Below are 115,343 nucleotides of genomic sequence, written 5' to 3' on the forward strand. Positions count from 1 at the left end.
GGTGCGATAGGTGCCCAGACCGTCAAAATTTTCCAGCGTCAGACCCAGCGGGTCCATGATTTTGTGGCATCCGGCACAGGAGGGTTCGGTGCGGTGAGCTTGCAGCCGCTCCCTGGCGGTGAGTACGCTGGCATTGGATGGGTCCTGCACGATGCTGATATTCACATTCGCCGGCGGATCGGGGACGTCCTGACACAAAAAGATATCTCGCGCCGCCAGCCCCCGCAAGGTGGGCGATGAACGCCCCGGATGCGCGTGCAGGGCCAGAAAAGAAATGTGGCTCTGAATGCCAGCGCGGTTAGCGTCCACCGAAAACTCTGTTTTTTTCCCAGCCATGGCGCGTCGGCACCGGCAGCCGGTAAACAACCCCCAAAGCGCGGGTCAGATAGGCTTCACGGGTGGTGAATAGATCCCGGTAGTCTGCATTTTGAGTGATGAGCAGGTCGGTGATGATGCGCAGCGTTTGCTCCTGCGAATCGGCCACCACCTCCGAATTGAACGCCGGGTAGATCAGCGGGTCTTTGGCCAGATCAGCAAACAAATCGAACTGCAGCATGTCCTCAAAAAATGCCCGCACGGCCTGCTCAAAATGAGGCGACTGCAGCAGGCGATCGACTTGCTGTTCGAGCCCGGCCTCGGTATTCAAATCACCGGCAGCCGCGGCCCGCAGGAGTTCAGCATCAGGAGTCGAGTTGGTTAAAAAATAATTGTGCCGGGTAGCTTTGGAAAACGCATCCAGCTGCACAACACCGGCCGTCTCGGCTGCCGTACTGTTGATTCCGGTCTGCGTTGGGGTTTCAGTGTGTTCAATACGCAGCAAAAAATCTGGCGCCACCATCATGCCCGACAAGGCGTATTTGAGGCCCTCGTAAAAGCTGCCCAAGTACTCCTGCCCCGTACGGGCTGCGCCCACAAACCGGGCAACTTCCTGATCGGTTAACGGACGGCGAAACAATGGTGGGCCGTACTGTTGCACAAACAAGGTCGCGCATGCGGCATCAAATTGAGATTCGGAGTGTGGGGTGCACGGTACCAGTTGGGAACGTTTTTCTTCGCTGACAACCACGGTCGCCACACTGCGTGCGGCTGCATCATATTGCTCGATACTGATGGCCGAGATACCCGCTTCACTGCTGCCCACCGCCAGCAAACCTTCTGCACGTAAACCTTTGCCGAAGCGCGCAACCACGGGAATGTCGGCACCGAAGATATCGGCAACCGTTGCCCGATATTACGATTCACTCAATTGCCGCATGACCGTCGGGCCGCCTACCGGCTCTGGTTCCTGGTTGGCAACATCGCTGTTGTCGCAGCCGGTCAGCCCCAACAATAAACCCGAAGCCAGTGCCAGGCCGCTTTTTTTAACCATCAGCCCTGAAAACAACCAATTCCATCTCTGCGCATGGCTTTGTTTAGTAACCATCGTCAGTCTCCGTTTGTTTCAAGGCATCATTAATGCTTTGGGTTTTCACATCCACCACAAAGGCCGGAATAGCGGTAACGCGATACTGAGTCGATATCGACGTGCATCGTCCGGTGTTCGGATCCGGGTTGCCGTCCGCCAATTGATAGAGGGCGTGATAGGCTCCCGGACAACTGTGACCCAAGACTCGCGCGGCACCATTGGCTGTCCCCAGCCTCAATTTTAATGACGCCAGCTCTCCCTGACTGTCTTTGCCACTGCGATAGCCGTACTGCAGGTCATACATGGTTTCTACCGGGGTATAGCCCGCCAGGTAACTGTCCAGGACACCGTCTTCGGAGAGCGTCATCTGCAATTGCGCATCCTGCAGCTCTCGCTCCAGACGCAGGCTGTTTACAATGCTGTGAAACCTCACGGTTACTGGCTCAGTGATGAGCACACCATTTTGAATTTTACCGCGCGTGGTGGCCCGAAAACGCGGATCCTGATCCATGGCGTAGGTGGCGTATTGCAGCGGGTTGCGACCGGGGCTCAGGCGAATGGGGTCGGCGTTGGCGTACAGCCCTACCTCAACCTCGTCATCGTTGTTGAGATCATCCACACCGCTTACGGAAATGAGAATGCCCCAGGCGCCGGTGAGCATTTCGATGCCATAGGTGTTGGAAGCCCCACTGGTTTGAAAGGAACGGCTGCACCCCACCAACCGGTAGAACTGATTATCGACACCGGCTTCACCGTTGATGCCGATAAAGTCTGAATGATGACAGGAATTGGCGTCGTTGCTTGTGCCAACCGGGGTATTCACCCCATCCATATTGATGCCGGGTACAGCCACGTCGCTGCGCTTGACGGTGCGAAAGTGAGGGTCTGGCCCGCCGGCCTCCGGATTCATGCACAGGTTTTGCCCATTGGCCGCCGTGGCGATTTTCCAGCCACCCTGGTCCAGCCGGCTGCCGTAGTCTTTATCCGACTCACCCTGATGACGTTTGGCTTCCGGCGTAAGCTGAAAAATTTCCACAGGGTTTAAGCTCATGCCGTCTGGGCAGGTGTCGGCATCTTTGGCGTCAGGCCCTAAGGCATAACTGATTTTGGACACCACAAACCCGGCCTTGCCTCCCTGTACAAAAGGAGCGTCCACCGCAGCGGTCGCCGGGTGCAAAAACAGTGCGGAGGGAGGGCTGATCAAATCTATCGCTTAAGCTCTGACAGATTCCATTGAATAACAGCTCATCATTTTACAGCGCGGCTATGAGTGGCCGCTGATGAGCTGCCGCCATTATTCTTTATCAAGATGGATCTTCACGTTCTTCACCGTATTGGATAAGACATCCAGACCAAAAATCGGAGTCCCGGTTCCTTTCTTGATCAACACATCTTCGCCGTCGTCGCGCTCAACGTTATAGGCGCCCCTTGGCAACTTACTTTGCAAGGACTCAACGACCGCCTTGGCCACCATATTTTCGCGGGTGCCTTTGCTGACGAGTGTCGTAATTTCCAGCGGGATGCCCCCTTCAGGTGAAATGCGCACCGTAATGGCACCGTCTGAGTTGGCTGAGCCATTGAACTCCATCCGCCATTTATTGGACATATCCGCCATCGCAGCCTGACTGAAAACAAACAGCGAAATCAGCATCAGCGGCAAAGCGGCAACGCGGTGTCTGACGTTCATAGTATTCTCCTTGAAAAGGTGCTTTTATCAGTGGATTTTTTACGTCAAAATTTTGTGCCTTTGGGATACAACCTTTCCAATATAGGAGTAGAAACCCATATGTTCCAATTTTTATAGGATGTGATTCAGTTTTTAAACTTATCTCCGGACTGGATTTTCTCAAGACCATAATTCTGTCGTCTAAGTTATTTCTCTAACCTTGACGAACAATTTAGGATCAAATTCAGTTTTCCAGAGTGCACAAAAAAGGTTACCCGTTTATAAAACACAGTGTAACGCCAACATCTGAGTCACCCGCACTTGTATTAACTGAACATGCAATGATGCTATAGGGTCAGAAGCCAGTAAGATATAGACTTCAGAAGCAGAAAAATATTTTTGGCTTTTGAAGTAAACGTTTTCCTCGTTATAACCAACTTTTTCGGCTCATGAGTTTTACGAAGCCAGCGGCATGAGCACGGAGTGTAACAATAATGGCAACCGCCCCAAAATTTTGGAACAAACCGGTGAACACTCTCGTCAAGCTTCACGAGGAACGGATACACGTTCCAGAGCGTGACCGATATCATGGTCACTAACAACTCATCGCACCAAGTCATCATTCTCGGAGCCGGCACCTCGGGGTTATCCTTGGCGTATCAATTGTTGCAGCAGGGGGTTCAACCACTGCTCTTAGACGAAGCCTCAGTGGTCGCCTCCTCATGGCGTAAACGGCATCCACAACTGTCGCTCAATACTCATCGGCTGCTGTCCGGTTTACCCGGAATGCCTCTCGAAAAAAGTCTGGGCGCGTTCGTAACGCGAGATGATTACATCGCCTATCTCGAAGCCTATGCGACACATTTACGTCACCGATATCAATTGAAGATCCGCTTTCAGACTCATGCCATCAAGGTGGAACCCTGGAAAACCGGATGGCAGGTTATCTCTCATCAAGGTTATTTCCGCAGCAAACAGCTCGTCGTCGCCACGGGGACGGACAGAATTCCCTATTGGCCCCGGTGGCCAGGACTGGATCATTTTCTGAGATCCGGTCCGCCATCCAACAGAATGGTTCACGCTGCCGGTTTTGGACACGTTGAAGAATACGACGATAAAGCCATTTTGATTGTCGGCGGCGCTAATTCCGGAATTGATATTGCTAACCATTTGATTCAGCGCGGGCGTTTTAAATCCCTCACCATTTCCATGCGTCATGGGGCGCATTTATTGCCCACCCGGATAGCCGGGTTTCCCGTGCAATTGATCAGTCCGATGTTGAATAAATTACCCCTTTGGCTACAGGACCAGTTAACCCACGGCCTTTCCCGTCTCTGTTTTGGTGACTTGCGTCCCTATGGTATCCGCACCCCCACAACAGGTCTCGCCACGCGACTGGCAATGGATGGCGTGGCTCCCGGTTTTGATCAGGGCCTGGTGAAAGCCCTCAAAAGCAGACGGATTGAAGTCGTACCGGATATTGATCGATTGAGCAGTGACAGCGTGATATTCAACAACGGCCAGCAGAAGTGCGTTGACAGCATTATTTGCGCAACCGGTTATCGCAACGGGTTGCGCCACCTGTTACCGCAAGCCTGTATTGGTCCTGACAATACCTGTCATGAACTGCCCGGGCTTTGGATATTTGGAATGAATCCGAAACTGGAAGGCAATGTGTACGCCAGGTGCCGGGAAGCAGAACAGCTCGCCAAAGAAATTTACCGTGAATTGTCCCAATAAGCCCCGCCAGCACCGCACGTATTCATCAAGACCATCGTGTCCATCAAAATACCATCAAAGACCCAATCCTTGTTTGAAAACAGAGCAGACACAGAGGCCTTAGAGACACCCGCCCCTGAGTACGCCTCAATCAGGGCGCTTTGAGAATCACTGAGAATAACCGCGACACCGTGTGAAGGTGTCGCGGTTATCAGGTTGATCACCACCCCTGCTGCGGGTGGATGTGGGAGTAAGTCGGATCAGCAGCTTGTGTTGCGGCGAGACAATTTGCAGCGAGACAACAAGCTGGATGCAAACCGAAACGCAAGCAGAGCGGCACCAAACAACGCCAGAGTTCCTGGAACAGGAACCCGGCCAGGTGGACCATCGCCAATGAGCTTGGATGAGGCTGCGGTATAGGTCCGCAAAACGCCTTCAAGACTCTGCACTCTCATGCCAATGGCCTGGGTCGCAAATTCACTGGCCGTCAAACCCGCCCCGAACATTTCAAACATGAGGGTTTGCACAAGCCCCGCTGGACTGCCCGATAGCCCGAGAGCGATGGTGATGTCAAAGCCCGTCCCAAGAGAACCGACGCCACCGTGGAACAAATCACAGCCATTTGCAATTTGACACTCACCGGTAATGATCCCTGAAGGATCTTCATTGCCATTATTGGCTATGGTCAACGGCAACAGAGATTCATCGGCAATTTGAAAACCCAGGCCAAGAATATCCCCCTGGGTTAAACCCGGATTTATCGGGCTGGCAATGTCAGCCGTCACCTTGACACCCCCGACAATATCCGAGACTGTGACTTGCGCATAAAAGCCACCGCCATTAGTCACATCTTCCAAATTCGCGACGATCATGGCAGCGTTCGCGGCAACTGCGGTGAACAGCCCCAAAAACAACCCCACACATATTGACCGACAACCCCTTATCCTATTTTTAACTTTTATTTCCATATCTCTATCCCTAAATTCCAACATTCTCCAATAGGTCATCTCGAAAAAATGACAGTTATTGTTACTTTCTCCCTTACGGATACTACTAACGCCGTCTAGCAAATACTGATCCAATGTAAAAATTCTCATTTATTTCAATGAGTTACCAAACTAAAGCGTGCGATACCGAGCGCTTTTGTAAAAAAAGCTGACGTTCAATCCACCCATCATCCTCCCCTTTCTGAGTCGGGTCGGGGAGGGATGGCGACGGTGTAATAGCCCTATAATCTCTGGGCTTATTGCCGCCAAACCGGCATAATCGCCCCCTTTTATTATTTCAGAGCGAGGTTCCCTCATGAGCGATCTGCCCAACTGTCCACAATGCAGCTCCGCGTACACCTACGAAGACCGCAACCTTTTTGTCTGTCCCGAGTGCGGCCACGAGTGGTCAGCCGCCGATAGCGCTGAAGAGTCGGCGGATGAGCTGATCGTCAAAGACTCCAACGGCAACCTGTTGAGTGATGGTGATACCGTCACAGTGATCAAGGATTTGAAGGTCAAAGGCTCATCTTCTGTGGTGAAGGTGGGAACCAAGGTGAAAAACATCCGTTTGGTGGAAGGCGACCACGACATTGATTGTAAAGTCGATGGCATCGGCCCCATGAAATTAAAATCGGAGTTTGTGAAGAAAGCCTAGGCCCAAAGCCCGCATCCAGGGATACCTTGTGGTGATCAGCAAAGCATCCGGCGTCCAGCTTTTAAAGCATGAAGCGCCGGGTATCTAAAAGCCCGAGGTCTATCTACAGCACCCATGTCTACAGCACCCATGAATGGCGTGCACTGTTCATTTCCGAGCTCGCAACCCGGTCCTTGTGGGCAACCGCGGCATCGCAGGCAAACCGGTTGCAAGCCCGGTTTGGCCTAATTTCTCTTTTGACCAAGTTTCTCTTTGGCCAAGCTTCTCTTTCATCCAAGCTTCCTTGTCATCCATCCTAACGGTCTTAAGGATTGTGCATAAAGATCGCACAGTTAATTCAATCACCACCACACATAGCCTTTTCACAGCATCCCTGCCCCTGATTCCTCCTGCGCCCGACTATACTGGAACCGATACAGATCTCTGAGGGCAACTCGACATGACATGGCGGAAACTTCTAAAGATCCTCTTGCTTTCGCTGGTCACGTTGCTGATGGTCGGCGTGCTCTACCTCTGGTTTGCCGATTTCAGTCGTTTTAAACCAAAGATCGAAACCGTTATCAGCGACGCCACCGGGCGTGAGTTTCGTATCAACGGTGACTTCAAACTCAATGTCTTACCGACCCCCACCGTGCTGATTGAAAACGCCAGCCTTGCCAGCCCACCCTGGGGATCCGAACCCAGCATGCTCAAGGCCGGAAAAGCGTATGTTGAAATCGACCTATTATCCCTGCTGCGACAACCCATCATCGTTCGCAAGCTCATTCTTGATGACGTGCATGCTCTCTATGAAACCAACCCTGAGGGCGAAACCAACTGGGACATAGCCAAACCGTCCGAGGACAAACCCGAACCGGAAAACGACACGACACAACCAACCCTGAAAATGCCGGTGGAAATCCAGGCCGCCGCCCTCCACAACATCCAGCTGCTGTATCGACAACCCGACAGTGAAGACTTCAAAGTGTTGCTCAAAAGCCTGGACATTACGGAATCTGAACCGGGACTTTGGTTACTACAAGCACTGGGGCAACTGCAAGGGCCAGGACAATGGTCGGATCTGCCCATCACCCTGACCGCCAAGGTGACCAATAGCCATACTGATCTTGAGGTTACAGCCAAAGATGTCGTTCTCGCCTCCAGCTACGATTACCCGGAGGATTCCTTGGATTTCAGTGCAACCGTCACGACCCTGGACAAACTCGGCCAGCTGTTTGAGGTGGAAGAGCTGCCCGAAGAAGACCTCAAGCTCCAGGGCAACATTAAACTGATTCAGGATCAGGTCGAACTGAAAAACGTGCAGGTAGGGCTGGGTGGCACACGACTCACCCTGAACGGTCAACTCGACAGCGCCGACAGCAGTGTGCGGATTTCCACGGAGGTAGCCGGTAATCTCCTCAGCGACCTGAAGCCAGGACTTCCGGCCATGCCGTTTGAGCTGCAAGCGGATATTTCCGCCAGCGCCAAGTCCGTCGACCTCAACCCGTTTAACCTTGTGGTTGGTGACAGTAACTTAAAAGGCACTGCTCGTTTAGAAAGCGGGGATGTGCCGCTGGTCAAGCTGGAAGCCCAGTCAACCCTGATCGACCTGTCGCCGTTGACTGACACGCCTGACGACTCACCGTCTGCGCAAGCTCCTAACTCCTCTGCCCCTAAACAGTCCGCCAGCGCTAAAAAATCCCGCTATGTGTTTGACGAAACACCCATCGACTTTGAAGCTTTGAACTCCATGCAGGTGGATATAAAGACCAGCATTGATCGCCTCATTGTGTCTGAGAAGTCAGGCGTCGAGACCAAGCACGTCCTGCTGCAGGCCAAAACACAGAACCAAAGCTTAGTGATCGACAACAGCTTTGAAGGCAAGGTTTCCGGGATATTCGAAAGTCATGTGAAGATCACACCCGCTGGCGAGCAGTCAACCTTGGCCCTTAAGGCTCATGCCAAAGATTTTAAACTATCTACGCTATCAGGACCCGATGTCCCGTCAGACCAGATCCCCAAAACCGCCATCGACGTAGACCTCCATACCAGCGGTGCGACCCCGCGAGCTCTGGCCTCCAGCCTGGACGGAACGATGATGATAGATCAGGGTGCCGGGCGCGTCAGCAACGATCTGATCGAAAAGTTTTCCGGTGATATTCTTGCCCAGCTTTTGAATGCCCTGAATCCATTTGCCAAAGAAGAAGAATTCACCAACTGGGAGTGCAGTGTTTTGGCCATAGACTTCGACTCCGGCCGGGGTGAGATAAACGGTTTTCTCCTGCAGAGTGAGAAATTGATGGTGGTCGGTGGTGGCGAGGTTGACCTGAATGATGAAAAACTCAACTTCGAATTCAATACCAAACCCCGCAAGGGTGTCGGCGTCAGTGCGGACATGTTCGTCACACCTTTCGTCAAGCTGTCGGGCACTTTGGCGCAACCCAGTGTCGGGCTGAATACCAAAGGGCTTTTACTCAGTGGTGGTGCCGCCTTCTTAACCGGGGGCATGTCTTTTCTGTACACCGGCCTGATGGACAGGGCCACTGCCGAAGCCGATCAGTGCGCCAAGGCCCGCAAAACCATCAATTCCGCTACCGAAGCTTCAGCGCCCCAATAAAACAGCGCATTGGTCCAGCGGTGTACCTCGCCGGGCAGTGAACACTGTCATGGCGTGGGCAACCGCTTGCGCTCTTGGGCACCATGCATCAGGTGATACAGCAGTACCGACATAACGGACAGAATGCCAAGCAGCAGATAAAGGTCGCCGTAGCCAAGATAGGGAACAAGCAGTCCCAGCAGATACGGGCCAAAACCCAGACCGGCGTCGACAAAAATAAAGAACGTGGACGTCGCCAAACCGATCCTGTCAGGCTCGACCATTTTAATGACAATGGCCTGGATACAGATTTGTACGCTGCCAAACCCCAGCCCCAGAAACACAGCCCCGGCCAGCAGTACCAGCGCCGACTGAGCCAACCCCAAGCAAGCCAGTCCCACCCCCATCAGCACCAGGCTGGGATACATAATCATGTTTGCACCGCGGCTATCCATCATACGGCCCGCAAACGGTCGTGAAACCAGCACGGTGACGGCATAGACCATGAAAAAGAAACTGGCGGCATCCGCCAGGCCTTTTTCGATGGCATAGATGTTCAGGTAAGACAGCACACTGGAGTAAAAAACACCGGTGAGTAACATAACAGTGCACACCGGAATCACCTGCCGCTCCAGTAAATTGCCGAAGCGAAATCCTGCGTCAGACACAGCTCGCTGTTCATGGCTCAGCTCAGGCACCCTGAGCATCAGCCCAACAAAAAAACAGACCACGCTGATGCTGGTACAGAAAATCAGGATCACGTCAAAGTCGGTGCGCTGAATCATCAGGATACCGATGAAGGGACCTATCGCTGTGGCCAACGACGTACTGACCCCGAAATACCCCAGTCCTTCCCCGCGCCGGGTAACCGGTATCAGGTGTGCGACGACCGTCGCCGTCGCTGTTGCCACCACGCCAACCACAATACCGTGCAAAAAACGGTTCAGGATCAGAAAACCGATACCGGCTTAAAGGAAATACAACAGACAGGTAAGGATGGCGAGGAACAAGCCCACCGTCATACAGCGTTTGCGCCCAATCCGATCGAGGCCTTGCCCCGCCAGCAAGCGGCCCACCATGGCACCCACAATAAACACACCCACCACCAGGCCCGATTGGCTGGCCGTAGCGTGCAACTCACGACTGGCGTAGAGGCCAATGACCACCACCAACAAATAAAACACCAGCACCAATAAAAAGTTCAACACCGAGACAATGATGAAGTCCCGTGTCCACAGTTGCGGTTGGGTCATGCAATTACCTTGTGAAATGGCTGCCACAGCCAGAGTGTCATCGGATGTGGGTGGTCTCCACCGAGCGAAAATTCTGGCAGGGAGGGGAACATAATGATTGAAGTCAGTTTAAAGAAAGCCGGCACTTAAGTCTGCTCGCCGCAGATCTTAACAACTTTTTGTAGATCTACAGACAAGTGAAGCTGGCTTGCAAGGAGCACCCGATGTCAAGTGGGAGCCGATTGCTGCCATAGAACCAACGACGAACGAGGCGTTAGCAAGCTGCCGAATCCCGGTAATGACAGCACCAACTATCATCACGTGTTGGCAGACTTAGGTACAAGCACGCCCTGATCACTAGCCACGTGTTTTTACTCTATGTTGACTTGCCTGGCTGAAAGCATCCACCGGGTTGGCTGTCAGGTTCCGGCGGCATAGGTCAGTGTTTTTCCCTGACCGTTAAGCACAGCCTGCGTGATGCCCCACAGCTGAACCACTTGATCATTGACGTCAACCGTCCCCGTTATTTTGGCGTCAAGCAGACAGGTGTAGATTGAGTGTCTGAGCGGCACGGCCTTAGCGACAAGGTAGTCCTCCAACCCCGCATCCGCGATTTGAATTTTGTCCCGCCCCTCGTTGGCCTGATCAATCCCTGCCAGGGGGTCTGCGCCGTCGTAGTTCATAAGAAAGGCTTTATGTGCATCGGCGCCTTCAATCAAGTACAGGTTCAGCCGGCCCTCGCGGTCTTCATAAGCCACCAGCAGACCACTGACGTCAATCACGCAATATTTATGATGTTGAAACACGCCCAGTCCTTAGCTTCACAGTTTGTCTTTACATTAAAGGCCTGAAATCATCAGCCTTGGCGACGCCAATGGGAAATCTGCCAGCGGGAGGCCGCCTCAGGATTGTATCAGCTCAACCGGGCGCTGATTGAAACGCACCTTGGGTTCATTGTGGCTCAACAACCATTTGCGGAAATTGGAAATGGCGTACTCGTTGCGCCGGTCCTCGTTATAGACCAGATAATAGGCCCCATCAATCTGATGCTCCAACTCGCACACCAACACCAGATTACCCGCCGCGATATCCTTTTGTACCAGATATTTTGGCAGCACCGACACCCCCAAACCGTGTTTAACCGCTTCCAGCAGTAAAGAGAAATGCTCAAACTGCCCCCCTTGAATTTGGGTGATTTCTTTTTCAGACATGCCAGCCGCTTTGAGCCAGGAGTCGGTAGAGGAAATCGGGTGATTGTGATGCAGAAACGGCAACCCCAAAATACCATCCAGTTTTTGAGCGATGGGCTTTCTCCCCATGAGATCCGGGGATGCCACCGCGACCAGATTGTCGTAACGAAGAAACTCGGCGACACAGCCACGCCAATTGCCATGACCAAACAGAATGGCAACATCACACTTGCGGACATTGCGCTCCACGGACAGAAAGTCGGTGTGCAAATGCACCTTCACATCAGGATAGAGACTGCTGAACTCGGACAGCCTGGGCACCAGCCAATGCATCGCCATGGTCGGCTCCGTCACCACCTTCAAATCAAAACTGCCATTCACGTAGTCGGCGATCGACACCCTATCGGTAATGTCCGCCAAACGAGCCAACAGCGCTTTGACTTCCAGCGCATACTGTTCGCCCACCGGAGTCAGTGTCAGCTGACCCTCATGCCGGTAAAACAGATTGCGGCCCAACTGCTGCTCCAGGCTCTTGATCTGTTTACTGACGGCACTTTGCGTCATGTGCATCGCATTGGCAGCGTAAGTCATGCTCAAATGCTGAGCCACGGAATCAAAGCACTGCAAGGTGGTGATTTTGGGAAGGTTTCTACGCATTTTTCAAGCCTTAACAGCAGGACCCTTTAGAGTTGATGCCCGGTATGGCAAATCACAAACGGCCACTGGCCAGCAATACACAAAAATCGAATTCAGCTTAACAGACAAATGTTTCGATCAACCAAATGTGCACTTCGCGACACCCACCGCGCTCGTGATAAACCCGAATTTCCCGGTGTAAACGCCAGAAACGGCCGCTTTTTGCCCCAATAGCGCGCACCGGACAGTTTTTCATGCACCATACTGGCCACCATTCCATTATGGAATACCACAGTGCTTTTTGTGAAGTATTTAAACCCCGCTGTTGTGGATAGTATTTGAAACATACCGAGGCAGGATTTCAGGCAACTATCCATAAGGCAGGGCTACCATGTTTAAACCCAAGCAACTCCACACAGCAATATGTTCAGCCATACTCGCGATTCCCCCGATGGCCATAGCACAATCGCAGCTCGAAGAAATTACCGTCACCGCAACGCGCAGGGCGACCAACGTTCAGGACGTACCTTACAACATCTCTGCCTTTGACGGTTCCAAACTTTCTGCGCAAGGCATTAACGACTTTTCAAAAATCGCCCGCAGCATTCCGGGGTTAACCCTGTCCGACAGCGGTCGCAGCAAGAACGGCATCAATAACGGTATCGTGATGCGCGGGCTCAATGTCTCCGGGACCGGTAATGAAGACTTCCCCAGTCTGACCGACCCGGTTGTGTCGGTGTACATGAACGAAACACCGGTGTTTGCCAACCTGGAGCTGCGCGACATGGACCGGGTGGAGGTCTTGCGCGGCCCACAGGCCACACTCTACGGTTCAGGCTCACTGGCCGGCACCATGAAATACATTCCGGCCGCACCTGACATGGACGAAGTGTCCGGCTCGATCAAGGGCAAAGCCTCTGTCACTGACGAATCTGACGATTACAACACCGATATTGAGGCCACCATAAATGTGCCTCTGACCGATAAACTGGCCTTTCGCGGTACCGTGGCCAACCTGGACAACGCGGGCTACATCGATTCTGCGTACATTGAAGAGCTCGATAGCAACGGTCAGCCGACCGGCAATGCCATCATCAAAAAAGACATCAATGACGAATCCGTACAGATGGCCCGCGGTACTTTATTGTTTGCCCCCACCGATGCCACCGACATTTCCTTCATGTACAACTACCAGAAGGATGAGATTGGCGGCTCCTCCGCCACCGCCGCCGGTCTGGATGGCTATGAATCCGCCACCAAGGTGCTGGAAGAGTTCGAACGCGAAGTGTCCCTCGGCTCACTGATTGTCAAACACGATTTTGGCTTTGCGGAACTGACCTCGGCCACGTCCCTGACCACCAACGAAGCCGACAGCGTTCACGACCAGAGCTACAACTACGGCTATTCCGGTTTCTGGGCTTACTACGCCGGCGTTCCCCGCGAAGTTGTGACCGGTAAAAAACACTACGAAAGCAAATCCACCACCCAGGAATTTCGCCTGACCTCCAACGGCGAAGGCAAGCTGGACTGGCTGGTCGGTGCCTATTACAACGATGTCGAGTTTGACGCCGAGAGCTACGACTACATCGCCGGCGTTGACGAGTTGTACGCTATGGTCAACCCACAGGCACCCGACCTGGGCTACAGCAACTTTCTCGAAAGTGAATTTGAAGACCGCGCGGTCTTCGGTGAGCTGACCTATCACGTCAGCGATGCCTGGCAAGTGACCGCCGGTGCGCGCTATTTCGATCAAAAGTTCTTTGCGGCGCAAAGCATCACCCTGCCACCCTGCGGCATCTTCTGTGGTGAAGGCGCCCTGGGATTGAGCCAAGCCTCCGGCAAAGAAAGCTTTTCAGATACGTTGTTTAAATTCAATACATCCTATGATTTCAGCGACAGCGGCAAAGTGTATTTCACCATTGCGGAAGGTTTCCGCCACGGTGGCGCCAATGGTGTACCGGTAGACAACTTATCCACCCCCGTTGTTGAAGGTGGTGTGTTTGCCGAACACCCGGACTACCTGTTCTTTGACCCCGATAAATCCGTTAACTATGAAATTGGCTTTAAGGGCTATCTGACCGACGCCGCTCGCTATTCTGTCGCCTTCTTCTATGTTGACTGGAATGACCCCATTCTGATCGTGCAAACCCCCAACGGCGGTTTTCCCGTCATGTACAACGGCGACGAAGCCGAAAGTAAAGGCGTTGAGCTGGAGCTCAACACGCAGTTAACCGAATCACTGGCCTTTAATATCGGCTACACCTACACCGCCGCCAAGCTCACCAAAGACTTTTATATCCCCAATGTCAGTGGCGGGGTCGAATCCTCTACGCTGGGTGGTCAAAAGGGCGATGATTTGCCCGGTATCCCGACTCATACGGCCACCGCGTCGCTGTCTTACACCCGCGCGCTCGATATGGGGGCTGACCTGACGGCGCATCTGGGCGTGTCTTACAAAGGGGATTTTGTCACCGGCTTTGCAGAGCCCTCTTCGCTTGCCGCCAACAGCTACGATGAGATTGACAGCTCGACACTGGCCGATGCTTACCTCGCCTTAACCTTTCCAAAGTGGAGCGTTTCCCTCTACGCAGACAACCTGACCAATGCCGATGACATCACCACCAGTGACGGTAACGGCAAGTACACAGGGTCTAAACCCGGTCTGCAATACGCGGCCAACCTGGGCGATCAGGAATACCGTGTTCGACCACGCACCATTGGTATCAGCGCCAGTTACAATTTTTGATGAGTTCCAGCGACTGACCCCGCACCGCGCGTGAAATCCGGAAAGGTGAGTTATGAACCACCTTTCCGGCTTCTCCCGCACAATGTCCAACAATTTGCCCGTCAATCAGGCAAGAAGGCTCACCCTCGTGAGGGCTGCAGGAGGAGACTACACTTTATGTTAAGCTTTTCGTCTCTCCCAAATTCATCCCCCCCTTTTCCACATTCACCCGAGCTGACCATGACTGATAAATCGACTTCCGAACAGGATCAGGTATTTTCCCAACAGGTACAAAAAGCCCAACACCTTTTGGATGCGGGCAAATTTGACGATGCTGCGATTGTCTGTGTCAGCCTGGCGAAAACCTACCCCGGGCAAGGTATCTGCTGGCTGCTTTTATCAACCGTCAGTCTGGCGCTGAAGAAACTGCCACTGGCGGTTGACGCTGCACTGCGGGCAGTTCAAAACGAACCCAACAACCCGCAGTATTTCATGCAGGTGGCGCGCTGTTATCTGACCAATCAGGACTGGCAGCAAGCCCGTAAAGCGTTGAATTACGCGCAAAACATTCAGTCCGAAAAAGCCCCTGATTTGTTAACCCAGCTGGGAACACTGTTGTTTGAGGCCAATCAACTGGATGACGCTCTGGCGTGTTACAACCAGGCTCTGCAGAAGGATGCCCGTCACATTGCCAGCCTCTACAACCGGGCTGCGGTGCGTCGCTTTAGCGGTGATAACCAGGGCGCAGAGCAGGACTACCGTGAGCTGTTGCAACAGCAGCCCGGTGATTTCGAAGCCTGCCATAACCTGCTGCAATTGCGCCGCTACACCCGCCAGGATGCCATGCTTGCGCTGATTGATCGCTGCAGTGAACTCAATCCGGGCAACTGGCGGGCGCAGGTTCAGCTGGGCTATGCCAGGGGCAAATATCTGGAGGACACCAAAGACTACAGTGGTGCCTTTGATGCTTACGCAAACGCAGCGACCGTGAAACGTCAAAACAGCCCTTACCAGCTCGAGAAATCACTTGAACTGATGTCACGCTTGCCCAGTGCTTTCGATAACCACGTTCAGTTAACCGGTGTTGGCCATGGCGCCGGGGAAGGTTCAGCGCTCTCACAATCCCCAGAACCTATCTTTGTCGTGGGGTTACCCCGCACCGGAACCACACTGGTCGAGCGTATCATCAGCAGTCATTCAGAGGTTGTCAGTGGTGGCGAGCTGAACAGCCTGCCACTGGCCCTGATGGAAAGCATGGGATTAAACTGCTTTACTGACCCGTTCAGCATCACCATCGACCAATGTTTGTCCATCAAGCCCGAGCAATACCGTTACATTCATGATCGCTATTTGCAGCTGAGCCTGGATCGTCTGGGTGCCAATACCGACACCCATTACTTTCTGGATAAGCTACCGTTCAATGCGCTTTACATCGGCTACATTCTGGCAGCTTTCCCCAAGGCAAAAATCCTTCACCTTGATCGTCACCCCATGGATACCGCATGGAGTAACTTCAAAATGTTATTCAATCACGGCTACGGCTACTCCTACGATCTGCAAGCACTGGGGGCTTACATTATTGCCCATCAGCAAATGATGGACGCCTGGAAAAGCCGTTTCCCCGAGAATATTTACTCGGTGAAGTACGAAGCCTTAGTGCAGGCGCCGGATCAAAACATCCAGCGCATGCTGCAACACTGCCAACTGGCGCCAGAGCGCAGCTGCTTTGAATTCCATAACAATCAAGCCGCCAGCCAAACTGCCAGCGCCAGCCAGATAAGGCAACCGATTTATCAAAGCGCTGCCGGTCACTGGAAGCATTTCGAACCGCAGCTTTCTTCACTTAAGCAGATGTTCACCGAGGCTGGACTGAACATCTAGTGCCAACAATTGATTCAGACAACTTGTGTAGACCACTGATTTAGACCACTGACGTATTAGGAACACTATGAAACAGCTGAGTATTTTCCAATCCATGTGGGGCATGGAATTTGATCGCCCGGACGGTTTTCAATGGACACTGGAACAGAAAATTCAAAAGATCGCTGAAGCCGGCTTTGCCGGGGTCAGCTTCGACGTCCCTCATCACAATCAGGCCTTTGTCCAACAAGCTCAACCGTTATTAAAGGAGTGTGGACTCAAGTCGGCGTTCAATGTATTTGTGAACAGTTCCGACAGCTACCGCACGGTTACTCAGTGGGCCAGTGAGCTTGACTGCCCGCCGGAGTTTATCGGCATCATTGGCCAGATATCGCCCTGGAACACTCACGACGTTGCTCAGCAAACCCGTGAGTGGATGGCGATTGGCCAGGCGGCTGGTATACCCACCCACGTTGAAGTGCATCGCAATTGCATGACCAATGACTTTTTGTTCACCCTGCAATTGATGGATGAAGTCCCCGATCTGCTGATGGTGGCCGACTTGTCACACGCACTGGTCAATCAGGAGTGGTATCTGCCGCTCTCCCAGGACGCCCAACAACTCGTGTCACGCTTTTTGCAACGCACTCAGGCCTTTCATGGTCGCGTCGGTACTCGTGAGCAAGCGCAGGTGGCCTTAAGCTTTCCGCAGCACCAGCCCTGGTTTGAATTATTTCAAAGCTGGTGGCTGGAGGGTTTCCGCAGCTGGCAAGCGCGTAACGCCTCAACCCCTGATGCCCGCTGTGTGTTTGTGTGTGAACTCGGACCGCCGCCTTACGCCATTACCGGTGCCGATGGCCATGAACTCAGTGACCGCTGGCAAGATGCCCTGATACTCAAAGGCACCGCCGAGCGCCTGTGGGAGCAAGCGCTCAGTACTAACACCATGACCGCATTGCAGGAGTCCTGAGTGATGAAGACCTGTGGAACCTTGATACCCGAGTTGTTAAAAAGCTACGGCGTCGACACTATTTTTGGCATTCCCGGCGTGCACAGCGTCGAGATGTACCGCGGCATCGAAGCAAGCGGACTGCGACACATTACCCCACGCCACGAACAGGGCGCCGGTTTTATGGCCGATGGCTATGCCCGGGCAACGGGTAAGCCGGGCGTGTGTTTTATCATTACCGGTCCGGGCATGACCAACATCGTGACCGCTATGGGCCAGGCCCTGCAGGACTCCATTCCCATGCTGGTGATCTCGGCGGTCAACGGCCGCGCCGATCTCGCCATGGGCGAAGGCCGCCTGCATGAACTGCCCAACCAATTGGCGTTAACCTCTGAAGTGTCGCGCTACAGCCACACCTTAATGGACGTCAAAAACCTGCCCAAAGTGCTGGCCCACGCGTTCAGCATTTTCAACAGCCAGCGTCCGGGACCGGTACACATTGAGATCCCCCTGGATGTGATGATTCAGGATGCCAGCGCCATCGACACCAGCGCCTGGCCGCTGCCTCAAGCCTCCGTCGCCGCGCCACAGGCCATCGCCGAGGCCGCGCAACGGCTCAACCAAGCCAAGCGTCCGCTGATGGTGCTTGGTGGCGGTGCCGGCAAGGCCTCCGCGCCGGTAACAGCGCTGGCGGAAACACTGGGTATGCCCGTCATCAACACCAACAATGCCAAGGGGGTACTGCCCGCATCGCACCCTCTGGCAGTCGGCGGGTCCCCCTCCCTGAAGCACTTGCGTGATGAGCTGGAACAACACGCGGATGTCATTCTGGCGGTGGGCACCGAGTTTGCGGAAACCGACTACGACTTTTTCTTTCTGGGCGACCTTAACATCCAGGGCCAGGTCATTCGCATCGACATCGACGCCGGCCAGCTGTGCCGCAATGTCAAAGCCGACATCCCGCTGCTGGGCGATGCCGCACAAACCTGCGCCAGTCTGGCCAATCAGATTGACCGCGCCGCCGCCGCCCAGTTACAACAAGGCGAGGCGCGAGCTGCTCAACTGCGAGAAGCACAAATCGAGCTCAGGGACCCGGATTACCAGGCCTTCTTCTCAACCATCCACGATGTCTTACCCGACGCCATTATCGTGGGGGATTCTACCCAGCCGGCCTACTTCGCCCAGGTACATCACAACTGTGAAAAGCCCGGTCGTTACTTTCACTCGGCCACCGGCTTCGGTACTTTGGGCTATGCCTTTCCCGCGGCCCAGGGCGCCAAACTGGGGCAACCGGAGCTGCCGGTGCTCTGCCTGACCGGCGATGGCGGTGGCCAGTTCAGTCTCAACGAACTCAGCAGCGCGGTTGAAGCCAACCTCAAGGTGATTTTTCTGGTCTGGAACAATCAGGGGCACGGAGAAATCCGTCGCTTTATGGATGACAAAGATGTGCCCCAAATCGGCGTGAATATTCACACGCCCGACTATGCGGCGCTGGCTGAAGCCTGTGGCATGCGCGGTGCCAACGCCACCAGTCTGGCAGAGTTTGAACAGTGCCTGCGCGACGCCGCAGACCATGATGGCCCTTGCCTCATTAACATTGCTGAAGCAGGCCTGGTGTCCGGCTACCCCTGGTAGCCAAGAGAAGAACCGCTAGCGCCGGAAGTTTGAGAGCCGCAGCCCAGTCCCCTCCTGCCCGGCGGGAGGGGCATGAGAGAACAGCCATTGAGTCATACCATGAAAGCATTTCTAACCCGAGAGACCTACAACACCCCCATGCTGACCGAGATGCTGCTGGCGGCAGGCATTGAGCTGGAGGTTCGAGCCGAACCTTCGGTCTGCCCCCCAGAGGTTCTAGAGCAGAAGATTGGTCAGGTGGATGCGCTGCTGACCCACACCGAAGACCACATTGACCGCGCACTGCTCAGCAAGGCGTCACCCCGCCTCAAAGTGGTGGCCAATATGGGCATTGGTTTTTCCAACATTGATGTCAGCGCCGCCCGGGAATGGGACATCGCCGTCACCAACACCCCCACCGAGGAAGCCTTTGCCGCCACCGCCGAAGCGACCGTCGCCATGCTGCTGTCGATTGCCCGACGCATCCCGGCCCTGCACGTCGAGCGCCGCGCCATGGACTGCGATCCTGACCCGTCCTTCCTGCGACCAACCGCCACCTCGGTGCGCGATAAGGTCGTCGGCATCGTCGGTATGGGGCGCATTGGTTCACGAGTGGCAAAGATCATGCACGGCGGTTTTGATAACCGCATCCAGTATTTTGACCTGCTTGCCAAACCGGATCTGGAAACCGCCATCGGAGCTCGTCAGGTTGACCTTGCGACGCTGATGCAAAGCAGTGATTTTATTGTGGTCAACATGCCACTGAGCGAGCAGACCCATGGACTGGTCAGCGCGGAGATGATTGCGCTCATGCCCAATCACGCCACCTTCATCAACACCGCGCGCAGTGAATTGGTCGACGAAGATGCGCTCGTGGCTCGTCTCAATGCCGGCAGCCTGCACGGCGCCGGGTTGGATGTTTACGGCCCGGCGGTCAATCACATCACCGCCGACAACATCGCCCTGACCTCTCACTTTGCCAACTTTGAGGATCGGGCTTACACCGACATGACCCAATTGGTCGCCGATAATGTGATTGCCATGCTCACTACCGGCCGTGCATTGACCCCCGTTACGGAGTAAGACTCATTATGACTGCAACCACGTTGAATGCCGACACGCCGAACAGCCAGCGCTCCGCACTGACCAAGCTGGTTCTGTGTTCGTTGCTGGGACTCATGTTTTTCTTAATGCCCATTCATTACGATGGTAAATGGACCATTCTCATGGGCATCGCCGCTGACTTCATCAACAGCGCGATCGGTGAGAATATGCCTCTGTTCACACTGCCCATGTTTATCGTCAGTGCCGCCATCTCACTGTGTTACTACCTGCTGCCGTCCCACATTGCCAAACGCCTGCCTTACGCAAAGTATCTGATTGCCTCCCACTGGGCCTGGGTAGCGCTGTCCTCTGTAGGGGGACTGGTGTCCTTGATGCTGCTGGCCGGGGTCGGACCCGACTGGATCGTGGGCAAAGATACCGGGGTCACGGCCTACATTGATGTGGCCGGCGCCATCTATCTGATCATTGGCCTCGGGTGTCTGTTTCTGCCGTTTTTGACCGACTACGGCTTGCTGGATTTTGTCGGTACGATGATGCGCCCATACTTCAGACGCCTGTTCAATCTGCCCGGTCGTTCTACGGTCGATACCCTGGCCTCCTGGGTGGGCTCGTCCAGTATTGCGGTACTCATGACCAGCTATCAATACGAACGCGGTTATTACACGGCCAAGGAATCGGCCGTCCTCGCCACCAGCTTTTCGGTGGTGTCGCTGCCGTTTGTGTTGCTGACCTCACAGGTTGCTGGTCTGCCCGAGTACTTTTTCCAGCTCTATGGCTCCATGGCGTTGATCTGTATTATTTGCGCCATCATTATTCCCAAGCTGCCGCCGTTGAATCGCATTCCCGATGAATATTACCCGCCCGTCGGCAAGCAACTGTTTGAAGAAGCAGAAGGCAGTCACTCCTCTTTTTCCTGGGCGTGTAAAAAATCCTATGACGTCGCCAGACACTCTGCCAGCCCGACTGTCGCGCTGAAGAAGGGCTTTGGCTCCATGCTGGATATTTTCATCATGATGATGCCGGCCGCCATGACCATCGAGTTTTTGGCGCTGGTTCTCTATTACCACACACCGATTTTTCAAACCCTGACCTACCCGCTGGTGCACATCTTGAACTGGATGCAAGTCCCCGAAGCTACAGCCGCGGCGCCGGGATTGGTGATCGGTCTGTTGGATCAGTTTGTACCGGCGATCATTGCGGGCGAGCGCGAGTCCCTGTTGACACGCTTTGTTCTGGCGGGTTTGTCGGTGACCCAATTGATCTTTTTCGCAGAAACCGCCCTGCTGATTATGCGTTCCAAAATTCCGCTCTCGGTCATAAACCTGATTGCCATTTTTTGTATCCGTACAGTGATTGCACTGCCGATATTGGTCGTCATTGCACATTGGTTGTTCTAGCAAAGAGGATATAGCTTTCGGCTGCCTCGGCAGCCTGTTACCTGCTGTAGGACTTAAGTAACGACAACTTAAATCTACGGCTTGTTGTATTGATTAAGCATTGAAGGTAAACCATGAAAATTGATGTTAAAAATATTGACGTAGAACAAACCCAACAACACGGATTGCCGCCCGAAGTGTTCAAGGCAACCGAGATTTTTGACAAAGAGTGCGACGCCGTCTTCCGCCAAGGCTGGGTCAGCCTGGCCAGTGCTCAGCAGCTGCCCGAAGTGGGCGACATGTTGCCCGTGAAAATTGGCAACGCCAGCCTGCTGATCATGCGCGGTGCCGATGACACCATCGGCGTCTTCCACAACATTTGCCGGCACAAGGCTGCACCGCTGGTTGACAGTGCCTGCCGCAAACGAGTGCTGGTCTGTCCTTATCACCGCTGGGCCTACAATCTGGATGGCAGCCTGCGCGCGGCCCCTAAATACTATGGCGACAGTGAACAGCCCATGTCGGCACAAGACAAAGCCGATAAAGGCTTGCTGCCCGTACGCTCGGCGGTTTGGTGGGACACCATTTTTGTCAACCTGTCCGGCGACGCGGAACCTTTCGAAGAGTTTATTCGCCCTCTGGATCAATTGCTGGAAGGTTATGATAGCGACGGCTTGCGCATGATCAGCACCACGGAATACCAGTCTTCTGCCAACTGGAAACTGGCGGTGGATAACTTTCTGGATGGCTACCACGTACCGTTTGTTCACTCCCAGGCGGTAACGCTGGACTCCGTCATGAACCAGGAGGACCTGTTCCTATCCGACAACATCGCCGGCTTGCGCTTGCCCACCGGGGCCAGTGACAAGCCCGCCAAAACGGATAAACCTCTGCCGCACTTTCGTCACCTGACCGAGGAAAATGTGGGGACACAACAGTGGTTCGGTATTTTTCCCAACACCCTGCTGTTCGTTGATCCGGTGTGGGTACAGTTGATCATTGTGCGCCCCGAAGCGCCGACGGCTGCCAGTGAAACTCTGACCATTTATGCCGCCAACCCCGAGTCCATGGCCGATGAATTTGCGCCCCAGCGTGAAGCGCTCAGCGCTGCCCTGAATGAGGTCAACCAGCAGGACATCGAGCTGCTGGATAAACTGCAATTCACCCGCACCGCACCCGAGGCCAGCCAGGGTCATCTGGTACAGGCCTGGGATCAGGTCAATGTGCGTTTCCACCAGATGTGGCTGCAAAAGATGCAAGCGGCAGAAGGCTAGATACTAGTTACTAGCTTCTAGTAACTGATTCCAGGTTCAGGTGACCGAAAATAAAAAGCCGCCCCGGACATGGTCCGGGGCGGCTTTTTCAATTCAGCAATGGATTACTTCCGCAAAGACAAAAAACACCGTTCAATGCGCTGGCAGGCGTCTTCCAGCACTGGCAGCTCGGCAATCAGTCCCAACCGGATGTGGCCCGCCGCACTGGCGCCAAACGCATCGCCCGCCAGCACCGAGACCCCATAATCGTCCAGCAGTTGTGTGGCAAACTCCTCCGCCGTACAACCACTGTGACGAATATCCACCATGATGAACATCCCACCCTCCGGTAGATGGCAGTGCAAATCCGGTACCTGACTTAACTGTCGATAGACAAGATCCCGGCGCGCCCGGTATTTCTGCTTCATGATGTCCAGCTCGTCCAGCTCCGCCGTCAGCGCCGTGACCACCGCATGCTGGGAAAAGGTCGGACAGCCGTAGAGCATGCAGGTACTCATGTTAGCCAGATGACCGCTTAACTCTTTTGGGCCGATGGTCCAGCCCACCCGCCAACCTGTCATGGCGTGGGACTTGGATACGCTGTTGATGACAATGGTGCGCTCCTGCATCCCCGCCAGGCCCGAGATACTGTGATGTGGCTGATCGTAGGTCAATGACGCATAGACTTCATCGGACACCACCCAGAGGTCGTGCTCGATGGCAATATCGGCAATGGCCTGCAGTTCTTGCGGGCTGATCACCGCCCCGGTGGGGTTATGGGGCGTGTTCAACAAAATCGCCCGGGTCTTGTCGGTCACAGCGCTGCGAATGGTGTCGGCCGACACCCGAAAATGCTGCTCTGGTAACATCGGTACCCCCACCATCTCGGCGCCCGTCGCCCGCACCACGGCCTCGTAGGTGACGTACGCCGGTTCCGGCACGATGACCTCGTCTCCGGCGTCCACAATGCAGTGCATGGCACAGAAAAGTGCACATTGCGCCCCCGACAACACCACCACATTCTCTTCGGTCACGTCGCAGCCGGTGGCCTCGGCATGCTGTGCCGCAATCACCTTCAATAACGCGGGTTCACCGGTAAATCCGGTGTAGTGGGTATGGCCTTCTCTCAGGGACGTCACGGCCGCTTCCACAATGGCCGGTGGCGTATCAAAATCCGGATCGCCCATGGACAACAGAATCACATCCGCTCCGGCATCCGCCATGGCCACCGCGCGGGTGTGAATGTCCCAGGCTTCGGCGCCGTCACCGGCAATTTTTTGGGTAAATCTGGAGTACTGCATGTCAGTGGGTTCTCAATAAAATCAGTATGGAAAGCTGCTTGAAAATATACACCGTGGTGTTAATGCAGTGTAAGCGCTCCGACAGCCATTTCGAATGACCAAATTGGGTTGTTCACGCCCCCCCAAATGAGGGAGAATGGCCCTGTAACCCGCCCCGAAGGCGTGAGTTTGAGCTTCGACCCCACAGCACAAGTACCCGCACCCCATGGACCTCACACTATGAACCCACACGACATGGTGCCACCCGACCCGCTCCTGTTGAATGCGTTCATGGCAACCGCCCAATCGCTGCTGCAACACGTACACACGGACACCTTTTACAACCACCTGACGGACACCGTGAACCGTCTGGTGCCGGTTGACAGCCTGGTGGTACTGGGACTGGCTCAAGGTGAAAAACCCACCGTGATTCACGATGCGCTCCACCCCCGTGAAAAGTCTTCATTCTACGAGATTTATATGGCTGGGGCTTATCTGCTCAGCCCCCTGTATCAACACTGGCAGGACTTGCCCAACGGTTTTTTCCGCATTGATGACATGGGCCTTGATGAGCTTGAGGACAGTGATTTTTCGCGAGCCTATTACAAGGATTGCGGGCTTTGCGACGAGGCCAATTTTGTCGTCCATACCTCACCGCAGCACGCTGTTGCGCTGTGCTTTGGCCGGCAACAACTGCCCATGCCCTTCAGCCCGTTAGAGCTTCATTACTTACACTTGATTGAGCCCATCTTTCGCGCGGCCCTGCAGCGCCAGCATGAGTACATGATCGCATCCCATTCAACGCAACCGGATGCCACTCAAACGGCTTCAAAGACAGCGCCCGCGCAGGCAAACTTGCCCGCACATAATGTGTTGATGGCAAGGCTGCATGAATTTGGCTCGACCCTGTTAACCGATCGCGAACAAGAGGTGCTGGCGCAAATACTGAAAGGCAAAGCTTCCAAGCTGGCCGCGAAAGCGTTGCGTATCTCACCCGAAACCGAGCGCAGCCATCGCAAAAAAATCTACACCAAGTTCGGTGTCACCTCCCAAACCGAGCTGTTTTCATTGGTGTTAAATCACGTCGTGTATCTCGACGGCGGCACGGCTGAGGCGGACTGAGCCTTCTTCACCCTGCGAGGGTATCGGTGTAGCATCCCAGCCGAGGCCATCAGAAACGCTATACTCGGCAATGACAGCTCATTTTCTGCGGGCAATCTGGTCATTGCGCCAGAATAACGCTCAGGGTACGAGTGGCAACGACTGTAATGACAAGGTTAGAAAGACAACGGCTCAAATTTTGCGGACTCTGGTAAACACGGCCCGACCGGATTATCGACGTCGCTGTCATCAGGCATTCAGGCATTAATGGATACGAGCGTTTCCCATATGGCTCTTGTGAATCAGGGTTTTCAATTCAAAAACAGGGTGGGGGAAGTCACCTTTGGCTTTCGCAACCTGGCCGAGCTCATGGCCCGTGCCACACCGGCCCGCTCCGGTGATCGCCTGGCAGGCGTGGCGGCGGCCAACGCAGAAGAGCGTGTCGTGGCGCAAATGACCCTGGCCGATGTCCCTCTGAGCCAGTTTTTGACCGACCTGCTGATCCCCTATGAAAGCGATGAAGTGACGCGCTTAATCATCGATGAGCACGACACCAAAGCCTTTGCCCCCATATCCCATTTGACCGTTGGAGGCTTCCGGGATTGGCTGCTCAGCGATTTGGCCACACCGCAGGTCTTACGTGAGGTTCGCACCGGTATTACCCCGGAAATGGCGGCGGCGGTGAGCAAGATCATGCGCAATCAGGATTTGATGTTGGTGGCCAAAAAATGTCGTGTCACGTCCGCGTTTCGCAACACGTTGGGGCTACCCGGCCATTTATCCACTCGTCTGCAGCCCAACCACCCGACCGATGATATCACGGGTATCGCCGCCAGCATTTTGGACGGACTCCTCTATGCCAATGGCGATGCGGTGATCGGGATTAACCCGGCCACCGACAACGTCTCTCAGGCCTGCCGACTGATTCACATGGTGGGTGATATCATTGATCACTATGAGATTCCAACGCAGTCCTGTGTACTGACCCACGTGACCAACACCCTCGAAGCCATAGAGCTGGGCGCCCCGGTGGATCTCGTGTTTCAATCAATTGGCGGCACCCAGGCGACCAATGACAGCTTTGGCGTTAACCTGGCCATGTTGAGCGAGGCGCAGGACGCCGCTCTCTCGCTTAACCGCGGGACGCTGGGCAACCATGTCATGTACTTTGAAACCGGCCAGGGCAGCTCACTGTCGGCCAACGCCCATCACCACCTGGATCAACAAACCTGCGAGACCCGTGCTTACGCCGTGGCTCGAAAATTCAATCCCCTGTTAGTGAATACGGTGGTAGGGTTTATTGGCCCGGAGTATTTGTACGACGGCAAAGAAATCACCCGAGCGGGACTGGAAGATCATTTTTGTGGCAAGTTGCTGGGCCTGCCGATGGGCTGCGACGTGTGCTACACCAACCACGCCGAGGCCGACCAGAATGACATGGACAACCTGTTGACCTTGCTCGGCGTCGCCGGCTGTAATTTCATTATGGGGGTACCGGGTTCGGATGACATCATGCTGAACTACCAGACCACCTCCTTTCACGATGCTCTCTATGTACGTCGTGTTCTCGGCTTGAAAGCGGCTCCTGAATTCGATGCCTGGCTGAGAAAAGTGGGCATCAATCTTGATACCGAGAGCTTCAGGCTCAACCCTCACGTGCCCGACGTATTTCGTCCCTCCTTACAACATCTGCTGGGAGAGCGCTAATGGCGACAGATATGACCTCTGACCCGATGCACGGCGCGGTGACCGACAATGCCTGGCAGCCATTGCGCAGTTTCACCGCTGCCCGCATTGGGCTCGGGCGCGCCGGCACCAGTTTACCGACTCAACGCTTGCAGGAGTTCCAACTGGCACACGCCAGAGCCCAGGATGCTGTGCACCAACCCCTTGATGTGGAGAGCTTGACGCAGAAGCTCGCGCAACTGCCCTGGCCCTCGCAACCCACACCTTTGCGACTTCACAGTGACGCCCCGGATCGCGGCACTTATCTGCAACGGCCCGACCTGGGGCGGCGTTTACATACCACCTCACAACAGCGGCTAAGCCAATATCTGGCCACTGGCGCTGCACCGATTGATCTGACCATCGTGCTGGCCGATGGTTTGTCGGCATTGGCCATCGAAAAAAACGCCCTGCCCTTTTTACAGCAACTGCTGCCTGCTCTTCAGCAGTCAGCGTCGCCCTGGCAACTGGCGCCACTGTGCATTGTCGAGCAGGGGCGGGTTGCCATCGGCGACCACGTAGGTGAGAGTCTTGCCGCCCATTGCGTGCTGGTCTTGATTGGTGAACGACCTGGACTCAGCTCACCCGACAGTATGGGACTGTATCTGACCTGGCAGCCGCAAAGGGGTCTCACTGACGCCACCCGCAACTGCATTTCCAACATTCGCTCAGCGGGTTTAACCCCCCAGGAGGCCAGTCGCAAAGCCCTGTATTTACTGACCGAAGCGCGACGGCGGCAACTGTCCGGAGTTCAACTCAAAGAACGATCTGACCAAGACAATCTCGAATATGCCAGTGGCGACAACAATTTTTTAATACCCTCTGGCTGACCAACGTTCAGCACCATGGGGGAAACGGCGTTACACCCGATAATGAGCCCCCCTACTGACCGAAAAACCTCGCCACACTCAATCTTACTCTCACACTCACACTCACACTCAATTCCAGATCCAGCCTCTGAGGACCACTGCCAGCCGTGCGAGTCCTCGACGCCCCCACGAGTTTAAAAAAACCGATGTCAACTGTTCACAATCCACCAACGACGTCTACCCGACGGCGTTGCGGCTGGCGCTCTTTTACTTGAGATTAGAACGTGAACTCGTTTTTATTACTTTTTAATCTTATCTAGAAATCAAACAATTGACTAAGTTTTAACTGGCTGTGGAAAAAGGTCCTCAATGGCAACTCACACGCACCTGATCAGACCCACAGTCTGATCCACACTGAGTCTATTCTATGTTGCTTGTGATTTATGTGTGGTTCATTTTTTGTCACTTAAGTCATGGAGTAAATAATGCGCATATCTCTCAGCTATTTCACCGCTCTACTGATTCTGGCTCTGCCATTCACCCATGTTTGGGCAGACGACGATGACGCCAAATACCAGGAAGCCAAGGAAGTTTTTCAGAAGGCTGGCGCCAGCGGGACCTATTTCGACAAAAGCTACGGTTACGCCCTGCTGCCAACCATCGGTAAAGGCGGTGTCGGCGTTGGGGCTGCACACGGCAGTGGACGCGTTTATAAAGGGGGTGTTTACGTCGGAGATACCTCAATGACCCAACTGTCCATTGGCTGGCAGTTAGGCGCTCAAGCGTACAGCCAGATTATCTTTTTTCAGGATAAGCGAGCATTTGACGAGTTTACCAGTGGCAATTTTGAATTTGGTGCCGGTGCCTCGGCCGTCGCCATCACTGCAGGCGCGTCTGCCTCAACCTCCACTGCCGGGGGCAGCACGACCGGCATCAGTGGTGGCAAGAATGACGCCAGCACCGCAGGCGGCTATAGCAAAGGCGTTGCTGTCTTCACGGTGGCGAAAGGCGGGTTGATGTACGAAGCCACCATCAGTGGGCAGAAGTTTAGCTACAAACCGAAACAATAACCGGGTTTAAAACACCTTGTGGCACGCTGGGGTCTCCTCGTCTCTCGCGTGCCGCGCATTCAATCAACCGGCAAACGCAGACTGTCGGAATCCCACTCTCTCGTCCGTTAGGCTTCGTCCATTAGGCTCCCGTTAATTTTTTAACATAGCGCTCTATGCGGTCAAAGGCTTGCCCCAGAGACTCTGTTGGCAGCGTCAGTGAGACTCTGACATAGTCCCGGGTCGATTCACCGAAACCCGAACCGGGCAACACTGAAACCTTTTCTTGCTTTAACAAACCCTTGGCAAACGCCTCTCCGTCAGCAGCCACCGCTGACACATCGACCATCATGAACATGCCTGCTTTCGGTGGCTGGCAATGGAGCCCGTCAATAGTAGCAATTCTTTCTGCTGCATAGTCGCGACGTATTTTATAGGCCTGACGAATTTCAGCCATATATGCCGCGTCATTCTTAAGGGCAAAAGCCCCCGCATCCTGCACAAACTGACAACAGCCAAAGATGGTGGCCGAGGCGAAATTCAAAAGCTCCTTTTGCAACGCCACCGAAGCGACAATCCAGCCCAACCGCCAGCCGGTCATCGAGTGAGACTTGGACAGCCCATCAATAACAATGATGTTATCCAGATGTTCTGCCGCGGCCAACAATGAGGTGTGTTTCTCCTCGAAAGTGATCATGGAATAAACCTCATCACTCACGAGCCAGATATTTTTTTGATAGCAGTATTCTGCCAATTGACGCAACTGAGCAGGCTTAATCATATTGCCCGCAGGGTTACCGGGAGTATTGATGAAAATAACCCGCGTCTTGTCGGTGACCGCTGCGGTCAGCAAATCGACGTCCAGTTCAAAGTTATTATTGGTCTGCAGCGGAACCCGAATGACATGGGAGCCGACACTGTCAAAAATACCGAAATAACCCACATACATAGGATCGGCCACCACAACCTCATCGCCGACGTTCAACAGGCAAGACATGACCGTGTAGATGGCATTGGTGGCACCGGGGCAGATGAGAATATTTTCAGGGCCACATTGGCGTTTAGAGGTTCTGGATTCTATGTCGGCAATCACCTCTCGCAGACTTAACTCCCCCATCCCCGGTGCGTAGTGAGTACGTCCCTTTTTGAGCTGTTGAATAGCGTAATCCACCGTGTCCGGGTGGGTATCAAGATCCGGATCTCCAACCGACAGAAGAATAACGTCTTCGCCCCGGGCCGCCATCGCACAAGCTTTATCATGCACTTCCCATACGGATGAGGACTCCCCCTGAAGTCGTTTGGCGATATTACTGATAGATCCTTGAAAGCTCATCTGGCGACCTTTTCAATAACCGGGATAACTCTGGCTGAGGGTAGAACCTTAACCCCGCACTTATTGAGTATAATTGAATTGTCAGCCGCTGCTGCTTTCAAAGTTTTTAAGCGATTAAGCGATATCCAGATGCCCACCGACTGTCTGAATCCACACCTAGTCTTTCGGCACGAAAGCCACAATTCGCAGCGGGCCACCACTGCCGCCCCGGATTTTCATGGGCAGGGCAATAACCGTAAACCCTGTTTCGGGCAGCTGGCTCACGTTGGCCACGTTTTCGAAGCCTGGAATGTTGTGCTCAAACAGGATTTGGTGTGTCTGATAGCGACGGGAGCCACCGTAATCAAGGCTCGGCGTATCGATCCCCACCGCCTTGATCTTGCGCTCGCCTACCAGAAATTGGGCCGCTTTGGGATGAATGCCCGGAAACCTCAGTTGCTTGACGCCCTCGTCTCCACGCTGATCGGTTCCCATATAGGCTTTTTTGTCGGGCCAATACTGAGAGGAACCGGTATCGATCAGCAGGATGCAATGCTCGGGCAAACGGCCGTGCTGACGTTCCCAGGCTTTAATGTCTTCAACCGAGAACTGGTAATTGCGGTCGCTGCGGGCTTGATCGTCTACCCGGATCACCACCCCCACACCGATCAACTGATCGATGGGAATTTGATCGACCGTATGACGTCCTTCGAAGAAATGAATCGGGGCGTCTATGTGAGTCCCCCCGTGTTCGGCCGTACTGATGTTATAGGCTGAATAATAGTAACCCGCCTCATTATGCCCCTCGAATACCGTGGTTTTTTTAAAGGTTTCCGAGGTGGGCCAATACACGGTTTCTTCAGAAAAATCGTGGGTGAGATCCAGCCAACGTCCTTTGTCAAAGGGGCCGGCTGAGACATGGCTACAGACCAACACACAGCCAAGTAAATACCATAAAACCGACTTGATTTTCATGACGCTACTCCTGCAAGTTGTAGGTAAAAGACACCTCACAAACCACTGCCAACGATAGTGCATCCGCTGCCATCAACTTGCAGCCTCCATAGGATGCGCCTTTTAACGGGTACACGGGGAAATACCTACAAGTGTAGTGAATATTCACTCAAGGGAGGGGGTGTTTTACCGGCTGACAGGATCTGGTCTGGCAGTGCCCGACCTGATAATACCCATGTTGCTGTTAAGGTTGCGCAACAGGTTTTTCTGAGCCTGAAATGACCCGATAAGCAGCAGGCTGATTTAAGCAACGACGGGTATCGCAAACAAGACAACCCACAGCAGCACAACTGACAAGCTGCCATAAGCAAACACCAACCACTGGCGCTGTCTGCCAACCATCATGATATAGGCCAGGCGTGTGGCCAAAAGGGTCTGCAGCAGATAATAAAATGCAAAGGCCCGAGAGGCGAAGGTGACCACCTCAAAAATATGGCTGCTCCACATCAGCGCGACGGCCAACATCGTTAACACCGGGTAGCTGAGCCGAGCCGGTATTTTGTTGCGCCCAACATCTTCCACCACCCCACCAGCACCAATAATATCCGCGATGGCGGCACTGAACTGGCTCATGGTAGCCGCCACAATCAGCATAATCGGCAGTACCAAAGTGATGTTCGCCGACAGTCCGATGATCGCCGTCTCAGTGGCTGCCTGCCGTGTAAACGGAGCCATCAATGGCAGGGCCAGCGCGACGAAAGCAATGTAAATCACACCGGCCAGAACTTGCGCAAGCTGCATGGAGCGGGCTCGCAGAGGAGCATCATAGGCAGCAGAGAGGTATTTCGAGGTTTCAAACCCCTGCACAATCAACAGCATTCCCGCCAACATGCGAGCGCCTTCCCAGACGCCGACATGGATTGGAGAAAAATCCGTCAAATCAAAACCGCGGCGGCCATCGTAATGCATAAGCCCCAATAACAGCGACACAATAACCGCCAGTTTGATGGTGACCGAGTACTCCTCCAGGCGCTCCAGCCCGCGCAGTCCACGAGACCAGCCATAGCAACCGATAAACAACAGTACAATTGATGCCAGTACATTGGCATTAAACGGGGTATAGGCATCAACACCTGTGAGAATAAAACCGCTCATCAGGCGCACGTAAAACGTCACGGAAATCACATAGGCGAACGCTAAGGCGATATCCGACAGGCGTTCCAGTTTTGCCGCTGTGCCGTTACCGATATCGTTACCGTTAACAGAGCCTGCATGACCATGGTGGAGAATATTGAAACGAATAACGGAGCCCACCCAAAATGACAGCAGCACAATAGCGACAATGCACACTATCGACCATACGCCGGCAATATTGGCCAGTAGTGGGGCGACAATCAAAAAGCCACTGCCAATGATCGAGGCCAGGGGGGTCACGGTAGCCCGCCAGAAGGCAGCATCGCGAATGGCAGGTCGAAGCATAATGAGGGCAACAATCACGGAGACAGCGACCAAAGAAGCATCCAGTAGCGAGAAATTTTCCGCTTGCATAAAAAGCACTCAAGAACTCTGAACAACCGCGGAGACCATCCGTGAAAAACGATTCACAACTGCGGAATGAAAAAGGGGGGGGCGTTACTTTAATGAGAGGGTAACACGGGCGCCACTACTGCCATTTGTCACAGGTCAAACACGTTGGCGGTCCAGCCTTACACTGCAGCCGCCGACCCACGGCAATTCCCGTGTCGAGTCGGGAATAGATTCGCATCCATTCTGGGGAACAGGTTTACCCCATCATGGCCTTGAGATGCGCAACCACCGAGCGCCCCAGGGCCGATAACGCATAGCCCCCCTCCAGAAAAGACACCATGCGGCCTTCAGCGTAAGTATCGGCAATCACTTTGATCTGCTCAGTAATCCAGGAGAAATCCGCTTCGGTCAGGTTTAACTCTGCCATATCATCTTCAATATGCCCATCGAAGCCTGCGGAAATCAACACCAGCTGGGGCTTAAACTCATGCAATGCCGGCAACCAGGATGCCTGTATTTTCGCTTTAAATTCATCCCCCCCCGAGCCGGATGCAAGCAACGCGCTCACCATGTGATTGTCGGTACTTTGATGCCCGCTGTGCGGGTAAAAAGGGTGTTGAAAACTGGAACAGAATAAAACTCTGGGCTCTTGACTGAAAATATTTTCGGTACCGTTGCCATGATGCACATCAAAATCCACAATCGCCACACGCTCCAACTGATAATGATCCAGGGCATGGGCGGCGGCCACAGCCACATTGTTGAAAATACAAAAGCCCATGGCGAAATCCTTACCCGCGTGATGTCCCGGTGGACGCACACTGCAAAACGCGGATTGAACTTCACCGGCAAACACCAAATCCAGCGCTTTGATACCGGCACCCGCCGCGCGCAATGCCGCCTGCAAACTGTGGGGACTCATCATGGTATCCGGATCCAGTTCCACGGATCCTTGTTTGGGGGAACGCGCAAAAACATCATCCACATAGCCTTCGCTGTGTGCTCTCAACAGCTGTTCGCGGGTGGCCAGGGGGGCATCTACATGGCGTAAAACCGCGTCCAGCCCGGATGAGATCAGCTGATCATTGATCGCGGATAACCGTTGAGGCCGCTCGGGATGGCCAGAAAAATTTTCATGTAACAAACAATCACTGTGAGAGATAACCGCTAGCGTCATTTTTATAAACCTGAGTCAGGTACTATTCTATAAATCTTGGCCGGAACTATTTTATACGGTCAGGAGCTATTTTATAAGGTCGGAACCATTCTATAAGGCCAGGCGCTATTTTATAAGGTCAGGAACCATTCTATAAGTTGTTTCAGGACAAGACCTGTCGAGAAAAAACATAGTGCAATGTGATTTAACGAATTAGGCGAAATATTACCTCATGGGCCCACATTACCTGAATCATTTGTTTGACCCCAAATCCATCGCGGTACTGGGTGCCTCTGAACGGGAGCACTCACGGGGCAGCATCATATTCCGCAATCTCTTGGCGTGTGGGTTCAAAGGTAAACTCTACCCGGTAAATCCCAACCATAGCACAGTACAAAACCACCGAGCCTACAAATCCATCAACGACATACAGCAGCCTGTGGATCTGGCCATCATCATCAGCCCCGCTGCTACGGTGCCAGACATCATTCGTCAATGTGGCGTTGAAGGCGTCAATGCGGCCATTATTTTATCCGACGGTTTGGGGGAAACCGCCGCGGGAAACACGGGGGCAAAGCTGCAAGCGGAAATGATGAAGTACGCCCACCAATATGGCGTTCGTATTCTCGGCCCCAATTGCCTGGGATTGATGCTTCCTAAAAAAGGGCTAAATGCCACCTTCACTCAGCAAATGGCCAATCCGGGTCACATGGCGCTGGTGTCACAATCGGGTGCCTTATGTACAGCCGCCATCGACTGGGCCCGGGCGGAAGGACTGGGCTATTCTGCGGTCATTTCCCTGGGGGATGTCGCCGATATCGGTTTCGGAGAAATTTTGGATTATCTGGCCATGGACCCCAGCACGCATTCCATCCTGTTGTACATTGAAGCCATACGAGATGCACGCAGCTTTATCAGTGGGTTGCGAATTGCCGCGCGCATCAAGCCGGTGGTCGTGGTCAAAGCCGGGCGTTTCCAACAAGGCTTGCAAACCGCCATCCATCATACCGGCGCGGTCATCGGCAGTGATGATGTTTTTCATGCCGCACTCAGACGGGCGGGGGCCGTGAGGGCCTATACCATACAACAAATGGTCAATGCCGCCGAAATCCTGTCTCGACGTCACTACCACGTAAAAGGCGATCAGCTGGCGATCATCACCAACGGCCGCGGACCCGCCATCATGGCCTGTGACAGAGCCGTGGAGCTGGAGGTTCCCCTGTTCGAGCTGGAACAGACCGATCTCGACCAACTCAATCCACACCTGCTGGCGAACTGGTCACACGCTAACCCGTTGGATCTGCTGGGAGACGCCACGGCCGAACATTACCAGGTTGCACTCAACCATTGCTTGCAGGCCGGTAAGGTGGCCGGCGTGCTAGTGCTGTTATCCCCTCAGACCATGACAGATGCCACTGCCGTGGCCAGGTTGGTGATCGAAACCTCTCAGAACAGCCCGAAACCTGTGATTGCCTGCTGGATGGGCAGCGCACAGGTTGCCGAGGCAAACCGCTTGTTTCGTCAACATAACCTTCCCCATTTCGACACCCCCGAATTCTGCGTCGGTGCTTTTGCGCTATTAACCAGCTACCAACGCAACCAACAATTGCTGATGCAAGTACCCGGCCCCTTTACGCAACACCGCAATCCGGATATCGCTGGCGCTCGCCTGATCGTCGAAGAGGCCCTGGCCAGCGGCCGGCAACACCTCAGCAGTCTGGAAAGCCGCGCCGTGGTACGTGCATTTCACCTGCCCCTGGCCCCGGCAATTTACGCCAGTAACGCCAACGATGCCCTGATCGCCGCAGAGACGCTGGGATTTCCGCTGGCCATGAAAATTAACGCGCCAGATATCCAGCACCGGTCGGATGTGGGAGGGGTTCGCCTGAACATCAGCAGTGCCGCGACGGTACGCCACAACTTTCACGAAATGCTGGCCACCGTAAGGGAGCAATACCCCGATGCCGAAATCCAGGGCGTGACCCTGGAGCCCATGTACCGTCGGGCTCACGGTCGTGAGTTGATGATTGGGGTGGTACGCGATCCGGTGTTTGGACCCGCCATCAGCATTGGGGCGGGAGGCGTCATAGCTGAAGTGATGCAGGATCCTTTCACTTCCCTGCCCCCGTTGAACCAATTTCTCGCCCAACACATGATCAGCCGGACACGAGTGAACAAATTGCTGCGAGCGTTTCGGGGGATGCCGGCCATTGATTTCAACGCTCTTGAAGAGGTACTGCTCAGAGTGTCGGAACTGGTGTGTGAAATACCGGAGATTCGTAAAATCGACATCAACCCCCTGATTGCCGATGATCAGGGCGCGTTGGTGGTTGATGTCAAAATACAAGTGGATGCCCAGCCAGCCACTACCCGCCCCTATGCTCACATGGCGGTACACCCTTATCCGGCAGCTCTCGAATCCAACGCTGAATTGGCCGATGGCACCACTCTGTTGATCCGCCCTATTCGGCCGGAAGACGCCAGCCTGGAGCAGGATTTTATCCGCCGTCTGTCACCACAAAGTATCTATTTCCGGTTTATGCAAACGCTCAACAAACTCACGCCGGAGATGCTGATGCGGTTTACCCAGATCGATTATGACCTGGAGATGGCGTTCGTTGCCATGGTCATTCATCAACAACAGGAAACTGTCGTCGGCGTTGCCCGTTATATGACCAACCCCGACGGCACCAGTTGCGAATTTGCCCTGGTGGTTGCCGACGACTGGCATCACAAGGGGATCGGATCCAGGTTGATGCTGGAACTCATCAAGGTTGCACGACAGCGCGGGTTAACCGAGATGGAAGGCGAGATACTGACCGAGAATCAAGGCATGCTCGCCCTGATGAAAAAACTCGGTTTTACCATCCGCATCCAACCGGACGACCTGCAACTCAGGCGTGCCGTCCTCCGGTTAACGCAATCGTAAATGCTTAACCCAGTCGCTACAGGTTCAAGGTAACTCAAAGCACCTTGTACACTTCGATCAAACGGTCGTTTTCATTCAGTTTATGGGTGACCTTCATGGATTCAGGCACCGGCCACACCAGAGTTGACACAAACACGTGTTTGTTTAACCAGTCATATTTACCTTGCGGCGCAATAAATTCTGGCACTAGACGATACTTTTCAACCTCGGGCTGACTCTCATAGGCGAGCCCTTTGTTGTGGATGATGATCGTGACCCCATCGTCTGTTTTTAAGCGATACAGTGCGTCAACCACCACTACACCGTCAGGGCGAACCACTGGGAAATCGCCACCGCCGGGTACTACGGTCCCTCGAATACCTTTACCCACGAACTTGCCACCGACAATCGGCCAGATTTCATCGCGTATGCCATCCTTGCTCTTATCCGACGACCCACCCATGGTTTCAGGTTCCGTGCAGGTCACCACCAGTTGCATCACCAGCTCATAACCCGGTGGGTCACGGGGCTCCATATCCCAGCCCTCAGCGCGGGCTAAAGCACTTGATACCCACAGTGTGCAAGTCATCGCGGAAACCACCAGCCATCTGAAGACACCTACATCATTCATACAAACTCCCAAATATATCCATACCCATAATTCAGGGCTTTTGAACGCACCAACCCCCTTCCGGAGCGCCATGCCTTAACAGAGTCAAAAACATACCCAACCCATAATGCGAATAATTACTCATATTTTAACAAATGGCAAATACCTCAGACAAAAAATGCTAAAAAAGTGTCTGAACCCTCAAGTTGGGCAAGAGGCCGGGGTGGTCAAAGCGGGCCGGGCCAGAGGGCGGACCCCAAACGAGAGGGACCAAACGAGAGGGACAGGCACGTTGGCCATGGGCAGTGCCTGTCCCTGAGATTGGCTGAGATTGGCTGCCTGAGATTGGCTGAGATTTGCTGAGAACTGGCGGTGCCTGTCCAGAACTGGCGGTGCCTGTCCCATCAGCACGTTGGCTCACGCCGTGTATAGCGTTCTACACCCCCAAATCTCCCCCCGAATGATGCTAGAATAGGCGCTCAGCAATCAGGATCAAACCATGTCAAATAGCTTCGAAACACAGGGTGTTATCCACTCCATTGGCGACACCACGGAATACGGCAACAACGGCTTTATCAAGCGTGAATTTGTGATCAGGGTAACCGGTGAAGGCGTCAATGAGGCCTATCCCAACTACCTGGCCATGGAGCTGGTAAAAGATAACTGCGGTATCATGGACGCCTACAATCTCGGCGACGAGATCAAAGTTCACTTCAACCTTAATGGCCGCCTGTGGTCACCTCCCGGCAAACCCGAGAAATGTTTTAACAGTTTGCAGGCCTGGCGCATTGAGCCCATGACCCAGAATGTCCAGAACGACTCCATGCCTCCGGGCTTCGATCAGGGGCCGCCGCTGGATGCCTACGATGATGACGTGCCCTTTTAACCAATCACCGAATGAGCGGTACCCGCAGCCGCTCCTTAGGAGGTTTGAGAAAACCTCCTAATAACGATGATGCTTGTCATGGTCAGGGGGCAACAATCCTTTATGATTAGCAGGATCATGCCATGGTGGACTACAAACTTTACTACTGGGAGTTACCCTTTCGAGGGATTTTTATCCAGCTGTTGTTGGAAGACATGGGTGCTCGATACTCGCGACTGGATGCCCTGGAGATCTACCCTGCAAAAAGCCTGAGCATTCATCATCCCGGCATGGCCCCACCCTATCTGTACGACTGCCAACGGAAAAAATACTTTTCGCAGATGCCCGCCTGTCTCATGCACCTCGCGCACAGGCATGATTATCTACCCAAACGTCCGGAGCGGCTGACACTGGCCTTAAAAACCCTTCTGGATTGCAACGATGTGCTGATGGAAATCACCAACAGCAACGGCATGCTGATGTGGACTCCCAAGCGCTGGGAAGAATTTCGCTATCAGCGTCTGGCAGACTGGATGGTGTTGTTTGAAAACACAGGTAGAGAGCATAACCTTAAGGACAATCGCGGTTTTCTGCTGGGTTCAACGCTCTCCGTGGCCGATATAGCCACCACCGCCCTGTTTGGCACGATGGTTTACTCCTTTCCCGCATTGAAAGCCGATCTTATAGAGTGCGCCCCACACATCGCCAACCTGTGCCAAAGAATCGAATCCCGCCCCGCCATCCAGGCATTTCTCACGCAACACAGGAGTGAATACGGTCGCGACTACTGTGGTGGACAGATTGAACAATCCCTGCGACAGATGATGAACGCTTAACACGTTGGCAATCCACTCCTCATGCCTACCGAAAGCGGGAAGTTTCCCCAGCAAAAAACGACTGAGTCAGACTCTACCCGCTGGTGATCCGTGCTGAATACTCGACAGAATCGTCCCCTTTCCTGTGCGATCACAGCAGGAATTTTGGATACAGTTATGCGCTACGGGGGGCAAACATGATAATTGCCATACCCAACAGAGCAACCCCGGAACCGACCATGTCCCACGTTGTTGGACGAATACCATCGACTAGCCACAACCACAAAATAGCCGCAAAGATATAGACACCGCCATACGCGGCATAAACCCTACCCGCAGCGGTAGGATGTAATGACAGCAACCAGGCAAATGCCGCCAGACTGAGAGCGGCTGGCACCAATAACCAGACCGACTTACCTTCACGTAACCAAAGATACGGAAAATAACAGCCAACAATTTCAGCCAGTGCGGTAACCAGGAAAAGGCTAAAGGTTTTTAATTCCGGCAAACGATGCTACTCCTCAATGATGGCCCGTCAAGCTCACAACGGGGTCAACTTACTTTATGCGCTTTATACAAGATGCTAGTGCTAGGTACGCAGGCTCCGTCGGGGACGGTGTATTTTTCCGCTGATGGTTAGTTTGCTTATACACCGTAGCCACCTACTGGCACAGTTTCAAAGCGCTCGCCAAACCCCGTGATCAAAGGCCCTCCCATTGCAATAGCCTCTTTTACAGACGTTAACGAGAGAGACGCGGCATAACTCGCTTTACTTTCTCACACTTCGGTAATCCAAATGGCATTATCATCTTGCATATCATTGGAAACGATATCGCTTAGGCAGCCAAGCATACCGGATACCAACTCATCCCGCATACCGGGAGCGGAGATGACTCCCACCACCGGATTGCCAAACCGTTGTGATCTTTTTAAAATAACGAGCGGTGTCGCACATTCTTGTTGACAAATTTTTGACACGGCTCACTTTCAGAAACCGCCAACAGCGCTATATTCTCTTTGTCGAGGACCTCGTCTGAGTAAAGAAATCTCTCCCTTATGGAACCCTGAAAGTGATGCCCACTTGTGTCTCCAAGCAAACAAACTGCGCTCCGCCCACCGGCACTAGCCGGCACCCACCACTCGCGCTGCTACTGGTTGAGGTCAAACAAGGCCTAAAGAAAATAAGCGATAATCCACGGGCCTATCGCAGCAAAGCCTTTACCGAATGGTACCGGCAAGCCCAGGAGCTCTATCAGTCGACAGCTTGGTTTGGCGCCCCGCCGATCATTGGGGAACGGTTTTCGCAGCGTCGATTCGGAAGATCCAGAGATCTCTTAAACGATATCGAGATTTTTGTGCTGTTCAAACTAGACGTTCAAGTCACGATGAAAGAGCTGGATTATTTCATGGCTCGCTATCGACACATGGAAGAACTCGCACACTCTCAACAGCAACATACCGCCAATGGAGCAATGCAGCTTCCCCACGGCCACAGACTAATCAGCCAAGGGCTACTGGGGTTATTGACTTTGGGATTTCTGTTGTGGCTGCTACTTAAATTTTAATAGTAAAGCCTATTATTAAAACCTGATTTTTAAAACCCAATTAGGCGATGCCTGTCCTGTAATTCGTAATTTATCGTCTCTCAATTCATTTCTCAGTCAGCGAAAACTATGAACCCAAACCATAGTATGAGTCTATCACCCGTTTCGGCCAAAACAATGATCAACGCTCCCAAACAGCTCTTGCGTTCTGACGCAGAATCGATACTGTCAGTATTCGGCGGTGCCTGTCCCTCTATTGGCTTTATTGGCTTAAGCCTTTCACTATGTGGCTGAAAATGCGTTCAGCAGCTCTTTATTGGTAGGGTATTTTTCTAATAACTCAACCAGCTTTCTAGCGCCCTCTACCGGTTTAAGATGGGTGAGTGACCTTCGTAGCATTCTGACCTTTTCGATATCTTTGGGTTCAAGAAGAAGCTCCTCACGGCGCGTACTACTTTTAGCAATATCCAGCGCGGGGAAAATACGCTGGCCCGCAGCCTCTCGCGATAAAACGATTTCCATATTGCCGGTACCCTTGAACTCCTCAAAGATCACCTGATCCATCCGACTTCCGGTGTCCACAAGTATGGTCGCCAGAATCGTCAACGATCCGCCATTCTCAATATTTCTAGCGGCACCAAATATTTTTCGTGGGATTTCCAGAGCCCTGACGTCAATCCCACCCGACATGGTTCGACCGCTGCTCTTGCGGTCTGCGTTGTGTACTCGTGAGAGCCTGGTAAGAGAATCAACAACAATCATCACATCATGACCTTCACCGGCTTCCTGAATGGCGATGTCAATAAGGTTATCGGCCACACGGACGTGTTCGGCATAGCTTTCATCCGAGGATGAAGCGTGTACCTCTGCCGGCACGCCGCGCTTAAAGTCAGTCACTTCTTCCGGCCGCTCATCAATAAGTAACGCATAAAGTTTTATCTCGGGATAAGCCTCCGCCACCGCCTGACAAATATGTTTCAACATCGTTGTTTTACCAGAGCCAGGTGGAGCAACAATCAATCCTCGTTGCCCCATGCCTATGGGTGTAATCAAATCCATCGCCCGCATAGAGAGATGCTGAGAACCGGATTCCAGTCGAATACACGGAGTAGGATGGATGGCTACGCCATTTAAAAAACGCTTCTTCGGATCACCAGGAAACAGACCCTCAGCCACCTCATCTGCGGGTTTGACGTCTTTAGGTTTTTTGGTCTTCAAACTTAATGTTTTTCTCGTCATGATATCGATTTATAGCTCCAGGGAATTAAGTGTTTTGACCTGTTTACAGTCGTCTAACGAAGCGTTTTTAACGCCAAAATGCAAAATAGGTAACTAAGGGGTAGTAGTTCAGCGATGCCGGTCCCTCTGCTCTCGGTTTCTATTCGGCGGTTTCTATTCGGCGGCGCCTGTCCCTCTATTGAGCTCTATTGATTCGCCGTCCCTCTGTTGTTTGATGAATATCAGCGTTACCCGTCACTGTATGGTTGCATCAGGATTCACTGCTGTCCTCACTGCCCCAAATCCCCCCAGCCCACGCTATAAGGTATTCCCGACCAACAGACATTCACCATAATCAAAAACCGTAAGAACAACGGATTCAGGTCCCCTTAATATAAGGTCTTCCGGGGGTATTTTGTGGCGAAGCAAGATAGATAAGATGCCAAGCACAGAGCAACACAGCCCTAGCCAACCTGAAATTAGTGCCATGAATTTTTCCCGGAGGATTAACCCTCTAAGGGCAGCCTGTTTTCCCCATCGGGGAGGCATTGCAGGCACACATCCAGTAATCGTGCCTGTTTAGCAATTTTATTCAATACTTCTCCCCGGCATTATCCCACACTGGACCAGAAGCCAACAAACCCGGAGACCAGTCTTGATGCTATCGTTGATTATACCCATGTCGGCATTTGCCCTGGCGGCCTCCATTTCACCGGGCCCTGTTAATCTGGTCTGTTTGAGCAGCGGTACCCGCTACCCTCTCCACAGAGGACTGATCTTCGTCACCGGGGCAACTCTGGGCTTCATCATTCTCTTTGTTACCATAGGTTTAGGACTTTACTCCGTGCTGACGGTCGTCCCCGGGTTTAACACCCTCTTGCGCTGGATGGGCGTCGCCTTCTTATTGTATCTGAGCATTCAGCTGTGGCTCGATAACGGCCAGCTGACTGACGAAGAACACCATAAGCCACCGGGCTTTATGGCCGGTGCCATCATGCAGTGGCTCAACCCCAAAGCCTGGCTGGCGTCCGCCTCGGGCATTGGGGCTTACACCAGTGGGCATAATGTCTATGAGATCCTGGTGTTTGCGGCGCTCTACCTGCCCTTCTGCTGGCTGTCGCTGAGTTGTTGGGTATACGCTGGCGCCTACCTGCGACGCTACATTCATCGCCCCGGATTACTGGTCAGCCTCAATCGGCTACTGGCGCTGTTACTGGCCGCCAGCAGTGTTTTTTTTCTGGTTAAGTAAAGACTCTCGATACTGCTTGGGCGTCGCGGCCAGCAGCCGCTTGAAAGTACGTTGAAAATGGGGCTGATCGGCAAATCCCATGTTCAGTGCCGTATCGGCAATAGACGTGCCGCGTTTCAGTTCCTGCTGTCCGCGCTGGATGCGGGAATTGATCAGATACGCATGGGGCGTGAAACCAAAATACTGTTTAAAACTGCGGATGAGATGACCAGGGCTGTACCCGGAGCGTTCACACAGCGTTTCCAGCGACACCTCCGCGCCGTCATAATGCTTCAAGTAAGCCGCCAACGCCTGCAAACGATCAGGTACTGGCGATAAGGGTTGCGCCGCCTTGTCCGCCAGTTCACACATCAAGGCGGTGAGGTAATCCACCACCACTGTTTCCTTTTCCTGACACTCGCGTTTCGCATCCAGCAAGCATTCCACCATCTGGCAATAGCCCGCATACCAGTTGGCATCCGGAACAATGGCTGTCGAGATATCCTGCCAGCAAGGGGTGTCCAGAAGACCTGCCGAATATCGCAAGTCCGTCAGCCATTGGGTGTCAACATACAGCATCAGGTAACCCCAGGGCTGATTGTCGATCGGGTTACAGGCGTGTACCCAGTTTGGATTCATCATTACCAGAGTCCCGGCACCGACCTTAAACTGATCGTTGCGATAGAGATACGTACAGTGACCCTCGATGATGGCGCCCAGGGACCATTGGGTATGGCTGTGTGGGGCGTAGCAGACCTTGCGTCCATCCCCGACCTTGCGGAGTTCCACGTAGGGCATGCGCGCATCGCGCCAGAACATCGGCTTGCTTGTATTATCCATATCCTGTTGTCCTCGTGGTGCGGTTTAGGCTGCGCTGGCCACTTTATTCGGCGGTGCCTGTCCCTCTATTGTTTCTCTATTGTTTGAATCGTTCGTGCAATCTGACCGACCGTGTATTGATCCGATACGCCATAGCGTTTTACCCTCAACGGTGCCAGCTTGAGCACATACGATTTGATGGCTCTGTTCTTTAAGTAGCGAGTGATAAAGTTCACAGGGTTCCTTTTATACGGTGTCTACACATCCCTGAACGGGTTATCGATCATTCCCAATATACCCTTTTAAATACGCAATGAGTAGCGGACTCAATAGAGTCACGACCACAACCCACACAAACAGGTTGCCACTGGAGACATTAAACACCTGGTTTATTTGGCTGATCTCTGCCCCTAGAACAAAGTAACCAAATCCGTATTCAAACATCAATGTCAGGCTAACCCAAAACACGCCAAGCGTTAAAAAAATGGAGGCTTTTTTTGGCACGATATAATCGATGGCGTTATAAACAATGATCAAAATAAAAACAGATAGCAAAATCCCGCTAGCGGGTAATGCCACTGACTGCCCCAGATAAACGGTTACTATTTTCTCCCTGAAAATGCCATTTGCCATTGCAGCCAACACCATCACAAACCAGATCGCTATCGCTTTGATCAGAAACATATCTTGATCTCGCTTACAGATACCGCTCTATCAAACACCGCTCCACTGCCCCTTGTATTTGACTGTGTTACGCCTCGTACAACAACCGAATGTAGTTACGGTATTCCAACAGCTGGCGCACCAGAAGTTTTTTATCACCGATGGCTCTGGAGACCACAATCCCCCCTTCGATCACGGTCGACAGAAGATCCGCGAGATCCGTCGTGTTCACGTCCAGTTTGGGCGGATAGTGTTGATGGACTTTATTCAGCTGATCTGAAAACAATTGACGCCAATCCATCACACTGTCGGCGGTGATCGCTTTCACCTGATCATTGACTTCGTGCGATTCGTAGGTAAAGGAGGCCACCAAACAACCTGGGTGCAAGTCTTCCAGCTGATCCATCATTTCGGCCAGCAACTTAATGAACAACAGCATTTGCTGTAGCGGATCGTCCAGCAACTCTTCTGCGCGCCGAAACAAACCACTGAAAAGAAACGCATCCTGTTCACGGTAGCGTTGCATTAAGGCGTAGGCAAGATCGTCCTTGCCCTCAAAATGATAAAAAAAGCCGCCTTTGGATATCCCGGCTTCCGTAATGATGTCCTCAATCGATGTCGCCGAAAACCCTTTTTGTAAAATACGGCGTTCGGCAATATCCATGAGTTTATTGCGTGTCATATTGCCTTTGGTTGACATGGTTACTGTACTCCAGGTTCAGTTTTCGGCTTGCCTGGCCGAAAATATTTTTAGCCTGTTGGATACATCATATCTAACGCTTTGTTTTTAAAACATTTTAACAATTTTTGGTAAAAAAGTACTTTCGGTTCACTAGCCGAAAAACAGCAAAATCCTTACTCTAATACCCTGCAAAGCAAACACTGTCTTTCCAAAAAGATAGCTTAAACGTCAATAATAAAAAGCTGTTACAGGAGCACACTATGGGCATTTACCAACAACGGCTGCCCCAGCTACAGGGCCAAGTCTGTATCACCGATGGCGGTCTGGAAACCGACCTGTGTTTCAACATGAATTACGACCTGCCAGAGTTTGCCTCATATGACTTACTGCGCGACGAAGATGGCTACGCCACGCTGTACGAATACTACAAGCATTATGCGCAGCTGGCCTCCCGCTACAAGGTCGGCTTGATTTTAGAAACCCCCACCTGGCGTGCCAATGCCGACTGGGGTGAAAAAATCGGCGACACACCAGAAGCATTGCGGCACTTTAACCTGGCCGCCGTTAAGCTGCTGGAGCACATACGCGAAGACTTTGAAACCGAACACAGCCCCATTGTGATCAGCGGCTGTTTGGGACCTCGGGGTGATGGCTATACCCCCGGTGCCAGCATGAATACTTCTGAAGCCAAGGCCTACCACAGCACGCAAATCAACACCTTTGCCGACGCCAATGTGGACATGATTGCCGCACTAACCCTGAATTATATTGATGAGGCGATTGGTGTGACCCAGGCGGCGCAAAGCGTCGGCTTACCGGTGTGTATCTCGTTTACCGTGGAGACCGATGGCAAGCTGCCCACGGGAGAGACACTGGAACACGCCATTGCCCAGGTGGATCAACATACGAATCAGGGGCCAGCGTACTATATGATCAACTGCGCCCACCCCACCCATTTTGATCACTTATTTGCCACCCATGCAGCATGGCACCAGCGACTGAAGGGGTTACGCGGTAACGCCTCTTGCATGAGCCACGCCGAATTGGATAACTCGGACACGCTGGATGACGGCAACCCGGTCGCGTTTGGTAAGGAACTGGGTAAAATCCGAAAAGTGGATTCTCATCTCACCGTGCTGGGTGGTTGCTGTGGAACCGATTTACGCCACATCACCGAGATATGTAAAAATCTCACCCACTGATAAGCCGGCAATCGATTGACACCTGCCAAACACGGTAACAATTGCATGAAGGGCCCGCGGTTTGGGCCCTTAACATCGGAGGGTTTATCACAGTTTATGAGCCGATCGGTGCACTAAGCGATACGTCATTGATGATCCGATAGGCAGACAATGAAACCAGTACCATGCCCGTCAGTAGTCCGTTTGTATTGTCTGGATGGGTAATAAAGAAGTCTGAATGCTGGGTTGTCTTGTTATCCCTTTTCCGCTGACACTTCATAGGCATTTTCGGTGTATTTTGGACCATAATCCACATACAACTGCACAACCGGTTATATTTTTACCCCCAGCAATGCAACACCGCTTGCAATGATTAAAGTCGTAAAGGGGTCTTTAAAGATTGGCCTGTCTGGAGGCCAGTTCCTGTGGTTAATTTTGCGTATAGTCAATGAAGCGGTGATGCCCCTGTTTTATTATTGTAAACACACTATAGGCATTGGCATTCACAGCCCCCGGGAGCGTCATCAAAAGGCCTGTGTGATTCTCTGACAAGGACAACAGTATATGCACAGGTTTAAGGCGTTAGTCGCGATTTTGTGGTGTTCAGTGATTTTGGGGCTCAGCGGCTGCAGCGGTGATAAGGTCACCTTGCCACAAGTCACACCCTTGAATGCAAGCCCAGAGGCGCTTGCCTCCCTCTATAAAGCAGAGACCGGACCATTACACGTTGTGGCCCAAACCAACGTTCACCTATCGTTGGATGACAGAGAACTCGACCTCAGTGTCTTTTACCCGGATGCCGAAGGCCCTTTCCCCATTTTGCTGTTTTCACACGGTAACTGGTCCACCAAGGACAAATACAACCCGGTCATTGAACACTGGGTTAGCCATGGGTATGTGGTACTTGCCCCCAACCATCTGGATTGCTGTGGCATGGTAAAAGGGATCTGGAACAGTGTACGCTACGGTCAGTTTGGCCTGATCGAAGAGCGAATGAGGGATTTTTCAAAATTGTTAGACCATCTGCCTCAGGTGGAAGGCAGTGTCGAAGGTCTCGCGGGGAAAATGGATACCAGCCGTATCGCCGCCACCGGGCATTCGTTTGGCGCCTTCACCACACAACAGTTCGGGGGTGCCGGCACCTTCAATCCCGATACCGAGGAGTACGTCTACTTCACCGACAAACGCATCAAGGCGATGGTTGCGATTTCCCCACCGGGCCCAATGTTCGATGTCATCAATGAAAGCAGCTGGGTCAATCTGCAAGGCCCTATGATGCTGACCACCGGTACCTGGGATGCCAATGCCCAGTTTTGGCCCGATTGGCGGGCACACAAGCTGTCTTTTGATACCGCCCAACCCGGCCAGAACTATGCCTTGATAACCCAGGGAGCCGATCATTACCTGGGCAATCTGATCTGTCGTCCTGAGCGGGAACAGCCGCCACAGTATGACGCACTGAAAATGCTCAACAGTGCCACCACCGCATTTTTGGATGCCTATGTGAAAAACAATACCGAGGCCCTGGCATTTGTAGACTCCGATGTCTTACAACAAATCACCAATAACTTTTCCCAGCTGCAGCGCCGCTGAATCAGTATTCTTCAAATGCTGGGTAGCAAAGTGGAATCGGTGCACGTGTTGAGAAAGAACTTGAGAGCGATCAGAAATGTGATCATCCTGTTTTCCAATAGCTCTTATTGCTGGAGAGTGAGAAGTGCATCGGACGCCTCAAACCGGCCACGGCCAAGCCACACATTGCCAGCGCGACAGATTACCGGCGGGCACAGGATGACGCCGCCGGAATATCGCAAGGCGTATAGCAACCAGAACTGATCGTTGATTCATACCCATAGGGCACAATTGAAATGCCTGAACGACCCCATTGCCCGACTCGCCAATGCCGAAGGCAAGTGCACGGGTGACTTGCGGGAAACTTGCTTTACATTTCAGCCACAGTTGACAGAAGAAGCCCCGCGATCGTGTATGGCGTATGTGGGTCTCAACCCCATTCGTGCCGGGAAGGCCAAACCCGGAAACATCAGAGAACACCCTATTCGGCAACCTATCAACCCGGTCATTACGCTGGCAAGCCCGATAAAACCCAATAGGTCTATGTCAGAAGTTTCAACTTCTTTTGGGGAGTGCCTGTTCAGTCCAGATACGTTCAGTCCAGATACGCAGTACCGTTCGGAAAATTGCTCTGGCGGTTTGGCGATCGGTAACATACCAAAGGTATTTGACGACTATGCCTGCGCCTATTGTGGTTTTACCGCAAAGCCCCTTGAAGTCGAAATTCCTTAATAATTAAAAATATTTGTGTTACTGAAGATCCAAACACTGTAACCACACGTAAATAATGGAAATTAAGGAGGAACGTCATGATTGAAAAGAATCTTGGAAACATTGAGAGAATTTTTCGAGTTCTATTCGGACTCATTTTGGGTGTTTGGGCAGCACTCCAGCCCCACCTGAACGGGATAGAATGGTTTGTACTGATTATATCTCTGATGCTCATCTTAAATGGCGTGTTTTCCCGATGCTATTTTTGGTACATATTAGATATAAACACCTGCTCAAAGAAAGACAAAAATTGTATCGATAAAGAAACCGCGTGCTTGTGATACATAGGCTGGGCCATTGGGCCAGAGCGATGTTAGCAATGTCGAGGGAACTTAGTGCAGTGAGTCCGGCCCGCTCTTCATGCGGGCTGATCTTACCCAGAATAGAATGTCGAGACGAGCAGCGTAGTTAATTTGGTCTCCATTTTATCGGAAAAGATCTCATGTACGTATACGCCTAACGCCCGCAGCAAAGTAAGCCACCCCGCGGAAGCCAGAAGGGCCGTAGCATACTGCCTGCGATTGTTATATCCGGGGATCACTCGGAATACACATAAGTAAATCAGTAGCCCCTATATCATACCCAAGCTGGTTAAGGAGAGTGCTTACCTGCCCCCGGTGATGCGTTTGATGATTAAACATATGCTGCAAAAGATGGCCGAAATTTTTACTAAACTCCTCACCCTTTGTATTGCAATAATTTAATGAGAGATCAGCGTCTGCTAGCGTTACCTCTTTTGAAAAATTGACAATTATTTCATCAATGATTTTTCTTTCACTATGCAGAGCTGATAAATCAGCATAAATTAATTCTGCAAGCGATTCAGGTTGCTCTCGGCCTTTCATATAGACCAGCGATGCAAAATCTCTAGGATGCACTGAAAAGCGTTTTAGCCAAATAATATCACCGACGAGAATATGATTAAGTGTACCCAGAACTGACCCAAAAAACGCACCTCTGTCTTCGGTTAATTCAGTCGTACTGAGCTTTTCAGCAGTCGAATAAATATTCTCATTCATCATTTGATTGTATTGTGCCATTAACTCGAAGGCTTTCATTGCGAGATCTGCCTCAATTGGTTATTACAACTCCAACACCGGCTTAGTGGAGCTGGCGGCTTTTTTCAAAGAAAAGGGACAGCTTTACCAAGTTGCGTGCTTTGACTTACTAACGTTTCCCTGGCTTATGAAATTCAATAACATTGCGGTCAGGATCTCTAACGAAAATAAACGCTGCCCCATCAGGCAAAACAATTGGGCCATCTGTGATCTCAATCCCGTGGTGCTCTAATTGATCTTCGACCGTCTCTAGGCTTGTCACCTCTAGCGCCATATGTGTGTAGCCTGAATGCTTTACCGGAATATCCATTAATACATTCTCGGATTTATCAGAGTTTGTGTTTAGTATAAAATTTATGTTAATTCCTGATGGATGCTCCATAATCGCTACCGGTTCAGGTCCGATTGGCCCAGCAATGAATTCAAAACCAAGCTTCTCATAGAATTTACGAGAAGCCTCGAGATTGGCTACACGAATACCGATATGATTTATTCTGGTAATCTCTTTCACTGTAATCCTTATAGTTATCTACTGTTCGCGGGTAACTCGGACACATAACGCACCTGCCTTGGATTGTTACAGGTATCTATTTTATATTTCGGTACACAAAGTTATTCAGCTCAGAGGCCGACGTAACTATGTATAATAACTGTCTATCTGAAAATTTTCTAATCTGGCAATGAAATCATCCTTCCAAAATTTTGGGTATCGCCGTAAAACTTTATCGCTCTTAAGAGTTCCTTTTAGTACCGAATTGCCATCACGCCAACCTTCAGGTTTTTCATACTGCCTCCTTTATATGATTTATTCCCATGAGGCAGAAATAGAAAACCCACCTCTCTGGGGTGGGTTTAATAAATTACAAACGCCTCAAAATTCCCACCATTCCTATGGAATGATGATAATTCGAGAAACTTTGTACGCAAGGTTTAGATTCATACAATTTATCCTGCTAGAGGAACACCATCATGTCAACTAAAAGTCGGATGAAGACGTTCTCGTAAGCATATCACGCCCCGGTTCCGCGGTGATCCGCTGCAACCGGTTGTTAAACGGCGCATCAACCTCATGCGCGCTGCAGGCGGTACCAGTGCTCATTCGGGCGCAGCGCCCACTCCAATGGTGGGGGGAGCTTGAAGAAGGACGGCTCCACGTCGGTGATCCGCCAACCCGTAAAAGCAGCCTCGATTTCTTCGCGGCTTACACCCCGGATCAAGGGGCGAATACGCTTCGGCCAACACAGCAAAATAACTGTGGCGTCCTTGGCGGCCAGCGTGTCAATGCTGCGGGCCATTCCTTTCTGCTGCTCGGTGTCAAAGTCATGGAAGGTGCCGGTGTCCAGGATAAGCCGGAACCCGGTACCCACTTCAGCTTCTGAAAGGCGGGTAACGTCCCCCTTCACCAATTTCATTTCCACGCCAGCAGCCTGGACCCGCTCGCGTCCCCGATCCAGGGCCTTGTCCACGAAATCTACGCCAGCCCCGTTTAGCCAGCTCGATACCCCAGATGGCGCTCCCCGTGCCTACGTCCAAGGCACGTCCGTAGGGTGGCGCTCCCCCCTGCTCCTCGCGTTCAATGAGCGATGCCAAAGACTGGGAAAATTCTTGGTCTGTATCCTCTCAAGGGTGAAAACCAATGGCGTATGAAAACTTCCAGTTCAAAGCTTTCTCCTTTGTCGTCTACTTTATTGGGGGAGCCTTCCTGCCCCCATACCCCATAAATCCAGTACCCATTTAACGGTTGTTCTGAATCACGTCTGCTGCGCAGACACCTCACTGCAAGCTGTTTATTGTGTCAGTGACTGCGGTGTTCACGCTAAAAATCGCCCTTTGCGTTCTGGCTCAGCCATGAAGGAAGGTCGGCGATAGAATCCAGAGTGGCGTCCGGTACAATTGACGCCGCCGCCACCAGTGGCTCGCGATATTTTCCAGTGCGCACCAGTATGCCCCGCATGCCACACCGCTGAGCCCCGCCCACATCCGAGTCAATGTCGTCACCAATCATGGCCACCTGCTCAGCCGAGCAGTTGAGTGTGTCTATCGCCGCCTGAAAGAACGCCGGCGAAGGTTTGCCGATCACCGTGGCATCCTTTCCGGTGACATATTCCACGCCCGCGACAAAGGCACCAATGTCGACTTTTAAGCCGTCGGCCGCCTGCCAGAATTTGCCCTTGTGCAGCGCCACCAGCTCTGCCCCGGCCATCACCAACCGGGCAATCTGGTCAACCAGATCGTAATTCCAGGCACTGCCAACATCCCCGATGACAACGGCATCGGGCGAGGTGTCGGACACGTCAAATTCGCCAAATTCACTGCCAATGGCTTCATCGACCACGCAAAAACAGGACCGCACCCCACGCTGTCGCAGATAAGTCACCGCTCCACAGGGGCTACTCCATATCTCGTCTGCGTCTATGGTATAGCCCAGAGTGTTCAGTTTCTTGGCTAAATCGGCTCGCGACCGGGTGGTGGTGTTGGTCACATATCGATGGGGAATATGACGCTCGACAACAAGGCGAATGGCATCGATGGCGCCATCAATCGCTTGGTCCCCGATATAAAGAACCCCGTCCAGGTCAATCAGGATAGCGCGGATATCACTCAGTGACGGCATGACCCTGTCTCCTACGGACCAACTGAACAACCAGTATAAAATGTCTTAAACCGTTAAATCGACACACTGATCCGTTACCTTTAAGCCAATTTGATATAATTCTTGAGGTTGGTCAGAAACGGAAATTATGAGGGTACGCGAATACGGCCTCTACACAGCGGTTTTGTGGGTACTTGAAAACCAGACAGAAACCCGGGCCAAGCTATAAAAGACCACGTCAATGGTGTCCGTTTAACTTCCACCTCCCCTGGCAAGCTGCAGTCTCAATCAGACTCGTTATGATCAAATCAAAATTTGTGTTCGTTTTGATGACAAGCTATTTGATCAAGACCACGTTCACGGGTACACCGGAAAAGCGTGGCATGAAATTGATCGGCTGCAAATGATCCGTTAATGACGTCAACCGCCCGGTGAAACTTCCGCCATCCGCTTCCGCCTTTTGGGAAGGCACCAGCTCACCGAACAGGTGCGTCATGGAAATCACACGCGGCCTCAACCGCGCATCGGCCCTGGCCACTCCGGTGATGTGTCCCGCCTCGGATCGTATGTGAATCGAATCTCCTTCCTCAATCCCCTCCTTGACCATATCGTCGGGGTTCATATAAGCCCAGTTCACCGGATAGCGTTTGCGGGTTGCCGGCGCATCACGATAGGCGCTGTTCATGGCTTCAAGTATTCGGCGGCAGGTAAGCTGATAAGCAAAGCCTGCATTGACATTGTGTTCATTCAATACCAGCGCTAATTCTTTGACAACGTCATCGGGACACAGCTGCAAACGCCCCTTGTGCCCAGCCGGGGTTGCAAGTACACGCTGCTCGGGCAGCTGCGGACGCACACCGGAGGGGTTGGCCAGCAACTCGTCGAACGGCACCCGGCTGTTGTTACAGAGAAAGCGGATCATGGTTTGTGGGTCCGGCGGTGTGTCGATGGACAGTGGCAAACCGTCTTCAATGGCCTCGAAATCCATACCGTAGTTCCAGTACTTCAGAGTCAGGGGCAAGTTCATCCGCGCAGCCACCCCCCAAAAGAACTCCCAATCGTGAATCACGCCCGCCGGTTTATCGATTACCGGGGGGGCGTATTGAGCAAAAGCCTGTGGATAGAGGGCATCGCCAGGAGTAGAAATATCATGTCGCTCAAAAGGTTGCGAGGTCGCAATCACATAGTGGGCGTAACGGGCGGTCGCATTCTTGCGCGGGTCGATGACAACCAGCAGGTCCAGATCTTCAAAGGCGGGAATGGCCAGGTCGGGATCGCCCAGCCCCATCAGCAGATTCCCCCCGAAGCAAATCACCGCACGTATCTTGTCCGGCCCCGAGGTGAGAATCTCCTGCGGCATCAGCGCGGTGGGAAATTCGCCAAACAGTTTACCCGGCGCTGCGCAGTTTATCGCCACGCTCCCAGCTGCGGGTCGGCGCCAGAGCCATTTCAACCGGCGTGCGTGGGTTGAGGGTGCCAGGGTTTCTCACCAGGTCGCCAGCTCGGCGATAGCCACCGACCAACGCATTCACCACTTCGATCATGTGATCATTGAGGTTGGAGTGCGCCGACATGGAAGGTCCGCTGCCACTGCCGACCAACGGCCGCCGGGCCTCGCCAATCCACTGAGCCGCCTGCTCAATCTGCGCGACCGGGACATCGGCTCGTTGGGCCGCTATCTCCGGCGTGAACGGCGCCACCGCCTTGCGCAACTCGTCCAGTTGACTGACAAAACGGTCACAAAAATCGGTGTTATAGGTGCCGTCGCGCAACAGGATGTGGGCAATGGCCGCAAAGATGGTGGCATCGTGGCCGGGTAACGGCTGAATTAATAAATCCGCAAAGCGGGCGGTTTCGGTGCGGCGCGGCGCGGGTCGATGATAATAAAGCGGGTGCCGCGCTCTTTGGCTTGGGTGAACGCCCTGCCCGGAGCCCCACACTCGCCGGCAGCAAAGGGCATGGTCTGATGCGTAACCAACGGGTTATTGCCCACAATGACCGCCAGATCGATGTCCGTCAGCGCCGGTTTGCCACTGGCCATAACCCCCATGCGTCCCATCGTCACCCATTTGGCAGACTGGTCAATGGTCATGGTGGAGAATAAGTTGGGGGTTTTAAGGGCAGACAAAAAGGACTTTTCCAACTGTGCCCCCAGCACACTGCGATAGGCACCGGTGCCATGATACAAGGCCACTGAGCGCGGCCCGTATTGGTCTATGAGGGTTGAAAGCTGCTTGGCGATTTCATCCAGCGCCTGTTCGTGATCAATCGGATCAAAGTCCCCTTGTGCATCTCGTTTAAGGCTGTGCAACAGGCGATCTTCGGCACCGTTGTGAAAATCGAGACTGGCTCGTCCTTTCACGCACATGTAAGCGCCATAAGGAGAAGCGGTTCCATCGCCGGTGACGTGGGTGAGTTTACCGTCTTCGACGGTGACTTCCATCGAGCACAGTGCACTGCAATTGCGGCAGAAAGTTTTTACTTTTTTCAAAAGCTTGTACCTGTTGGCATGAAGTAATCGTCAATTATTTTTATTGTTTCGATCCCCCCCCTTCCAGATGACGGAGCGTGAAAGCGATGCATCGCGCAACCCACAGGACCAACAGAATTCTGGCTGGACGCTTTGGCTTTTTTACATGATATGGCCGGGCTTATTCACTTGCGCACCAAACACTTGATAGATATTGGCTTCGGCAAACTCAAGGTCCACCGCATCTGACATGGTCAATTGATGGTTTTGCGCAGCGTTTTGTATGGCTTGCGCCACCGAATCGATGTCCTCCGTCTCTATCTCATAAATGGACAGATAAGGCTGGGCGTCAGCCTCGCCCAGCGTCGCGCTCAATTTAAATCGCTGAGCGCTGGTGATCCCCGGGAAGGCTACCAGTTCACGCAAGTGAACGTTTTGATACCAGTCATTATATTCTTGTTCACGCCCAGCTTTGGGTCTCGTGAACACCACCATTTTGTAGTGCGGCATGACTTTACCCTCGGGTCGTGGGTATCCATGGACAGGATCAGACCGGTGATCTGCCCTGAACGTCCTGCTCCGACTGGATGGATTGCCCGCTATCATCAACCGGATCCGGCCTAACCATAAAAATCAACATCATGGCCACAACATCAAGCACAATAAAGGTCGTAAACGCCGGGATATAAGTTCCCGTTTGGTCGTACACCTGGCCGATAAAGCGCATAGCGACCATGGCAAACGGCTGCATGATTACCGCCATCAACCCCATCACCGTACCGTAACTGCGAGCGCCAAACAGCCAGGCCAAAATCGTACTCCAGGCCGGAAAAACACCGCCCACAGCAATGCCCAACAGCGTAACGGAAGCAAACAAAAACCAGAGCGAAGGCTGAATAATGTACACGCTCAGCAACAAGGCGTTACAACCCGCGACACACGCAAACACCACTCTCAAGTCCACTTTATCGGCCAAATAACCCACAATCAACTTGCCGCCAACCGCCGAAATGGCTTTCACTGCCACCAGAACGGAAACCAGTTGCAGCTCATAGCCGGCGTCCTGAAAAAAGGGAACCTGTGATAACAACACGGCCTGATCGATGCCAAATAACAAACCAATACCCAAAGAGACCAGCCAGAAGTTTCGGCTGCGGATAATATCCCGGGCGGTCCAGAGCTTTTCGGCTGCAGAGAAGTCCGTCTCTGACTCGTCCTCAACTCCGGCCACCGCGCTGGAACGGCCAAATTCTTGCTCACCACCCGGGGTATGTTCCGTCGGGCGATCACGTACTACAAATGCCGCCATCAACAGGAAAATCACCATGGGCCCGAGACCGATCAGAAACAAGGCATCACGCCAACCGACGGTTTCTATCAAAAAGGCCGTCAACGGCTGGGCAATAAACCCACCCACTGACGTGCTTAACGACAGCACGCCCAATGCCCTGCCCCGTCGCTTTTTAAACCAGCGCACGACCACCGTATTCGCACCCAGCACCCCACAACCTGCGGTACTGAACGGCAGCAATGTGGTAATCATCAACAGCATTAACCACGGTGAATCGATCCGCGATACGGTCATCAATGTTCCGCCGAACGCCAATGCGCACCCCACCATGATCCAGCGAACCGGAAAGTGATCCAGCAGCTTGCCAATCACCGGCGATGCGATGGCCCCGCCAATGATCAGGCCAATCATGCCGTTATTAAAGGTCGAGCGGGAGATACCAAGATCTTCAGTGACCGGTAGCGTAAACATGCCGTAAATGTAAGAGGTGAAGCCGATGGCTAACGCAGCACACACAAACGAGCCTGCCAGTACTGACCAACCGGGATAAACTTGGCCTAATTTCATGGGAACCCTTATCGCTGTTATTGTGTGAGACTGTATCGTCTATTATATGAGCAAGTGCCGTCGTGCCGGGGGTGGCTGTAAGCACAGGCTGGTGTCATCCGAATCCAGCCTGTGCTTGTGCCTAAACAATACCTGTACTGTGCCTAAAGAATACCTGTGCTGTACCTAAAGAATGCCTGTGCAGCTATGACCTGATCCAAATTACCTGATCAACGTTAGCGGTCTGCCGATTTACGGCTTTTTGCTGTTTGCCTTTTCCTGCATCGCCTTTACAGCATTCTTGTGATCTTCAGAGCGAATACTGACCGCCTCGTAGGCCAGACCCGTTTCCAACAGGCTGTGGGTCACACGTTTCAGCTCCTGGTTGAGCAGGACTTTGGTCCAGCGCACCGCGTTGCGCGAATTTTTCTGCAAACGTGCGCAGTAGGCCGCCACACTGTCATCGAGCTGATCGGCCGCCACACAGTGGTTAATCAACCCGATGTCGGCAGCTTTGGTGGCGGTCAGCAGTTCACCGCTGAGCAGATACTCTTTGGCGCGACACAAACCGATCAATTGCGGCCAGATCACCGCGCCCCCGTCGCCGGCCACCAGACCAATAGCCACGTGCGGATCGCCGATTTTGGCAGTATCGGCGGCAAAGATCACATCGCAGAACAGGGCCAAAGTCGCCCCCAGCCCCACGGCGTGGCCGTTCATGCGGCAGATCAACGGTTTGTCCAGGTCCAACATAGAAAACACGATGCGCTTGGCCAGGCGAACCTCTTCGTCGAATAACTCAGGGTTGGTGGCGTTGCTGAGAATATGGTCCAGATCCCCACCGGCCGAGAAGGCACGGCCTGCGCCAGTAAACACCACAATGTCAGAGTCAGTATCCTTGGCGGCGAAGTAAAACACTTCCGCCAGCTCTTCATGCAGTCTTAAATTGACGGCATTCATCAATTCCGGGCGGTTCATGGTGATGGTCAGGACACGATCCTGACGTTCAAGTACCAGAGTTTCATAGTCTGGCAAGGTAGTCATTGTTGTCATAGTGTGCACTTCTTAGGTCATTGTGTGGAGCCGTGCGGTTGCTTGTATTGTTACCTGCCGCAAACAGAATCGCAACCAGCTATTCATCAGTGTTGATTATACAGGCATGGGGCGGGCTTTTAACCCCTTTGTCCGGTCTGCCAGTCAGGCAGTCGGTCATAGATTCTGCGTCTATAGAGCATGGTCCCGTCAGAAAACGAAGTCAAAAAGGGCCACACGGCAGATCAAGTGTCCGCTGATCAGGCCATCTGCAGGGCTAAAGGAGTGACAGAGAGTCGGTGGAAGGCCTGTGTAAGAAGTGACATCTTGGGCAACATGCGACATGAGTGGCGATTGAGGTCTTTGTCGCTGTACTGTGCCAGCAATACCCATCTCACCACACCGGTGTCAGACGGATTATTTCAGAACCCCATTGAGGATAAGACGAGTGACATCGTCGATCGCGTGCTGCTTTTGCGAGTCACTCAAGCGCTTGTTGCCATTCAGGGCCTTAATTTGATAATCGTAATCGGCGTAGTACTGAGTGGAAGACCAAATCATGTTCAGCAAACTTTGGGGCTGTACCGGGTAAATTTTACCCTGATCAATCCAGTGCTGGATTTTCTGGGTGACGGTTTCATCCCAGGTCACCAGCGCTTTTTTGATTTCCTTACCCAATACCGGCCCACCCTGAATGATTTCCATTGCCCAGACTTTCGACCCTTTGGGCCTGGAAAATGAGTGTTCCATCTTGGCTTTGATGTATTGGCGGAAGACTTCTTCCGGGTCATCGGAGATATCAAAGATACTGGCGTCGTGCATCCAGGCATCGAGAATATCTTTCAGGACGACCGTATACAGGTCCTGCTTGGTTTTAAAGTAGTAGTGCACATTGGCTTTTGGCAGCCCAGCCCTATCGGCAATCTCCTGAGTCGATGTGCCATTAAAGCCTTTTTCTGCGAACAACGCCTCGGCAGCCGCGATGATTTGACGGGTATTGGCTGCACGAATATCCGACTTTCTGTTTTTACTTTGGGGCTTATCACTTGGCATAGGGCGAGGCATCTTTCATGTGACGAAAATCTTTGAACGGTATTTTCGCACAGACGGTGCAGTCATGGCCATGTCTTGTCTGGTAAATTACCGACATTGCTAGCGTGAAGTTCCAAATATTCTGTCTCCGGCATCACCAATACCCGGTAAGATATAGCCCTTTTCATTCAGCCCAGATTCAATGGCAGCCGTGTAAACGGTCACGTCCGGGTGTACTTCGTGTAACGCCTGCAAACCCTCCGGGGCCGCCAGCAAACAAATAAATCGTATATCCCTGGCCCCCTTACTTTTTATGTGACTGATAGCCGCTATCGCAGAATGACCCGTTGCCAGCATCGGATCGACCACCAGACTCAAGCGATCACTGAGCTGTTGCGGTCCTTTAAAAAAATATTCAACAGCTTCCAAGCTTTGAGGGTCCCGATAAATACCGATGTGACCAACCCTCGCCGACGGCACCAATTCCAGCAAACCATTAAGCAAACCGTCTCCGGCCCGAAGAATCGAAAAGATACACAGCTTCTTTCCTGCCAGTGTCGGTGCGTTCATTTCTGCCAGCGGCGTTTCAATATTCTTAAGTGTCATGGGTAAATCACGCGTGGCTTCATAGCCCATCAACAAGCTGATTTCTTTTAGCAACGTTCGAAATTTTCCAGACGCCGTTGAACGGTCCCGCATAATGGTTAACTTGTGCTGTATCAGCGGATGCTTAATCTCAATTACATTTTTCGGCATTTTTTATCTTCTCTGTAATTCTCGTTAACTCAATGATTTATAAGTAATTTAAAATCTTTATTAGATTCCCATTAGAAACTTTTTCTGACCTCTTGGTCAATAAAATTAAATTTTATATTGCGTAAAAATTAAAATTAAAATAGCCTTTTATTTCCTGACCAACTAGACAGGTTTTATTTTGGTGCACAACCATAAAACTCGAACAATTTGTGTGTTTTTTTGGTGCACACCAAGACCAAGGTGATTACTGATGTTAAATAACAAGCACTGGTACGACATGGAGTTTGCAGACTCAGAAGATCTGCATGCGCTCATACTCGAAGCAGGAAAAGTCAGAGACAGTTACTGGGGTGACACCGTCACTTATTCGAGAAAAGTGTTTGTTCCGCTAACCAATATGTGTCGGGATGAATGTGGATACTGCACATTTGTGAAACACCCGGACAATCCTGCGGCTAACATTATGACGTTATCATCGGTGTCGGAGACTTTGCGCGCGGGAGACCAACTGGGTTGTAAGGAGGCACTGTTCAGCCTGGGAGAAAAGCCAGAATTACGGTATCCAAAAGCTGCAAACATGCTCAATGCTTTGGGGTATGTACGCATGCTCGACTACTTGCGCGACATGTGTGAATTCACCTTGCGGGAAACCAACCTGATTCCACATGTGAATGCAGGAACCTTAACCGAAACAGAAATCAAACAATTAAAACCTGTCTCTGCCAGCATGGGAATGATGCTCGAAAGTTTGAGCATGCAGTTGATGCGCCGCGGTGGACCGCATTATCGCTGCCCGGATAAATCTCCAAAACTGCGGCTGCAAACTCTCGAAAATGCCGGCAAACATCAGGTGCCGTTCACCACCGGCCTGCTCATTGGCATTGGTGAAACCTGGCAGGATCGAATTGATGCGCTGTTGGCCATCAATGACATTCACCGTCAACACGGCCATATTCAGGAAGTGATCATTCAGAACTTTAAGGCCAAGCCCGGCACCGCCATGGCGAGCGTCATAGAACCTGATATTGACGAGATGCTGAAAACACTGGCCGTCGCCAGACTGCTACTGGACCCGTCGATCAGTCTTCAGGCACCCCCCAATTTACAGCAGCATCACAGCGATTACCTGGCGGCAGGCATCAATGACTGGGGCGGAATTTCACCACTGACTCAAGACTTCATCAATCCGGAATGTGCCTGGCCCAACATTGACACACTGGCGGAGAGCTGTACCGCCAAGGGTTTTCAGTTACGCGAAAGACTCACCGTTTACCCGGACTATCTCACCTCTGAGTATGTTGATGCTTCCATCATTAACCGGCTTATTGCCAGCGCTGATGTCAGCGGCCTGGTTACCACTTTCAGCTAAGGGCTCAATATGATTATTAACCTATCCAACATAGCGACGCCTATTGCCAAAATTCTCGATTCGGTCCTCTGCGGCAGCGAGTTGACCGAACAAGATGCGACAGCACTGCTGCAGTGTGATGGCAAAGAGCTCAAAGCGGTCATGGATGTGGCCCATTCCCTGCGTCTGAAAACCAATGGCAAGACCACCAGTTACGTGGTCACACGCAACATAAACTTTACCAACGTTTGTTACATGGCCTGCCGGTTTTGCAATTACGGTAAAGCCAAAGACGATGCCTCGGCAGAATTGTTATCGCTTAATGAAATAGTCGCACGCGCCTCGCAAGCCCATCAACGTGGCGCTACCGAGGTTTGCATTCAAGGTGGTCTGCACCCGGACATTTCGCCGTATTTCTACCGGGATATCGTCCAGGCGATTAAGAACGAACTGCCCGAGTTGCACATTCACGCTTTCTCCCCCTTTGAAATTTACTATGGCGCTCGTAAAAGCCGCACCAGCTATGTTGATTTTCTGGCGGATCTGAAACAGGCCGGCCTGGGGTCGGTTCCAGGGACTGCGGCAGAAATCCTGGATACCCAGGTGCGTCAACGCTTAACCAAAAACAAGCTGTCTACACAGGCCTGGTTAGAAATCATTGAAGCCGCTCACCAGGTCGGTCTCGCGTCCACCGCCACCATGATGTACGGCCATGTGGACTCAGCACACCACTGGGCTGATCATATGGTGCGAATTCGCGAATTGCAGAAGCGCACCGGCGGTTTCACCGAATTTGTACCGCTGGGATTCATACACTACGACTCACCGCTCTACCTTGAGAGCACTGACGTGCGCCCCGGCCCTACGCGTCGTGAGCACATGGCCATACACGCCGTGGCGCGCATTCTGTTTCATGGCCACATCGATAACATTCAGGCGTCCTGGGTCAAGCTGGGGCCTCAATTGGCGATGGAATCTCAAGCTTATGGGGTCAATGATCTCGGCGGAACCTTGATGAATGAAAGCATTTCCCGTGCAGCCGGAGCACTTTACGGTCAGGAAGTGACCGCCGATGAAATGCAAAAGATGATTCGCTCTGCCGGGTATTTACCACGCCAGAGAACCACCCTGTATGGTGATGCCGCCAGCATAAATGAGGCCTGCCCGGATAAACCGTTAGAACAACGAAGTCCCTGGCAGCAACAACAGATCCCCGTGTGGGAGGTGGCCTGATGTCCTCCCTGACAGGATCGATTACGTTGTTAACGGGCGGCGCCGGCGGTGCAAAGTTGGCCGAAGGGTTAACACTTCTGTTACCGCCGGAGCAGTTAACGATTGTGCCCAACATTGGCGATGATGACCGCTTCCATGGCCTTTGGGTCTCACCGGATGTCGACACCTTGCTCTATACGCTGGCCAACGACATTGATCGCGAACAGGGTTGGGGCTTGAGAGCAGACAGCTATCACCTGCTGGCGCGCCTGGCCGAACTGGGACAGCCCACCTGGATGCAACTCGGCGATAGAGATATAGCCACTCACCTGATAAGAACCATGCTGCTGGCTCAGGGCCAGGATGCGCAACAAGTAACCACCTATCTGGCGCGTCAACTGGGTATTGATGCCAACATTGTGTTACCCAGTCGGGCCACCGTCCAAACCCGTGTGCACACAGCGTTGGGGGAGCTGTCGATGGAGTCCTACTTTGTACAGCACGGCGCCAAACCCGCGGTGCAAAAAGTCGAATTTGTGGGTGAGGGGCTATCGCAGCCTAACAGCGCCTGCCTGGAGGCCATCGACAACTCACAGCTTATTCTGATTGCCCCCAGTAATCCGCTGCTCAGTATTGCCCCGACACTACAGGTAACAGGCATTCGTCAATCACTGCTCAACAGCTCAGCTGCCAGAGTCGCGGTGTCGCCCATTATCGGCGGAAAAACGGTAAAAGGACCCGCCTGTGAAGTGATGGCCGCCTGTGGTTACTCACCCACAGTAACAGGCGTCGCCGAGTTTTATCACGGTTTAATCGACGCACTGGTTATTGATCATGCCGATGCCGCCCAGGTACGAGACATAGAACGCATGGGTATCAAAGTCCTGCTCACCGACACACTCATGCCCACGGTAGCCAGCCGCATCAACCTGGCTGAAAAAATACTGTCGTATGTTGACGTCACCTTTGTGCAGCACAAGCGGCGGGTGGTGGCATGATGCCTCGAATCAATATTGTGATTCCCGTTAAAAGCTTTCAACTGGCCAAGTCCAGACTCAGTCCTGTGCTCACGTCGCTGTCGAGACAGCGGTTAATGCAGAATCTGTTTCTTAACAACCTGTTGTTTTTACAAAAGCATTTCCCGCTTTGCCACCTGTTGGTGGTGACGCCGGACAAGGTTGCCGCGCAATGGTCACGTGAACGTGACGTAACCGTGTTGCTGGAAGACCAGTGTGACGGCTTAAACGCTGCGATTGAAAAAGCGACTCGCTGGAGTGTGGAGAGAAACTTCGATACTCAAGTGGTGTTTTTTGCCGATATCGCCCGGCCACAACCGTGCGATCTAAACCAGTTACTTTCACGGGCTGGCCCATCCAATTGTCTGCTCGCAGTGCCTGCCATGGACGGGGGCACCAATGTGTTGTTGTCGACACCGCCGTCAATCACCCCCGCGATCTTTGGGGAAAACTCTTACCGGCGCCTGCAAGTTCATGCCGAAAAACACCACATTGAGTTCAATGGCTTGAACCTGCCAAGCCTGGCTCTAGACGTCGACCGTCCATCCGATTTATCGGTGGTCCGTGCAGATCAGGTGTGGGAGGTGGCCTCGTGATGCCGACCGCCAAGATGACCGCACTTGCAGAGATACCGGAAATACAGTCAGGGGACTGCCTGGGTGACATCATTGCTACCGCCCTGTGTGCCAATAATTTTACCTTAACGCCATCGACGATTTTGGTCATCGCGCAAAAGATTATTTCCAAGGCGGAAGGCCGAAGCGTAAAACTGACCGACATCAAAGCCAGTCATCAGGCTGAAGAACTGGCCGAAAAAACCGCCAAGGATCCGCGTAAAGTGGAAATGATTCTTCGGGAAAGCGACGCCATTGTGCGCGTTCGTGAAGCCGACGCTAACGGCCGAGGCAGCGTGATCATCACTCGAACGCACGCCGGTTTTGTGTGTGCCAATGCCGGAATTGATGAAAGCAACCTTGAGGAAGGCCACTTGCTGTTACTGCCGGTGGACGCTGATCGCAGCGCACAACAGCTGGCAGAAGATCTCGAAACCAAATTGGGTGTGAAGCCGGGTGTGGTTATCACAGACACTTTCGGTCGCCCCTGGCGCAACGGTTTGGTGAACGTCGCCATAGGCACCGCCGGGGTTCCCCCGATTGTTGACCAGTGTGGCGAAACCGATGCCTGGGGTCGAACGCTGTCTGTCACTCAACCGGCTTTTGCCGATGAACTGGCGGCTGCTTCGGGCTTGTTGATGGGCAAGGCGGATCGTACACCGATCATTATCTTTGAAGGGCTGGACTGGCAACCGCGGCAGGCTGGCATACATGAACTGGTAAGAAATCAAAAAGAGGATCTATTTGCATGACTGTAGCAATCATTGGAGGAACCGGACCACAGGGTCGTGGCCTTGCACTGCGTCTGGCCAAAGCAGGCATCGCCTGTGTACTGGGGTCTAGAGATAACCAGCGAGCAGCGGAAGTTGCGGCCGACTTGTGTCGGCAATTATCAACCGATCTCATCTCGGGGAATTCGAACGAAGAAGCCGTAGGTCTCAGTGACGAGTTGGTGGTCATTGCTGTGCCGTTCAGTGCTCATGAATCAACCCTGGTGGCTCTGCGCGATCATCTGCTCGGCAAAACCGTGGTTGATATTGTGGTGCCACTGGCCGATGGCGACCCCAAAGCGGTAGACATGCCCGAACAGGGCTCGGCAACCGAGCAAGCACAAGCCGTTTTGGGTGACACCATCGATGTGGTGGGAGCATTACATAATGTCTCTGCCCATCAACTGTCCAAACTGGATGAAGCCATTAACTGTGACATTTTGGTGTGTGGCAATTCTCTGGCTGCACGCAACAAGGTGATTGATGTATTGCAGACCGCCGGGATGACGGCATTAAATGCGGGGCCGGCAAGCAGTGCACGCTGCATTGAAGCCATTACCCCCATCCTCATCCGCCTAAACATTTCCAAGTCTTACCCCTATAAACATGTGGGGATCAGGATCGCGCCACCGCAGGCGGTGTAAACCGATTACCGTTTAACCTTAATTTTTTATCGTCATACAGTTTAAATTGTCAGGAGTTTTATTGTGGAATTTGGTATTACGTTTAAAGGCTTCGTCAGCCCTGATCGCGCTCGTTATTTGGTCCGCCAGGCGGAAACATCCGGGTTCAGTTATTGCTGGTTTTACGACTCGCATATTTTATGGCGTGAGTGTTATCCGGCGATTGCCATGTGTATGGAGCACACCAAGACCATGAGGTTCGGCCCTTGTGTGACCAACCCCAAGGCGCGGGATTGGTCCCTGGCGGCCAGTTTGTGGGGCAGTCTGGCGTTGCAGAGTGGCGGCCGTATTGATGTCGGGCTAGGACGAGGCGACAGTTCTGTGCGGGTGATGGGCAAAAAGCCGGCAACCATTGCACAAATGACGGAGTTCACCCAAAAAGTGAAAGCCATGATCCGCGGCGAAGAAGTGTCCTATGGCGAATGCCCCGAGCCGGTGAAGTTTCCCTGGGCAACGGGTTATGAATTGCCCATATGGATCGGCGCCTACGGACCCAAAGCCCTGCAAGCGGCTGGTGAAGTTGGCGATGGGGTCATTTTGCAAATCGGTGAGCCCGAGTTACTGCGCTGGTTTTCCCAGCAGTGTTTCAATGCGGGCGAAGCCGCTGGCAGAGACATGTCTAACTTTAAGGTCCAGGCTGCGGCACCTGCGTATTTCGGCAGCAAAGAAGACTGTATCGAAGCGACCAAATGGTTCCCGGCCATGGTGGGTAATCACGTGGCGGATATCGTTGAGAAGTACGGCGCAGATAACCCGGATATCCCCTCCAGCTTAACGTCATATATTGAAAATCGTCGCGGCTACGATTACTCCAAACACGGCCAAAGTGATAATCCATACCTGGATTTCATTACTCCAGACATTGTCGACAGCTTTTGTGTACTCGGTACTCCGGATGATCATATTGCCAAGCTGCAGACCATGCAAAAAGCCGGCGTGACTCAATTCAATATCTATCTCGATAACGGTGATGAAGAAAACATCATTGCCCAATACGGCAAACACGTGATTCCCGCCATTAATGGCTAAGCGATCCAACCACAGGGGCTTCTGAACAGGAGGACTGATCAATGACCAAGGCCTTAAGAAATGTCAGTGATTCCGAAATCAAGTTATTGAGCATCTTCCACAGGGTGGTTGCTCGCGGCGGTCTGTCCGCTGCCGAACTTGATCTGAACATTGGCAGGTCAACGATCAGCCGACACCTCAAAGATCTGGAGGTGCGTTTGGGAGTTACCCTGTGCCAGCGGGGCAGTGCCGGTTTTGCTTTAACTCGGGAAGGAAAGGAAATCTATCAGGCCTCAATTGAGTTATTTGAGGCGATACATCGGTTTAAATTGAAAGCCAACGATATCCAGGAAAACCTGTCCGGGGTGTTAAAGATTGGTTTGTGCGACAAGGTCATGGGGAATCCCAACAATCATGTCGCCGCGGCCTTGCGCAGCTTTGTGCGCAGTTACCCCGATATCCGTATCGATATACACACTCAGCAACTGAACTTTGTCGAGGCGGCAGTTATCTCTGGCGAATATCACCTCGGCGTTGTCCCCATACACCGGGAAACCTCATCGCTGGAATACGAATCACTGTTTCTGGAGAGCATGAGCCTCTATTGTGGACGGGATCATGTGCTGTTCGGCAACACCTCAGACATTCCCATCGACACTATCCGAAAAATGAGGTTTGCCGCGATGGACGTGAATTCGCCCAATCAACAGATCTTTGAACGCCTTGAACTTCCCCGCTCAGCCATTGCTCATGAACAGGAGGGTATCGCGCTACTGATACAGACCGGTGAATACCTTGGTTTTCTACCGGATCATTACGCCAAAACCTTTGTACAGGACGGCATCATGAAAGTCGTACACAGTGATCGTTGTCGCTAACGTTGTGAGTTTTCTGCGGTCTATTCAAAATCACATCGACCCAGTCGCATTACCGCAGAATTTATTACTCATCTGTTGAATTCTCACCAGACGACACTTTCGCCTCTTAAACATGTTTCTTCGCAATGAAACATTGGGTAGACGAATATGGATTTACTCGTTGACGGGTAAAAAATATAGTTAATTTAAAATAAGTCGGATTACGTTATGGCTCTATTAATTCAAGGTGGCACTGTCGTTAACGAAGACCTGTCTTTTATCGCCGATGTACTCTGTGAAGACGGCAAGATCGTCGCCATCGGAGAAAATTTATCCACTGCAGCAGACGTAGAAATTGTCGATGCGCAAGGGTGTCTGGTGATGCCTGGTGGCATAGATCCGCACACCCACATGGAACTGCCGTTTATGGGCACGGTGGCCAGTGACGATTTTTACTCAGGCACACGCGCAGGGCTGGTCGGTGGCACCACCACCATTATCGATTTTGTGATTCCCAATCCGCAACAGGATATTTTGGAGGCCTATCACCAGTGGCAGAAAAAAGCTGAAAAAAGTGTTGCTGATTACAGTTTTCACGTGGCCATTACCTGGTGGGACGACAGTGTCAGCGAGGCCATGGGCGTGCTGGCACAAGAACACGGAGTCAACAGCTTTAAACACTTTATGGCCTACAAGAATGCCATCATGGCCGATGATGAAGTCTTGATTAATTCGTTCAAGCGCGCCCGTGAGTTAGGTGCCATCTGTACGGTGCACGCCGAAAATGGCGAGCTGGTATTCCGCCTGCAACAGGATGTGTTGGAAATGGGCATCACCGGCCCCGAGGGGCACCCACTGTCTCGGCCACCGGAAGTCGAGGGCGAAGCGGCCAACCGGGCCATTGAAATTGCGCATTTGATGAATGTGCCCATCTATCTGGTGCACACCTCTTGCCAACAATCGGCGGATGCCATTGCCCGCGCCCGCGCCAATGGTCAAAGAGTGTATGGCGAAGTGCTGCCTGGGCACCTGCTGCTGGATGACAGCGTTTACCGTGATCCGGACTGGTCTTTCGCTGCGGCTCATGTCATGAGCCCGCCCTTCCGACCCGCCGGACATCAAGAGCATCTGTGGAAAGCACTGCAAGCGGGAAATTTACACACCACCGCCACCGACCACTGTTGTTTTTGTGACCCTCAAAAGCGCAATGGTGTCGATGACTTTACCAAGATTCCCAATGGCACTGGCGGCGTTGAAGATCGAATGCACGTTATGTGGCATCACGGTGTCAATAGCGGTCGCCTGACCGAAAACGAATTCGTCGCGGTCACGTCAACCAACGCGGCAAAGATATTTAACCTCTATCCTCGTAAGGGTGTGATTCGAGTTGGCAGTGATGCGGATCTGTTGGTCTGGGATCCCAAGGCCAGCCGCACCATTTCAAAGGAAACTCATCACCAGAACGTGGACTTCAACATCTTTGAAGGCATGAACGTTCAGGGGATTAACACAGTCACCATCAGTCAGGGAGAAGTGGTATTCCGTGACGGTGAAATCAAGGTTGAAAAAGGCCGCGGCCGCTATCTCAAGCGTCCGCTGTTTTCGGCCGACCACTTAGCATTACAAAAATACAGCGCTCAGAGACTTTCAAAGCCGACCATAAGAGAACCATCATAATCACGGCTATTTAAAATTTCTATTCAACATCTTGGGGAAAACTCGATGAACATTAAGCGCAACAGTATGTTAAGAAAATCCATTCTCAGTCTCGCTGTGATGGCCTCTGGTTCAAATGTCCAGGCGGCTTTGCTGGAAGAAATTGTCGTTACCGCTCAAAAGCGTGAACAGATTGCCAGTGATGTGGGTATCGCGGTTACCGCGTTTAGCGGTGAACAGATGAAGGCGCTGGGGCTTGAATCCAGCACTGACCTGATTGCATTTACACCCGGTGTGTCACTGGCTGGCGATATTGGCGGCCAGCGCGCCATTTTTAATATTCGTGGTGTGGTGCAAAATGACTATGCGGATCTGGCCGAAGCGCCGGTCGCGGTCTACGTTGACGGGGGCTATCTGGCCAGTACTCAGGCGCAGACCTTTGGCCTGTTTGATATTGAGCGGGTTGAGATCCTCAAAGGACCCCAGGGAACACTGTTTGGTCGCAATGCAACCGGTGGCCTGGTCAATACAGTGACCGCACGTCCGACGGAGGAAACCGAAGGCTATGTGGAATTTACCCACGCCAGTTTCGATCAATACCGACTGGAGACCGCAATCTCGGGCGCGATAACCGACGGCGTTCGTGGTCGCCTGTCAATGTTGGGCAACCAGCAGGGCGAAATTCTGGACAACGTTTACCAAAACGGCGTTGCGCCCGATACTCGTGAAGGCTCTGTGGGTGGCGGTGAAGATGGTTACAACGACGATACCAAGGCCATCCGTGGCCAGCTGGAATTTGATGTGGGTGATAAAGGCAACTTACTGTTAAGTGCCAACTGGGCCAAGACCATTAAAAGTGAAGGTCCCTACCAGTTTGTCAATACCACCGAAGTCAAAGACGCTGCCGGCAACGTGATCGATGTTATCTACGCCAAGGATGACGCCTTAGGGTGTGACACCATTCAGGTGGGCAGCTGTATCGACGGCAATTTTAACGGCGATCCAAACCGTCCGGTTCAGGGTGGGGATTTTAACGGCAATATCGATCCCGACGGCTCAGGCGAAAAAGTGAATAAAGATTTCGCGTTTGATGATCAGAATGAAATCGAGTCCAAAGGCTTTGCCGCAACGTTTACCTATGACTTTGATAATGTCGAATTCTTCTCGATGACCGATTACAAGTCCTTCAGTCGAGTCATTGGTCTGGATTCTGATCAGACGGCCTCACCAGAACTTATCTTTCAATCGGACGGGGATATTGACCAGTTCAGCCAGGAATTTCGTTTGTCGGGATCAACCCAGTCCACCAAGTGGGTGACCGGTGTGTACTACCTCAATATCGATACCGATTACCTGCAGGGGCTGGCGGGATCTCCTACGGCGTATTATCTGGGTGGACTTGAGCAGAACAGCGTCGTCGAAATGGAGACCGACTCCTATTCCATTTTTGGTCAGATGGATTATTCGCTGTCGGATTCTTTGGTTTTGGTCGCCGGTGCCCGGTTTGTTCAAGAAGATAAATCCATGCAAGGTGTGGTGTTAACCAACGCCAATACCAACGACCGTGACATTGAGGTTGACTACAGCGCGACACCATCCGAAACCTACGATGACGACAATAATCAAAATTTGTGGTCCACCAAGATCCAGCTTGAATACACCCCTAACGATGACAGCCTGTATTACATTGGTGTGAATCGCGGAGTCAAAGCGGGGAGTTTCAATGCGCCTTTGGGCGGAGGGTTTGGCAGTTATGATCCCGAGGAACTGTTAGCTTATGAAATGGGTGCCAAACTAACCTTCTGGGACGGCGCCGCGCGGTTGAATACCAGTATCTTCCATTACGACTACAGTGATTATCAATCCTTTTCCTGGGTAAACAATGCCGGTGTTGTGTTTAATGAGAAAGCCAAGTTTACCGGAGCCGAAGTCGAGGTGTTCCTGGCGCCAACCGATGGGTTGGACATCATGTTCGGTGCCTCCTACATTGATGCAGTGGTAGAGGATCTGGAGGTGGCTTCCGGTTATTTTGAAGACACGACACCGCCCTTTACCCCTGAATGGCAGGCTTCCGGGTTGATTCGCTATTCCTGGGACCTGACCTCAGGAAATCTGGCGGCTCAATTAAGTGGTTCTTATCAGTCGGAAACTTATCACAACGCTCGGAACTATACCGCCCACGAAATTGAAAGCCACTTTAAAGCCGATGCCCAACTGACCTGGAAAGATAACGACGGTAAGTGGAGTGTGATTGGTTTCGTTGATAATGTAACCGATTCAGACCATGAAATTATTGGTTTTGATGTATCCGGCTTCTATGGTAACTCACAAATATCTTACGCCAAACCCCGTACCTACGGCATAACCGTTAGACGCGATTTTTAACGAGTGTAAAGGCTGATCGTGATATATCAGCAATCAGTCTTTATCGGTTTTCCCGTATCGTCAAATACGATGCCCTTCTCACCTGTTCAGATTCTATCTGAGCAGGTTTTTTATTTTTAAAAAAAGTAAACACAAACTTTTAATGGTCAATGTTAGTGCTCCTATCTTTTTTGTGTTCCATGTCGGTGCAAAAAAATAATCTTTTTTGGATCCTAACAATTGTTCTTGACGCTAAAAAAAAATCATCAATAACCTGACCAAATAGACAGGTTTAATCGAGGTAGTTTTATGAACAACAATGAATTATTGGTGAGCGGTGAAAGACTGTGGCAAAGCCTGATGGAAATGGGAAAAATCGGCGCCACCGAAAAAGGCGGGTGTAATCGTTTAGCCCTGACGCAGCTCGACAAACAAGCCCGGGATTTATTTTGTCAGTGGTGCGAGGCGGTAGGCTGCACCATCAGCGTCGACAAAATGGGCAATATTTTTGCGCGCCGCGAAGGCCTTGATAATTCTCTTGGTGCGGTCTGTACGGGTAGCCATTTGGATACACAGCCTACCGGTGGAAAATTTGATGGCGTTTTTGGGGTCCTGTCCGGGGTAGAAGTTTTACGCACCCTGCATGATCTCAATATTCAAACCCGCGCACCGATCGAAGTGTCGGTATGGACCAACGAAGAAGGTTCACGCTTTCAGCCGGCCATGCAGGGCTCGGGCGTATACGTTGGCCGCTTCAACCTGGAAGAGGAGTGGGCGAAAACAGACGTAGACGGCCACACGGTCAAGCAGGCACTGGAAGACATTGGTTATCTCGGCGACCAGGAAATCGGCAGCCGTCATATTCAGGCTTTTTTCGAGGCGCACATCGAGCAGGGACCAATTCTCGAAGACGAAGACAAACAAATCGGCGTTGTGCGCCTGGGACAAGGTATTCGCTGGTATAACGTCACGGTGACAGGCCGTGAGTCGCACGCCGGATCCACACCCATGCACCTGAGGGCAGATGCGTTGGCCTCAGCCGCCAACATCATTGCCTACATTGAAGACATTGCCCAGGCGCACAAGCCCAACGGGCTGGCCACCACCGGCTTTATGCAGGTGTACCCCAACTCGCGCAATACCATCCCCGGCACCGTCACCTTCAGTGTTGATCTTCGCAACCCGGATGCTGAGGTGTTGGCCTCAATGGATCAGATGTTCAACGAGTACTGCGAGCAAATAGCCACTCAGCGGCAGGTCAACGTTGAAGTGGACCATTTCTGGTATTTCGCCCCGGTCACATTCAGCGCTTCCGACAACGTCAAAGTGGCGGCGCAAAAACTGGGGTACAGCCACATGGATATCTTTGCCGGTGCCGGGCACGATGCTTGCTACATGGCAGATATTGTTCCCTCAGGTATGGTGTTTACCCCCTGCAAGGACGGTATCAGCCATAACGAGATCGAATTCACTACGCCCGAGCAGTGTGAAGCGGGCTGCAATGTGCTCTTGCATGCCATGCTGGAAGTGGCCGAAGTGGTTGAGTAAGACAGTGTTGAAACCAAGTATGTTGAAAGCTAAGTTCGTTGAAAACTAAGCCCCATGTGACAGGTATCTGGTAATGAAAAATAAAGAAGAATTTTTAACTCTGGATCCTCGCCAGTCGCTGGATGCAGCCCTCTGGAATGATGACCTTGAACCCGCTCAGGCGTCTAAACGTACCTGGGGATGGCTACACATCTTTTCCCTGTGGGTGGGTATGGTGATTTCGGTCCCGGCTTACCTGTTGGCATCCGGGTTAATGCATGAAGGGATGTCCCCGCTGCAGGCCATTATCACCGTGTTGCTGGGCAATCTTGTGGTGCTGGTGCCGATGATTCTGATCGGCCACGCCGGTGCCAAATACGGGATACCGTTCCCGGTGTTATTGCGCTCCTCGTTCGGGACGGTCGGTGCACGCCTGCCCGGGGTATTGCGCAGTTTGGTTGCCTGTGGCTGGTTTGGCATTCAAACCTGGGTGGGCGGCTTTGCCATCTATCAAATCCTCAACGGGTTGTTCAGCGGCGCGTTTGTTGGTCAGCCGCTGCCGTTTATTGGCATCGATCCGGCGCAGCTGCTGTGCTTTCTGAGTTTCTGGGCACTGCAGGTGTACTTTATCGCCAAAGGGATGGAATCGATCAAGTGGCTGGAAACCTTTGCCGCGCCCTTACTGCTATTGATTGGTGTGGCCCTGTTTGTCTGGGCGTACACCAACACCGATGGCTTGAGTGGCACCTTTAGCCAGCCCTCCGCCTTCGTCACGGGCGGCGAGAAAGAAGGACAGTTCTGGTCGGTGTTTTGGCCGGGCTTAACCGCCATGGTCGGTTTTTGGGCCACCCTGTCGCTAAACATTCCCGACTTCACCCGTTTTTCCAAGAGTCAGAAGGATCAAATTATTGGTCAGGCTGCCGGGCTGCCCTTGCCGATGGCATTGCTGGGATTTGTGAGCGTGTCCGTGACCTCGGCGACCGTGGTTATTTATGGCGAGCAGATCTGGGACCCCGTGGATATCGCCGGTCGTATGGGCGGTCTGACGGCTCTGTTTGGTTTAGTGCTGTTGATTATTGCCACCATTACCACCAATCTGGCGGCCAACGTTGTCGCGCCAGCCAACGGGTTTTCCAACCTGGCCCCCAATAAAATCTCCTTTCGCAGCGGCGGTTTCCTCACCGCTGCACTGGGCATTGCCATTATGCCCTGGAAATTAATGGAGTCCGCGGGAGCCTATCTATTCGTTTGGCTGGTTGGCTACTCCTCGTTACTGGGCCCAATTGCCGGGATTCTGATTGCTGACTACTTCATTGTGCGCAAGTGTCGTTTGCAACTGCAGGCACTGTATCAACGCGGCGGTGCTTATGAGTATTCTCACGGCTGGAATTTAAAAGCGTTACTGGCCTTTGCGGTGGCCGTGCTGCCCAACGTTCCCGGTTTTCTGGTGGCCGGTGGAGTCATCGACTCAGCGCCGGCGATGTTCGTCGAACTCTATAACTACGCGTGGTTTGTGGGAGCACTGTTGGGTGGATTCCTTTACACCTTGCTGATGCGCTTGCCACAACTGGGTTCAGCGCAGGATACCCTCGCCACGGTACCCGCGAGCAGTGACTGACGTACCCGCTTAGCGACTGGGTAACCGCTTAAGTAACTGACGTTGCATGGTAAATGACGATCAAAGCCACTTAAAACGACTAAGCGTGAATCCGAGCGACTGATCGCAACTGAAAGAAGCGAAAAGAAACTTAAAAATACAGAAAGTATAGAAAGTACCGAAGAGAAATACTGGGAGTGACTGGCCGATGCGATCAGCCAGCCACTTCCAGAGACGTAACAGTTACGCCGTGATGGATGCCGGCGCGGTTGCACTGCCAGACGCAGCCTCGGAATCTTCTGCTGCCTTCGCCAACTTGCCCGCACGCTGGGCAATGTGATTGGCCGCCACGTAACCAAACGTCATGGCCGGCCCGATGGTCCCGCCCGCACCGGGGTAGAGATTACCAAATGGACTGCCGGCATTGTTGCCCGCCGCGTAAAGGTTGCCAATCGGCTGATCCTCACTGTTCACCACGCAACCATCGGCATTGGCTTTTAAGCCGCCCTTCGTACCCAGATCACCCAGGTTGATCGGTACTGCGTAATACGGCGCCTTGTTAATCGCACCCAGACACGGGTTGGGGCTCACATTGGCGTCGCCAAACATGCGATCGTAGTCATTGCTGCCGCGGCCAAACTCCGGATCGTCACCGCTGAGGGCGTATTGATTCATGTTGGCCACCACCGTTTTCAGCTTGTCGACCGGCAGGTGTACCTTGTGGGCCAGCGCTTCAACGCTGTCGGCCTTAAAGATGTAGTGATCCCAGTAGTCCTTGGGAATCATCCAGTCCGGGGAAATCAGGTTGGGCATAAAGCCACCGGCGGTAAATTTGGCCCTGAACTGTGCATCAAACACCAGCCAGCAGGGATTATTGGCGCCTGTCTTCTGGTGGTCGGCCACCATGGCTTCGCCGAACTCATCGTAGCTGCAGGCTTCGTCCACAAAACGATCACCGTTGCGGTTAACGCAGACGCTGTGAGGACGCCCCACATCAAACGCCGCCTGGTGAATTTCTTCAAAATTGGACGCTTTGGGCATCGGCATGTGCATGGTAGGAATCCACCAGCCGGCTTCGGTGTGTTCGGTGGCAGCTCCGGCGTTTAAGCCAGCGATCAATGCCTCACCGCGGTTGGCGTCTTCCGGCGTGCTGCTGTTGCGGGTCTGCCCCGGCACCGGCCAGTAGCGATCCCTCAGTTCCTGATTCCACTCAAAGCCACCGGCACAGAGCACGACCCCGTGACGGGCGATGATCTCATAAGGGCGGCCAAAATGACTGACTTTCACTCCGGTCACTTCTTCGCCGCGGACGATCAGCTCATCCAGGCGCGTCTCGAGTCGAACCTCAACCCCGCGATCAAACACCTTGCTATACACGTGGCCCATCAGCGCACCACCCTGAGTAAAGCGACGGTCCCGTTTCCCCAACATGCGGGTGCCGAGGTCCGACCAATAGCGCCAGGCCATTTTCAGGAACGTTTTGATCCAGCCCGGCGCCCGGGTAGAGATGGAAAAGAACTCCACCACATCCATGGCGTAGCGGTTAAACACTTTAAAGCGCGTGTACTGTTCGCGCATGTGCAGGAAGTGATCCCCCAGCTTTCGGCCGTCAAAGGTGTCACAGATGACCGAGCGGTCTCCGCGGGCACTGGGTGCATCGGCAAAATAATCCGGCCACGCCGCCGGCATCAGGGGAACGCCGACGGACTTGAGAAAATGGGCCATCTTCGGAGCCTGATCGACATACACATCCAGACGATCCCGCTGTACCTCGCTGCGCAGCAAATGATTGAGGTATTCCATGGTTTTTTCACGGCTGTCATCACTGGGCGTCAGCTGATGGTTGGGAAGCCACATCACCCCACCCGAGGTGGCCGAGGTGCCGCCGTATTTATGGGCTTTTTCAATGATTAACACCGACAGGCCAAGTTCCGCGGCCCGCAGTGCGGTCGAGGCACCCGCTGTACCGGAGCCCACCACGATCACATCATAGATTTCTGCTTCACTCATCTTTCACTCCGCGATAAACGTGCATGGCATTATTATTCCTGGAAGCCCTATAGCGGCTTCCGGTCATTGTTTTTATTCGGCGGGAACCACGGTCAGTCGCACACCGTCCAGTTCGGGCGACACCTGGATCTGACAGCACAACCGGCTGTTGTCCTGTTGTGCTTCTGTCACCATATCCAGCGTCATTTCTTCGATATCATCGGGTTTGCCCACCACATCCTGCCATTTCTCATCGACATACACATGACAGGTACCACAGGCGCAGCCACCCCCGCAGTCGCCCCAAATACCCTCGACGCCATTGTCTTTGGCGACGTTCATCAGTGACTCCCCGACGACGGCATCCTCAATAATTTTTTCGGTTCCGTCCGGTTCCACAAACGTAATGGTTACACCACTCATGCTCTACCTCTTTACTTACCCGGTTCTGCCGGGGGTTGTTTTAACAAAAAATTGGTTGGATTAGCTCGCTTGAGCTAACCCGGTTACGTTAATACTGATAAGACAATTCGACACCGTAAGTGCGTGGTTCACCCACCGCCGCGGCATTATGGCCCAGCGCGGCCGCCAGGGTCATGCCGCCGACAAAGTACTCTTCGTCCGCCAGATTTTTGCCGAACAGCACCGCCGAAAACTTACTGCCCATGATGCCATTCCAGCTCAGTCGAGAGTTCACCAGCTCATAGCTGGGCAGCTCGGTACCCGGCGCAATGGTGCCGGCAGCGTTGGAAAAATACTGCTCGCTCTGGGCATAGAGCTCGGTGTAAAAATTCACCTCGCCGAGGTCCTCGCCAATGGCGAAATTCAGGTTGGCGTAGATGCGTGCAGAGTGTTCAGGGGTATCACCGACAGGGCCATAACTGTAATCGTTGCCAAACAGGTTGACGTCGCCATCGGTGAATTCCGCATCCGTGTAGGCACCGGAGAAGCCAAGCTCCAACCAATCGGTGGGCATGATGGACGCTTCCAGCTCAATTCCCTGTACCACCAGTTCCGGTACGTTCGCGGTCACCGCAATCGAGGCCAGACCACCTGGGCCGTCGGGATCGGGGAACTCCACCCGCTGCACATCTTCAATCCACTGCTTGTACAGGGCAATGTTTAACATCGCCGGCCGATCAAACGCCAGACCGCGGAACTTAAGGCCCGCCTCCACGTCCTTGACATGTTCGGATTCGAATTTGTTGCCACCACCGGTCGCATCTACATCCACGGGCGGCGCCGCGCCATTAAAACCGCCGCTGCGGAAACTGCCACGGGTTTTCAGGTAAGTCAGCAATTCATCGGTGGCCTGATACTCCAGACCCACTTCCCAGCTGGGGTCTTCAAAACTTTCATCCTGATCCGGCGCACCATAGGTATAGGTGGCGGCCGGCAGTTGTTCGATGTCGACTTTTTCCCAGGTATAACGCACCCCGGTGGTGACCCGCAACCCATCAATGCCGGTCAACCCCGCCAGTTCATAGGTGCCCTGGGCGTAGACTGCGCGACTTTCATTGTTGATACGAAACGCGTTGGTCAGAGCGGACGCCGGGGATTCAAAATACGTCTGTGGCCACAGGGTATCGAAGCTGTAATCCTGCAAGTAGAGGCCGAGGATATAGGTGAACTGTCCATCCTCGGTGACACCCTGCAGCTGAATTTCATTGGACACCGAATCAGCATCGGTCTCATTGCCTGACTCGCCGGTGACAATGTTCGCCGTCAGAATAGTGGCAAAGGGAACCCCCAATTGCGGCTGTTCCGAATCGGTTTCAGCGTGAGAGACGCCAAGTATATTTTTCAGTGTCAGGTTTTCCGACAATTGATAACTGGTGGTATTGGTGACAATCCAGTCAGTGCCTTTGTGCTCTGCACTCCAGGGGTGCTGGGTTTTGTACAATCCCAACGACTCCTGGGCATCGACAAAGCCACTCAAAAACGAAGAACTGCAGTTGAGTATTGAGCAATTGGAATCGTAAATACTGTAAGGGTACGAGGCTCCGGTGTTGGTACCCCGCAAGCTGGAATACTGCATCACTGTGGTGTTTTCCAGGCTGTCGGTAGGCCGCCAGGTCAAAGAAACCCGGCCACTGGTGCGGTCAATATCCCCCAGATCATCACCATTAAACAGGTTTTCGATGTAGCCGTCTTTTTCCAGCGTGTTTACCGCTGCGCGCAGCAATAAAGTGTTGTCGATCAGCGGGATATTGAGCATGCCATCAATTTCCCGGGTATCGTAATTGCCCGCCCGCAGGGAGAGTGAAGCCCCCAGTTCGTCCTTGGGTGCGGCCGAGTTGAACAACACCGCACCACCGGTCGCATTGCGACCAAACAGTGTGCCCTGAGGACCTTTCAACACCTGCACCGACTCCAGATCGAACAGCGACGAGGAGCTGGCAATCGTCAGGGGCACATCATTAAAATAGGTCACCACCGCAGACGGTGAGCCACTGAATGTATCCGCAGTTTGACCGCGTATGGAATAGGTCAGCGAGTTGTTACCCTGAGTTTGACGGATGGTCAGACCGGGCACCGCCACCTGCAGATCTGAATCTGTGCGTACCTGACGCTGTTGCAGCTGATCAGCACTCATGGCGCTGATAGCAATAGGAACGTTGGCCAAACTCTCGTCGCGACGCCGCGCTGTGACGATGACTTCTTCCAGCGTCATGACATCTTCTTTTACCTCGCTTTGTGCCAACACACTGCCGGGTGACATGACAGTAATAAGCGCGATCGCTGAGCACAACTGACGCACGGTATTTTCAAGTTCAAATATTCTGCCAATACTCACACCGCTTGGTTGCATGTTTTTTATTGTCTTTTTCATGGCTCTCTTCTCTGCGTTGGTGAAGGATACTGTTTGCTTTTAATAGTTTTTTTAACAAGTATTTTTAACCGGCAGCCTCTTTTTTAACGACTACGTTGTGTTTTAACGACAACGCTGTGTTTTAACGGCTGCATTGTGCTTTAACCACTACCTTGTGATTTAACAGCTGCGTTGTATTTTTTTGTATTGCCTGCAAGGTTCAATTTCTAAAAGGTTGCACCTTACATTAATTGAATTCCGCCAGGGCCTGCGCCCGCGCTTCGACAATCTCTTTCAGGTGGTTCACCGGATCACCCGCGGTTAAGCCACCATCCACGGGCATGACGATACCGGTGACCTGGGCAGCCCGGTCGCTGGCCAAAAACAGGGCCGCCTGGGCCACATCCGAGGGTTTGCCGTGACGCTTGAGCGGCTGATTGGAATCCATCGCCGGCGACACCGCGGCCTTCACCTTGTCAATCTGTGCGTCGCTTAAACCGGGAATGGCAAACGACGTCAGTGGGCTGCGAATATGCCCGGGCGCCAGGCAATTGACACGAATCCCGTATTCCGCCAAGTCGATGGCGATGGACTTGGTGAACATGACCACGGCCGCTTTGGTGGAGCGGTAGGTCATGAGGGCATGCCCCGGTAGCAAACCGGCAATGGAAGCATTGTTGAGGATCACTCCACCACCGTGCCTGGACATATGACGACCGGCTGCCTGACTGCCTTTGATCACCCCGAACAGGTTGATGCCCACCACCTTGTCAAAATCAGAGAAGTCGTCCTCCAGAAAACGGTCATGCTGGGCACCCGAGATACCGGCATTATTGAACATGATGTGCAGGCCGCCGAATTCTTCAATGGCATAATCCACCAGTGCCTGCACTTCATCGGCGTTAGACACATCGGTGCGCTTAAAGCGCGCCGAAGCACCCAGTTCCGCCTCCATGGCTTTGCCGCGCTCTTCATTGATGTCGGCAAACACCACTTTGGCGCCCTCTTTGACGAACAATTCTACGGTTGCCTCGCCAATACCGCTGGCGCCACCGGTGACAATGGCGACCTTTCCTGCAAGTTCCTGACTCACGTGTACCTCCAAATTCTTATGATTATCTGACTTAGCGTTTGGTAAACGTGATCGGCAATGCCTCAATCGCGTGTGTGGCTACGGTTTTCTGATACTTCAGCTCTGCCACCGGCACCGTCAGCTGAATGTTGTGAACTTTCTTAATCAACTCTTTGGCCGCGACTTTAATTTCCATACGTGCCAGCGAGGCACCGATACAGCGGTGCACACCCACGCCGAAAGCCACGTGAGAGCCCAGGTTTTTACGCCCCATGTCAAACTGTCGGGGGCATTCAAACTTTTCTTCGTCGTCGTTGCCCGAGGCATACATCACCAACAGGTGTGCACCCTTCGGCAATTGTTGCCCACCCAGTTCGGTGTCTTCGGTGGCCATTTTTGCCAACCCGCGAACCGGCGGGGCAAATCGCAGCAGCTCTTCGACAAAGCGGTTGAGGTACTTGTCGTCCTCGACATTGTCGTAAAGCTCCTGCGCCAACTCGGGCTGGGTAGCCAGGATCAACAGCAAGTTGGTGATCGCCGTCGCCGTGGTGTCGTTGCCGGCAATGATCAGCGCCCGCACCAGGGAAACGGCTTCACCAAACGTTAGCTTGCTGCCATCGTCCAGCTCTGCGTGCACCAGATCGGAAATCATATCTTCCTTTGGATCGACCTCACGATCCTGCATCTGCTCGGTGATGAAATTCTGCAGATCACAAATTTCCTTCGCATTTTCAACCATTTCTTCACGATTTTGCATGCGGCCAATCTGGGCGGTAATGGCTTCAGACCAGCGGGAGATTTTCTCCCCATTAAACTGATCAATACCCAGTTGCTCGCAAATCACGGAAATTGTCAGGGGAATGGCAAACTCCCTGACGCCGTCAATCACTTCACCTTTATCAGCCTTATCGGCAATTTGATCCACCAGATCGGCAATAATACGGGTAATGCCAGGCTCCAGAGTTTTCACTCGGTGGGCCGAAAAAGCACCGTCCATTAACTTGCGAATGCGCGTGTGCTCCGGGGGATCACTCTTGATCACATCGGGAAAATAGCCGCCGCCCTGGCTCTCCAGAATCTGTTTGAACTCTTCAAAAAAGCCACTGGCGTATTGCGCCTCGTAACCCTGTTTGTCGGAAAACAGCAGTGGTTCGCGCAACACCTTGACGATGTCGTCGTAGCGAGTCACCAACCACATGCCCAGTTTTTCATCGTAATGCACTGGATCTTCGGTACGCATGGTCCAGTAAAAGTCCCGTGGATTGGCCTGAATGATCGGATCGGTCAGAGACGTCTCTTCCAGAGCCACTTTTTGACGGCCGGTAAATGGGCAGCCGCTGGAGGTCGGTGCTTGTGTTTCTTGGGTAGTCATTATGTCAATCTCGTTGTTAACTGTGTTATTGATTGCCAGTAGTTATATTGAAAAATTTTTACCACGTAGCCGTTTAAATGTATTGCCTGATAACTGTTTGACTGTATTGCCTGCTAGCCGTTATTGCAGGGTAGCGGCACTATTGCCCATAAAAAACTCGGTTTTACTTTCGTTTAGGTCTGCGGCTGACGACGCCCGCTCAGGGGACTGAGGCTGAACAGACGCAGCCTTGACGGGTGCCTTGTTCACAGAGGGTGGGTTGAGCGCAGCATCAGAGTGAACGTTTTCTCCATTCGTCAGGGCATCGGCACGGTATTCACGCGGCCCCTTACCAAATACGCGCTTAAACATACGACTGAAATGCGCAGGGCTTTTAAAGCCCACACGAAACGCAATTTCTGCAATCGAAATGTCGCTGGGCTTGGACGTTGCCAGCCAGCGGCTGGCGATCTTCAAACGCTCATCCCAGATGTGTTCAGAAAAAGACGTACCCTGCTGCTTGAGTAAAAAGGACAAATAACGGGGAGAAATACCACAGGCTTCTGACACCATGGAGGTGCTCAGTTTTGGATCCGACAGATGAATCTCAATATAACGCAGTACGGTTTCCAGTCGCTGTTCCGCAATGCTCTGGCGCTCTCTGATTAAATTGTCATAACCGGTAATGGAGTCCGCCAGTAAAGACAGGGCGCTGTTTAATAGAGACTGTTCGGTTCTGGGCTGAATTTCACCGTTATTCTCCAACACGCCGGTCAGCATATGTTCAATCAGTGAAAACATCTGGCCACCGGCAGGTACGGTAAATCCGGTGGTCACATCCTGGGGAATGAATTCACGAAACACATGCGAAGGCACCAATACATGCAGGACATCGTGCATTTCGTCTTCATCCGTAGAACACTCAATGGCAAACGGTGTCATGGACTTGGTAATGGCAAAATCACCCGCGTGCGCCACACCGTGTTCTCCGGAATGGGAGATGGTTAGGCTGCCCTGCTTGACAAACCACAACACGATTACATCCGTAGCATCTTTGCGAATGTGGTGCCAGGAGCGCTTAAAGCTCAACCGTGTTTTCGAACACAAGCGAATGATGGAGCTGGGGCCCACCGATTTTTTTTCCGCCCTGACATCTATGATGGAACCGGCTTCTATGGAGTAATCGCCCAGGTAGTATTCCTGATTGTCACCACCACGGTAGGCCTGCTGGCAGTCCTGATAGTTGTTTTTATCGAAGGCAAATAATGTTTCTGACATATCTGTACCTCTCTCGCGGTTGCATATTATTTAAGGGGGTTAGTTATTGTTATGCCTGTTTGTTATTGTTTATTCGCTCCGGGTGTCAGGATTTTCACCCGATGCCCTGGTTAACCTCGTGTTTATCGGGTTACGCCAGCGGCGGCCAATTCCTGCTGCTGTTGCTCGGTCAATCCCAGTATCTCACCCAGCACATAGTCATTGTGTTGCCCCAGTGCCGGAGCATCATCGACCACCGACGCCATACGGGACATCTTCCACGAAGGCCCTAAAATCGAACGGGACTGCCCGTGCTGATCACTGACTTGCTGATAAAACCTCCTGAGCCACAGCTGCTGGTTGGCAATCAGGTCCAGAGAACTCAGGCTCTTGCTGGCGGCCACGCCACACTGTTGTAATTGTTCGGCCAGGCTCTCGGCTTTTTGGGTTGAGGTCCAGGCGGACACACGCGCTTCGAGTTCATCTTCACGGGCTTTGCGATCGGCCAGACTCGCATACTCTGCCAGTTCGGGCGCCTGCATGGCGTTAACCAGCCTCTGCCAGGCGACATTGTCGGTCACGGCAATACTGATCCACTCGCCGTCCTGACAAGGAAACACACCGTGAGGCGCCATTTCTGCATGGCGGTTGCCATCGCAGGCCGCCACCTTGCCATTGAGTGTAAAATCCATCACCGCATCGCCAATCATACTGGTCATGGATTCCACCGCGGACACATCGATAAACTGCCCTTCGCCCGTGCGACGACGGTGCAACAGTGCCACTGTGGTGGCAAACGCCGCGGTGGTGCCAAAGGTGGAATCGGCGTAACGTATGTTCATCCCGGTCGGAGCTTCGCCCTCGTAACCCACCAGACTGCTCAAGCCACCCAGTGCCGCAAAGCACGGGGCATAACCGGTTTGGTAACTGAGCGGGCCTTCGCTGCCGTACATGCCCATGGACACATACACGATGTCAGGGTTTACCGCTTTCACCTGCTCATAGCCTAAGCCTAAGCGAGTGACCGCTCCGGGCCGCAGGTTTTCCACCACCACATCGGCTTCGGCCAGCAAGTCGAGCAGCAATTTGATGCCCGCCTCGGTTTTCATATCAATCTGTACGCTCAGCTTTTGTGGATTGACCGCTTTAAAGCCCGGCGCATTATTGATGTCATCCACGCCGTAAACCCGCGTCACATCCAGCGAACCCAGACTCTCCACCCGGATCACTTCGGCGCCGAGAAACGCCAGTTGTTTACCGGTGTAGGGGCCCGCCCAGACTTTGGTCAACTCAACCACCCGCACCCCTTCTAACGGTCCGCCGCGCTTCATCGTACTCATCAGGTATTCCTCTCCGCGGTGGATCCGTTGGCCAGTATTTCAGCGTTAAGCTCTCCCAACACGACGTTATGCTCACCCAACAAAGGCGCTGGTGATTTCAGTGTTGCCGGTGTTTTACTGAGTTTGTAAGGCACCGTGGGGTAATCAACGGCGCCCAGCACAGGGTGATGCAGTTCGGTAAAAAATTCGCGGTATTGGTATTGTGGCGATGACAACAAGTCAGCGGGGTTATTCACCGGCACCAAAATCAGGCCCAGGGTTTGCGCGTCCTCGGCGACCTGGGCCTTGTGCTGGGTTTTCAGCCACTCACCCACATGCTGTCGGCATTCTGCCACCCGCTCTGGCGTACAGTCACGTTCCAGCCAATTGCCCGGGAAATCTTCCATCCAGGCTGGCGCTCCCAGCATTTTTGATAAGGCTTCCCAGTGCGCGGGTGCCGACATCCAGATATACACAAAGCCGTCGGCACAGGCGTAGATGTCCGCCGGGCCATGCAGGTCGTAAGCGGTGCGATCGTTGCTGACGTTCATGTCACCGGCAATCATCTGCCCCAACACATAGTCCGCACGCGAGGCCAGCACCGCTTGCGTGGAAATATCAATGAACTGACCCAGCTGCGACGTTTCACGTTCAAACAATACCGACACTGTGCACATGGCAGCTTCCAGTCCGGCTTCGTAACTGGCGAGAAACCGCCCCGCCCCTTTGAGCGGCGGGCGGCTGATCTGCGCAGCACTGGGCGTGTGAAAACCCCAGCCACTGCTGTGAAACACATTAAGGTCTTCTGCGTGAAGTGGTTGCCCTGACTCAGGTTCAGATACAGACTCCGCGCCAAAGGGCGTTATGGAGCACACCACCAAACGCGGAAACTTTGTTGCCAGGGTATCCGGGTCAAGCCCGATACTTTTTAATCCGTCTACCGGGCGATCCGTGATCACCACATCGACCCGTTGCAGCAACTGGGTTAACGTGGTCAGCCCCACGTCCGTGTGGACATCCCAAGCCACAGAGCGCTTGTTGGTATTAAGGTAGGCAAACAGTCCGCTGCGTTCCGGGTCTGCGCCTGCTGTCGCCAACGGCGCCATACGCCGGGTCGGACTGCCGTTCACCGGGTCTTCCAGTTTGATAACTTGCGCACCAAAATCCGCCAACAGCTTACCGCAGTATTCTCCGCTCACGCTGTTGGTCAGTTCGAGGATTTTCGTTGCTGTTAATGCAGTCACGTTCAACGTTTCCTAATCACTATCAATACGCTTGCGATTCACGCTCAAGCGTTATGTCTGTTTATCATTGCCGCTCATCACACGTGTGGGTAACACACGTTCACCGATCACGGCTGCTTGCGGTTAAGGCTTCTTGCGGTTAGAGCCCTGCAAACGCCACTCGGGGGGGTATTCCATGTCCATATCCTTGACCACGTTGTTAACCCCCTTTTCAAACGTCTCTGCGCCAAAGGCCACATCCGTCGATCGGTCATTTTTCACCACCGGCAACAGGCCTTCCACCAGTCCGGTGAGCATGCTGCCCATGTATTCGCCGCGATGCTGCTTGTAAAGTTCAATGAAGGTTTTCTGGATCTGCACCACATCGGTGGGGCGGGTACGGGCACAGCCCATGGCGTATTTTTTGGTTTCTTCTTCCAATTGCTCCAAAGGCACCACGCTGTTGATGAAATTGCACTTATCCATTTCCTCGGCGGTGAAAGGCCGGCCGGTAAACAGCATTTCGGAAAACTTGCGCAGACCGATGGTTTCAATCCAGGTCCACAGCCGCGGTCCCCAGCCGACGTAACGGAAGGATGGATGACCAAACAAGGTGTCATCGCTGCTGACTACGAGATCCGCATCGGCCGCCTGGTAAAAATGCCAGCCGTAGCAGTAGCCTTTGGTTTCCACGATGCTGACTTTTTTGAATTCCTGCAGTGGGCGATTGCCCGCCGCCGCCTTGGCGTAGTGGTCGGTCATGCCGTGCAGAAAGCGGAAGGAATCCCTCGGAGGGTATTTGACGTCAGGATCATCTATACCGAACTCGTGCAACAGGGAGATGTCTTCGCCGTCACCTTTGTAGAAATCCGCCTGTTCCGGCAGATCACCACCAGTGCCGAAATGCTTGCCCTCGCCGCGAATCACCAGCACCTTCACCTCGTCGTCGATGTTGGCCTTGAACACCAGTTCGGCATAGTACTGGCGCATGCCGGCGGTGGTGGCGTTGAGACTGTCCACCCGGTCAAAGGTGATGGTGGCAATGCGGTTGGCAACGTCTTTTTCGTAGCGAATCCACTGCTTGGCTTCGGTTCTCATTTCTTCGAGCGTTTTCACGTTGTTCTCCTGTTCGCTGTAATTCAGTTTTGCTGTAGTTCGGTTTTGCTGTAGTTCGGTTTTGCTGTAGTTCGGTTTCGCTGTAGCTCGGTTTCGCTATAGTTCAGCTTTTTATAGTCCGGCTTATTTGTGGCCTGGCTTATTAACCGTTCGTTTTTATAATTCGGCTTATTCGTCACTGCACAGACCCAATAGCGCTTTATTCTCTGTTACTGCGACGGGATAGATCCTTCAAGCTAAGACAACAATGTTGTACACTTGCCAAACAACTTTAGCCACACATAATAACGACAGTCCAGTGGCCTCGATTCACTGGGGCTGCCACCGGCATCCCCGGTACAGCAAGCGAGGTACTCCGATCATGGGCGACAACCACTTTTTCACACTTGATGGCCCCCTGGATTCCATGCCCCTGGAACACCAGATGCGCTGTGCCAACCTCTCAGGTTTTGCCTACCTGACCGAACAGATCGGCAAGGACCCGCGGCAGATTCTGGAGCGCCACAACATCGATCCCTGGCTGGCCCGCGATCCCGACAACCACATTGAGTGCCAATCGCTGGTCAATCTGCTGGAGTACTGCAGCAGCTCCTTTAATGACCCCACCTTCGGGTTGCGGCTGGCCGAGTTACAACAACCGGATGTGTTCGGTTGCATCACCGCCCTGTGTCGCTCATCGTCCCGGGTGCGACAGTCCATTCAGCGTTTTATCGAGTACATGCCGGTCGTGCATTCCCCCACCATCCAGCTGGAGCTGGTGGAAGGAAACGATATTGCCGAACTCCGCTGGGGGGTCCGCAATAACCTGGGCATCAACGACCAGGCCAACTACCAGGCGGCGGTGCTGATCATGAAACTCCTGCGCCAGATCGGCGGACTCAGGTTCAAGCCCAGCTACATCAACCTCTCGGTGGACATCCGCTCCAAGGACATCCCGATACTGGAGAAAAGCCTCGGCTGCCACTTCAACAAAAACCGCACCGATAACGCCATTGCCTTCCCCCGCGCCTTGCTGGAAAGACAAGTCCCCAGCGCCAACAACCTGCTCTCCAGCCTGCTCGGTGGCTATCTCGACCAGGTCAAAAAAGCCTCTCGCAAATCCAACCCTGAGCGGGTTCAGGATTACGTGCGCGGTGCCCTGCAATCCCACAACTGTTCAGTTGAACGCTGCGCCAGAAAACTGGGCATGTCCGTGCGTACCTTACAAAGCCAGCTGTCCGATGCCGGCCTGAAATTCTCTGACATTGTGCAGGACCAGCGGGTTGAGCTGGCCAAGTCTTATCTCACCCAGGAGCACCTGACCCTGGACGACGTGGCCGCCAAACTCGGTTACGCCGAGCAGTGCAGCTTTGGCCGTGCCTTCAAGCGCTGGACCGGTCAGACACCCAAGCATTACCGACTGAGCAACAACCAAGAGGCCTGACCTCAGCGGCCTGACAGAGACGCCTCACAATCGAGGTATCTCACAACCGAAACATTTCATAGTCACCCGCGTCGTCAACGCGAGCCGTCCACCCGGGGTACACAACAATGGTGGTAAAGGTTTCCGCAATGATCGCCGGGCCGGTGACCACACAGCCCGGTACCAGATCGCTGCCCCGGAACACCGGGGTTGGCTGAAAGCCTTCGCCCAAATTGGCGCGACGGGTTTTCGGCGGTGTGGCTGTCACCGCCGTGGCGTTAAAGCCTTGCGAGACGATGGGTGCAGGGGTATCCACCGTGGTCTTCAAGCGCACGCCGATGATTTCCGGCAACTCCCCTTCCCGCACATGACCGAATTCCTGCATGTGTCGCTCGTTAAAGGCCGCCAGGGCTTTGGCCCCGAGGCTGTCATCGACAAAAGACAGGTCATCCAGCCCCGGCGCACTGTGCATATCGAAGGTCAAGGCCCAGTTTTGGCCGCGGTAGCGCATGTTTACCTGATAGTTGGCGCTCACCTTATCCAGCGAAAAATTGGCGTCAGCAAAGTATTTCGCTGCGCGCTCACCCAATTCCTGCCAAAGGGTTTTCAGCTTGTCCAGGTCCGGCGCTTGCGCTGAACAGGTAAAGGAGCGCTCTTCGTCGATGCTGGGCTTGGCCACCAGTGTGCCCAGCGCCGAGAAAGTCGGCGAGGCTTTCGGCACCAGCACTTTGCGAATGCCCAAGGCATCGGCGTGAACCGCGGCAAACGCCGGTCCGTTGCCGCCGTAGGCCAGCATCACCATGTCTTTCGGGTCGATGCCCTTGCCCGCAGTCGTGCGCCGCACCGCCTGAATCATATTGGCATTCACCAAACGCCAGCAGTCAAAGGCGGCGTCCTCCGGACCGTAGTCCACACCCACGACAGCATCCATGTCATTGGCGATGGCCTGAAATGCCTCGCTAACGCCTTCCGCACTCAGCGAAAAACTGCCGCCGGCAAATTCGGCATCCACCGACAGCATGCCCAGCATCAACAGGGCATCGGTCACCGTCGGTTGCGTCCCGCCCTTACCGTAGCAGATCGGGCCCGGTTCAGACCCGGCCGAGGCGGGCCCCACCTGAACCTCTCCGTTTTTCACATGACAGATAGAGCCGCCACCGGCACCCAGGGTTTCCACCTGCACCATGGGCACGCCCACCAGATTGCGGTGATGCATGTTCCAACCGGCCACCGCCGGCGCAGCGCCATTGAGCACCAGAGACATGTCGTAAGAGGTTCCACCCATATCCACACACAACAGGTGCTCGAAACCCTTGGCGCCTCCCACATGCGCAGAACCGATCACGCCACCGGCCGGGCCAGAGGCCAGCACCCGGATCGGTGACCCTTCGATGTATTCTTTGGTCATCACGCCGCCGCTGGCCTGCATCACCATCAACTGGTGGCGATAACCGCCCTCCTGCAAACGCGACACCAGTTTTTCCAGATAGTCGGTGACCCGTGGTGCCACATAGGCGTTGACCACCGTGGTGCTGGTGCGATCGTATTCTGGCGAGCGCGGCAACACCTGATGGGACAGAGACACCGGCACACCGGGCAGCTCTTCGGCCAGGATTTCCGCCACACGCAATTCGTGGACGGGACTCACAAAAGAAAACAACAGCGACACCGCCACAGACTCAACGTTCTGCTTTTTCAGGCGACGACAGGCTTCCCGTACCGCGTCTTCGTTGAGGGCTTTGTGCACCGAACCGTCAAACAGCACCCGCTCAGGAACGGTCAAACGACGACGGCGCGGCGTGATTGGCTTGGGCGGTTCCAGACGCACATCCCAGATGTCTTCTTTAAACCCCCGGCGGTATTCCACTTCATCGCGAAAACCTTCGGTGGTGATCAGACCGGTGACGGCGCCGTTCATTTCAATCAGGGTGTTGTCCGCCACGGTGGTGCCGTGAACAATGGCGTCACACTGACCGAGAAAATCGCTTAACGTCAGGCCTTCTTTCTCGGCCAGGGTCTGCAGTCCGTTCATCACGCCCAGCGAACGATCCGCCGGCGTACTCAAATTTTTATGCAGGATCACCTGCTCGCCTTTCAATAAGGCAAAATCGGTGAAGGTGCCACCAATATCAATGCCTACTCGATAACTCATTGTCCTGCACCCCGAGCCGTCTCGGCTGATTTATGCTTTGTGATTGCGGCTTTCATGGCTTCTCTTAATTTTGTCGTGGCGACAAAATCCACCTCAAGGTCGTACTCTTCCAGTGTGCCCGTCAGCACCACGCCGTACTTATCGCGCGCGGCGCCGAGACTGACGTATTCGTCCAACACATCCTCTTTTACCGCTTCCGGATCGCGCAGACAGGCTGGTCCAAAGCCGGCACCACCCCCGTGTTGGTAAGCGATCACTGCGTTTGCAGGCAGCTGGGCACTGACCGCCAGATCAATTTGGTATTCATTGGGCGTGCCCACTTCAAAGTGGTTGGTGTAGGAGCTGCCATCGTCTCCACCACACATGCCTCTGAGCGGATGCGCCGCCGACACCATCCACGCCATGGCCGAGGTGGGCTCCAGTACCTGCTTCACATTGAGGCTGCCAGGCTGTCCACGCCACTGCCCGGCACCGCCGGCGTCGGTGGTCATTTCCCGACTGAGGTTGATGATCGGAAAACGGCTCTCGGCATCTTCGGCCTGGGATAGCAACAGATTACCCAGCGCCGCCGGGCAGGAGCCCCAGCCATCAATGCCTTGCACGGCGGAGACATCCATGGAACGAGCATCCACCCCCTGATCCATCCACATCCCGTGTTGATCAAACCCAATCACCGCGTTGGGCATACCGATTTTATAGACTTGCGGTGCCGCGCGGCCGGGTACCAACTCGGACAAAGCCACACACACCGCCTCGGTGATTTCACAGGCGGGGTGGAAGGAACCCAGGGCCGCCGGTTTATTCGGTGGCGGATGGGCAATGCAGTTTTCCGGGATGATGATGTCGACGGCGTTGAACAGGCCTTCGTTCTTGATGATCGCCGGATCCACCATGGCCGCCAGCTGGGTCATGATGTAGCCGCGGCTGTTGCCGAAGGTGTTCCAGACCCCCACCAGCTCCTGACGGTCGTCGGTGCCCGTGAGGTCTACGGTGAGCTGATCCCCTTTGATGTCGCAACTCAGGTGCACCTTGATGTCTTTGGTGCCCTGGGTGTCGTGATCGATAAACACCGTGGCCTCGTGGGTACCATCGGGCCAGTTGGCCACCTCTTCCCGGAAGCGGGCTTCGGTGTGCTCAATGTTGTAATTCACGGCCGCTTTCACCACGTCCGTGCCCCACTTGCGAATGATCTCCTGCAACAGGCGCACGGACATTTGCACGCCACTGATCATGGCTGCCAAGTCGCCGGAAAAGGTCGCAAAGCGGTTGTTGCGCTCAATCAGCTTGATGATGTCTTTGCGCTTTTCACCGCGATGCACCAGCTTCACACAGGGAATGGCCAGCCCTTCGGTAAAAATGTCGGTAGCTTCCAGCGTAAAGCCGCCGGGGTCCTTGCCGCCGGTGTCGCCCTGATGCGCCTGCAGCGCCTGAACCAATACCAGTTCGCCGTGATCGTCATACACCGGCGCATAGACGTTATAGTCCGGCAGGTGACCACCGCCGTAATCGGGATCGTTACCGAGAAACACATCGCCCGGCCCCCAGTCATAATCGTCCAGGTTTTCCAGGCCGTAGCGCACCGTCAACTGCGTGACAAAGGTCAGGTGCGGCGTGCCGATGGAGCCCAGAGCCAGGCGACCATTGGCATCAATGATACTGGCATTACGCTCGTTGGATTGATTGATGATGGGCGAGGACGCTGCACGCCCAAGGTGAGTCGCGGCCTCAAAACACACAGTCTCAAGCGCCCCACGAATGATACTGGCGGTGACGGGGTCGACCTCCGCCGCTGTGGGCAGGGGATCGCGTCTGGCAGCCAGTCTTTTGTTCAACTCAAACGACATGAAAGCATTCCTGTTTATTGTTATCGCTTTGCAGCAGTGAACCCGGCCTCAAAGCATCGAATTCACTTGAATCATTAGCATTGAATTCAGTCTACACAGAAGCCCAACCCCAATTCCCGACTGGTCGTGTGAATCTATATACAGATGACGCAGATTTCTGAGCGAGCCCCGCCAGCGTCGATTGAGACGAGGACACCAGCCGTTCAGAACACCATTTACCCCCACCCTTGCTGGCTTTACCCGCCTCAAATGGCTGCCCTAACGATTTACCGATCCTCCCTAAATCGACCTAACCCACTGAAATAAAAGAGCTATTTTTTCAGCCTGCGAAAAGCCTCAGAGCGGAAAGTAAAATTTAGTAAACCATGATTGACCTTTATGACAATTATTGACTACTATTACCCCATGAACGCAGGCAGCACACCCAAACTCAGCGGATCGCCCGGTATCAGTCATGGCCTGATTGCCCATTTGATGGTGGTCACTCACTTTGTGGTGAAAGACACGCTGGACAAGCTAACCGCCAGCAACCGCTACCCGAAGCTCAGCATGACCTATGAGCGCTATATTCCGGTGTTGGCCGAGCGCGATATCTCGCCGGGCGAGCTGGCCGCCAGAGTTGGCAGCAGCAAACAAGCCTGCAGCAAAGTGATTAAAGAGCTGGAGAAGCTGGGCCTGGTTGAACGGCGTCAAAACCCCGAAGACGGCCGCTCCAGATTACTCTCGCTGTCGGACAAAGGGTGGCAGTTACTGCAAGACGGTTCCCGTGTGACCGCCGAAGTGCAACAGGGGTTGGCCGAACAACTGGGCAGTGAGCGCATGGATCAGATGGTCCGTCTGCTCGAACAAACCTGCCAGGGGTTGGGCATCGAGCTGCGTTCCTACCCCGCACTGGAACGGTTGTCCGATGGCATCGGCCACGGCAGGCCTACCCGATTGAACATCTTGCTGCAGGCACTGACCACGCACCTGCGGCAGGCCCTGCTACAGGAAATGATCAGCCAGGGGTTTGAAGGCCTGCGCACAAATGTTGGCCAGATTCTCGGCATGATCAGCCGTGAGCCAAGACGGATTCAGTACATCGCCTCGGTCATCGGCATCAGCAAACAGGCGGCGGCGGTAATGGCCATCGAGCTGGAAACGCTCGGTTACCTGATCCGTGAAGCCGACGCGAATGACAAACGGCAGATTGTTTTGCGCTTGTCGGCACAGGGAGAACGATTGGTACAGGAATCCATCACCCAGGTCAGGGCGCTGGAAAAAAAGATATCGAGGTTACTGGGCGAAGACGCCTATGGGCAACTGGAAGCGATACTGGCAGATCTCTACAACCAGGTCGCCTATCAACTGGATGGCGCGAGTCTCCCCCAAACCATCAAAACAATGACGGATTTTTTACTCAAAAAACTGGGTGTTGCCGGGACACGATCACTGGCTCAACACCTGATGACGATAACAAGAGGTTACGCTTAAAATGGACACATCAATTTTTTCCACCCTGGTTGCCGAGTACGAAGGTTGGTTGTCGCTGATCATGGCTGTCTGCGTGATGGGTATTCCCATGCTGCTGAGTCAGGTTCTGAGCCGATTCGGTGGATTCAAAGAGATTGCCGATCTCAACCAGACCGTGGTGGATCAAAAATCGAAAAGGACCTACTGGACGGAAAACCAGACCTGGAACAAGAAGTGGGGCTCGTTTTTTATCGCGATCATCTACCTGTGTATCGTACCTTTCGTCATCACCACAGATTCTCAGGCCTGGTGGCAATACTTTGTCGACATTTTCGTCATCCTGATGGTGTACGATTTCTTTTACTATATGACCCACCGTTTCCTGTTCCACAACGGCGGTCCACTGGTATGGGTGCACGCGGTTCATCACCAGCAGAAGAACCCCTGTCGCCAGGATTCCAGCTACATCCACCCACTGGAAGTAGCCATGGGTCTGGGCCTCTATGTCGGGACGGTTTTCGGTCTGAGCTTTATCATGGGTGATTTCCACATCATCACCTTGATCCTGACGTGGATTGCATTCTCTGAGATCAACCTGCACAACCACGATCGCCAGGACAGTGACCGCTTCCCGTTCAAATACCTGAAGTATGCCTCTGACATGCACCACGTGCATCACTCGCGCTTCACCAGCGGTAACTTCGCCACCATCTCGCTGCTCTACGACTGGATGTTTGGCACTCTGGACACCGGTAATGGCTGGGGCAAGAACAAGAGACCAAGCCCGGCCAGCACCAGCGCCACTAACAGTACTGCAGGCCAGGCCAACACCACCGCTTAAAGCCTTCTCCCCGACAGCCCCTGACTCCCCGAGTCAGGGGCTTTTTTAGGCGCTCAAAAAATCCACGAGCGCCGGCGATACCGTAACCCCCAATGCCCCCCACAAGGCCTGTGCACGCCTTCAAATCCCCCCGAGTAGACCAAAACTGACCCTTCTAATGACCCTGTCTGCAATCTGACTTCCCAAACCCCGTCCAATGCCCAGCTGCCCCGAAAATCCTTATAAGATAAACCCTGTTGTGCCACTTCACAGGCAGTTCAATACCAATAAAAAATAATCGAAAATGAGGTTCACATGGGAAATTCTTCAAAACCGGTCGTCATCATTACCGGCGCCAGTGCCGGTATCGGTGATGCCATCGCCCGTCGCTTCGCCGCAGGTGGCTGGAATCTGGTGGCCGTGGCACGACGCCGGGAACGGCTGGAGCAGCTCGCCAAAGACTTGCAGGGCGTGGCCGAAGTAGCCATCGTCGCGGGCGATGTCACCGATCCTCAAATACCGGAGAAAGCCGTGGCTGCCGCCATGGAGACCTTCGGCCGGCTGGACTCCCTCGTCAATAATGCCGGTGCCGGCAAGTGGGCGCCGGTTAAAGATACCGATGACGCCACACTGGATGAAGTGATCGACACCAGCCTCAAGGCGCCGTTTCGGTTTGCCCGCGCGGCACTGGGTAGCATGCAAGCCGGTTCCTCCATCATCAACATCGGTTCGGTCTTCGGGGTTTTGAGTGGCATGGCCGGTGGCGCCTACTCCACCGTCAAGGCCGGTCTGATTGGCATGACCCAGGCACTGGCAGCCGATTACGGTGCCCAAGGTATTCGTTCCAACCTGGTAGCCCCGGGCGTGATCCGCACCGACATGACCGATGACTACTGGGAAAGCGATTACTTCCAGCGCACCAACCATGAATTAACCCCTTTTGATCGCGAAGGCACCGCTGCCGACGTGGCCAACACCGTGTTCTTCCTCGCCTCCCAGGAAGGCAGTTACATCAATGGGCAGACCATCGCTCTGGACGGTGGCTGGTCCACCACCAAATACCTGTCACCAGAAGCACTATCGAGATAAAACCTATTCCTTGTCCACTGATCTGGCTGCCCAGGCAGGTCAATGGACAAGCCTCCACCCACAGCGCCTGCGGCCAACGGTTGGTAAGTGCTCACCACATGGGACCCGGTCCCCGAGAGAAAAACCATGTCGCCCACATTGGATAACCCTCAGCCTATCTTCGCCACCTCGCTCGATCACTACCGCTTGCTGGGCCGATCTGGCCTCAGGGTATCACCACTCTCCCTCGGAACCATGACCTTCGGCGTAGAAGGTTGGGGCACCGATTACGCCGAAGCCGAGAAGATCATCAGTCGCTACCGGGAACTGGGGGGTAATTTTTTCGACACCGCTAACTTCTACGCCAATGGTGACTCTGAACGCATGCTGGGTAAATTGCTGCAGGATCATCGACAGCAGTCCGTGATCGCCACCAAGTTCAGCCTCAGCATGAGGCCTGGCGATCCCAATGCCAGCGGCAATCAGCGCAAGAACATGGTACAGGCAGTGGAAGACAGCCTGCGTCGCCTGAACACGGATTACATCGACCTGCTGTACCTGCACCTGTGGGACAATCGCACCCCGGCAGAAGAAATCCTGCGAGCCTTTGACGACCTGGTGCGCGCCGGCAAACTGCTTTACGTCGGCATTTCCGACACCCCGGCATGGCAGGTGGCGCGGTTGCAAGCCATTGCCGATTTGCGCGGTTGGGCGCCGCTGGTGGCGCTGCAAGTCCCCTACAACCTCACCGAGCGCACGGTGGAGCGGGAATTTATGCCCATGGCACAGGAAATGGGCTTGGGTGTCCTGCCCTGGTCCCCGCTCGCCGGCGGGGTGCTGTCCGGTAAATACCGCCGAGCCGACCTGAACAGCAAGACTCAGGACATGAGCTCGCGCAAGAACATTAACCTGGCAACGGGCAGACTCACCGAGCGAGCGCTGGATATTGCGGATGTCGTGTGTGCGGTGGCGCAAGAACTGAATCGTTCAGCGGCGCAAATTGCCCTCGCCTGGACACTGCTGAATCCGGCGGTAACCTCACCGATCATCGGCGCCCGCACCTTCGAACAGTTTGAAGACAATGTCGCAGCACTGGAGGTTCAGTTTACGGCACAGCAGATTGCTGGTTTAGACGCGGTCAGCGAGATAGAGAACTGCTTTCCGCACACGTTGATCGATACCCCAACCGGGGAGATGATGCAGGGGAATGTGAAGGTCGAAAAACGGCACTGGAGCTGATCGTTGCTCACAACAAAAAAGGCGAACCGGGTTGAACCCGGTTCGCCTTTTTATGATGTTTAAACACTCAGGCACATGGACAATCTGAGTGTTTAAAACCCCGTTACTCGAAACAGGCTGCGGCCACCACTTGCGCCTGACCACCGCGACCACCGAGCTCAGACATCAGGGCCTTCATGCGATAGGTCCACAAGTGCAGGTCCATTTCCAGGGTCATACCCATGGCGCCACTCAGCTGATGCATGTCGTACACCAGCCGTGTGGCGCTGTCCTGTGCGTGCAACGCGGCCAAAGCCGCATCACCGGCATCACCGGACCAGGCAGCCTTGAGGGCCAGCCAGCGCACGCCGCCGGTCAGTACCGCGCATTCCGCCAGGCGGTGACGCAGTGCCTGGAAGACTCCCAGAGGACGGCCAAACTGCTTGCGCACACTGACGTGTTCGACAATGGAATCCAGCGCCGCTTGCATCAAACCCGCCATCTCGGCGGCCAGAGCCACGCGCATCCAGGTTTTGACGGTGCTGGCGACGTCATCGGGCAAATACTTCACCTCCAGCGATTCGGTCAAACGCCCCATGGGGTAGGCAAACAGCGAATCCGGTATGGCTTCCACCTGATCGGCGGTCGGATGGGCAATACCGACCTTGTCGTCGTCGATGATGATCAGGGTTTTGGCCGTGGCCACAAAGCGACCTGGGCGGCCCTGTTCGATCACCCCGAAGGGGCGCGGCAATTCCATGTCCAGATGTGGCCGCACCAGCATGGACAGAGCAACTTCGGCGGTATACGGCAGTCGCGCCAGACGCTCGACGGACACCGCCGCTGACAGAGCGCCCATTTCCGGAATGGTGGCGATGTCGAAGTAACCACCCTCTTCCAGCTCGCGATCCAGGTCGTCACTGACCAGGGCAAAGCCGTGAAAATCCACAGGTGACGAGCCAAACTGCTCGGCCAGTTTTTCTATGGCGCCCTCTACGGCGAGCTGATCTTCGTTTAATGACAGATCCATCAGCGTGCCTCCCTCGGCAATTCCAGGAATTGAGTGGCGATGATGTTCAGCTGAATTTCCGCTGCACCGGACGCGATGCCGGCCACAATACCGCGCTGATGGTGCGCCAACAACATCGGATGGACGCCACTGATGGCTTCAGGTACATGCTCAACCACAAACTCGCTCACCAGTCGTTCACAAATGACCGTGGAGAAACGCCCAACACTGGCCTCGGGTCCGGCCTGAATGTTTTTCGCACGCTTGTCGATGATGAAGTAGCTGTACCAGCGTGCGGCTTCGCAGGCGGCGTGGGCCTTGGCAGCCTGATCGACCGCAGCGCCGATAAAACGACCTTCCTGCTTTAGCAGAGCCACTGTATCGCGCAGGGTCTTCGACGCCAGAGAGAAACGCGGGATCCCCACACGTTCCAGAGACAGTACCTGGCCGATGATTTCCCAGGCCTGGCCTTCTTCGCCCAGGCGCCACTTCTCGTGAACCTCGACATCATCGAAGAACACTTCGTGAATGTCTCCCTCACCGATGATCGATGGAATATCGCGCACCGTGATGCCTGGTGTGTTCATCGGCACGAGGAAGATGGAAATGCCATTTTTACCTTCCGAGGTACGAGCGAGCAAGAAACAGGTGTCCGCATCGCCTGCGTAGGAAGTCCAGATTTTCTGACCGTTGATCTTGTAGCTGTCGCCGTCTTTCACCGCGCGGGTTCGCAGACTGGCCAGGTCAGAGCCGGATTCCGGCTCTGAGAAGCCCTGACACCACAAGGTTTCACCACGTGCCATTGGTAGGATGTGGGTCTGCTTTTGCAGCTCGGTCCCGAACAGCATCAGAATTGGGCCGATCCAGTTCACATTCATGTACTGACCACCGCGTGGCTCTCCGGCCATCCACATCTCTTCGGCAAGGATGAAGGCTTCCCAGGGGTCTGCGGCTCGGCCTCCCCACTCCGTGGGCCAGTGTGGCACCAGCAGGCCTGCTTGGGACAGTTTTCCACAAAAGTCCCTGGCAAAGGCCGTCTGTTCCCTGGAGGCTGGACCGTGGGCGATATGTTCCCAATTTTCGGGGAGTGTCTCTCTGATAAAGGTTCGGATCGATTCTCGATACGCCTTTTGTTCTGTATTCCAGTCGAAATTCATCAGGCATTGAATCCGGTTGGTTAGTGTGGATGAGATTATACGCGTCTGTAGTAGTGCGCTGTTTGTCGCTGTGAGCACCCTGAATTACCTTAACAGGAAGCGTGTTCTCTACGACTTGGAATTTCAACGTATTTTTATCTTTATTTATTCCAGAAACCCGCTTTTTTCAGGAGATTTAGACAGATTAATCAGGTTTTAGTTATATAAACGTTAATAGAACCTAAGTTATAGAGAGTTATATAAAGTTATACAGTTACAGTTTGCGCAGTCCTTACTGCACTAGGAGTGTAGCGCACTTGCGTGTTCAGTCCCCCGAAGTGGTGTGGTTAAACTCCCGACTAACCGTGGTCAATGCCCCGAGCGTTCGTGTTCAAAACCTCGTTTGGTGTGTGGTCAGAACCCCGATGACCGTGTGTTTCAAATCTCGGCTCTATGCACACAGATATGCACCGTTTTCTGGCGATTTATCCACAGCGTGCACCTTTGCAATGTGTGTTTAAAACCCCGAAGGGGGTAATTTCGAAAAGCATACGGGGTGTGTTTAAAAGCATACGGTAGCCTTTCCAGAAGCAACCTCCATTGTGGTCGTTATTTGCACAAATCCATGACGTAGGTGAAGCCCGTGTGTGGTTAAAACCCCGAAGCAGCGATGGAGGTGTGGTTAAAAACCCGAAGCGAATGGATAAAGGCGTTTAAAAAAGCGACTTTTTAGGGGGAATTTAAGAGGTTTTTGGGGCCATTTGGGCTTGAGCTGCCTAAATAGCCCCTGAGAGGGAAGAAATTGCTTTATTTGGGGGGGAAATAAGCTCTTACGACGGGGGCGAAGGGCTGTGTAATGGGGGTCAGGGTGAAATTTCGCGTACGGATTCTCTGAGACTGCCGTCCAGATCCTTCATCACGATCAGCTTTTCGATGGTACCGCTTTCTTTCGCACTTTCGTATTGAAGACAATAGTCCGGAACACTTTGTTTTTTGATGACGTCCTTTATTTTGCGGCGAAACTCACGCAAAGGGGACCTTACCCCAAATTTTCGCCAGAGCTTTTCCAGACCGATATCCCACATCGGTTGATTGCCACAGTGTTTGCGGCAAATCTCATAAAGCCGGCGATCGTAAGGTGAGCGCAAGCCGAAGTATTCCCGGTTGTAGGTCAAAATATGATTGTTGGCCACTGCCTGGTAGAGTTGCTCCGAGATCACCACCTCGAAATATTCCAGCCGACCATTTTTGTCGGTGACCGCAGCGCCGTAATCAATCAGACCGAACACTTCGCCTTTGGACTTCTTGCTGCCGTTCGGGTCATTGATGTTGGTTCGGAACACGGTGCCTCGCAGTCGGGCCAGGGTATCACCGATGGCCTTATAGGCTTTGCCATCGGTTCCACGTTTGGTGGTCATCAGATAATCGTAAGCCGTAATTTTTACACGCCGGGTGGTTGGGCGGCCCCGATTGGCCGCTTCGGCGATTTGACCAAAGGAGTAGATCAACAGGTCTTTGTCATGAATGGTGGCCCGTCCATCGGCGGAGGGGATCACTTCGATCCAGTTGCCGGTTTGCGTGTTTTCGTAGCGGAATTTTTCCCGGTCCGGTTTTGAGCTGATGGCAAAAATCGGATATTCCATGGAGCTGATGTCGCTCTTGGGGGCGACATCAATAATGTCCGCCACAAACAGGTCAAGCTGATCGGTGGCCGGGAGTTGTGTGGTGGTTGTCGAAAGCGAGGTCATGCGGCACTTTCTCCCTGGCCCTTGCCCTCTGCTTCTTGTTGCGCGCGGCTCTGCTCATCTGCCTTGGGTAAGCCTGTCTCCTGAGGAGACAGCTGCATCCCTTGTTGCGCCATAATGCGCTGGATGATCGCAGTGCGAATCAGAGCACTGCGGTCTTTGCGGGTATCTTCTTCATCTTCGATGCGACCTAGACTGGTGGCGATGTCTTTGACCAGGTCTTCACTGAGGGCAATGGGAATGGATTTGGTGGAACCCGGCACAATGAATTCTTCTGCGACCAAACCGGGAAAATCACCACGATCGATCAGGTTGACGATGGCTTCTCCGATCCAAAGCGAGCGCTGCTTTTTATTGTAACCTTCTCTCAACATGACCTGATCCATTTTGAGGAGCATGCCAGCAGGGATTCGCAAGGTGGTCCTGACCGGCCCTTTGTTTTTTTGCGGGGGGGTAAATTTCGCCATTACTGCTCTGCCCTACTGTTCTGCTCTGTCACTGAGGGCTTCCAAAGCGGCCGCCAGTTGTGGTTGTTTGTTGAGGTCGTAATCATCCAGCAGTTCCTGCGCATTGAGCTGAATCGCGGCCGCCTGTAGCAGCTTGCTCAAACCGCGGGTGTTGGCGTGGCGCGCCAGCTTGATGGCAGGCTTGGTTTCCCGCACGGCGCTTTTGTCTCCATTGATTATGGACAAGACCTGTTCTTCGGGCATTTGTGCCAGTTGGGCGGCGCGCTTGAGATCGGTGATCTTGCCTTTTTCGACCGCCATCACCAGCGCTTTGTTGGGGTACCTCAACACAGACAGATAACGCTGTGCTTCGGCGCGGCTGCGACCGATGATTTTACTGAGTTTGGTGACCGAGGTTTTTTGAACGCCCTCCCCGGCTTCCAGCAATTTTTTGACCCGGTCCATTTTTTCCCACAAGTTCATGTTTTCGCGATGGACATTTTCTTCCCATTGCAGGGCGTCTATCTCGTTGCGGGCGATGTTGTTTTGCTGGATACGGGCGGCAATATTGCGGGCGCCGAGCAGGATATGCGCCAGAAAACGCCGTTCACCGGCGATCAGGTGAAACTGGCTTTCATCCTGCCAGACCGTAATGGGGTTGATCATTCGTTCCGGGGTTTTCAGCGCGGCGGCAAATTGCGCGATGGACAGCACATCCCCCAGCGCTTTGCCGCTGAGCCCGCTCTCCTGCGTGAGTAATTCGGCGTAGTCTTCCAGCCAATCACTGGGATCCTCGGAGGACAGTGCGTCCAGGTCCATGGGGAATTTGATCGCCAGTTCTTTCACTTGGGCCTGGTTAACCGCCAGTTTACGAGGGTTGTCCGGGTCGGTGGTGATGTAATCGATCGGGATGGTCTTGGTCAGCACCCCTTTCACTTTCTGGGCGGTTTCAACCTGCGCTTTGGCTGCGCCGGCCCATTTCTCGGCATTCTCGGTATTGCTCTCAGAAATGATGCTGCCGGTGCCTGCGCGCTTACCGCCAAATTTTTTAGCCATGTCCTCTGTCCTTTCTGTGGGTGTCTCCTGAGGAGACACCTGCTCGGCGTTGTGGTTGGACGCTCTTTGTGAAGTGTCTCCCTGGGAGACACTTCTTTAGTCAGTGATACAGTCAATCAATATCGAATCAATCACTGCCGAATATTGGCTCAGGCTACGGTAGGTGCAACTGAGGCAAAAATCTTGGCGAGTGTGTATTGCCCGACTTCTATACTCTTCTGTTTGGCCGCATGCCCCGCGCTGATCTGAAAGATGCTGCGTGGCGTGATGCCTTTCAGGTCACGTTCGGGGAAAGCGGTGGACTGCGGCAAAAAGATGTCTTCGGGGAACATGATGTTGCCCAGTTCTTCCTGCAGCATGCCCAGGGTTCCACGGTGGATGTTGGTGTTGGCTCGGACTTTGTTTGGGCACAATCCGGTCAGTACCAGTTGATCCTCATCATCCCGGGAGAAGTTCTCCGACTGGATCACCTGCAACATGGCGTTGATACCCTGCAGACTCTTTTCCTCGGGTTCGAAAGGGATGATGGCGTGGGTAGCGGCCCGAACGGCGGCCCGGAAAATAGGGTTCCGGCTGGGGCCTGTATCCAGGATGATCAGGTCGTAGGCGTCGACCACCTCCTGCATGTGCAGGAAGTCACCCAGTCGGTTGATGATTTCCGTGGCGATTTTGCCGCTGGCGTTATCAAATTCACTGTTAATGCGTTCCAGCAGAGCCGGGTGACCGACCATGATATCAACGTCGGCCTGGAAAGCGTTGTCTTTGTTGATGAAGGTATTGTGTGGCAACACCGCTTTGCCAAAAAAGATGTCCGCGATGCTGGAGCGCTCTTCGAGATCGACGTCGCCATCGTAGTCCGGGTGAACGGGGGGCAGTTGTCCGCCTGTCGCCTGCGGCGCAGTTTCCATGCCGACCCAATAATCTGAGGAGTTGCACTGCATATCCAGGTCAACAACCAGAACATCCTTTTTCTCGTAAATGGCTGCGTATTCTGCGATGACACTCGCCACGGTGGTTTTTCCCACACCACCTTTTTGGTTCAGCACAGCCAATATTTTTCCCGAATAGTCGAACATACGGACTCTCTCAGTTGGTAAAAGATATACGGCTGTAAATATACAGGTATTATCATGCGGTGCAACCGTATGCTTTTATAAATCCGCCGCTTTGCACAACCTTGTTGTGCCAACCACGCGCTACGGAATCATTTCGCCATGTTTGGGCAGGGAATTTAGGTTTGCGGTTTTTCTGGGTGTCAGCCTGTGGTGGCAGAGCACGGTGGATTGGTTTGGTGTCTCCTCAGGAGACAGGAGACAGGAGACAGGAGACAGGAGACAGGAGACAGGAGACAGGAGACAGGAGACAGGAGACAGGAGACAGGAGACAGGAGACAGGAGACAGGGCGGGGCAGTGATGGCGTGTCTCCCTAGGAGACACCGATGTGCATGTTGGCAATGAGAGCGCATCGTCGTGCGGGAAGTGGCAAGTGTCGACCATCGGCTTCTGGGCCAGACGACCGCAAAATTCTGCCGCATGCGAAATGTCGAGACGCGTTAGGACCGTCTATGTTGGGACTGTCTGTTAAAGCCTGCGGTGTCACGTCAGCAGTGAAGATGGGCGCGCGATGGGACGTTGCACGATAATCGGGCTTTGTATCAAAGGCCTGGCTCCTGGCTTGGCCGTCAAGATAGAAAGGGCGTGGTAAAAGCTGGCGTGCTGTTTGGTTTCCCATGCCACTGATGAGACCCTGGTATGGACGCATTGATCCGTTCAGGTGATGTCTCTCGGTTGACGTCGTGGGTCGTGGGAAAAGCCAGTACTGCCTCCACATCATTGCCAATGCATTAGTGTTGCCACCGCAACTGATAGGATGAGCGTTGTTAGGCGTTAACGTAAAAATGACTGGTACGTGACAAGGTGCTTTTGAGGTCAGGCAATGCTGCTGATCGGTCTGTGTGATTGTGCGGTGTTGTCCAAATCATTAAGGTTGTAGGAGGCGCAAGACTCGGTGTTCACTGGATGGGGATGGGTGCGTTACCCATGGCCGAGGCGGGGCCCACAGGCTTGGTCTGAGAGGCCGTTTGTGAGACCTGAAACTGCGGTTCTGCTCGTTGAGCCTTGTTACGAGGGGCCACGCTTTTTATGAGTGTCTGCTGCATCACGCCAGACTACTTTTAAAGTCAGAGGAGTTTGGCGGCAGACGTTTGGCCAGCGTTCAGGTATTTATAAGAATGTCCTGGAAAGCAGAAAGCAGAAAGCAGAAAGCAGAAAGCAGAAAGCAGAAAGCAGAAAGCAGAAAGCGACAAGTAGGGAGGTTCTACACTCAGGCGAGTTTAGTGGATGCTGAAAGCTTTGAGTGTCTCGAAAAGACGTGATCGGGTGTTTAACCACAGCGCTTCTGCCGATAAACCGCAAGCGAGACAATCCCTCGCTCACGGCGTCGGGGGAGGGGGCTGACAGGCTCTTTGGCGGGCCTGCTCGAGCAGGGTCTCGGCTGTGTTCCTTTTTGTTCCCTAAGCGGTTAGGATGGTGCCTCAAAGGGACCGCAGGACAGTAATAATTAGATGCCGAAAATCAATAAAATCAATAAGTTACCAGGCTTTAAAGTGATTCAAATACCCGTGGGCGAGTGTGAGCTGGCTCCCTTCTACCCTATGCCAGAAGTTTCTGAGGCAACCGCCCAGTTGATTGATGACCAGCTGCAACATGCGGCCGAGGGCATTGCGCCTTTTTGGGGGATTGCCCGGGACGGACTGGCTCAGGTTTTTTTGGGGGCTTTCCAACTGGATGCGCTAAAGCGGCGCAATCGGCATTCTACGATTCCACTAAGAGTAGGGGAGAGTGAGCATTTCTCACCGGCCGAGATTGCCCGGTTGATGTTGTACCCCAATCACGCCTACCCGGAGAGTGATATGGTCTTTCGGGCCCGAGTGATCGAAGGCTTGAAACAGTCGTTTGCGCTCAGTGACCGTCACTTGGCCGATTACACCGGCAGCAGCCGGCCGTCTATTGCCAACGCCCGGCGTTTGTTGGGCTTGCAGCCGCAAGTTCTGCAGGCGGCCCAACAGGGCAAAATCTCCTACACCATCGCTCGGGAATTATTAACCCTACCGGCTGGGCGGCAAGTGACTCTGGCCGAGGAGTTCAGTCGCAAGCTGTTGTCGAATCAACAGATGCTGGCCCGGATTCACGGTCATCTCTCTGTGGATGACGAGGTTCCCGTCAACTCCGTGGCCGCTTCGGCACCGGCTCCGCAGAAGGTGCCCGTGGAAAAAAGCAGCGATACCCTGCGCTATGAAAAAATGATCTCCGAGGCCATGGGTTATCCCATCGATATTCAGGAGGGGCAGGGCGGTCACGGCAAATTGGTGATATCACCGTTTGATGAGGCTGGTGCATCTCACGTGGCCCAGCAGATACCGGCGGATATCTTTCGCCGCAGGGCCAGGCTGGTGCTGGATTATGATTCACTGGATGAGCTGGATGCTATGCTGGCAAAGCTATTTCCGCCGGAAGAAGAGTTTTAACGCTGCAAGAAGCTGCACGGAGCGATGGCTGTGTTGCCCGAGGGTGTTTTTTCTCCATGAGAATTGAAACCAGAGTTGAAACCCATGGGGCTGAACGGTATAACCTCGCACAACACATCAGGGCCGTGGTGGTCCAGGTGCAGTGGCTTGTGCCGCTGCTCTTTTGCGTTGGGTGGCATGGGCGCTGTCTCTGAACCTGGCAGGTCAGCAGCTCGGACGTTAACAAGCGTAGCGACGATGTGAACAAGCAGGATCCACGGCTATGACAACAACATTTAACAGCTTCACAAATTAAGGGGAGTCGCATGAAAAAAGTAGCAGTGATCACGGCTATGACAACAACATTTAACAGCTTCACAAATTAAGGGGAGTCGCATGAAAAAAGTAGCAGTGATCACGGGCGGTCGAACGGGGATTGGTCGTGCGACGATTGAACGTTTTCAGGGGCAGGGATTTCAGGTGATTAATCTCTCACGCAAACCGGCGGGTATAGACGGTTGTACCAGTCTGATTGCGGATTTCTCTCACCCGGATTGGTTATCCGCGGTGGAAAAGCCATTAAAGGAACAGCTGAAAGGTTGTGAGCAGCTGGCCATCGTGCATAACGCCGGAGTGCATGTGAACGATCATGTGCTGGAAATTGAGCCGGAAGAAATGCGCCGCTCTCTGGAAGTGAATGTGGTGGCGCCGGCGATCCTCAATCGTTTTCTGGCACCGTATCTGGTGCCGGGCTCGGCAATTGTGTACATCGGCTCTACCCTGAGCGAAAAAGCCGTCTTCGGTTGCACGTCTTATGTCACCGCCAAACACGCGGTGGTGGGGATGATGCGCTCCACCTGCCAGGACCTGGCCGGTCGCCAGGTGCACACTGCGTGTGTTTGCCCGGGGTTTACTGATACGGATATGTTGCGCGAGCATGTGGGCGGTTCAGCGGAGGTTCTCAAGGACATTGCTTCCGTGTGCACCTATAACCGGTTGATCGAACCGGCAGAAATAGCCGACACCATTTATTTCTGTGCCACCAATCCGGTGATTAACGGTGCCGTGTTGCATGCAAATCTGGGGCAGGTTGAGCACTGAGCCTGTGCAAGCCCTGAACGGTTAAACGTCCATCCTGTGTTGACGAAGGGAAGAACCCGGCTGCACGCCGGCGGGCGCCCGTATCGCTCAACGAGCTTAGGCTTCTTGGCGCGAGAGTGACTGCCCATCAGGGCTCAATGGGCGTCGATGTGGTTGGGTTTGATTGGAACGGGTACTGGGTAGGCTTCATCGCAATAGATGCTGTTTGGTGTAATGAACGCCGCAGCGTTATTACTCAAAGTTGCAAATAGCGTTTCAGCTTAAAGGTGAAATAGTAAAACGGACCGGTATCGGCCAGCGCACAGCACATTTTGAACAGGTAGTTACTGCCCATCAGCACCAGCATCTGCTGAGTGCTGATGCCTCCCGCCAGCCACACCGCACCGAAGGTGACACTGATCACCATGAACGAGTCCACACCCTGACTGATCAGGGTACTGAAGTTGTTGCGCAACCACAGGTGTTTGCCATGGGTCAGCTTTTTCCAGAAATGAAACAGCTGTACATCACAATACTGAGCCGCGACGTAAGCCATCATGGACGCAAACATCGCCCCGCTGGTGAGTGAGTAAATAAAATCAAATAATTCGACCGAACCGGAGACGGTGTCGCCGTTTGGCATGCCCACCGGTTGCGCAAGGTTCAGCATCTGCCAGGGCGGCATGGTTTCGGGACTGACGGCGGGTACCGCCTGGGCCAGATACAGACAGGCGATGATGAACACATTCAACCCCAACCCCAGGGTGACCAGAAAGTTGGCTCTGCGTTTGCCGTACAGTTCACAGACCAGGTCGGTACACAAAAACGTGATCGGGTAGGGCAATACGCCGATGGCCAGGGACATGGGGCCGAGTTGCACAAAACGGGTAATGCCGATGACGTTGAGCAGGGTCATGGAGCTGAGAAATATCCCTGCCAACACCAGAAAAACACGCTCGCGGCGTTCGTACAAAAGGCTGTCCACCGGAAGGTCTTTGCCGGAGTCTTTCGTCATTGCGTAATTTTCTGTGGTGCTGTCCATAGAGTGGCGAGTGTCCGAAATGATGGCTGGGTGAAAGCTGCCTTAAACTGTTATGCCTGGGGGTTTTGCCACTGGGATGAGCCCCACTGGCCAGGTCCGGAGGCGACCCGTAAGGTAATTTCCCGAATGTCGGGGTTACTGCTGTAGCGGCTGTCTTCGAGCAGGCGCTGCAGCAGGTAATAGGATAACTCTTCAATCGTAATGTTGGCCACGGGCAGCAGCAGGGTGTCCTGCTTTAGGAAAAACATTTCTTCGTCCGCAAAGGTCACGCGGTAGTTCTTTCCCAGTTCATGTATCTGCAGATAAGGAGAGTTTTCCGCCAGCAGCAAATACTCATCCAGCCCGACGCACAGTTCCCGTAATGAGTCTTTCAGTTGACAGTAGTTAAAGCACATGCCGTCGGCCTGGACCAGAGCGGTTACGGCGGCGGAGACAAAAAAATTGTGGCCGTGCAGGCGCTCCCGCTCGGAAGCGGAAAAAATGGTAAAATGAGCCGCAGAAAAGTGCAGGTATTCCTTGGTGATGTCGATGGTGGTCAGCTTTTCCACAATTACTCCTCATGGTGTCTTCTGCTGCTAAGATCAAGCTATTGCCGCAGTCTATCATTATATTTGGCAAGTTCATCCAGCGAGTGACGACGGTGTTGACGCATTTGTGGTGTCGGCTGTCCAGATTTAAAGAAAACCACCTGGCCAGTCAAGGTTGTCGTGCAAAACTGTTCCCACTCAGGCACAATTGACCAATTTTTGCACCTTCAGGAAAATGGAGAAAGCTTTGAGCAGCGCCGCATCAAAACCAAAACCTACAAAAACTCGTCGGAACCCTAAACTGACCCGAGAATTGATTCTGGAGTACGCGGGTAAGCTGTTGGCGAAAGACGGTCCCGAAGGGCTGAGCGTTTCTCAGGTGGCCCAGTTGGCGGGGGTAAACCGGGGGACCGCTTACCACCATTTTCAAACCCGGGAACAGCTGTTGGACGCGACCAAGGCGTGGGTGAGTGAAAAACTCTGCCGTGAAGTTTTTGGCCGCCTGCCGGATGAAGAAGAGGTGGAGGCGCCCGATTCCAGAACGGTGTCGGCCAACCTGATTAATTTTGCCATGGAAAATCCCGAATTCGGCCGTGTCTGGCTGTTTGACGTGTTAAGTTCTGATCAGCCAGCTAGTGACCCTTTCTGGGCCATGTACAAGTCGAACATTGATGCGTTTGCGGATTCTGACAAGGCCCTGCCGGGCATTGACAAAGAAGTGCATGCCGTGTCGACACTGGTGTCGGTCTTTTTATGGCCGGTGTGGGCCCGGGCCCACACGCACACGGCAGCAGGTCGCCGGAAGATGGCCAAGCGTTTTATGGATGAATCGATTCGCCAGACCCTGTACGGCACACTCAACAAGGAAAAATTCCCGGAATTGGTGGCGGCCAACGAAGAAGCTCAAGCCAAACCGGCAAAACCCAAGTCTGCCCCAAAAGCTAAAAAGCCAGCTAAAACCAAAGCGGCGTCAAAATAACCCTCCCTCGCTATTGCCCAGAGCGCCAGTTCCTGGCGCTCTATATTTTCTCTGGTTTGTTGCACCCATCGGCCCTCATGGCGGTGCTTTAATCCCGCTTTTCTACTATACATCATTGTTGACTAAATGTGCCGCAACGTTGTACTCTGACTGGGATATAAGCACGCTCATTGGAGTGCGCTGCCCGATCGATTTCACCCAGCAATAGAAATCAACGGCCAACAATAGTTAATAATGGCCAGCAACCGCTAATCGACAACAGCGAATAAGGGTGACGGGCATACGGAGAATCCAGATACAACTGGTCCAACGCCAGTTTGGCTGTTTGGTCTAACTACAAGCCCCACTTGGTTCAATACGCAGTCAAACCGGTTGATTGTGTCTATTGTTAACCTGATATTTCTCGGAGTGTAACCAACAATGAATTTTGAGCTTTCTGATGACCAGCGGATGATGCAGGAATCCTTCGCCCGTTTCCTGGATGAACAGAGCAACAGTGAACGCGTGCGAGCCGCAGCTGAAAAAGACGGTTTTGATGCCGATATGTGGGCTGGGCTGGGTGAATTGGGCGCCTTTACGCTGCGTGTTCCTGAAGAATTTGGAGGCTTGGGGCTGGGTCTGATGGACGCGGTTGTGCTGATGGAAGAAGTGGGCCGAACGCTGGCGTCCGGGCCGGTCGCTGAAACTCTGGTGGCGACCCGTATCCTGTCTCGCCTGGCGGCCGATTCTCAGGCTGATTTGTTGGAGCAGGCGATTATAGGCAGTCAGGTGGTTACGGTTGCCCTGCATGATGTGGCTGAACAGCCACTGCAGTGGGTCGCCGGTGGAGCCGTGGCGACAGCGGTGATTGCCCGCAAAGGCGAGCAGGTGATTTTGGTAACTCTGCCGGAAGGTGAAAACCGTGGTGAAGCAAATCTGGCCTCTACCCCCATTGCTGAATTGCAGCTGGATGTGGCCAGTGCCGTGGTGTTGGGTGAGGGGGCCGAAGCGGTTAAGGTTTTCGCGCAAGGACTGGAAGAGTGGAAACTGCTGATGGCGGCGGCGCTGGCCGGACTGTCCCGTCGCGCTGTTGAAATGGCGGCCGAATACGCGTGTGAACGCGAGGCTTTTGGCAAGCCCATTGGCACCTACCAAGCCATGTCCCATCCGTTGGCTGATCTCATTACCGACATTGATGGCGGTAAGTATCTGACCTGGAAAGCCATTCACGATCTCTCTAAAAATCTGGACGCGGCTTCGGCCCAAGTGTCTATGGCGCTGTATTGGAATGCCGATACGGCCGCTCGCGCGGTGACGCAATCGCTGCACACTTTTGGCGGTTATGGCCTGGCGACTGAATATGATATTCATCTGTACAATCTGCGAGCCAAAGCCTGGCCGCTGGTGTATGGCGACATCAATCGTTTGTTGGAAGAAGCGGGGCGCCGCCTTTACGAAGGTGAAGTTGCTGCCCTGCCGGATGTTGGCGAAATCTCTATCGACTTTGACCTGGGCGAACCAGCCAATACCATGGCTGAAGAGCTGAAACAGTTTTTTGAAGATAACCTCACTCCTGAGCTGAAAGCCAAAGCACACTACTCTTTTGATGGTTACGATGCGGGTATTCACAAGAAACTGGCAGAAGCCAAATTCCTGTTCCCTGCCTGGCCGAAAGAGTACAACGGTCGTGAAGCCGAGCCATATGTGATGAATGCTCTGCGTCAAGTGTGGGAAGAGTACAACTGGACGACTCACCCCGTGAGCACCACCGATCTGGTGGGCACCATGATCCGCAAGGCCGGCAGTGAAGTCCTGAAAGAAGAAGTGCTGACCAAAATTATTAACGGTGACGCAGTGTGCAGTTTGGGTTATTCCGAACCTGGCTGTGGCTCTGATGTGTTTGCGGCCAAGACCAAGGCGACTCGCCTGGAGGACGGCAGCTGGCGTATTGATGGCGCGAAAATGTGGACCAGTGGTGCCAACATTGCCCAGTATGTGATTTTGCTAACGCGCACCAATCCGGATGTGCCCAAGCACAAGGGCCTGACGATGTTTATTGTGCCGCTAGATACTCCAGGGATTGAAGTTCAGCCGGTTTATACCTTCCAGGACGAGCGCACCAATGCCACTTTTTACGATGGTGTGATTGTAAAAGACGAATACCGTCTGGGTGAAGTGGACGGTGGTGTTCGCACCATGGCCGCTGCGCTGGAGCTGGAACACGGCGGTGGCTTTAATAAAAGCCAGCGTAAAATGTTCCGTTCCGCCGAAACCCTGTGTCGCGAAATTCAGTACAAAGGCCAGCCTTTGATCAAAGACGTGGATGCCCAGAAACGCCTGGCTCGTGCACGCATGCACTTCTATATCTCTGAAATGCTGGCTAATCGTGCTCTTTGGGTGGGCGTTACCGGCCGGGAAAACAAAGCTTACGGCCCGATGATCAAAATGTTTTCGTCCGAGAAATTTCAGTCCGATTCCCGCGACCTGCTGGACCTGACCGCACCTTATTCGCTGTCCAAGCGGGAAGGTGCGGCGGGCGAGCTGAACCTGGCCTATCGTCATGCGCACGGCACTACAATTTATGGTGGCACCAGCGAAGTACACCGCAGCATGATTGCCGAGCGGGCACTTGGCCTGCCACGTACCCGCGGTTAAGGAGAGACTGGATATGAGCGAAGCTCCACACCTGTTAGTAGAAGAGATCGATGGCGTCATCATTTGTACTTTGAATCGTCCCGACAAGCTGAACGCACTGACCGGGCAGACCATGCGTTTGTTCGAAACGGCATTGCACCGGTTCCGCGACACGCCGCAGTTGAAAGTGATGCTGATCCGCGCCACCGGGCGCTATTTCTGTGCCGGTGCCGATTTGCGTGATACCAGCGGGGAGCCGGAAATGCCGGCCAAAACGCCGACCGCGATTCGTGAAAAGCACCGCCTCGGACTGCATGGTATGCACCGCATTTATGACGAGATGGAGCATATCGAAAAACCCATCGTGGTCGCCCATCAGGGCACCTGTGTGGGCGGTGGCCTGGAGCTGTCGCTGTCCTGCGATTTTCGTCTGGCCGCCAAGAGTGCCAGCTACGCGTTTCCGGAAGGCAAGTTCGGGGTGCTGCCAGCCTCGAACGGCGTCAGCCGTTTGACCCGCTATGTCGGTCCGCATTGGGCGCGCTACCTGATCATGGCCAACAAGCCCGCCGATGCCGACCGCGCACTGATTATGGGTCTGGTGCATGAAGTTTATCCGGACGAGACGTTCGACGAGGACGCGATGGACTTCTGTCGCCACCTGGCCAAGCAGAATGCCGAACAGATGGGGGCCGCGAAAATAGCCATTGAGATGGTGCATGAGCTGGGGCGTGATCAGGCGCGCCATGTTGAGCGTATGGCCAACAGTGCCCTGATGTTAAATCCGGATTACCTGGCCATTATGGAAAAGTACATTGCCGGCATTGGCTCCAAAGGGAAGTCATAACATGCCGGAAGAAAAAGTGATCGACTGCCATACTTTGGAAGCTGAAGGTTGGACCAGCCTCAGCGCCAACGGTTTTACTGGTTTGGCCGGCCCTTTCTGGTCACGCGGTGAGGGTGAAGAGAGAGCCATGGGGCTGTTGCTGGAGGAGCGTCACAGCAACAATCATCTGGGAACCGTCCATGGTGGCGTGGTGATGACGTTTGCTGACATCGGCCTGGGGTCTGCGGTCGCGGTCGCTATGGGCGAAAAGCGCATGGGCTGTGTGACGGTGTCGTTGCAAACTCAGTTTGTCTCGGTGGCACGGGTAGGGGAATTCATGACTTGCCAGCCTGAGATTGTCCGCGCCAGTAAACAATTATTGTTCATTCGCGGATTGATCAAGGTTGGGGACAAGACCATCGCCAGTGCCGAAGGTATCTGGAAGCTGCTCGATTCCGCCAGCGACTAGCAAGATCCACCCCTGGACCGGCTGGCAACAGTCAGGCGGATGTGCTTAAATTAGCTATTGGACAACAGTGTTGTTTTTTTCGTGTCCGCCAGTCGTAATAGACACAGTCAATATAATCGTGGTCAACGTAGTGGCAACCAACGTAGTAGTGGTCAACGTAGCAGTGGTCAATAAAGTTGCGCGGCTCGCTTTTAAATACAGTTCACTGATAAAACCAGTTACCCTGTTTGTGAGGGTAAGGTGTAGAACGGTTAACGGGCAAAAACAGTTAACTCAAATTTGATAATCAATAATGTAGAAGGTGTATATGTTCTCTGCAATTTCCATTAATAAAGATGAGGCGGGTCAAACCGTTGAAGTGACCCAGATCGATGAATCTCAGTTGCCTGAAGGTGATGTTACGATTGACGTTGAATATTCAACGCTGAACTACAAAGACGGACTGGCCATCACCGGCAGTTCACCCGTGGTGCGCAAGTTTCCCATGGTTCCAGGCATTGATTTGGCCGGTGTGGTTTCCGAAAGTACTCACGCTGACTGGAAGGTTGGAGATCGGGTTGTCCTCAATGGCTGGGGAGTGGGTGAAGGTCATTGGGGTGGCTTGTCACAAAAGGCGCGCCTGAACGGCGATTGGCTGGTGGCTTTGCCAGAAGCGTTTAACAGCCGTCAGGCAATGGCCATCGGTACCGCCGGTTATACCGCAGCACTGTGTGTGGATACCTTGATGGCATCCGGCGTGAGACCGGATCAGGGTGAAATTCTGGTGACGGGTGCCACTGGTGGTGTGGGCAGTGTGGCCGTTGCCTTGCTGGCAAAAGCCGGCTTTACTGTTGTTGCTGCTACCGGTAAAGAATCCGAAGCCGATTACCTCAAAGGCTTGGGGGCATCCGACATCATTCTGCGCTCTGAATTGTCTGAAAAAGGTAAGCCTCTGCAGAGAGAGCGTTGGGCGGGTGTGGTAGATTCTGTCGGTAGCTACACGCTGGTCAACGCTTGTGCGCAAACCCGTTATGGCGGTGTGGTTGCAGCTTGCGGTCTGGCTCAGGGTGCGGATTTCCCTGCGACGGTTATGCCGTTCATTTTACGCGGCGTTTCTCTGTTGGGTGTAGACAGCGTGATGGCACCGATTGAACTGCGCAAGTCGGCGTGGAAACGTTTGGCCAAAGATCTGGATCCAGCTTTACTGGAAACCATTGCCAATGAAATCAGTTTGGCTGAAGCGATTCCTGCTGCCACTGACTTGCTGGAAGGAAAAGTTCGCGGTCGTTTGATCGTCGACGTTAATAAGTAAGATTTTCTTACCGCAAACTTTGTGCTGAAGCGATGATGTGGTCATCGCTTCAGTATTCTCCCCTTCCTTCTGATCCTCCTTTATGAACGGCTCACCCGAACAAGTATCAGCTGATACAGCGGATAAGTTGGGCGTCACGTCTTATCTTGCTATTTTTGCGATTGCCATTGGCTTTGTGTTAAATCCTTTTAACGGCTCATTGGTAGTGACAGCTTATCCGCATCTGGCGGAAACCTTTGCTTTGCCTTATACGCACATGTCTGCCATGGTGATGTATTTTATGGCTGCCACCGCAGCGTCGCAGCCCTTGGCTGGTGGAATCGGGGACAGTATTGGCCGAAAAAAACTGTTTTTAATTGGCATTGCCGGGTTTACGGCAGTCAGTTATTTGGCGGCAACTTCAGTAACGTTCTCAACGTTATTATTTTGGCGCATTGCCCAGGCCATTTTTTCCGGCGTCATTCTGGCAAATGCCCTGGGCCTGGTCGGTCAGGTGGTGCCAGCTGCAAAAACCGGTATTTATCTGGGGCTTTTGAATTCCATCATGGTTGCCGTTACGGCTTTGGGATTCCCGCTGGGCGGTATTTTGGTGGAGCTCTATGAATGGCCCATGTTGTTTTGGATCAACATACCCTTGGGTGTGATCGCGTTTGCTTTGGCGGTGTTGTTTATTCCCGGGGATGAGCCCAGGGAAACCCGCTTCACCGCGGTGAGTTTTATCGGCTTGCCGTTTTTGCCATTGGCCTTTGTGTTGCAGGCAGTGATACAGGGCGAACCCGTGTTTTTTAGCGCTATGGTGCTGTTGGTGACGACTCTTGTCGTGGCAGTGGGGATTTTTAAATCCAGCCAATCTCGCCGGCAATTTAAACCCATCAATAACCGGGTATTTAATCTTAGCTGCAGTGCGGCTTTTTTCACTTCCTGTATCCAGTTTGGTGTGATGTTTACCTTGCCGGCCTGGACTCTGGCTACCTTGAGCCTTAACAGCGGTAGTTTAGGACTTTATCTGACCGGCTTTTCCCTGACGATTTTTTTCATCAGTCCGCTTGCGGGAAAAGCGTTGGACAAGATTGGAGAGGGGCCTTTTAAATGGCTGACGCTGTTGGCTTTGGGCGCGAGTTTGGCCCTCATGATTTTGGCGTTTACCAAAATCAGTTTTGTGTTGGTTATGGGGCTGCTGGGCATCGGTATTGCGATTTCATTATTGATAAGTCAGCGCTCAGCGATGCTGGCAATACCGTCGCAGTCGCACGCTCTGGCGATGGGATTGTTCAGCAGCTGGCGAGCAGTCGGAGGTCTTTCCGGCAACACTTTGGCGGCGATTGTATTAGGCGGTTTTCCGGCAGTAACCGCAGAAGCCGGGGTGCATGTGTTTGAATGGCAACTGGCATTATTTTT

99 protein-coding genes and 1 pseudogene (1 of these 100 running past the window's edge) are annotated in these 115,343 nt (G+C 53.4%); 48 read left to right on the plus strand and 52 right to left on the minus strand.

Annotated features, from left to right (window positions below; all coding sequences use genetic code 11):
• The 5 genes from G8770_RS09760 to G8770_RS09780 form a co-directional block, all read right to left on the minus strand.
• Positions 1-309: DUF1588 domain-containing protein (locus G8770_RS09760; RefSeq protein ID WP_167185517.1), on the minus strand; the 309-nt coding region annotated here is incomplete at its 3' end.
• Entirely contained in the window at positions 299-1,189 is an 891-nt protein-coding gene (locus G8770_RS09765) for a DUF1592 domain-containing protein (RefSeq protein ID WP_167185520.1), read from the minus strand. The genes G8770_RS09760 and G8770_RS09765, both read right to left, overlap by 11 nt.
• Before the next feature lie 42 nt (positions 1,190-1,231).
• The gene (locus G8770_RS09770) at positions 1,232-1,423 is read right to left on the minus strand and encodes a hypothetical protein (protein ID WP_167185522.1); all 192 of its coding nucleotides are present in this window, start codon (positions 1,421-1,423) and stop codon (positions 1,232-1,234) included.
• Complete coding sequence (locus G8770_RS09775; RefSeq protein WP_167185525.1) at positions 1,413-2,609, minus strand: hypothetical protein; 1,197 nt, start codon at positions 2,607-2,609, stop codon at positions 1,413-1,415. Before G8770_RS09775 ends, G8770_RS09770 begins: the two co-directional genes overlap by 11 nt.
• A gap of 90 nt (positions 2,610-2,699) precedes the next feature.
• Positions 2,700-3,092, minus strand: a complete 393-nt coding sequence (locus G8770_RS09780; RefSeq protein ID WP_167185527.1) for a hypothetical protein — start codon at positions 3,090-3,092, stop codon at positions 2,700-2,702.
• 567 nt (positions 3,093-3,659) lie between these two features.
• On the opposite strand from G8770_RS09780, the gene G8770_RS09785 reads away from it, so the two are divergent.
• Positions 3,660-4,811 (plus strand): flavin-containing monooxygenase, encoded by a 1,152-nt coding sequence (locus G8770_RS09785; protein ID WP_167185530.1) that lies wholly within the window; start codon positions 3,660-3,662, stop codon positions 4,809-4,811.
• A gap of 239 nt (positions 4,812-5,050) precedes the next feature.
• On the opposite strand, the gene G8770_RS09790 is transcribed toward G8770_RS09785, so the two are convergent.
• Positions 5,051-5,710 (minus strand): hypothetical protein, encoded by a 660-nt coding sequence (locus G8770_RS09790; protein WP_167185533.1) that lies wholly within the window; start codon positions 5,708-5,710, stop codon positions 5,051-5,053.
• A 382-nt stretch (positions 5,711-6,092) separates the two neighbouring features.
• Here G8770_RS09790 and G8770_RS09795 point away from each other — a divergent pair, with 382 nt between their 5' ends.
• Positions 6,093-6,434: a zinc ribbon domain-containing protein YjdM gene (locus G8770_RS09795; protein ID WP_167185536.1), complete on the plus strand. Its 342-nt coding sequence runs from the start codon at positions 6,093-6,095 to the stop codon at positions 6,432-6,434.
• A 439-nt stretch (positions 6,435-6,873) separates the two neighbouring features.
• The gene (locus G8770_RS09800) at positions 6,874-9,030 is read left to right on the plus strand and encodes an AsmA family protein (protein WP_167185539.1); all 2,157 of its coding nucleotides are present in this window, start codon (positions 6,874-6,876) and stop codon (positions 9,028-9,030) included.
• 47 nt (positions 9,031-9,077) lie between these two features.
• Here G8770_RS09800 and G8770_RS24160 read toward each other — a convergent pair.
• The 3 genes and pseudogenes from G8770_RS24160 to G8770_RS09815 form a co-directional block, all read right to left on the minus strand.
• A pseudogene (locus G8770_RS24160) lies at positions 9,078-10,262 on the minus strand (MFS transporter).
• Positions 10,263-10,660: 398 nt separating this feature from the next.
• Positions 10,661-11,047 carry a hypothetical protein gene (locus G8770_RS09810; RefSeq protein ID WP_167185543.1) on the minus strand — a complete coding sequence of 129 codons (387 nt, stop codon included), beginning with the start codon at positions 11,045-11,047 and terminating at the stop codon, positions 10,661-10,663.
• Between the two features lie 96 nt (positions 11,048-11,143).
• Positions 11,144-12,088, minus strand: coding sequence for a LysR substrate-binding domain-containing protein (locus G8770_RS09815; protein ID WP_167185546.1), 945 nt, complete (start codon positions 12,086-12,088; stop codon positions 11,144-11,146).
• A 370-nt stretch (positions 12,089-12,458) separates the two neighbouring features.
• Here G8770_RS09815 and G8770_RS09820 point away from each other — a divergent pair, with 370 nt between their 5' ends.
• The 7 genes from G8770_RS09820 to G8770_RS09850 all read left to right on the plus strand — a co-directional run bounded on the left by G8770_RS09820 (position 12,459) and on the right by G8770_RS09850 (position 22,930).
• Positions 12,459-14,813 carry a TonB-dependent receptor gene (locus G8770_RS09820; RefSeq protein ID WP_167185548.1) on the plus strand — a complete coding sequence of 785 codons (2,355 nt, stop codon included), beginning with the start codon at positions 12,459-12,461 and terminating at the stop codon, positions 14,811-14,813.
• A 219-nt stretch (positions 14,814-15,032) separates the two neighbouring features.
• Positions 15,033-16,673 carry a tetratricopeptide repeat-containing sulfotransferase family protein gene (locus tag G8770_RS09825; RefSeq protein WP_167185551.1) on the plus strand — a complete coding sequence of 547 codons (1,641 nt, stop codon included), beginning with the start codon at positions 15,033-15,035 and terminating at the stop codon, positions 16,671-16,673.
• Between the two features lie 67 nt (positions 16,674-16,740).
• Positions 16,741-17,622, plus strand: coding sequence for a sugar phosphate isomerase/epimerase family protein (locus G8770_RS09830; RefSeq protein ID WP_167185554.1), 882 nt, complete (start codon positions 16,741-16,743; stop codon positions 17,620-17,622).
• A 3-nt stretch (positions 17,623-17,625) separates the two neighbouring features.
• Complete coding sequence (locus G8770_RS09835; RefSeq protein WP_167185557.1) at positions 17,626-19,236, plus strand: 5-guanidino-2-oxopentanoate decarboxylase; 1,611 nt, start codon at positions 17,626-17,628, stop codon at positions 19,234-19,236.
• 99 nt (positions 19,237-19,335) lie between these two features.
• Positions 19,336-20,298, plus strand: coding sequence for a 2-hydroxyacid dehydrogenase (locus tag G8770_RS09840; protein ID WP_167185561.1), 963 nt, complete (start codon positions 19,336-19,338; stop codon positions 20,296-20,298).
• Between the two features lie 8 nt (positions 20,299-20,306).
• Positions 20,307-21,677 carry a YjiH family protein gene (locus G8770_RS09845; protein ID WP_167185564.1) on the plus strand — a complete coding sequence of 457 codons (1,371 nt, stop codon included), beginning with the start codon at positions 20,307-20,309 and terminating at the stop codon, positions 21,675-21,677.
• Between the two features lie 113 nt (positions 21,678-21,790).
• Positions 21,791-22,930 carry an aromatic ring-hydroxylating oxygenase subunit alpha gene (locus G8770_RS09850; protein ID WP_167185566.1) on the plus strand — a complete coding sequence of 380 codons (1,140 nt, stop codon included), beginning with the start codon at positions 21,791-21,793 and terminating at the stop codon, positions 22,928-22,930.
• Positions 22,931-23,034: 104 nt separating this feature from the next.
• Here the strand turns inward: G8770_RS09850 and G8770_RS09855 are convergent, their stop codons facing one another.
• Positions 23,035-24,210: a pyridoxal phosphate-dependent aminotransferase gene (locus G8770_RS09855; protein WP_167185569.1), complete on the minus strand. Its 1,176-nt coding sequence runs from the start codon at positions 24,208-24,210 to the stop codon at positions 23,035-23,037.
• Positions 24,211-24,429: 219 nt separating this feature from the next.
• Here G8770_RS09855 and G8770_RS09860 point away from each other — a divergent pair, with 219 nt between their 5' ends.
• From G8770_RS09860 to G8770_RS09875, 4 genes are all read left to right on the plus strand, one after another.
• On the plus strand, positions 24,430-25,311 hold the full coding sequence (locus tag G8770_RS09860; protein ID WP_167185572.1) for a response regulator transcription factor: 882 nt from the start codon (positions 24,430-24,432) through the stop codon (positions 25,309-25,311).
• Positions 25,312-25,578: 267 nt separating this feature from the next.
• Positions 25,579-26,997, plus strand: coding sequence for an ethanolamine ammonia-lyase subunit EutB (locus G8770_RS09865; protein ID WP_167185575.1), 1,419 nt, complete (start codon positions 25,579-25,581; stop codon positions 26,995-26,997).
• Positions 26,997-27,845, plus strand: a complete 849-nt coding sequence (eutC, locus tag G8770_RS09870) for an ethanolamine ammonia-lyase subunit EutC (RefSeq protein ID WP_167185578.1) — start codon at positions 26,997-26,999, stop codon at positions 27,843-27,845. Before G8770_RS09865 ends, eutC begins: the two co-directional genes overlap by 1 nt.
• Before the next feature lie 464 nt (positions 27,846-28,309).
• The gene (locus tag G8770_RS09875; RefSeq protein ID WP_167185582.1) at positions 28,310-28,894 is read left to right on the plus strand and encodes a lipid-binding SYLF domain-containing protein; all 585 of its coding nucleotides are present in this window, start codon (positions 28,310-28,312) and stop codon (positions 28,892-28,894) included.
• Positions 28,895-29,015: 121 nt separating this feature from the next.
• Here G8770_RS09875 and G8770_RS09880 read toward each other — a convergent pair whose 3' ends face one another.
• The 4 genes from G8770_RS09880 to G8770_RS09895 form a co-directional block, all read right to left on the minus strand.
• The gene (locus G8770_RS09880; protein WP_167185585.1) at positions 29,016-30,206 is read right to left on the minus strand and encodes a pyridoxal phosphate-dependent aminotransferase; all 1,191 of its coding nucleotides are present in this window, start codon (positions 30,204-30,206) and stop codon (positions 29,016-29,018) included.
• Positions 30,207-30,362: 156 nt separating this feature from the next.
• Positions 30,363-31,160, minus strand: coding sequence for a cyclase family protein (locus G8770_RS09885; RefSeq protein ID WP_167185588.1), 798 nt, complete (start codon positions 31,158-31,160; stop codon positions 30,363-30,365).
• 282 nt (positions 31,161-31,442) lie between these two features.
• Positions 31,443-32,687 (minus strand): APC family permease, encoded by a 1,245-nt coding sequence (locus G8770_RS09890; RefSeq protein ID WP_167185590.1) that lies wholly within the window; start codon positions 32,685-32,687, stop codon positions 31,443-31,445.
• A gap of 235 nt (positions 32,688-32,922) precedes the next feature.
• Entirely contained in the window at positions 32,923-33,843 is a 921-nt protein-coding gene (locus tag G8770_RS09895) for a histone deacetylase family protein (protein ID WP_167185594.1), read from the minus strand.
• Positions 33,844-34,054: 211 nt separating this feature from the next.
• Here G8770_RS09895 and G8770_RS09900 point away from each other — a divergent pair, with 211 nt between their 5' ends.
• Positions 34,055-36,751: a bifunctional acetate--CoA ligase family protein/GNAT family N-acetyltransferase gene (locus tag G8770_RS09900; protein WP_167185596.1), complete on the plus strand. Its 2,697-nt coding sequence runs from the start codon at positions 34,055-34,057 to the stop codon at positions 36,749-36,751.
• A gap of 34 nt (positions 36,752-36,785) precedes the next feature.
• On the opposite strand, the gene G8770_RS09905 is transcribed toward G8770_RS09900, so the two are convergent.
• On the minus strand, positions 36,786-37,361 hold the full coding sequence (locus tag G8770_RS09905; protein ID WP_167185599.1) for a DUF3237 family protein: 576 nt from the start codon (positions 37,359-37,361) through the stop codon (positions 36,786-36,788).
• Positions 37,362-37,839: 478 nt separating this feature from the next.
• On the opposite strand from G8770_RS09905, the gene G8770_RS09910 reads away from it, so the two are divergent.
• Together G8770_RS09910 and G8770_RS09915 are read left to right on the plus strand one after the other, a co-directional pair.
• Complete coding sequence (locus tag G8770_RS09910) at positions 37,840-38,226, plus strand: DUF3127 domain-containing protein (protein WP_167185602.1); 387 nt, start codon at positions 37,840-37,842, stop codon at positions 38,224-38,226.
• Positions 38,227-38,348: 122 nt separating this feature from the next.
• On the plus strand, positions 38,349-39,041 hold the full coding sequence (locus G8770_RS09915) for a glutathione S-transferase (RefSeq protein WP_167185605.1): 693 nt from the start codon (positions 38,349-38,351) through the stop codon (positions 39,039-39,041).
• A 154-nt stretch (positions 39,042-39,195) separates the two neighbouring features.
• Here G8770_RS09915 and G8770_RS09920 read toward each other — a convergent pair whose 3' ends face one another.
• Positions 39,196-39,528: a YnfA family protein gene (locus tag G8770_RS09920; protein ID WP_167185608.1), complete on the minus strand. Its 333-nt coding sequence runs from the start codon at positions 39,526-39,528 to the stop codon at positions 39,196-39,198.
• 565 nt (positions 39,529-40,093) lie between these two features.
• On the opposite strand from G8770_RS09920, the gene G8770_RS09925 reads away from it, so the two are divergent.
• Positions 40,094-40,585: a hypothetical protein gene (locus tag G8770_RS09925; RefSeq protein WP_167185611.1), complete on the plus strand. Its 492-nt coding sequence runs from the start codon at positions 40,094-40,096 to the stop codon at positions 40,583-40,585.
• A gap of 261 nt (positions 40,586-40,846) precedes the next feature.
• On the opposite strand, the gene rho is transcribed toward G8770_RS09925, so the two are convergent.
• Entirely contained in the window at positions 40,847-41,782 is a 936-nt protein-coding gene (gene rho / locus G8770_RS09930) for a transcription termination factor Rho (protein WP_279537140.1), read from the minus strand.
• A gap of 658 nt (positions 41,783-42,440) precedes the next feature.
• Between rho and G8770_RS09935 the strand changes: the two genes are divergently transcribed.
• The gene (locus tag G8770_RS09935; RefSeq protein WP_243760413.1) at positions 42,441-43,031 is read left to right on the plus strand and encodes a LysE family translocator; all 591 of its coding nucleotides are present in this window, start codon (positions 42,441-42,443) and stop codon (positions 43,029-43,031) included.
• Here the strand turns inward: G8770_RS09935 and G8770_RS09940 are convergent.
• From G8770_RS09940 to G8770_RS09950, 4 genes are all read right to left on the minus strand, one after another.
• Positions 42,993-43,850 (minus strand): AraC family transcriptional regulator, encoded by an 858-nt coding sequence (locus tag G8770_RS09940; protein WP_167185617.1) that lies wholly within the window; start codon positions 43,848-43,850, stop codon positions 42,993-42,995. The genes G8770_RS09935 and G8770_RS09940 overlap by 39 nt on opposite strands.
• A gap of 65 nt (positions 43,851-43,915) precedes the next feature.
• Positions 43,916-44,065 (minus strand): DUF6559 family protein, encoded by a 150-nt coding sequence (locus G8770_RS24640; protein WP_425050259.1) that lies wholly within the window; start codon positions 44,063-44,065, stop codon positions 43,916-43,918.
• A 40-nt stretch (positions 44,066-44,105) separates the two neighbouring features.
• Positions 44,106-44,513, minus strand: a complete 408-nt coding sequence (locus G8770_RS09945) for a hypothetical protein (RefSeq protein WP_167185619.1) — start codon at positions 44,511-44,513, stop codon at positions 44,106-44,108.
• A gap of 67 nt (positions 44,514-44,580) precedes the next feature.
• Positions 44,581-45,192: a TetR/AcrR family transcriptional regulator gene (locus tag G8770_RS09950; protein ID WP_167185622.1), complete on the minus strand. Its 612-nt coding sequence runs from the start codon at positions 45,190-45,192 to the stop codon at positions 44,581-44,583.
• Positions 45,193-45,434: 242 nt separating this feature from the next.
• On the opposite strand from G8770_RS09950, the gene G8770_RS09955 reads away from it, so the two are divergent.
• The 4 genes from G8770_RS09955 to G8770_RS24645 all read left to right on the plus strand — a co-directional run bounded on the left by G8770_RS09955 (position 45,435) and on the right by G8770_RS24645 (position 48,979).
• Positions 45,435-46,376: a homocysteine S-methyltransferase family protein gene (locus tag G8770_RS09955; RefSeq protein ID WP_167185625.1), complete on the plus strand. Its 942-nt coding sequence runs from the start codon at positions 45,435-45,437 to the stop codon at positions 46,374-46,376.
• 543 nt (positions 46,377-46,919) lie between these two features.
• Positions 46,920-47,948, plus strand: a complete 1,029-nt coding sequence (locus G8770_RS09960; protein WP_167185628.1) for an alpha/beta hydrolase family protein — start codon at positions 46,920-46,922, stop codon at positions 47,946-47,948.
• 246 nt (positions 47,949-48,194) lie between these two features.
• Positions 48,195-48,659, plus strand: a complete 465-nt coding sequence (locus G8770_RS09965) for a hypothetical protein (RefSeq protein WP_167185630.1) — start codon at positions 48,195-48,197, stop codon at positions 48,657-48,659.
• A 77-nt stretch (positions 48,660-48,736) separates the two neighbouring features.
• Complete coding sequence (locus tag G8770_RS24645; RefSeq protein WP_167185632.1) at positions 48,737-48,979, plus strand: YgaP family membrane protein; 243 nt, start codon at positions 48,737-48,739, stop codon at positions 48,977-48,979.
• A gap of 243 nt (positions 48,980-49,222) precedes the next feature.
• Here the strand turns inward: G8770_RS24645 and G8770_RS09975 are convergent, their stop codons facing one another.
• The 12 genes from G8770_RS09975 to upp all read right to left on the minus strand — a co-directional run bounded on the left by G8770_RS09975 (position 49,223) and on the right by upp (position 59,476).
• Entirely contained in the window at positions 49,223-49,756 is a 534-nt protein-coding gene (locus G8770_RS09975) for a DinB family protein (RefSeq protein ID WP_167185635.1), read from the minus strand.
• Positions 49,757-49,865: 109 nt separating this feature from the next.
• Positions 49,866-50,267 (minus strand): VOC family protein, encoded by a 402-nt coding sequence (locus G8770_RS09980; RefSeq protein WP_167185638.1) that lies wholly within the window; start codon positions 50,265-50,267, stop codon positions 49,866-49,868.
• A gap of 556 nt (positions 50,268-50,823) precedes the next feature.
• Positions 50,824-51,174, minus strand: a complete 351-nt coding sequence (locus G8770_RS23865; protein ID WP_208022176.1) for a hypothetical protein — start codon at positions 51,172-51,174, stop codon at positions 50,824-50,826.
• A gap of 398 nt (positions 51,175-51,572) precedes the next feature.
• Positions 51,573-52,370, minus strand: coding sequence for a TIGR01458 family HAD-type hydrolase (locus G8770_RS09990; RefSeq protein ID WP_167185640.1), 798 nt, complete (start codon positions 52,368-52,370; stop codon positions 51,573-51,575).
• Between the two features lie 316 nt (positions 52,371-52,686).
• Complete coding sequence (locus G8770_RS24540) at positions 52,687-53,766, minus strand: molybdopterin dinucleotide binding domain-containing protein (protein ID WP_167185643.1); 1,080 nt, start codon at positions 53,764-53,766, stop codon at positions 52,687-52,689.
• Positions 53,738-54,289, minus strand: a complete 552-nt coding sequence (locus G8770_RS10000; protein ID WP_167185646.1) for a molybdopterin-dependent oxidoreductase — start codon at positions 54,287-54,289, stop codon at positions 53,738-53,740. The genes G8770_RS24540 and G8770_RS10000 overlap by 29 nt, the downstream gene beginning before the upstream one ends.
• Positions 54,178-54,840 carry a molybdopterin-dependent oxidoreductase gene (locus G8770_RS10005; RefSeq protein ID WP_167185649.1) on the minus strand — a complete coding sequence of 221 codons (663 nt, stop codon included), beginning with the start codon at positions 54,838-54,840 and terminating at the stop codon, positions 54,178-54,180. Before G8770_RS10005 ends, G8770_RS10000 begins: the two co-directional genes overlap by 112 nt.
• Positions 54,841-54,981: 141 nt before the next feature.
• On the minus strand, positions 54,982-55,329 hold the full coding sequence (locus G8770_RS10010) for a DUF4286 family protein (protein WP_208022177.1): 348 nt from the start codon (positions 55,327-55,329) through the stop codon (positions 54,982-54,984).
• Positions 55,330-55,366: 37 nt separating this feature from the next.
• Positions 55,367-56,677, minus strand: coding sequence for an MFS transporter (locus tag G8770_RS10015; protein WP_167185651.1), 1,311 nt, complete (start codon positions 56,675-56,677; stop codon positions 55,367-55,369).
• 231 nt (positions 56,678-56,908) lie between these two features.
• Positions 56,909-57,709, minus strand: a complete 801-nt coding sequence (locus G8770_RS10020) for an enoyl-CoA hydratase/isomerase family protein (RefSeq protein WP_208022178.1) — start codon at positions 57,707-57,709, stop codon at positions 56,909-56,911.
• A 396-nt stretch (positions 57,710-58,105) separates the two neighbouring features.
• A complete protein-coding gene (locus tag G8770_RS10025; RefSeq protein WP_167185654.1) occupies positions 58,106-58,741 on the minus strand; it encodes a TetR/AcrR family transcriptional regulator in 636 nt (211 codons plus the stop codon).
• A gap of 99 nt (positions 58,742-58,840) precedes the next feature.
• A complete protein-coding gene (gene upp / locus G8770_RS10030) occupies positions 58,841-59,476 on the minus strand; it encodes a uracil phosphoribosyltransferase (RefSeq protein ID WP_167185657.1) in 636 nt (211 codons plus the stop codon).
• A gap of 250 nt (positions 59,477-59,726) precedes the next feature.
• On the opposite strand from upp, the gene cofG reads away from it, so the two are divergent.
• From cofG to G8770_RS10090, 12 genes are all read left to right on the plus strand, one after another.
• Positions 59,727-60,845, plus strand: coding sequence for a 7,8-didemethyl-8-hydroxy-5-deazariboflavin synthase CofG (gene cofG / locus G8770_RS10035; RefSeq protein ID WP_167185660.1), 1,119 nt, complete (start codon positions 59,727-59,729; stop codon positions 60,843-60,845).
• A 9-nt stretch (positions 60,846-60,854) separates the two neighbouring features.
• Positions 60,855-62,057: a 5-amino-6-(D-ribitylamino)uracil--L-tyrosine 4-hydroxyphenyl transferase CofH gene (gene cofH / locus G8770_RS10040; protein ID WP_167185663.1), complete on the plus strand. Its 1,203-nt coding sequence runs from the start codon at positions 60,855-60,857 to the stop codon at positions 62,055-62,057.
• A complete protein-coding gene (cofD, locus tag G8770_RS10045) occupies positions 62,057-63,034 on the plus strand; it encodes a 2-phospho-L-lactate transferase (protein WP_167185666.1) in 978 nt (325 codons plus the stop codon). The genes cofH and cofD overlap by 1 nt, the downstream gene beginning before the upstream one ends.
• Entirely contained in the window at positions 63,031-63,648 is a 618-nt protein-coding gene (gene cofC, locus G8770_RS10050) for a 2-phospho-L-lactate guanylyltransferase (RefSeq protein ID WP_167185668.1), read from the plus strand. The genes cofD and cofC overlap by 4 nt, the downstream gene beginning before the upstream one ends.
• Complete coding sequence (gene cofE / locus G8770_RS10055; RefSeq protein ID WP_167185671.1) at positions 63,648-64,418, plus strand: coenzyme F420-0:L-glutamate ligase; 771 nt, start codon at positions 63,648-63,650, stop codon at positions 64,416-64,418. Before cofC ends, cofE begins: the two co-directional genes overlap by 1 nt.
• Complete coding sequence (gene npdG / locus G8770_RS10060; protein WP_167185674.1) at positions 64,415-65,080, plus strand: NADPH-dependent F420 reductase; 666 nt, start codon at positions 64,415-64,417, stop codon at positions 65,078-65,080. Before cofE ends, npdG begins: the two co-directional genes overlap by 4 nt.
• A 63-nt stretch (positions 65,081-65,143) precedes the next feature.
• On the plus strand, positions 65,144-66,148 hold the full coding sequence (locus tag G8770_RS10065; protein ID WP_167185677.1) for a TIGR03842 family LLM class F420-dependent oxidoreductase: 1,005 nt from the start codon (positions 65,144-65,146) through the stop codon (positions 66,146-66,148).
• A 41-nt stretch (positions 66,149-66,189) separates the two neighbouring features.
• Complete coding sequence (locus tag G8770_RS10070) at positions 66,190-67,005, plus strand: LysR family transcriptional regulator (RefSeq protein ID WP_167185680.1); 816 nt, start codon at positions 66,190-66,192, stop codon at positions 67,003-67,005.
• A 207-nt stretch (positions 67,006-67,212) separates the two neighbouring features.
• On the plus strand, positions 67,213-68,661 hold the full coding sequence (gene hydA, locus G8770_RS10075; RefSeq protein WP_167185683.1) for a dihydropyrimidinase: 1,449 nt from the start codon (positions 67,213-67,215) through the stop codon (positions 68,659-68,661).
• 45 nt (positions 68,662-68,706) lie between these two features.
• On the plus strand, positions 68,707-71,025 hold the full coding sequence (locus G8770_RS10080; RefSeq protein WP_167185686.1) for a TonB-dependent receptor: 2,319 nt from the start codon (positions 68,707-68,709) through the stop codon (positions 71,023-71,025).
• Between the two features lie 288 nt (positions 71,026-71,313).
• Positions 71,314-72,552, plus strand: coding sequence for a Zn-dependent hydrolase (locus tag G8770_RS10085; RefSeq protein WP_167185689.1), 1,239 nt, complete (start codon positions 71,314-71,316; stop codon positions 72,550-72,552).
• A gap of 73 nt (positions 72,553-72,625) precedes the next feature.
• Positions 72,626-74,149, plus strand: a complete 1,524-nt coding sequence (locus G8770_RS10090; protein ID WP_167185692.1) for an NCS1 family nucleobase:cation symporter-1 — start codon at positions 72,626-72,628, stop codon at positions 74,147-74,149.
• 222 nt (positions 74,150-74,371) lie between these two features.
• On the opposite strand, the gene G8770_RS10095 is transcribed toward G8770_RS10090, so the two are convergent.
• From G8770_RS10095 to G8770_RS24545, 9 genes are all read right to left on the minus strand, one after another.
• Positions 74,372-76,138, minus strand: coding sequence for an FAD-dependent oxidoreductase (locus G8770_RS10095; protein ID WP_167185695.1), 1,767 nt, complete (start codon positions 76,136-76,138; stop codon positions 74,372-74,374).
• 72 nt (positions 76,139-76,210) lie between these two features.
• Positions 76,211-76,540 carry a 2Fe-2S iron-sulfur cluster-binding protein gene (locus tag G8770_RS10100; RefSeq protein WP_167185698.1) on the minus strand — a complete coding sequence of 110 codons (330 nt, stop codon included), beginning with the start codon at positions 76,538-76,540 and terminating at the stop codon, positions 76,211-76,213.
• Between the two features lie 88 nt (positions 76,541-76,628).
• On the minus strand, positions 76,629-78,950 hold the full coding sequence (locus G8770_RS10105; RefSeq protein WP_167185701.1) for a TonB-dependent receptor: 2,322 nt from the start codon (positions 78,948-78,950) through the stop codon (positions 76,629-76,631).
• Between the two features lie 226 nt (positions 78,951-79,176).
• The gene (locus G8770_RS10110) at positions 79,177-80,022 is read right to left on the minus strand and encodes a glucose 1-dehydrogenase (protein WP_167185704.1); all 846 of its coding nucleotides are present in this window, start codon (positions 80,020-80,022) and stop codon (positions 79,177-79,179) included.
• A 31-nt stretch (positions 80,023-80,053) separates the two neighbouring features.
• On the minus strand, positions 80,054-81,373 hold the full coding sequence (locus G8770_RS10115) for a cytochrome P450 (RefSeq protein ID WP_167185707.1): 1,320 nt from the start codon (positions 81,371-81,373) through the stop codon (positions 80,054-80,056).
• 120 nt (positions 81,374-81,493) lie between these two features.
• Positions 81,494-82,630: a helix-turn-helix domain-containing protein gene (locus G8770_RS10120; RefSeq protein ID WP_167185710.1), complete on the minus strand. Its 1,137-nt coding sequence runs from the start codon at positions 82,628-82,630 to the stop codon at positions 81,494-81,496.
• Positions 82,631-82,752: 122 nt separating this feature from the next.
• A complete protein-coding gene (locus tag G8770_RS10125) occupies positions 82,753-83,949 on the minus strand; it encodes a CaiB/BaiF CoA transferase family protein (RefSeq protein WP_208022179.1) in 1,197 nt (398 codons plus the stop codon).
• On the minus strand, positions 83,949-85,172 hold the full coding sequence (locus G8770_RS10130) for a CoA transferase (protein ID WP_167185713.1): 1,224 nt from the start codon (positions 85,170-85,172) through the stop codon (positions 83,949-83,951). Before G8770_RS10130 ends, G8770_RS10125 begins: the two co-directional genes overlap by 1 nt.
• A gap of 123 nt (positions 85,173-85,295) precedes the next feature.
• Complete coding sequence (locus G8770_RS24545; protein WP_208022180.1) at positions 85,296-86,267, minus strand: enoyl-CoA hydratase-related protein; 972 nt, start codon at positions 86,265-86,267, stop codon at positions 85,296-85,298.
• Positions 86,268-86,628: 361 nt separating this feature from the next.
• Between G8770_RS24545 and G8770_RS10140 the strand changes: the two genes are divergently transcribed.
• Positions 86,629-87,690, plus strand: a complete 1,062-nt coding sequence (locus G8770_RS10140; protein ID WP_167185716.1) for an AraC family transcriptional regulator — start codon at positions 86,629-86,631, stop codon at positions 87,688-87,690.
• A 40-nt stretch (positions 87,691-87,730) separates the two neighbouring features.
• Here G8770_RS10140 and G8770_RS10145 read toward each other — a convergent pair whose 3' ends face one another.
• Positions 87,731-89,821 (minus strand): hydantoinase/oxoprolinase family protein, encoded by a 2,091-nt coding sequence (locus G8770_RS10145; protein WP_167185719.1) that lies wholly within the window; start codon positions 89,819-89,821, stop codon positions 87,731-87,733.
• Positions 89,818-91,665: a hydantoinase B/oxoprolinase family protein gene (locus G8770_RS10150; protein WP_167185722.1), complete on the minus strand. Its 1,848-nt coding sequence runs from the start codon at positions 91,663-91,665 to the stop codon at positions 89,818-89,820. The genes G8770_RS10145 and G8770_RS10150 overlap by 4 nt, the downstream gene beginning before the upstream one ends.
• A gap of 378 nt (positions 91,666-92,043) precedes the next feature.
• On the opposite strand from G8770_RS10150, the gene G8770_RS10155 reads away from it, so the two are divergent.
• From G8770_RS10155 to G8770_RS10170, 4 genes are all read left to right on the plus strand, one after another.
• Positions 92,044-93,138 (plus strand): MarR family winged helix-turn-helix transcriptional regulator, encoded by a 1,095-nt coding sequence (locus G8770_RS10155; RefSeq protein WP_167185724.1) that lies wholly within the window; start codon positions 92,044-92,046, stop codon positions 93,136-93,138.
• 1 nt (position 93,139) lies between these two features.
• The gene (locus G8770_RS10160; protein ID WP_167185726.1) at positions 93,140-93,958 is read left to right on the plus strand and encodes a sterol desaturase family protein; all 819 of its coding nucleotides are present in this window, start codon (positions 93,140-93,142) and stop codon (positions 93,956-93,958) included.
• A gap of 294 nt (positions 93,959-94,252) precedes the next feature.
• Positions 94,253-95,026, plus strand: a complete 774-nt coding sequence (locus G8770_RS10165) for an SDR family NAD(P)-dependent oxidoreductase (protein ID WP_167185729.1) — start codon at positions 94,253-94,255, stop codon at positions 95,024-95,026.
• A gap of 126 nt (positions 95,027-95,152) precedes the next feature.
• Entirely contained in the window at positions 95,153-96,244 is a 1,092-nt protein-coding gene (locus G8770_RS10170) for an aldo/keto reductase (protein WP_167185732.1), read from the plus strand.
• A 103-nt stretch (positions 96,245-96,347) separates the two neighbouring features.
• On the opposite strand, the gene G8770_RS10175 is transcribed toward G8770_RS10170, so the two are convergent.
• The 6 genes from G8770_RS10175 to G8770_RS10200 all read right to left on the minus strand — a co-directional run bounded on the left by G8770_RS10175 (position 96,348) and on the right by G8770_RS10200 (position 102,691).
• Positions 96,348-97,253, minus strand: a complete 906-nt coding sequence (locus G8770_RS10175) for an acyl-CoA dehydrogenase family protein (protein ID WP_167185735.1) — start codon at positions 97,251-97,253, stop codon at positions 96,348-96,350.
• On the minus strand, positions 97,253-98,389 hold the full coding sequence (locus G8770_RS10180) for an acyl-CoA dehydrogenase family protein (RefSeq protein WP_167185738.1): 1,137 nt from the start codon (positions 98,387-98,389) through the stop codon (positions 97,253-97,255). The genes G8770_RS10175 and G8770_RS10180 overlap by 1 nt, the downstream gene beginning before the upstream one ends.
• A gap of 842 nt (positions 98,390-99,231) precedes the next feature.
• A complete protein-coding gene (locus G8770_RS10185; RefSeq protein ID WP_167185741.1) occupies positions 99,232-100,116 on the minus strand; it encodes a replication initiator protein A in 885 nt (294 codons plus the stop codon).
• On the minus strand, positions 100,113-100,580 hold the full coding sequence (locus G8770_RS10190) for a hypothetical protein (protein WP_167185744.1): 468 nt from the start codon (positions 100,578-100,580) through the stop codon (positions 100,113-100,115). Before G8770_RS10190 ends, G8770_RS10185 begins: the two co-directional genes overlap by 4 nt.
• Positions 100,581-100,592: 12 nt before the next feature.
• Positions 100,593-101,615 (minus strand): ParB/RepB/Spo0J family partition protein, encoded by a 1,023-nt coding sequence (locus G8770_RS10195; protein WP_167185747.1) that lies wholly within the window; start codon positions 101,613-101,615, stop codon positions 100,593-100,595.
• A 149-nt stretch (positions 101,616-101,764) separates the two neighbouring features.
• Positions 101,765-102,691: a ParA family protein gene (locus tag G8770_RS10200; RefSeq protein WP_167185750.1), complete on the minus strand. Its 927-nt coding sequence runs from the start codon at positions 102,689-102,691 to the stop codon at positions 101,765-101,767.
• Between the two features lie 1,488 nt (positions 102,692-104,179).
• Between G8770_RS10200 and G8770_RS10205 the strand changes: the two genes are divergently transcribed.
• Positions 104,180-105,142, plus strand: a complete 963-nt coding sequence (locus G8770_RS10205) for a hypothetical protein (RefSeq protein ID WP_167185753.1) — start codon at positions 104,180-104,182, stop codon at positions 105,140-105,142.
• Between the two features lie 375 nt (positions 105,143-105,517).
• Positions 105,518-106,222, plus strand: coding sequence for an SDR family NAD(P)-dependent oxidoreductase (locus G8770_RS10210; RefSeq protein ID WP_167185756.1), 705 nt, complete (start codon positions 105,518-105,520; stop codon positions 106,220-106,222).
• Between the two features lie 235 nt (positions 106,223-106,457).
• On the opposite strand, the gene G8770_RS10215 is transcribed toward G8770_RS10210, so the two are convergent.
• Both G8770_RS10215 and G8770_RS10220 read right to left on the minus strand, forming a co-directional pair.
• Entirely contained in the window at positions 106,458-107,243 is a 786-nt protein-coding gene (locus G8770_RS10215; RefSeq protein ID WP_208022181.1) for a queuosine precursor transporter, read from the minus strand.
• Positions 107,244-107,293: 50 nt separating this feature from the next.
• A complete protein-coding gene (locus tag G8770_RS10220) occupies positions 107,294-107,791 on the minus strand; it encodes a 6-carboxytetrahydropterin synthase (RefSeq protein ID WP_167185759.1) in 498 nt (165 codons plus the stop codon).
• Positions 107,792-108,017: 226 nt separating this feature from the next.
• Between G8770_RS10220 and G8770_RS10225 the strand changes: the two genes are divergently transcribed.
• The 6 genes from G8770_RS10225 to G8770_RS10250 form a co-directional block, all read left to right on the plus strand.
• Positions 108,018-108,749 carry a TetR/AcrR family transcriptional regulator gene (locus G8770_RS10225; RefSeq protein WP_208022182.1) on the plus strand — a complete coding sequence of 244 codons (732 nt, stop codon included), beginning with the start codon at positions 108,018-108,020 and terminating at the stop codon, positions 108,747-108,749.
• A 420-nt stretch (positions 108,750-109,169) separates the two neighbouring features.
• Complete coding sequence (locus G8770_RS10230) at positions 109,170-111,383, plus strand: acyl-CoA dehydrogenase family protein (protein ID WP_167185765.1); 2,214 nt, start codon at positions 109,170-109,172, stop codon at positions 111,381-111,383.
• Between the two features lie 13 nt (positions 111,384-111,396).
• Positions 111,397-112,206, plus strand: coding sequence for an enoyl-CoA hydratase/isomerase family protein (locus G8770_RS10235; RefSeq protein ID WP_167185768.1), 810 nt, complete (start codon positions 111,397-111,399; stop codon positions 112,204-112,206).
• Position 112,207: 1 nt separating this feature from the next.
• Positions 112,208-112,654 carry a PaaI family thioesterase gene (locus G8770_RS10240; protein ID WP_167185771.1) on the plus strand — a complete coding sequence of 149 codons (447 nt, stop codon included), beginning with the start codon at positions 112,208-112,210 and terminating at the stop codon, positions 112,652-112,654.
• A 307-nt stretch (positions 112,655-112,961) separates the two neighbouring features.
• Entirely contained in the window at positions 112,962-113,945 is a 984-nt protein-coding gene (gene acuI / locus G8770_RS10245) for an acrylyl-CoA reductase (NADPH) (RefSeq protein WP_167185774.1), read from the plus strand.
• An 82-nt stretch (positions 113,946-114,027) separates the two neighbouring features.
• A protein-coding gene (locus G8770_RS10250) for an MFS transporter (protein ID WP_167185777.1) crosses the window boundary here: on the plus strand, positions 114,028-115,343 show its 5' portion. The gene runs 55 nt beyond the window's last position; only the first 1,316 of its 1,371 coding nucleotides appear in the window; it begins with the start codon at positions 114,028-114,030; its stop codon lies beyond the right edge, outside the window.

Origin of the sequence: Pseudomaricurvus hydrocarbonicus, from assembly GCF_011602365.1 — a bacterium.
Taxonomy (GTDB): Bacteria; Pseudomonadota; Gammaproteobacteria; order Pseudomonadales; family Cellvibrionaceae; genus Pseudomaricurvus; species Pseudomaricurvus hydrocarbonicus.

What these genes read in the sequence shown, in the direction of transcription:
- G8770_RS09770 (WP_167185522.1), bottom strand. Translation starts at nt 1,423, where the DNA reads ATGGTTACTAAACAAAGCCATGCGCAGAGATGGAATTGGTTGTTTTCA.
- G8770_RS09780 (WP_167185527.1), bottom strand. Translation starts at nt 3,092, where the DNA reads ATGAACGTCAGACACCGCGTTGCCGCTTTGCCGCTGATGCTGATTTCG.
- G8770_RS09785 (WP_167185530.1), top strand. Translation starts at nt 3,660, where the DNA reads ATGGTCACTAACAACTCATCGCACCAAGTCATCATTCTCGGAGCCGGC.
- G8770_RS09795 (WP_167185536.1), top strand. Translation starts at nt 6,093, where the DNA reads ATGAGCGATCTGCCCAACTGTCCACAATGCAGCTCCGCGTACACCTAC.
- G8770_RS09800 (WP_167185539.1), top strand. Translation starts at nt 6,874, where the DNA reads ATGACATGGCGGAAACTTCTAAAGATCCTCTTGCTTTCGCTGGTCACG.
- G8770_RS09815 (WP_167185546.1), bottom strand. Translation starts at nt 12,088, where the DNA reads ATGCGTAGAAACCTTCCCAAAATCACCACCTTGCAGTGCTTTGATTCC.
- G8770_RS09820 (WP_167185548.1), top strand. Translation starts at nt 12,459, where the DNA reads ATGTTTAAACCCAAGCAACTCCACACAGCAATATGTTCAGCCATACTC.
- G8770_RS09825 (WP_167185551.1), top strand. Translation starts at nt 15,033, where the DNA reads ATGACTGATAAATCGACTTCCGAACAGGATCAGGTATTTTCCCAACAG.
- G8770_RS09830 (WP_167185554.1), top strand. Translation starts at nt 16,741, where the DNA reads ATGAAACAGCTGAGTATTTTCCAATCCATGTGGGGCATGGAATTTGAT.
- G8770_RS09835 (WP_167185557.1), top strand. Translation starts at nt 17,626, where the DNA reads ATGAAGACCTGTGGAACCTTGATACCCGAGTTGTTAAAAAGCTACGGC.
- G8770_RS09840 (WP_167185561.1), top strand. Translation starts at nt 19,336, where the DNA reads ATGAAAGCATTTCTAACCCGAGAGACCTACAACACCCCCATGCTGACC.
- G8770_RS09845 (WP_167185564.1), top strand. Translation starts at nt 20,307, where the DNA reads ATGACTGCAACCACGTTGAATGCCGACACGCCGAACAGCCAGCGCTCC.
- G8770_RS09850 (WP_167185566.1), top strand. Translation starts at nt 21,791, where the DNA reads ATGAAAATTGATGTTAAAAATATTGACGTAGAACAAACCCAACAACAC.
- G8770_RS09855 (WP_167185569.1), bottom strand. Translation starts at nt 24,210, where the DNA reads ATGCAGTACTCCAGATTTACCCAAAAAATTGCCGGTGACGGCGCCGAA.
- G8770_RS09860 (WP_167185572.1), top strand. Translation starts at nt 24,430, where the DNA reads ATGAACCCACACGACATGGTGCCACCCGACCCGCTCCTGTTGAATGCG.
- G8770_RS09865 (WP_167185575.1), top strand. Translation starts at nt 25,579, where the DNA reads ATGGCTCTTGTGAATCAGGGTTTTCAATTCAAAAACAGGGTGGGGGAA.
- eutC (WP_167185578.1), top strand. Translation starts at nt 26,997, where the DNA reads ATGGCGACAGATATGACCTCTGACCCGATGCACGGCGCGGTGACCGAC.
- G8770_RS09875 (WP_167185582.1), top strand. Translation starts at nt 28,310, where the DNA reads ATGCGCATATCTCTCAGCTATTTCACCGCTCTACTGATTCTGGCTCTG.
- G8770_RS09880 (WP_167185585.1), bottom strand. Translation starts at nt 30,206, where the DNA reads ATGAGCTTTCAAGGATCTATCAGTAATATCGCCAAACGACTTCAGGGG.
- G8770_RS09885 (WP_167185588.1), bottom strand. Translation starts at nt 31,160, where the DNA reads ATGAAAATCAAGTCGGTTTTATGGTATTTACTTGGCTGTGTGTTGGTC.
- G8770_RS09890 (WP_167185590.1), bottom strand. Translation starts at nt 32,687, where the DNA reads ATGCAAGCGGAAAATTTCTCGCTACTGGATGCTTCTTTGGTCGCTGTC.
- G8770_RS09895 (WP_167185594.1), bottom strand. Translation starts at nt 33,843, where the DNA reads ATGACGCTAGCGGTTATCTCTCACAGTGATTGTTTGTTACATGAAAAT.
- G8770_RS09900 (WP_167185596.1), top strand. Translation starts at nt 34,055, where the DNA reads ATGGGCCCACATTACCTGAATCATTTGTTTGACCCCAAATCCATCGCG.
- G8770_RS09905 (WP_167185599.1), bottom strand. Translation starts at nt 37,361, where the DNA reads ATGAATGATGTAGGTGTCTTCAGATGGCTGGTGGTTTCCGCGATGACT.
- G8770_RS09910 (WP_167185602.1), top strand. Translation starts at nt 37,840, where the DNA reads ATGTCAAATAGCTTCGAAACACAGGGTGTTATCCACTCCATTGGCGAC.
- G8770_RS09915 (WP_167185605.1), top strand. Translation starts at nt 38,349, where the DNA reads ATGGTGGACTACAAACTTTACTACTGGGAGTTACCCTTTCGAGGGATT.
- G8770_RS09925 (WP_167185611.1), top strand. Translation starts at nt 40,094, where the DNA reads ATGCCCACTTGTGTCTCCAAGCAAACAAACTGCGCTCCGCCCACCGGC.
- G8770_RS09935 (WP_243760413.1), top strand. Translation starts at nt 42,441, where the DNA reads ATGCTATCGTTGATTATACCCATGTCGGCATTTGCCCTGGCGGCCTCC.
- G8770_RS09940 (WP_167185617.1), bottom strand. Translation starts at nt 43,850, where the DNA reads ATGGATAATACAAGCAAGCCGATGTTCTGGCGCGATGCGCGCATGCCC.
- G8770_RS09945 (WP_167185619.1), bottom strand. Translation starts at nt 44,513, where the DNA reads ATGTTTCTGATCAAAGCGATAGCGATCTGGTTTGTGATGGTGTTGGCT.
- G8770_RS09950 (WP_167185622.1), bottom strand. Translation starts at nt 45,192, where the DNA reads ATGTCAACCAAAGGCAATATGACACGCAATAAACTCATGGATATTGCC.
- G8770_RS09955 (WP_167185625.1), top strand. Translation starts at nt 45,435, where the DNA reads ATGGGCATTTACCAACAACGGCTGCCCCAGCTACAGGGCCAAGTCTGT.
- G8770_RS09960 (WP_167185628.1), top strand. Translation starts at nt 46,920, where the DNA reads ATGCACAGGTTTAAGGCGTTAGTCGCGATTTTGTGGTGTTCAGTGATT.
- G8770_RS24645 (WP_167185632.1), top strand. Translation starts at nt 48,737, where the DNA reads ATGATTGAAAAGAATCTTGGAAACATTGAGAGAATTTTTCGAGTTCTA.
- G8770_RS09975 (WP_167185635.1), bottom strand. Translation starts at nt 49,756, where the DNA reads ATGAAAGCCTTCGAGTTAATGGCACAATACAATCAAATGATGAATGAG.
- G8770_RS09990 (WP_167185640.1), bottom strand. Translation starts at nt 52,370, where the DNA reads ATGCCGTCACTGAGTGATATCCGCGCTATCCTGATTGACCTGGACGGG.
- G8770_RS10010 (WP_208022177.1), bottom strand. Translation starts at nt 55,329, where the DNA reads ATGCCGCACTACAAAATGGTGGTGTTCACGAGACCCAAAGCTGGGCGT.
- G8770_RS10015 (WP_167185651.1), bottom strand. Translation starts at nt 56,677, where the DNA reads ATGAAATTAGGCCAAGTTTATCCCGGTTGGTCAGTACTGGCAGGCTCG.
- G8770_RS10020 (WP_208022178.1), bottom strand. Translation starts at nt 57,709, where the DNA reads ATGACAACAATGACTACCTTGCCAGACTATGAAACTCTGGTACTTGAA.
- G8770_RS10025 (WP_167185654.1), bottom strand. Translation starts at nt 58,741, where the DNA reads ATGCCAAGTGATAAGCCCCAAAGTAAAAACAGAAAGTCGGATATTCGT.
- upp (WP_167185657.1), bottom strand. Translation starts at nt 59,476, where the DNA reads ATGCCGAAAAATGTAATTGAGATTAAGCATCCGCTGATACAGCACAAG.
- cofG (WP_167185660.1), top strand. Translation starts at nt 59,727, where the DNA reads ATGTTAAATAACAAGCACTGGTACGACATGGAGTTTGCAGACTCAGAA.
- cofH (WP_167185663.1), top strand. Translation starts at nt 60,855, where the DNA reads ATGATTATTAACCTATCCAACATAGCGACGCCTATTGCCAAAATTCTC.
- cofD (WP_167185666.1), top strand. Translation starts at nt 62,057, where the DNA reads ATGTCCTCCCTGACAGGATCGATTACGTTGTTAACGGGCGGCGCCGGC.
- cofC (WP_167185668.1), top strand. Translation starts at nt 63,031, where the DNA reads ATGATGCCTCGAATCAATATTGTGATTCCCGTTAAAAGCTTTCAACTG.
- cofE (WP_167185671.1), top strand. Translation starts at nt 63,648, where the DNA reads ATGCCGACCGCCAAGATGACCGCACTTGCAGAGATACCGGAAATACAG.
- npdG (WP_167185674.1), top strand. Translation starts at nt 64,415, where the DNA reads ATGACTGTAGCAATCATTGGAGGAACCGGACCACAGGGTCGTGGCCTT.
- G8770_RS10070 (WP_167185680.1), top strand. Translation starts at nt 66,190, where the DNA reads ATGACCAAGGCCTTAAGAAATGTCAGTGATTCCGAAATCAAGTTATTG.
- hydA (WP_167185683.1), top strand. Translation starts at nt 67,213, where the DNA reads ATGGCTCTATTAATTCAAGGTGGCACTGTCGTTAACGAAGACCTGTCT.
- G8770_RS10080 (WP_167185686.1), top strand. Translation starts at nt 68,707, where the DNA reads ATGAACATTAAGCGCAACAGTATGTTAAGAAAATCCATTCTCAGTCTC.
- G8770_RS10085 (WP_167185689.1), top strand. Translation starts at nt 71,314, where the DNA reads ATGAACAACAATGAATTATTGGTGAGCGGTGAAAGACTGTGGCAAAGC.
- G8770_RS10090 (WP_167185692.1), top strand. Translation starts at nt 72,626, where the DNA reads ATGAAAAATAAAGAAGAATTTTTAACTCTGGATCCTCGCCAGTCGCTG.
- G8770_RS10095 (WP_167185695.1), bottom strand. Translation starts at nt 76,138, where the DNA reads ATGAGTGAAGCAGAAATCTATGATGTGATCGTGGTGGGCTCCGGTACA.
- G8770_RS10100 (WP_167185698.1), bottom strand. Translation starts at nt 76,540, where the DNA reads ATGAGTGGTGTAACCATTACGTTTGTGGAACCGGACGGAACCGAAAAA.
- G8770_RS10105 (WP_167185701.1), bottom strand. Translation starts at nt 78,950, where the DNA reads ATGAAAAAGACAATAAAAAACATGCAACCAAGCGGTGTGAGTATTGGC.
- G8770_RS10115 (WP_167185707.1), bottom strand. Translation starts at nt 81,373, where the DNA reads ATGACTACCCAAGAAACACAAGCACCGACCTCCAGCGGCTGCCCATTT.
- G8770_RS10120 (WP_167185710.1), bottom strand. Translation starts at nt 82,630, where the DNA reads ATGTCAGAAACATTATTTGCCTTCGATAAAAACAACTATCAGGACTGC.
- G8770_RS10125 (WP_208022179.1), bottom strand. Translation starts at nt 83,949, where the DNA reads ATGAGTACGATGAAGCGCGGCGGACCGTTAGAAGGGGTGCGGGTGGTT.
- G8770_RS10140 (WP_167185716.1), top strand. Translation starts at nt 86,629, where the DNA reads ATGGGCGACAACCACTTTTTCACACTTGATGGCCCCCTGGATTCCATG.
- G8770_RS10145 (WP_167185719.1), bottom strand. Translation starts at nt 89,821, where the DNA reads ATGAGTTATCGAGTAGGCATTGATATTGGTGGCACCTTCACCGATTTT.
- G8770_RS10150 (WP_167185722.1), bottom strand. Translation starts at nt 91,665, where the DNA reads ATGTCGTTTGAGTTGAACAAAAGACTGGCTGCCAGACGCGATCCCCTG.
- G8770_RS10155 (WP_167185724.1), top strand. Translation starts at nt 92,044, where the DNA reads ATGACAATTATTGACTACTATTACCCCATGAACGCAGGCAGCACACCC.
- G8770_RS10160 (WP_167185726.1), top strand. Translation starts at nt 93,140, where the DNA reads ATGGACACATCAATTTTTTCCACCCTGGTTGCCGAGTACGAAGGTTGG.
- G8770_RS10165 (WP_167185729.1), top strand. Translation starts at nt 94,253, where the DNA reads ATGGGAAATTCTTCAAAACCGGTCGTCATCATTACCGGCGCCAGTGCC.
- G8770_RS10170 (WP_167185732.1), top strand. Translation starts at nt 95,153, where the DNA reads ATGTCGCCCACATTGGATAACCCTCAGCCTATCTTCGCCACCTCGCTC.
- G8770_RS10175 (WP_167185735.1), bottom strand. Translation starts at nt 97,253, where the DNA reads ATGGATCTGTCATTAAACGAAGATCAGCTCGCCGTAGAGGGCGCCATA.
- G8770_RS10180 (WP_167185738.1), bottom strand. Translation starts at nt 98,389, where the DNA reads ATGAATTTCGACTGGAATACAGAACAAAAGGCGTATCGAGAATCGATC.
- G8770_RS10185 (WP_167185741.1), bottom strand. Translation starts at nt 100,116, where the DNA reads ATGACCTCGCTTTCGACAACCACCACACAACTCCCGGCCACCGATCAG.
- G8770_RS10190 (WP_167185744.1), bottom strand. Translation starts at nt 100,580, where the DNA reads ATGGCGAAATTTACCCCCCCGCAAAAAAACAAAGGGCCGGTCAGGACC.
- G8770_RS10195 (WP_167185747.1), bottom strand. Translation starts at nt 101,615, where the DNA reads ATGGCTAAAAAATTTGGCGGTAAGCGCGCAGGCACCGGCAGCATCATT.
- G8770_RS10200 (WP_167185750.1), bottom strand. Translation starts at nt 102,691, where the DNA reads ATGTTCGACTATTCGGGAAAAATATTGGCTGTGCTGAACCAAAAAGGT.
- G8770_RS10205 (WP_167185753.1), top strand. Translation starts at nt 104,180, where the DNA reads ATGCCGAAAATCAATAAAATCAATAAGTTACCAGGCTTTAAAGTGATT.
- G8770_RS10210 (WP_167185756.1), top strand. Translation starts at nt 105,518, where the DNA reads ATGAAAAAAGTAGCAGTGATCACGGGCGGTCGAACGGGGATTGGTCGT.
- G8770_RS10215 (WP_208022181.1), bottom strand. Translation starts at nt 107,243, where the DNA reads ATGGACAGCACCACAGAAAATTACGCAATGACGAAAGACTCCGGCAAA.
- G8770_RS10230 (WP_167185765.1), top strand. Translation starts at nt 109,170, where the DNA reads ATGAATTTTGAGCTTTCTGATGACCAGCGGATGATGCAGGAATCCTTC.
- G8770_RS10235 (WP_167185768.1), top strand. Translation starts at nt 111,397, where the DNA reads ATGAGCGAAGCTCCACACCTGTTAGTAGAAGAGATCGATGGCGTCATC.
- G8770_RS10240 (WP_167185771.1), top strand. Translation starts at nt 112,208, where the DNA reads ATGCCGGAAGAAAAAGTGATCGACTGCCATACTTTGGAAGCTGAAGGT.
- acuI (WP_167185774.1), top strand. Translation starts at nt 112,962, where the DNA reads ATGTTCTCTGCAATTTCCATTAATAAAGATGAGGCGGGTCAAACCGTT.